108 protein-coding genes and 1 pseudogene (1 of these 109 cut by a window edge) are annotated in these 113,023 nt (G+C 62.6%); 64 read left to right on the top strand and 45 right to left on the bottom strand.

Annotation, left to right across the window (positions count from 1 at the left end; translation table 11 throughout):
* The 9 genes from VB672_RS20980 to VB672_RS20940 form a co-directional block, all read right to left on the bottom strand.
* Positions 1 to 361, bottom strand: partial view of an NAD(P)/FAD-dependent oxidoreductase gene (locus VB672_RS20980; protein WP_329786161.1) — the 5' end (the start) only. The gene continues 1,001 nt to the left of window position 1, outside the view; 361 of the gene's 1,362 nt are visible here — the first part of the coding sequence; the start codon lies at positions 359 to 361; the stop codon falls past the left edge of the window.
* Between the two features lie 135 nt (positions 362 to 496).
* Complete coding sequence (gene rocF / locus VB672_RS20975) at positions 497 to 1,447, bottom strand: arginase (protein ID WP_329786160.1); 951 nt, start codon at positions 1,445 to 1,447, stop codon at positions 497 to 499.
* A 90-nt stretch (positions 1,448 to 1,537) separates the two neighbouring features.
* Positions 1,538 to 1,702: a DUF1427 family protein gene (locus VB672_RS20970; RefSeq protein WP_329786159.1), complete on the bottom strand. Its 165-nt coding sequence runs from the start codon at positions 1,700 to 1,702 to the stop codon at positions 1,538 to 1,540.
* Positions 1,703 to 1,705: 3 nt separating this feature from the next.
* On the bottom strand, positions 1,706 to 1,948 hold the full coding sequence (locus VB672_RS20965) for a DUF1427 family protein (protein WP_329786158.1): 243 nt from the start codon (positions 1,946 to 1,948) through the stop codon (positions 1,706 to 1,708).
* Between the two features lies 1 nt (position 1,949).
* Positions 1,950 to 2,771, bottom strand: coding sequence for an alpha/beta fold hydrolase (locus tag VB672_RS20960; RefSeq protein ID WP_329786157.1), 822 nt, complete (start codon positions 2,769 to 2,771; stop codon positions 1,950 to 1,952).
* Between the two features lie 20 nt (positions 2,772 to 2,791).
* Positions 2,792 to 4,423 (bottom strand): MFS transporter, encoded by a 1,632-nt coding sequence (locus VB672_RS20955; RefSeq protein ID WP_329786156.1) that lies wholly within the window; start codon positions 4,421 to 4,423, stop codon positions 2,792 to 2,794.
* Positions 4,420 to 4,845 (bottom strand): DoxX family protein, encoded by a 426-nt coding sequence (locus tag VB672_RS20950; RefSeq protein ID WP_329786155.1) that lies wholly within the window; start codon positions 4,843 to 4,845, stop codon positions 4,420 to 4,422. Before VB672_RS20950 ends, VB672_RS20955 begins: the two co-directional genes overlap by 4 nt.
* 10 nt (positions 4,846 to 4,855) lie before the next feature.
* On the bottom strand, positions 4,856 to 6,730 hold the full coding sequence (locus tag VB672_RS20945; RefSeq protein ID WP_329786154.1) for an amidohydrolase: 1,875 nt from the start codon (positions 6,728 to 6,730) through the stop codon (positions 4,856 to 4,858).
* A gap of 190 nt (positions 6,731 to 6,920) precedes the next feature.
* A complete protein-coding gene (locus tag VB672_RS20940; RefSeq protein ID WP_329786167.1) occupies positions 6,921 to 7,598 on the bottom strand; it encodes a hydrolase in 678 nt (225 codons plus the stop codon).
* Positions 7,599 to 7,797: 199 nt separating this feature from the next.
* Here VB672_RS20940 and VB672_RS20935 point away from each other — a divergent pair, with 199 nt between their 5' ends.
* Together VB672_RS20935 and VB672_RS20930 are read left to right on the top strand one after the other, a co-directional pair.
* A complete protein-coding gene (locus VB672_RS20935; RefSeq protein ID WP_329786153.1) occupies positions 7,798 to 8,766 on the top strand; it encodes a VOC family protein in 969 nt (322 codons plus the stop codon).
* 86 nt (positions 8,767 to 8,852) lie between these two features.
* Positions 8,853 to 9,776 (top strand): AraC family transcriptional regulator, encoded by a 924-nt coding sequence (locus tag VB672_RS20930; protein WP_329786152.1) that lies wholly within the window; start codon positions 8,853 to 8,855, stop codon positions 9,774 to 9,776.
* Between the two features lie 149 nt (positions 9,777 to 9,925).
* Here VB672_RS20930 and VB672_RS20925 read toward each other — a convergent pair whose 3' ends face one another.
* Entirely contained in the window at positions 9,926 to 10,114 is a 189-nt protein-coding gene (locus VB672_RS20925) for a hypothetical protein (RefSeq protein WP_329786151.1), read from the bottom strand.
* Positions 10,115 to 10,231: 117 nt separating this feature from the next.
* Positions 10,232 to 10,441 (bottom strand): DUF2945 domain-containing protein, encoded by a 210-nt coding sequence (locus VB672_RS20920; RefSeq protein WP_329786150.1) that lies wholly within the window; start codon positions 10,439 to 10,441, stop codon positions 10,232 to 10,234.
* Positions 10,442 to 11,082: 641 nt separating this feature from the next.
* Here VB672_RS20920 and VB672_RS20915 point away from each other — a divergent pair.
* A complete protein-coding gene (locus tag VB672_RS20915) occupies positions 11,083 to 11,547 on the top strand; it encodes a hypothetical protein (protein WP_329786149.1) in 465 nt (154 codons plus the stop codon).
* 178 nt (positions 11,548 to 11,725) lie between these two features.
* On the opposite strand, the gene VB672_RS20910 is transcribed toward VB672_RS20915, so the two are convergent.
* Both VB672_RS20910 and VB672_RS20905 read right to left on the bottom strand, forming a co-directional pair.
* The gene (locus tag VB672_RS20910; RefSeq protein ID WP_329786148.1) at positions 11,726 to 13,642 is read right to left on the bottom strand and encodes a PAS domain-containing sensor histidine kinase; all 1,917 of its coding nucleotides are present in this window, start codon (positions 13,640 to 13,642) and stop codon (positions 11,726 to 11,728) included.
* A gap of 227 nt (positions 13,643 to 13,869) precedes the next feature.
* Positions 13,870 to 14,679, bottom strand: coding sequence for a Crp/Fnr family transcriptional regulator (locus VB672_RS20905; RefSeq protein WP_329786147.1), 810 nt, complete (start codon positions 14,677 to 14,679; stop codon positions 13,870 to 13,872).
* A gap of 257 nt (positions 14,680 to 14,936) precedes the next feature.
* Between VB672_RS20905 and VB672_RS20900 the strand changes: the two genes are divergently transcribed.
* Together VB672_RS20900 and VB672_RS20895 are read left to right on the top strand one after the other, a co-directional pair.
* Positions 14,937 to 16,451 (top strand): ATPase domain-containing protein, encoded by a 1,515-nt coding sequence (locus VB672_RS20900; RefSeq protein ID WP_442932145.1) that lies wholly within the window; start codon positions 14,937 to 14,939, stop codon positions 16,449 to 16,451.
* Complete coding sequence (locus tag VB672_RS20895; RefSeq protein ID WP_329786145.1) at positions 16,435 to 17,478, top strand: sensor histidine kinase; 1,044 nt, start codon at positions 16,435 to 16,437, stop codon at positions 17,476 to 17,478. The genes VB672_RS20900 and VB672_RS20895 overlap by 17 nt, the downstream gene beginning before the upstream one ends.
* Positions 17,479 to 17,611: 133 nt before the next feature.
* On the opposite strand, the gene VB672_RS20890 is transcribed toward VB672_RS20895, so the two are convergent.
* Positions 17,612 to 18,628 carry a sensor histidine kinase gene (locus VB672_RS20890; RefSeq protein ID WP_329786144.1) on the bottom strand — a complete coding sequence of 339 codons (1,017 nt, stop codon included), beginning with the start codon at positions 18,626 to 18,628 and terminating at the stop codon, positions 17,612 to 17,614.
* A gap of 615 nt (positions 18,629 to 19,243) precedes the next feature.
* On the opposite strand from VB672_RS20890, the gene VB672_RS20885 reads away from it, so the two are divergent.
* On the top strand, positions 19,244 to 22,261 hold the full coding sequence (locus tag VB672_RS20885; RefSeq protein WP_442932143.1) for an ATP-binding protein: 3,018 nt from the start codon (positions 19,244 to 19,246) through the stop codon (positions 22,259 to 22,261).
* Positions 22,262 to 22,477: 216 nt separating this feature from the next.
* The gene (locus VB672_RS20880) at positions 22,478 to 24,532 is read left to right on the top strand and encodes a sensor histidine kinase (RefSeq protein ID WP_329786142.1); all 2,055 of its coding nucleotides are present in this window, start codon (positions 22,478 to 22,480) and stop codon (positions 24,530 to 24,532) included.
* Between the two features lie 131 nt (positions 24,533 to 24,663).
* Here the strand turns inward: VB672_RS20880 and VB672_RS20875 are convergent, their stop codons facing one another.
* The 6 genes from VB672_RS20875 to VB672_RS20850 form a co-directional block, all read right to left on the bottom strand.
* Positions 24,664 to 24,786, bottom strand: coding sequence for a DUF2474 domain-containing protein (locus VB672_RS20875; protein WP_329786141.1), 123 nt, complete (start codon positions 24,784 to 24,786; stop codon positions 24,664 to 24,666).
* Positions 24,786 to 25,793 carry a cytochrome d ubiquinol oxidase subunit II gene (gene cydB, locus VB672_RS20870; protein ID WP_329786140.1) on the bottom strand — a complete coding sequence of 336 codons (1,008 nt, stop codon included), beginning with the start codon at positions 25,791 to 25,793 and terminating at the stop codon, positions 24,786 to 24,788. Before cydB ends, VB672_RS20875 begins: the two co-directional genes overlap by 1 nt.
* A gap of 3 nt (positions 25,794 to 25,796) precedes the next feature.
* Entirely contained in the window at positions 25,797 to 27,221 is a 1,425-nt protein-coding gene (locus tag VB672_RS20865; RefSeq protein ID WP_329786139.1) for a cytochrome ubiquinol oxidase subunit I, read from the bottom strand.
* A 1-nt stretch (position 27,222) separates the two neighbouring features.
* Positions 27,223 to 27,807 carry a GbsR/MarR family transcriptional regulator gene (locus VB672_RS20860; RefSeq protein ID WP_329786138.1) on the bottom strand — a complete coding sequence of 195 codons (585 nt, stop codon included), beginning with the start codon at positions 27,805 to 27,807 and terminating at the stop codon, positions 27,223 to 27,225.
* Between the two features lie 379 nt (positions 27,808 to 28,186).
* Positions 28,187 to 29,170 carry a Bug family tripartite tricarboxylate transporter substrate binding protein gene (locus VB672_RS20855; protein WP_329786137.1) on the bottom strand — a complete coding sequence of 328 codons (984 nt, stop codon included), beginning with the start codon at positions 29,168 to 29,170 and terminating at the stop codon, positions 28,187 to 28,189.
* On the bottom strand, positions 29,106 to 30,314 hold the full coding sequence (locus VB672_RS20850) for a 4-oxalomesaconate tautomerase (RefSeq protein WP_329786136.1): 1,209 nt from the start codon (positions 30,312 to 30,314) through the stop codon (positions 29,106 to 29,108). The genes VB672_RS20855 and VB672_RS20850 overlap by 65 nt, the downstream gene beginning before the upstream one ends.
* A 92-nt stretch (positions 30,315 to 30,406) precedes the next feature.
* On the opposite strand from VB672_RS20850, the gene VB672_RS20845 reads away from it, so the two are divergent.
* Positions 30,407 to 31,306, top strand: a complete 900-nt coding sequence (locus VB672_RS20845; RefSeq protein WP_329786135.1) for a LysR family transcriptional regulator — start codon at positions 30,407 to 30,409, stop codon at positions 31,304 to 31,306.
* 102 nt (positions 31,307 to 31,408) lie between these two features.
* Here the strand turns inward: VB672_RS20845 and VB672_RS20840 are convergent, their stop codons facing one another.
* Complete coding sequence (locus VB672_RS20840; RefSeq protein WP_329786134.1) at positions 31,409 to 31,636, bottom strand: DUF6894 family protein; 228 nt, start codon at positions 31,634 to 31,636, stop codon at positions 31,409 to 31,411.
* Positions 31,637 to 31,839: 203 nt separating this feature from the next.
* Here VB672_RS20840 and VB672_RS20835 point away from each other — a divergent pair, with 203 nt between their 5' ends.
* Complete coding sequence (locus tag VB672_RS20835) at positions 31,840 to 32,073, top strand: hypothetical protein (protein WP_329786133.1); 234 nt, start codon at positions 31,840 to 31,842, stop codon at positions 32,071 to 32,073.
* Positions 32,070 to 32,381, top strand: coding sequence for a hypothetical protein (locus tag VB672_RS20830; RefSeq protein WP_329786132.1), 312 nt, complete (start codon positions 32,070 to 32,072; stop codon positions 32,379 to 32,381). Before VB672_RS20835 ends, VB672_RS20830 begins: the two co-directional genes overlap by 4 nt.
* An 838-nt stretch (positions 32,382 to 33,219) precedes the next feature.
* Here VB672_RS20830 and VB672_RS20825 read toward each other — a convergent pair.
* Positions 33,220 to 34,440: an MFS transporter gene (locus VB672_RS20825; protein ID WP_329786131.1), complete on the bottom strand. Its 1,221-nt coding sequence runs from the start codon at positions 34,438 to 34,440 to the stop codon at positions 33,220 to 33,222.
* 129 nt (positions 34,441 to 34,569) lie between these two features.
* On the opposite strand from VB672_RS20825, the gene VB672_RS20820 reads away from it, so the two are divergent.
* Positions 34,570 to 35,232, top strand: a complete 663-nt coding sequence (locus tag VB672_RS20820; protein WP_329786130.1) for a TetR/AcrR family transcriptional regulator — start codon at positions 34,570 to 34,572, stop codon at positions 35,230 to 35,232.
* A gap of 248 nt (positions 35,233 to 35,480) precedes the next feature.
* On the opposite strand, the gene VB672_RS20815 is transcribed toward VB672_RS20820, so the two are convergent.
* Both VB672_RS20815 and VB672_RS20810 read right to left on the bottom strand, forming a co-directional pair.
* A complete protein-coding gene (locus VB672_RS20815) occupies positions 35,481 to 37,865 on the bottom strand; it encodes an ATP-binding protein (RefSeq protein ID WP_329786129.1) in 2,385 nt (794 codons plus the stop codon).
* Positions 37,866 to 37,981: 116 nt separating this feature from the next.
* Positions 37,982 to 40,153 carry a putative bifunctional diguanylate cyclase/phosphodiesterase gene (locus tag VB672_RS20810; RefSeq protein ID WP_329786128.1) on the bottom strand — a complete coding sequence of 724 codons (2,172 nt, stop codon included), beginning with the start codon at positions 40,151 to 40,153 and terminating at the stop codon, positions 37,982 to 37,984.
* A 539-nt stretch (positions 40,154 to 40,692) separates the two neighbouring features.
* Between VB672_RS20810 and VB672_RS20805 the strand changes: the two genes are divergently transcribed.
* On the top strand, positions 40,693 to 41,679 hold the full coding sequence (locus VB672_RS20805; protein WP_329786127.1) for a crotonase/enoyl-CoA hydratase family protein: 987 nt from the start codon (positions 40,693 to 40,695) through the stop codon (positions 41,677 to 41,679).
* A gap of 231 nt (positions 41,680 to 41,910) precedes the next feature.
* Here VB672_RS20805 and VB672_RS20800 read toward each other — a convergent pair whose 3' ends face one another.
* Positions 41,911 to 43,455, bottom strand: a complete 1,545-nt coding sequence (locus VB672_RS20800) for an MFS transporter (protein ID WP_329786126.1) — start codon at positions 43,453 to 43,455, stop codon at positions 41,911 to 41,913.
* Positions 43,456 to 43,677: 222 nt separating this feature from the next.
* Positions 43,678 to 44,550: an endonuclease/exonuclease/phosphatase family protein gene (locus tag VB672_RS20795; protein ID WP_329786125.1), complete on the bottom strand. Its 873-nt coding sequence runs from the start codon at positions 44,548 to 44,550 to the stop codon at positions 43,678 to 43,680.
* A gap of 381 nt (positions 44,551 to 44,931) precedes the next feature.
* Between VB672_RS20795 and VB672_RS20790 the strand changes: the two genes are divergently transcribed.
* The 11 genes from VB672_RS20790 (at position 44,932) to phnE (VB672_RS20740) (ending at position 55,454) form a co-directional block, all read left to right on the top strand.
* Entirely contained in the window at positions 44,932 to 46,266 is a 1,335-nt protein-coding gene (locus VB672_RS20790) for an extracellular solute-binding protein (protein ID WP_329786124.1), read from the top strand.
* Positions 46,267 to 46,362: 96 nt separating this feature from the next.
* Positions 46,363 to 47,247 (top strand): ABC transporter permease subunit, encoded by an 885-nt coding sequence (locus VB672_RS20785; protein WP_329786123.1) that lies wholly within the window; start codon positions 46,363 to 46,365, stop codon positions 47,245 to 47,247.
* 11 nt (positions 47,248 to 47,258) lie between these two features.
* The gene (locus VB672_RS20780) at positions 47,259 to 48,191 is read left to right on the top strand and encodes an ABC transporter permease subunit (RefSeq protein ID WP_329786122.1); all 933 of its coding nucleotides are present in this window, start codon (positions 47,259 to 47,261) and stop codon (positions 48,189 to 48,191) included.
* A gap of 25 nt (positions 48,192 to 48,216) precedes the next feature.
* Positions 48,217 to 49,308 (top strand): ABC transporter ATP-binding protein, encoded by a 1,092-nt coding sequence (locus tag VB672_RS20775; protein ID WP_329786121.1) that lies wholly within the window; start codon positions 48,217 to 48,219, stop codon positions 49,306 to 49,308.
* 27 nt (positions 49,309 to 49,335) lie between these two features.
* The gene (locus VB672_RS20770) at positions 49,336 to 50,253 is read left to right on the top strand and encodes a sugar phosphate isomerase/epimerase family protein (RefSeq protein WP_329786120.1); all 918 of its coding nucleotides are present in this window, start codon (positions 49,336 to 49,338) and stop codon (positions 50,251 to 50,253) included.
* Between the two features lie 96 nt (positions 50,254 to 50,349).
* Positions 50,350 to 51,042 (top strand): DUF1045 domain-containing protein, encoded by a 693-nt coding sequence (locus VB672_RS20765; RefSeq protein ID WP_329786119.1) that lies wholly within the window; start codon positions 50,350 to 50,352, stop codon positions 51,040 to 51,042.
* Positions 51,039 to 51,662, top strand: a complete 624-nt coding sequence (locus VB672_RS20760) for a chloramphenicol acetyltransferase (protein WP_329786118.1) — start codon at positions 51,039 to 51,041, stop codon at positions 51,660 to 51,662. The genes VB672_RS20765 and VB672_RS20760 overlap by 4 nt, the downstream gene beginning before the upstream one ends.
* A 199-nt stretch (positions 51,663 to 51,861) precedes the next feature.
* The gene (gene phnC / locus VB672_RS20755; protein ID WP_329786117.1) at positions 51,862 to 52,665 is read left to right on the top strand and encodes a phosphonate ABC transporter ATP-binding protein; all 804 of its coding nucleotides are present in this window, start codon (positions 51,862 to 51,864) and stop codon (positions 52,663 to 52,665) included.
* Between the two features lie 61 nt (positions 52,666 to 52,726).
* On the top strand, positions 52,727 to 53,629 hold the full coding sequence (phnD, locus tag VB672_RS20750; protein WP_329786116.1) for a phosphonate ABC transporter substrate-binding protein: 903 nt from the start codon (positions 52,727 to 52,729) through the stop codon (positions 53,627 to 53,629).
* 62 nt (positions 53,630 to 53,691) lie between these two features.
* Entirely contained in the window at positions 53,692 to 54,588 is an 897-nt protein-coding gene (gene phnE, locus VB672_RS20745; protein WP_329786115.1) for a phosphonate ABC transporter, permease protein PhnE, read from the top strand.
* Positions 54,585 to 55,454, top strand: coding sequence for a phosphonate ABC transporter, permease protein PhnE (gene phnE / locus VB672_RS20740; RefSeq protein ID WP_329786114.1), 870 nt, complete (start codon positions 54,585 to 54,587; stop codon positions 55,452 to 55,454). The genes phnE (VB672_RS20745) and phnE (VB672_RS20740) overlap by 4 nt, the downstream gene beginning before the upstream one ends.
* Positions 55,455 to 55,460: 6 nt before the next feature.
* Here the strand turns inward: phnE (VB672_RS20740) and phnF are convergent, their stop codons facing one another.
* Positions 55,461 to 56,219, bottom strand: coding sequence for a phosphonate metabolism transcriptional regulator PhnF (gene phnF / locus VB672_RS20735; protein WP_329786113.1), 759 nt, complete (start codon positions 56,217 to 56,219; stop codon positions 55,461 to 55,463).
* 74 nt (positions 56,220 to 56,293) lie between these two features.
* Here phnF and phnG point away from each other — a divergent pair, with 74 nt between their 5' ends.
* Genes phnG through phnN form a run of 8 tightly spaced genes read left to right on the top strand, consistent with a single transcriptional unit; the run spans position 56,294 to position 62,608 of the window.
* The gene (phnG, locus tag VB672_RS20730) at positions 56,294 to 56,773 is read left to right on the top strand and encodes a phosphonate C-P lyase system protein PhnG (RefSeq protein ID WP_329786112.1); all 480 of its coding nucleotides are present in this window, start codon (positions 56,294 to 56,296) and stop codon (positions 56,771 to 56,773) included.
* Positions 56,773 to 57,369, top strand: coding sequence for a phosphonate C-P lyase system protein PhnH (gene phnH / locus VB672_RS20725; RefSeq protein ID WP_329786111.1), 597 nt, complete (start codon positions 56,773 to 56,775; stop codon positions 57,367 to 57,369). The genes phnG and phnH overlap by 1 nt, the downstream gene beginning before the upstream one ends.
* A 3-nt stretch (positions 57,370 to 57,372) precedes the next feature.
* Complete coding sequence (locus tag VB672_RS20720) at positions 57,373 to 58,482, top strand: carbon-phosphorus lyase complex subunit PhnI (protein ID WP_329786110.1); 1,110 nt, start codon at positions 57,373 to 57,375, stop codon at positions 58,480 to 58,482.
* Positions 58,479 to 59,402 (top strand): alpha-D-ribose 1-methylphosphonate 5-phosphate C-P-lyase PhnJ, encoded by a 924-nt coding sequence (locus tag VB672_RS20715; protein WP_329786109.1) that lies wholly within the window; start codon positions 58,479 to 58,481, stop codon positions 59,400 to 59,402. The genes VB672_RS20720 and VB672_RS20715 overlap by 4 nt, the downstream gene beginning before the upstream one ends.
* Position 59,403: 1 nt before the next feature.
* Positions 59,404 to 60,180 (top strand): phosphonate C-P lyase system protein PhnK, encoded by a 777-nt coding sequence (gene phnK, locus VB672_RS20710; RefSeq protein ID WP_329786166.1) that lies wholly within the window; start codon positions 59,404 to 59,406, stop codon positions 60,178 to 60,180.
* Between the two features lie 2 nt (positions 60,181 to 60,182).
* Positions 60,183 to 60,884: a phosphonate C-P lyase system protein PhnL gene (phnL, locus tag VB672_RS20705; RefSeq protein WP_329786108.1), complete on the top strand. Its 702-nt coding sequence runs from the start codon at positions 60,183 to 60,185 to the stop codon at positions 60,882 to 60,884.
* Between the two features lie 15 nt (positions 60,885 to 60,899).
* Positions 60,900 to 62,045, top strand: a complete 1,146-nt coding sequence (locus VB672_RS20700) for an alpha-D-ribose 1-methylphosphonate 5-triphosphate diphosphatase (RefSeq protein WP_329786107.1) — start codon at positions 60,900 to 60,902, stop codon at positions 62,043 to 62,045.
* A gap of 2 nt (positions 62,046 to 62,047) precedes the next feature.
* Entirely contained in the window at positions 62,048 to 62,608 is a 561-nt protein-coding gene (gene phnN, locus VB672_RS20695) for a phosphonate metabolism protein/1,5-bisphosphokinase (PRPP-forming) PhnN (protein ID WP_329786106.1), read from the top strand.
* 219 nt (positions 62,609 to 62,827) lie between these two features.
* Here the strand turns inward: phnN and VB672_RS22680 are convergent, their stop codons facing one another.
* Both VB672_RS22680 and VB672_RS20690 read right to left on the bottom strand, forming a co-directional pair.
* A complete protein-coding gene (locus VB672_RS22680) occupies positions 62,828 to 62,986 on the bottom strand; it encodes a DUF3309 family protein (RefSeq protein WP_442932141.1) in 159 nt (52 codons plus the stop codon).
* A 202-nt stretch (positions 62,987 to 63,188) separates the two neighbouring features.
* Entirely contained in the window at positions 63,189 to 64,088 is a 900-nt protein-coding gene (locus VB672_RS20690) for a LysR family transcriptional regulator (protein ID WP_329786165.1), read from the bottom strand.
* A gap of 137 nt (positions 64,089 to 64,225) precedes the next feature.
* On the opposite strand from VB672_RS20690, the gene VB672_RS20685 reads away from it, so the two are divergent.
* Both VB672_RS20685 and VB672_RS20680 read left to right on the top strand, forming a co-directional pair.
* Positions 64,226 to 64,954, top strand: coding sequence for an SDR family oxidoreductase (locus tag VB672_RS20685; protein ID WP_329786105.1), 729 nt, complete (start codon positions 64,226 to 64,228; stop codon positions 64,952 to 64,954).
* Between the two features lie 12 nt (positions 64,955 to 64,966).
* Positions 64,967 to 65,335: an Atu4866 domain-containing protein gene (locus tag VB672_RS20680; RefSeq protein WP_329786104.1), complete on the top strand. Its 369-nt coding sequence runs from the start codon at positions 64,967 to 64,969 to the stop codon at positions 65,333 to 65,335.
* Between the two features lie 233 nt (positions 65,336 to 65,568).
* Here the strand turns inward: VB672_RS20680 and VB672_RS20675 are convergent, their stop codons facing one another.
* Positions 65,569 to 67,062 carry a methyltransferase domain-containing protein gene (locus tag VB672_RS20675; protein ID WP_329786103.1) on the bottom strand — a complete coding sequence of 498 codons (1,494 nt, stop codon included), beginning with the start codon at positions 67,060 to 67,062 and terminating at the stop codon, positions 65,569 to 65,571.
* Between the two features lie 192 nt (positions 67,063 to 67,254).
* Positions 67,255 to 68,160 carry a LysR family transcriptional regulator gene (locus VB672_RS20670; RefSeq protein WP_329786102.1) on the bottom strand — a complete coding sequence of 302 codons (906 nt, stop codon included), beginning with the start codon at positions 68,158 to 68,160 and terminating at the stop codon, positions 67,255 to 67,257.
* A 116-nt stretch (positions 68,161 to 68,276) separates the two neighbouring features.
* Between VB672_RS20670 and VB672_RS20665 the strand changes: the two genes are divergently transcribed.
* The 5 genes and pseudogenes from VB672_RS20665 (at position 68,277) to VB672_RS20645 (ending at position 72,417) form a co-directional block, all read left to right on the top strand.
* Positions 68,277 to 69,155 (top strand): NmrA/HSCARG family protein, encoded by an 879-nt coding sequence (locus VB672_RS20665; protein WP_329786101.1) that lies wholly within the window; start codon positions 68,277 to 68,279, stop codon positions 69,153 to 69,155.
* A 43-nt stretch (positions 69,156 to 69,198) separates the two neighbouring features.
* Positions 69,199 to 69,828 (top strand): NAD(P)-dependent oxidoreductase, encoded by a 630-nt coding sequence (locus VB672_RS20660; RefSeq protein ID WP_329786100.1) that lies wholly within the window; start codon positions 69,199 to 69,201, stop codon positions 69,826 to 69,828.
* 110 nt (positions 69,829 to 69,938) lie between these two features.
* Entirely contained in the window at positions 69,939 to 70,901 is a 963-nt protein-coding gene (locus VB672_RS20655; protein WP_329786099.1) for a DMT family transporter, read from the top strand.
* Between the two features lie 258 nt (positions 70,902 to 71,159).
* Positions 71,160 to 71,978, top strand: coding sequence for an AraC family transcriptional regulator (locus VB672_RS20650; RefSeq protein ID WP_329786098.1), 819 nt, complete (start codon positions 71,160 to 71,162; stop codon positions 71,976 to 71,978).
* A 31-nt stretch (positions 71,979 to 72,009) separates the two neighbouring features.
* A pseudogene (locus tag VB672_RS20645) lies at positions 72,010 to 72,417 on the top strand (DUF2000 family protein).
* 170 nt (positions 72,418 to 72,587) lie between these two features.
* Here the strand turns inward: VB672_RS20645 and VB672_RS22675 are convergent.
* Complete coding sequence (locus VB672_RS22675; RefSeq protein ID WP_442932140.1) at positions 72,588 to 72,902, bottom strand: LysR substrate-binding domain-containing protein; 315 nt, start codon at positions 72,900 to 72,902, stop codon at positions 72,588 to 72,590.
* Here VB672_RS22675 and VB672_RS20640 point away from each other — a divergent pair.
* A complete protein-coding gene (locus VB672_RS20640) occupies positions 72,784 to 73,335 on the top strand; it encodes an alpha/beta hydrolase fold domain-containing protein (RefSeq protein ID WP_329786097.1) in 552 nt (183 codons plus the stop codon). The two genes, VB672_RS22675 and VB672_RS20640, sit on opposite strands and share 119 nt — an antisense overlap.
* 298 nt (positions 73,336 to 73,633) lie before the next feature.
* Here the strand turns inward: VB672_RS20640 and VB672_RS20635 are convergent, their stop codons facing one another.
* Positions 73,634 to 74,293: a TetR/AcrR family transcriptional regulator gene (locus VB672_RS20635; RefSeq protein ID WP_329786096.1), complete on the bottom strand. Its 660-nt coding sequence runs from the start codon at positions 74,291 to 74,293 to the stop codon at positions 73,634 to 73,636.
* A gap of 78 nt (positions 74,294 to 74,371) precedes the next feature.
* Here VB672_RS20635 and VB672_RS20630 point away from each other — a divergent pair, with 78 nt between their 5' ends.
* Both VB672_RS20630 and VB672_RS20625 read left to right on the top strand, forming a co-directional pair.
* Positions 74,372 to 74,986 carry an NAD(P)H-dependent oxidoreductase gene (locus tag VB672_RS20630; RefSeq protein ID WP_329786095.1) on the top strand — a complete coding sequence of 205 codons (615 nt, stop codon included), beginning with the start codon at positions 74,372 to 74,374 and terminating at the stop codon, positions 74,984 to 74,986.
* Positions 74,987 to 75,379: 393 nt separating this feature from the next.
* Entirely contained in the window at positions 75,380 to 77,269 is a 1,890-nt protein-coding gene (locus VB672_RS20625; RefSeq protein WP_329786094.1) for an adenylate/guanylate cyclase domain-containing protein, read from the top strand.
* 79 nt (positions 77,270 to 77,348) lie between these two features.
* Here VB672_RS20625 and trhA read toward each other — a convergent pair whose 3' ends face one another.
* A complete protein-coding gene (gene trhA / locus VB672_RS20620) occupies positions 77,349 to 77,996 on the bottom strand; it encodes a PAQR family membrane homeostasis protein TrhA (RefSeq protein ID WP_329786093.1) in 648 nt (215 codons plus the stop codon).
* A 424-nt stretch (positions 77,997 to 78,420) separates the two neighbouring features.
* Positions 78,421 to 79,335: a LysR family transcriptional regulator gene (locus VB672_RS20615; RefSeq protein WP_329786092.1), complete on the bottom strand. Its 915-nt coding sequence runs from the start codon at positions 79,333 to 79,335 to the stop codon at positions 78,421 to 78,423.
* A gap of 105 nt (positions 79,336 to 79,440) precedes the next feature.
* Here VB672_RS20615 and wrbA point away from each other — a divergent pair, with 105 nt between their 5' ends.
* From wrbA to VB672_RS20600, 3 genes are all read left to right on the top strand, one after another.
* Positions 79,441 to 80,067, top strand: a complete 627-nt coding sequence (wrbA, locus tag VB672_RS20610; protein ID WP_329786091.1) for an NAD(P)H:quinone oxidoreductase — start codon at positions 79,441 to 79,443, stop codon at positions 80,065 to 80,067.
* On the top strand, positions 80,067 to 81,263 hold the full coding sequence (locus VB672_RS20605; protein ID WP_329786090.1) for an MFS transporter: 1,197 nt from the start codon (positions 80,067 to 80,069) through the stop codon (positions 81,261 to 81,263). Before wrbA ends, VB672_RS20605 begins: the two co-directional genes overlap by 1 nt.
* A gap of 424 nt (positions 81,264 to 81,687) precedes the next feature.
* Positions 81,688 to 81,852, top strand: coding sequence for a hypothetical protein (locus VB672_RS20600; protein ID WP_329786089.1), 165 nt, complete (start codon positions 81,688 to 81,690; stop codon positions 81,850 to 81,852).
* 99 nt (positions 81,853 to 81,951) lie between these two features.
* On the opposite strand, the gene VB672_RS20595 is transcribed toward VB672_RS20600, so the two are convergent.
* A complete protein-coding gene (locus VB672_RS20595; protein WP_329786088.1) occupies positions 81,952 to 82,944 on the bottom strand; it encodes a magnesium transporter CorA family protein in 993 nt (330 codons plus the stop codon).
* 22 nt (positions 82,945 to 82,966) lie between these two features.
* Positions 82,967 to 83,185, bottom strand: coding sequence for a hypothetical protein (locus VB672_RS20590; protein WP_329786087.1), 219 nt, complete (start codon positions 83,183 to 83,185; stop codon positions 82,967 to 82,969).
* Positions 83,186 to 84,055: 870 nt separating this feature from the next.
* Between VB672_RS20590 and VB672_RS20585 the strand changes: the two genes are divergently transcribed.
* The 11 genes from VB672_RS20585 to VB672_RS20535 all read left to right on the top strand — a co-directional run bounded on the left by VB672_RS20585 (position 84,056) and on the right by VB672_RS20535 (position 94,366).
* Positions 84,056 to 84,496, top strand: a complete 441-nt coding sequence (locus tag VB672_RS20585) for a hypothetical protein (protein ID WP_329786086.1) — start codon at positions 84,056 to 84,058, stop codon at positions 84,494 to 84,496.
* 66 nt (positions 84,497 to 84,562) lie between these two features.
* Positions 84,563 to 84,799, top strand: coding sequence for a hypothetical protein (locus tag VB672_RS20580; protein WP_329786085.1), 237 nt, complete (start codon positions 84,563 to 84,565; stop codon positions 84,797 to 84,799).
* Positions 84,800 to 85,050: 251 nt separating this feature from the next.
* A complete protein-coding gene (locus tag VB672_RS20575) occupies positions 85,051 to 85,140 on the top strand; it encodes a K(+)-transporting ATPase subunit F (protein WP_329786084.1) in 90 nt (29 codons plus the stop codon).
* 14 nt (positions 85,141 to 85,154) lie between these two features.
* Positions 85,155 to 86,870, top strand: a complete 1,716-nt coding sequence (gene kdpA, locus VB672_RS20570) for a potassium-transporting ATPase subunit KdpA (protein WP_329786083.1) — start codon at positions 85,155 to 85,157, stop codon at positions 86,868 to 86,870.
* 2 nt (positions 86,871 to 86,872) lie between these two features.
* Positions 86,873 to 87,001, top strand: coding sequence for a hypothetical protein (locus VB672_RS20565; protein ID WP_329786082.1), 129 nt, complete (start codon positions 86,873 to 86,875; stop codon positions 86,999 to 87,001).
* A gap of 38 nt (positions 87,002 to 87,039) precedes the next feature.
* Positions 87,040 to 89,148: a potassium-transporting ATPase subunit KdpB gene (gene kdpB / locus VB672_RS20560; RefSeq protein ID WP_329786081.1), complete on the top strand. Its 2,109-nt coding sequence runs from the start codon at positions 87,040 to 87,042 to the stop codon at positions 89,146 to 89,148.
* Positions 89,149 to 89,161: 13 nt separating this feature from the next.
* Positions 89,162 to 89,764: a K(+)-transporting ATPase subunit C gene (locus VB672_RS20555; RefSeq protein WP_329786080.1), complete on the top strand. Its 603-nt coding sequence runs from the start codon at positions 89,162 to 89,164 to the stop codon at positions 89,762 to 89,764.
* A 54-nt stretch (positions 89,765 to 89,818) separates the two neighbouring features.
* Positions 89,819 to 92,521, top strand: a complete 2,703-nt coding sequence (locus VB672_RS20550; protein ID WP_329786079.1) for a sensor histidine kinase KdpD — start codon at positions 89,819 to 89,821, stop codon at positions 92,519 to 92,521.
* Complete coding sequence (locus VB672_RS20545) at positions 92,518 to 93,210, top strand: response regulator transcription factor (RefSeq protein WP_329786078.1); 693 nt, start codon at positions 92,518 to 92,520, stop codon at positions 93,208 to 93,210. Before VB672_RS20550 ends, VB672_RS20545 begins: the two co-directional genes overlap by 4 nt.
* 34 nt (positions 93,211 to 93,244) lie before the next feature.
* The gene (locus VB672_RS20540; RefSeq protein ID WP_329786077.1) at positions 93,245 to 93,694 is read left to right on the top strand and encodes a PTS sugar transporter subunit IIA; all 450 of its coding nucleotides are present in this window, start codon (positions 93,245 to 93,247) and stop codon (positions 93,692 to 93,694) included.
* A 468-nt stretch (positions 93,695 to 94,162) separates the two neighbouring features.
* Positions 94,163 to 94,366 carry a hypothetical protein gene (locus VB672_RS20535; RefSeq protein WP_329786076.1) on the top strand — a complete coding sequence of 68 codons (204 nt, stop codon included), beginning with the start codon at positions 94,163 to 94,165 and terminating at the stop codon, positions 94,364 to 94,366.
* A 90-nt stretch (positions 94,367 to 94,456) separates the two neighbouring features.
* On the opposite strand, the gene VB672_RS20530 is transcribed toward VB672_RS20535, so the two are convergent.
* On the bottom strand, positions 94,457 to 94,717 hold the full coding sequence (locus VB672_RS20530) for a hypothetical protein (RefSeq protein WP_329786075.1): 261 nt from the start codon (positions 94,715 to 94,717) through the stop codon (positions 94,457 to 94,459).
* 861 nt (positions 94,718 to 95,578) lie between these two features.
* Here VB672_RS20530 and VB672_RS20525 point away from each other — a divergent pair.
* The 7 genes from VB672_RS20525 (at position 95,579) to VB672_RS20495 (ending at position 103,255) form a co-directional block, all read left to right on the top strand.
* On the top strand, positions 95,579 to 97,246 hold the full coding sequence (locus VB672_RS20525; RefSeq protein ID WP_329786074.1) for a TIGR04028 family ABC transporter substrate-binding protein: 1,668 nt from the start codon (positions 95,579 to 95,581) through the stop codon (positions 97,244 to 97,246).
* Positions 97,247 to 97,332: 86 nt separating this feature from the next.
* Complete coding sequence (locus VB672_RS20520) at positions 97,333 to 98,277, top strand: ABC transporter permease (RefSeq protein WP_329786073.1); 945 nt, start codon at positions 97,333 to 97,335, stop codon at positions 98,275 to 98,277.
* A complete protein-coding gene (locus tag VB672_RS20515; protein ID WP_329786072.1) occupies positions 98,274 to 99,185 on the top strand; it encodes an ABC transporter permease in 912 nt (303 codons plus the stop codon). The genes VB672_RS20520 and VB672_RS20515 overlap by 4 nt, the downstream gene beginning before the upstream one ends.
* Positions 99,182 to 100,855, top strand: coding sequence for an ABC transporter ATP-binding protein (locus tag VB672_RS20510; RefSeq protein WP_329786071.1), 1,674 nt, complete (start codon positions 99,182 to 99,184; stop codon positions 100,853 to 100,855). The genes VB672_RS20515 and VB672_RS20510 overlap by 4 nt, the downstream gene beginning before the upstream one ends.
* 18 nt (positions 100,856 to 100,873) lie before the next feature.
* Positions 100,874 to 101,923, top strand: a complete 1,050-nt coding sequence (locus tag VB672_RS20505) for a putative FMN-dependent luciferase-like monooxygenase (RefSeq protein ID WP_329786070.1) — start codon at positions 100,874 to 100,876, stop codon at positions 101,921 to 101,923.
* Positions 101,924 to 101,969: 46 nt separating this feature from the next.
* Positions 101,970 to 102,635, top strand: a complete 666-nt coding sequence (locus VB672_RS20500; RefSeq protein ID WP_329786069.1) for a CMD domain protein — start codon at positions 101,970 to 101,972, stop codon at positions 102,633 to 102,635.
* Positions 102,636 to 102,649: 14 nt separating this feature from the next.
* Positions 102,650 to 103,255: an alkylhydroperoxidase domain protein gene (locus tag VB672_RS20495; RefSeq protein WP_329786068.1), complete on the top strand. Its 606-nt coding sequence runs from the start codon at positions 102,650 to 102,652 to the stop codon at positions 103,253 to 103,255.
* A 667-nt stretch (positions 103,256 to 103,922) separates the two neighbouring features.
* Here VB672_RS20495 and VB672_RS20490 read toward each other — a convergent pair.
* The 7 genes from VB672_RS20490 to VB672_RS20460 form a co-directional block, all read right to left on the bottom strand.
* Complete coding sequence (locus VB672_RS20490; RefSeq protein WP_329786067.1) at positions 103,923 to 104,270, bottom strand: DUF6665 family protein; 348 nt, start codon at positions 104,268 to 104,270, stop codon at positions 103,923 to 103,925.
* A 107-nt stretch (positions 104,271 to 104,377) separates the two neighbouring features.
* Entirely contained in the window at positions 104,378 to 105,769 is a 1,392-nt protein-coding gene (locus VB672_RS20485) for an adenylate/guanylate cyclase domain-containing protein (RefSeq protein WP_329786066.1), read from the bottom strand.
* 161 nt (positions 105,770 to 105,930) lie between these two features.
* Positions 105,931 to 106,383: a cyclophilin-like fold protein gene (locus VB672_RS20480; protein ID WP_442932138.1), complete on the bottom strand. Its 453-nt coding sequence runs from the start codon at positions 106,381 to 106,383 to the stop codon at positions 105,931 to 105,933.
* A gap of 277 nt (positions 106,384 to 106,660) precedes the next feature.
* Complete coding sequence (locus VB672_RS20475; protein WP_329786064.1) at positions 106,661 to 107,710, bottom strand: NAD(P)-dependent alcohol dehydrogenase; 1,050 nt, start codon at positions 107,708 to 107,710, stop codon at positions 106,661 to 106,663.
* 127 nt (positions 107,711 to 107,837) lie between these two features.
* Complete coding sequence (locus VB672_RS20470) at positions 107,838 to 108,308, bottom strand: (R)-mandelonitrile lyase (RefSeq protein WP_442932137.1); 471 nt, start codon at positions 108,306 to 108,308, stop codon at positions 107,838 to 107,840.
* 41 nt (positions 108,309 to 108,349) lie between these two features.
* Entirely contained in the window at positions 108,350 to 109,138 is a 789-nt protein-coding gene (locus VB672_RS20465) for a carboxymuconolactone decarboxylase family protein (protein ID WP_329786063.1), read from the bottom strand.
* Between the two features lie 74 nt (positions 109,139 to 109,212).
* A complete protein-coding gene (locus tag VB672_RS20460; RefSeq protein WP_329786062.1) occupies positions 109,213 to 110,412 on the bottom strand; it encodes an MFS transporter in 1,200 nt (399 codons plus the stop codon).
* A gap of 99 nt (positions 110,413 to 110,511) precedes the next feature.
* Between VB672_RS20460 and VB672_RS20455 the strand changes: the two genes are divergently transcribed.
* Entirely contained in the window at positions 110,512 to 111,405 is an 894-nt protein-coding gene (locus VB672_RS20455) for a LysR family transcriptional regulator (protein WP_329786061.1), read from the top strand.
* 155 nt (positions 111,406 to 111,560) lie between these two features.
* Positions 111,561 to 112,667 carry an alpha/beta hydrolase gene (locus tag VB672_RS20450; RefSeq protein WP_329786060.1) on the top strand — a complete coding sequence of 369 codons (1,107 nt, stop codon included), beginning with the start codon at positions 111,561 to 111,563 and terminating at the stop codon, positions 112,665 to 112,667.
* Positions 112,668 to 113,023 lie beyond the last annotated feature (356 nt).

The following is a 113,023-nucleotide window of genomic DNA, read 5'->3' as shown; positions in this document are numbered from 1 at the left end:
CGGAGGCCCATTCCGGATGCCCAAAATAGGAGTGCGTGGCGCCTGTGGCGAGGACGAGATAGTCGTAGGGGATAGTCACCGATCCCGCATGGACCATACGCGCGTCCGCATCGATGCCGGTGACATCCGCCAGGAGCACCGCCGTGTTCTTCTGCCGCCTGAGGATGCCGCGGATCGGCCAAGCGATGTCGGCCGGTGACAGGGCCGCCGTGGCGACCTGGTAGAGCAGTGGCTGGAAGTAATGGTAGTTGTGCCGGTCGATGATCGTCACATCGACCGGAACCCGCGCCAAGGACTGAACCGCCGTCAGCCCTCCGAACCCGGCCCCGACGATTACGACCTTTGGTCTTTCAGCGGTCATAAGGATCCTCGCCGTCATCACCCAGGAAAGGTACGCTTTTCGGCAACCCATCCCGCGCAGCCTAACTAGGGCGGCGGCGGCGGACTTCCGCATTCAAAGTCATTCTCGCAGCACTCAATGCCCGCTCTCACCCACTCAGCCGATCTTCGGGGTATAGCGGTAGCTCTGGGTTGGGCGGTCCAGCACCCGCCGCCCCATCAGGCTCGCCACAAGATCGACCATGAGCAGGGCCGTGCGTCCGCGCTCGTCGAGAAACGGGTTGAGCTCGACCAGATCAAGGCTGCCCACGAGACCGCTGTCGTGAAGGATCTCCATGATGAGATGCGCCTCGCGGAACGTCGCCCCGCCGGGAACCGTGGTCCCGACGCCGGGAGCGATCGCCGGATCGAGGAAGTCCACGTCGAGGCTCACATGGAGAATCCCGTCTGCCGCTGCGACCCGCTGCAGGAAGGCATTGAGGAGCGACACGACGCCGTTCTCGTCAATCGACCGCATGTCGTGAACCGTCACGCCGGCGCTTTGCAGCGCAGAACGCTCCGCAGGATCCACGCTGCGGATGCCCATCATGCAGACGTTCTGCGGCTTGATGGGAGCGGCCGGGGTGGGAAAGTAGCCCTCGAATCCATCGCGGCCCGTTGCGTAAGCCATCGGCACCCCATGCAGGTTGCCGCTCGTAGTGGTGGCGAGGGTATGGAAATCCGGATGCGAGTCGAGCCACAGGACGAAGAACTCGCGGTCTTCTTCCGCAGCGCGTCGGGCGAGCCCGGTCATCGAGCCGGCCGAGAGGCTGTGATCGCCGCCGGCGAAGATCGGCATGCCGTCGCCGCTGGCCTGATAGGCGGCTTCAGCGATGGCTTCGGTCCAGGCGACAGTCTCCGAGAGGGCTTTGATGGCGGCGTTCGGATGCTGCAAATTCCGGAGCGGTTTGGGCACGACGTTGCCGCGATCCTCGACGGCGTAGCCGAGGTTTTGCAGTTCTGTGAGCAGGCCAGCGGTTCGAAAGGCGCTCGGGCCCATGTCGCAGCCGAGCCGGCCAGCGCCCTCCTGGACCGGTACGCCCAGAACGATACACGGCTTCGACGTCATTCTGTTCTCCCTCGAGCTCTGCCAGGTCAACGGGCAGCCATTGTGAGTTGAACAGTAAAGTTTGACAAAAGGATAATGCCGGCGAAGCCCTCACCGAACTCCCATGAGTGGTTCCGCGAGCAGGAAGCCGGCCGTCATGGCAACCACCAGCAGGGCTCCGGCGAGTCTGGGAGGGGCGGGAGACGGGATGTCGAACCAGCGGCAGAGGGCCCCGATGGCAAAGGCCATCAGCAATCCGGCAAGAAATTCAAGCATGGATCACCCCACCTGCCGGTCCGATGCGCCGCGCGCCGCCCGCGTGAGGCCATCAGACCCGCCACAGTTCGCGCGCTGGGATGCCTCGCGCCTCGACGCGAAGCGATCCACGATCTCGTAACCGGCTGACATGGCCAGAACGAGCGCTGCTCCCGTGAGAGCCAGGGGTGCCGGAAGCGGCAGTCCGGCAAGACGGCACACGATCCCGACACCGAAGGCAAGGAGCAATCCGAGCAACAGTTTCATTCTAGCCTTTGATGAAGGCGAGGACGTCGGCGTTGAACCGGTCCGGCTCGACCTCCGCCAAGCCGTGCGAACTGCCCGCATAGACCTTGAGCTGGGCACCCTCGACGATCTTCGCGGCCTTTTCTGCCGAGGCCTTGATCGGAACGATCTGGTCGTCATCGCCGTGGATCAGGAGCGTCGGCTTGTCGATCTTCTTGAGATCCTCGGTGTAGTCGACCTCCGAGAATTCATGGATGCAGTCGTATTCGCCCTTGATGCCGCCCATCATGCCCTGAAGCCAGAAGGATTCGCGCAGGCCTTCGTTGACCTTCGCGCCGTCGCGGTTGAAGCCGTAGAACGGCATGGTGAGGTCCTTGAAGAACTGCGAGCGGTCGCCGGCGGTGTTCTTGCGGATGCCGTCGAAGACCTCGATCGGCGTGCCTTCCGGATTGGCGTCGGTCTTCAGCATGAGCGGCGGTACCGCACCGACGAGGACCACCTTCGCGACCCGATCGGTGCCGTGGCGGCCGATGTAATGCACGACCTCGCCACCGCCCGTGGAATGGCCGATCATGATGATGTTTCTGAGATCGAGCTTCTCGATCAGCTCGGCCAGATCGTCCGCATACTGATCCATGTTGTTGCCGTCCCAGGTTTGGTCCGAGCGGCCGTGGCTGCGGCGGTCATGGGCGATGACGCGATAACCCTGCTGGCCGAAGAACAGCATCTGGCCGTCCCAGGCATCGGCCGAAAGCGGCCAGCCGTGCGAGAACAGGATCGGCTGACCGGATCCCCAGTCCTTGTAAAAGATCGTGGTGCCGTCCTTCGTCGTGATAGTCGCCATGGGGTGCTCTCCTTCTTGCTTCAAAGTTGACGTCGTCCCGGCCTGTCGACGGCCAGGAAGTGTTGAACCAGGGGCGGTTCCGCGCCCTGGTGGAAGCGCCGGGCCGCGGCCTGGATGTCCGCGTCGACCTTCGAGACCCTCTTGTGCTGGCGCAGGTGCTCGGCCCAGGATTCGACGAAGAACCACTCGACGAGATGCTCGGGATCCGCTGCATCCTCAGAGACGCCCCAGGCATAGGCGCCATCGCGGCGACGCCCTTCGGAAAGACGCTTGAGGGCTTCCAGGAATGCGGCGTGGTCCGCCTGTCGGATGCGATAAGTGACCATGATCATCACCGGCCCCCGATCATGCGCGACCGGTTCGGCCATAGCCGGCTCGGGCCAGTGCAGCGACGGCGTCAGATCGCCTTCGCCGGTCGGCAGAGCAGCGCGATGAGCCAGCACGGCGACCACGACAAGACTGAGCCCGGCCGCGATCAGGGTGGCGTCCGTGCCGATCTCCTGCGCCAGGAAGCCCCAGCCCAGGCTGCCCGCCGCCATCGCGCCGTTGAAGGCGGTGAGATAGATCGCAAGCCCGCGGCCCCGGATCCAGTTTGGCAGAATCGCCTGCATGGTGCTGTTGAGCGTCGTCAGCATGGCGATCCAGGCGGTCCCGAGCACGAAGGTCGCGGCGATCGCGACGATTTCGGAATCGGTCAGGGCGAGAAGGGCGGTCGCGCCGGCGGTCACGAGAGTAGCGGTGAGGACCAGCCGGTCCTGTCCGAGACGGGTGCGGGCCCGCGGCAGCAGGATGGCGCCCACGATGGCGCCTGCCCCGACGCTGCCGAGCAGCAGGCCGTAGAAGCTCGGTCCTCCGCCGATCTCCTGCCGCGCCACGATAGGCAGAAGGGCCCAGACGGCGCTGGCGAAGGCGAAGAACAGGACGGCCCGCCACAGGATGCGATGAAGGTCGCGGCTCGCCCGGGCGTAGCGCAGTCCGGCGCGCAGCGCGCCGCCGAAGTTCTCCCGCAGGCCGTCGTCGGCATCCGCCTCGCGCCGCCACCACAGCAGGGCGCCTCCGACGACGACATAGGTCAGGACGTCGAAGCCGTAGACGGCTGCGGCGCCTAGCCCGGCCAGCAGAAATCCGCCCAGGGCTGGCCCGATGGACCGGGCGATATTGATGCCCAGCGAGTTGAGCGCCACAGCACCTTTCAGATCGGATCGCGGAACGAGTTCCGGCGTGATTGCCTGCCATGCCGGGGTCGCCAAAGCCGCTCCCACGCCCCCGAGGAAGGTGAGAACGATGAGGCTTTCCACCGAGACGCTGTCCGTCCAGGCCAGAATGGCGAGGAGGGAGCTGACGCACCCGAGAACGATCTGGAGCGCGATGAGGAGGCGGCGCCGGTCGAGAATGTCGGACAGGACGCCGGCCGGAATGGCGAGCAGGAAGAACGGCAGCGTGCCGGCCGCCTGGATCATGGCGACCGATGCAGGCGAGGGGGAGATCTCGGTGACGAGCCAGGCGGACGACACGTCGCGCATGAAGGTGCCGATATTACCGAGCACCGTCGCCGTCCAGATCACCGCAAAGAGGCGATGGCGGAGAGGCGCGAAGGTGCCGGGCGGCGGAGAGGCCGGCGCTTCGGCGATCCTGGCCGGGGTCTCCGTCATGCGCGCATGCCTCGACCGTTGGCAAGCAAAGCCGCAAGAGCAAGGCCCCCGACAATCGCGACGTGCTCGAAGAAGGTGGCGGTCTGCCGGCCGCGGTCGAGCCCCTCGAAGGCCCAGAAAGGGTGCGCAAGAAGGGTCGCCAGGATCGTGAACCCCGCCAGCACGCCCGCGCCGAGCCAGCAGGTGCGGCGGGCCAGGAAGAAAACGGAACCGCCGATCTGCGTGCCAATGACGAGCCCTGCGATCAAAGCGGCCGGCCGGAGGCCAAGCCCCGCGACCTCATTCACGGCGCCGCCGAAATCGGCGAGTTTCACGATCCCGCTGATCAGGAAAGGAGGCGCGAGCGCAAGGCGCGCCAGATAGTCGAACCCGGGCAGGGCCAGCATCTGAGCGATGGGGCGGGGAGCAGCGATGACGGTCATGACCCTTCTCTCAGAATGCCCAGCAGGAGCAGCCGAGGGCGCCCCAGAAGGATCGCGAATCCGACGTCGGTGGGGCGGAGCCCCAGGCACCGGCATGGGAATGGCCATGCACCCCGCAGGTGTTGGCGCAGCCGCAGGCTGCCGCTGCGAACGCGTACTTGCGGTCCGTCTCGAGGCCGGCGCGGCGCTGCTGATAGCCGCCGAAGGTGCGGACGGGCGACCAATCCGGCATCGGCGGGGGCAGGGGCGGCGCGAGATCCTTGAACTCTGCATCGCCGTGAACCGGCTTGCCGCCGAGCAGGGTGAGAACCGAGGTGATGTCCTGGATCGCGTCTTCCGCAACAGAGAAGTAGTCGTCGGACAGGACGGCCAGATCCGCCAGCTGCCCTGCCTTGATCTGTCCCTTCTTGCCTTCTTCCGTGGAGAACCAGGTGTTGGCTTGCGTCCACAGGCGCAAGGCGGTTTCCCGGTCGAGGCGGTTCGCGGCCGGATAGAGCGTCAGCCCTCCGAGGGTCTTCCCCGTCACGAGCCAGGACAGGGAGACCCAGGGATTGTAGGACGCTACGCGGGTCGCATCGGTGCCCGCGCCCACCGGAACGCCGGCGTCCAGCATGCGCCGAATGGGCGGCGTGCGCTCTGCGGCCCTGTCGCCGTAGCGTTCCACGAAATCCTCACCCTGGAACGCCATCCGGTGCTGAACCGCAATGCCGCCGCCGAGAGCTGCGATGCGGTCGATGTTGCGGTCGTCGATGGTCTCGGCGTGATCGATGAACCAGTGCAGCCCTTCGAGCGGCACGTCCCTGTTCACCTTCTCGAACACGTCGAGAGCCCGCGTGATGGTCTCGTTATAGGTGGCGTGCAGGCGCCACGGCCAACGGTTCTGGGCGAGCAGGCGGACGACGGGCTCGAGATCGGCTTCCATCGAGGGCGGCATCTCGGGCCGCTCTACCTTGAAGTCCTCGAAATCAGCCGCCGAATAGACCAGCATCTCGCCGGCGCCGTTATGGCGGTAGAGATCATCGCCCTGGCCCGGCGTCACCTGCTTGGCCCAGCTGTCGAAGTCCTTCAGCTCTTCCTTCGGCTTCTGGGTGAAGAGGTTATAGGCGAGGCGCACGGTGAGCTGACCCTCCCGGTGCAGCTCCTCGATGATCCGGTAATCGTCCGGATAATTCTGGAAGCCGCCGCCGGCATCGATGACGCCGGTCACCCCGAGCCGGTTCACCTCCCGCATGAAGTGGCGCGAGGAATTCTTCTGGTACTCGGGCGGAAGCTTCGGACCCTTGGCGAGGGTGGCATAGAGGATCGTGGCGTTGGGCTTGGCGATCAATAGACCCGTCGGATTCCCCTGGGCATCCCGCTGGATCTCGCCTCCGGGCGGGTTCGGGGTGTCCTTCGTGTAGCCGACGGCGCGCAAAGCTGCTCCATTCAGCAGCGCGCGGTCATAAAGGTGCAGAATGAAGACGGGCGTGTCAGGGGACACGGCGTTGATCTCGTCGAGGGTCGGCAGCCTCTTCTCGGCGAACTGATGGCCCGTGAAGCCGCCGACCACCCGCACCCATTGTGGCGCCGGCGTGCGGTCCACCTGCTCCTTCAGCATCCGCATGGCATCGGCCAGGGAGCGCACGCCGTCCCAGCGCAGTTCCATGTTGTAGTTGAGGCCGCCGCGGATGATGTGCATGTGGCTGTCGATCAGGCCGGGGATGACCCGACGGCCCTGCAGATCCACGCGACGCGTGTCGGGGCCTGACAGAGTCATGACCTCCCGTTCGTCCCCGACGGCGACGAAGCGCCCATCCCGAATGGCCAATGCGGAGGCTTCGGGGGCCTGACGATCGAGAGTCGTGATCCTGCCGTTGAACAGGATCAGGTCGGCGGACGTAGTCATCGTCTGAGCCTCCAAGCCTTTGGGAAGAGCAAAACCGGCCCCGAATGCGCCAAGGCCGGCGAGAACCGTACGACGATCATGAGGCATGGACATAGCCGGTGTTCGCTCGTTGCTGCCGTTCAGGGAACCACGAGAGCAGAGAAGGAAGGTGCGGGTGCAGGGCATTTCCCTGCGCCCGCGCAAACGATGGTTATTCTGCCGCAACCGCCGATGCGCCGTGGGCGCCTTCACTCGCGCCGAACATCGTCTTGGCGTAGATGATGCCGAGGCCGTAGGCGCCGCCGTACTTCTTCGCGATGCCGGTCGTCATGTCGTAGGTTTCGGTCCGGGCCCAATCACGCTGGAGTTCGAGCAGGTATTGCAGGGCCGTCATCGGCCGCACGCCGGCCTGAATCATCCGCTCCACCGCGCGCTCGTGGGCTTCGGTCGAAACATCGCCGCAGGCATCGGTCACGACATAGACCTCGAAGCCCTGGTCCAACGCCGAAAGGGTCGGGCCGACGATGCAGACCGACGTCCAAAGGCCTGCAAAGACCAGGCGGCTCTTTCCGATCCGATTCACCTCATCGATGACGGCGGCATCCTCCCAGGTGTTCATCGAGGTGCGGTCGAGAAGCTTCTGACCCGGGAAGGGATCCGTGACCTCGGAGAACATCGGGCCCGAAAAGCTCTTCTCCGCAACGGTCGTCAGGATCGTCGGAACCTTGAAGCCGGCCGCGGCCTGGGCGACCATGGCTGCATTGTTACGCAGGTTCACAGCATCGATCGACTTGGTCGCAAACGACATCTGCGATTGGAAGTCGATGAGGATCAAAGCATGATCGGTGGGGTTGACGAGCTTTGAACCGGGCGTGGGGGATGCTTTGATGGACATGATCGATCCTCTTCTGGTGACAGCTGCCGGAGCACAATCGAGCCATTGACCTTCAGAATCTTGTCGAAATTGAAACAGATTTGGACGATCCGGTCGTGCCGTTCCGGAAAGTTTCAAATGGCGGCAAAAGAAGACAAGACAAACGACTCCCGCAGCCTCTAGGTTGTCGGAAACGATACACCGGAGTGCAGCCATGGCCGGACGCGGCCTTCATCACGTCACGTTGATATCGAGCGACGCGGAGCGGAGCTGCCGTTTCTACGCCTGTCTTCTCGGAATGAGGCTCGTCAAGCGGACCGTCTCCCACGAGGATCCGGGCACATTCCACCTGTGCTTCGGAGACGATGCCGGCCGGCCCGGCACGCTGTTCACCTTATTTCCCTGGCAACGCATGCCCCGTGGAAGGCGCGGGGCCTGCGAGCCATGGCGCACGTCGTTTCGCATTCCCCTGGGCTCTCTGGACTGGTGGGCGCGGCGCCTTCATGCGGCGGACGTCGCCTGTCTTTCCGATCAGACGGCGTTCGGCGAGGCATGTCTGATGTTTGAAGATCCGGATGGTGCGATGCTCGCCCTCGTGGAGGCCGAGACGCCCGCGCCATCGGCCGCTTGGAACCATCCTGAAATTCCCTCGTCACATGCCCTCCAGGGTCTTCACGATCTTGTGTTGAAGGTGCGCAAGTCTGATCCGCTGAGCGAGTTGTTTCGGGAGGTCCTAGGCTTTACCGAGATAGGCCGGAGCGCCAAACTCGTTCGGCTTGCGGCGCATGGCGGACCAGGCGGCACTATCACGCTTGATGAAACCGGACCTCTTGCACGAGGTCAGCTTGGAGCAGGAAGCATTCATCATGTTGCAATTCGCGCCCGTGACGCGGCCGATCAGGATGCTCTGGTCCGAGCTCTCCACGACCGATACGGGATCCTTGCGACGGAGCCGAAGGATCGGATGTATTACCGATCCGCCAATTTCCGCTCCACCTGCGGTCTTCTCCTGGAGCTCGCGACCGATGGACCGGGCTTTGAGGCGGATGAAAGTTTCGAGACGCTGGGGACAGGCTTGAAGCTGCCGTCATCTCTGGAGCAGAGGCGCGGCGAGCTCGAGCTGCTCCTGCCTTCGCTGCCGACACCGACATGCAAACGACATCTATTTGAGGAGATACCGTAAACGTAAAGACTCCCGCCGTGAGCAATCGTGGGCAGCGGAGGATCCAAAATGAAGGCCGCGATCTCAAACGTTTGAAGCGAGTTGACATGACGACCGTTCAGGAAAACAGGCAATCCGGGCTGTTCGGCCAACGGCTTGGACGCCATGTCGAGATGGTCAGCCAAGGCCTTCTGCAGGTCTCGAAGGGGGATCGCCTCTCGCTCGCCGTGACGCGGCTGACCTGCATGCGCCAGGAGCGGGAGCGGACGGTCGTGATCGAACCCGAGGCTGCCTTCAGCGCCACTTACAAGTTGAAGGATGTCGAAGAGCACGAGTTATGGCTCGATGGCCGCATGCGGTATGCCCGAGGCTTCGCGGCCGGAACGGTCAGCGCAGCCGATCTGACGGAGGATCCCCGCAGTCGCATCCGGGGTCCCTTTGACGGCGTGCAGTTCTACATGCGCAAGGAAGCTCTGGACGATTTGGCCTATGAGCGTGGCGCCTCGCCGATCTCGACCCTGCGTGCCTCGCCCGATGCCTCCGATCCCATTCTGAGCGCGATGTGCGGGTTCCTTCTGTCTGCGCCGCCGGAACTGGCTCAGACCAATCCGCTCTTCGTCGATCAAATGGCGTTGAGCCTGCTGACCTATTTCGCGGAAGGGTACGGGGGCATGCATCTGCCCCCGCTGCCGGACAATGGCAGGCTTGCATCGTGGCAGGAGCGTCGCGCCAAGGAGATCATGCATTCCCGCCTTGCAGCTCGCCTGACGATCGCCGACATCGCACGGGAATGCCGGCTCACGCCGAGCTATTTCGCCAAGGCCTTCCGCCGCACGACAGGAATGAGCCCGCATCATTATCTGACGCATATCCGCGTTCAGGAAGCCAAGAGCCTTCTTCTGTCCTCGATGCTGCCCCTGGCCGACATCGCGCTCATCTGCGGCTTCGGAGATCAGAGCTACTTCACGCGCGTCTTCACCCGCTCGGTCGGTGCGAGCCCCGGCAAATGGCGACGGGAGATGCTTCGTTAAGCGAGGGCGAGGCGTATTTCCGCATCCCGTAGCCAGCGAAAGCCATCGCACTGCCTCAGGGCTCAGGGCCGGACGATCCGAAGATCGACGACCGCGCTCTGATCGAGATGCGGAGGCGGTCATCATTCCCTTGGCGAAAATGCCGTTCGTCACCGCGAGCCTGATCGATGACGTCCATCCTGCGAAACCGCCACGCCTGTAACCTGGTGCTCGAAGGCAGCAACCTGCTCGAAAGTCTGCTGCGATGAGGGGTGCTGGGTCATGGCGGATTCGAGGCCGGTAAAAGTTGTCAGGCCGACGCCGAGCAGAAGCGTCGCGTGAAGAGGAGCGTAGCGCATGGGGCCTCCTATGGAATGTCGTGGAGAGGTGCCGCGCAGATCTCCCATGGCCATCAACCGGTCGAGACCGCCCTCGTTCAATGGCAGGCGTTTCTTCACCTGCCTTCTGAGAATGCATTACGCCTTCTTGAGTTCGTCCGGCTTGTGGGCCGCGATCTTTCCCGATTTGTCGCTCTTCACTATGTACTCAGGATTGTCTTTCGAAGCCGCGACCTTATGACCTTTGATCTGCGTCGGGCTGGTCTGTTTTCTCACCACTTTGCCGGTGCTGTGGCCACCCGATGAATCCCAGGATACCTTGTCGCCGGCCTTCAATGACTTCGCCATTGCTTGTTCCTTCCGAGTAACGGTATCCCTCGGCAACTCGGGCCGGCGGGTTGCGTTCCGCCGGGCGTCGCAGCCATCAGCGACAAGGATCCGAGGTTCCAGCTCCGCGGCATCGTGCGAGTGAGTGGGGTGCTTAATCTGCCAGCGGGGCTGTGAGCGCCGGTTCGGGTTCGGATAGCGCCCGATCGGGACCCTGGCCGCATCCGGCTCTACCGTCGCCCGTGCGTGATAGGCCGCGCCACAGCCAGGACCCGATCCAATCCTACAGCAGGCTGCGGGACTGTCATCGGATGTTCATATTCAGTGAGGTAAGGCTCCATCCCGTTCCAGGGGACCATTTCGCATGTTGATGTGGAGTACCATCGCTGCATTCCTTCTCTCGCTGATGGCAGTTGGGCCGCTACGGGAGAGTGCCCCGTCCTGGCTTCTGTCTGGTGCGGAGATGGTGGCGGTGATCACCCTGTTTGCCCTGGTGTGCTTCCTTGAGTCCAGCGGCGGCACAGATCGCTCCAATTCTGCGTCCCGGTAGATTTCGGTAAGGAAGTTCGTAATACGGTGCTACTCCGTACCTGATCGGAGACAGCACCATGAGAGGCCTCCCGCTCGCCACGATTGGGATTGTGCTCGTGTCACCAACAGCCATGGCCGATGGCATGAGCCTTGCAGGCTCGCTCTGGCAATGCACCCGCGCGTCCGATCGATCCCAGTTCGTGATCACCTTTTATCCTGGCGGAGGCGTTGGGGGCGGCGAGTTGCAGAACGACGAGGTGAGCCCCTACATCTTCGATGCCTCCCGGACAAAGCCGGGGGAATGGCCCGGAACATGGGAACAGGCGGGCCAGCGCTTTACCTGGGCATTCCCGGATCAGAGCATCCGGATCGAGGGGAGCTTGAAGGTGCTTGGACAAAAAACTGCGCGGCTTACCGGCATCGAGATCTCGTCCGGGGAGCGATCGGCCGTAACATGCGCGGCTTTGTCCAAGCTGCCGAAGATTGGGGAAGGGCTGGTCATCCCCAAGGATAATCGCTTCATCGATTTGGATCAGGAAGAGAGTGAGCTGAAGGTACCGGCCGGTATCTCGCTCCAGGAGCAAGGGCCACGCTGAGAGTTCCCGGGTGTGAGTTCCGGCGGCCTGTCCTGAATTCTCTGCCCCGGAACAGCCGGAACGCCTCAGCGTCGGGTTCCAGGCTGCGTTCAGGTCACCGCGGCTTTGGGCCGTCCTGGTGCCGAACACGGCTTAAACTGCCGCCAGGCCGGGCGCGTGAGAGCCGGTCGCTTGTCGTCTACGGGGGCAGTGGAGCCTCGACCGAGCAGATCAAACCCGCGGGATGGAAGTCGATCTGCACCGTGCCGTTCAGGTCATAGGCCAGGCTGCGCTCAATCAGGCGCGACCCAAATCCTTGCCGTGACGGGGGCCGGACTGCCGGGCCGCCTTTCTCTTCCCAGCGGAGGAGCAGAAGGGGCTGGCTCCTCGTGCGATCAACCATCCAGGTCAGGTGAACTTCTCCGCTCCCGTTGGAGAGCGCACCATACTTGGCCGCGTTCGTGGCCAGTTCATGAACCGCCATTGAGAGGGCGAGCGCCATTCGCGGTATCAGGTGGACCTTGCCGCCCTGGAGCCGGATCCGTCCCTCCCTGCCGTTGCTGTAGGGCTCGATGACATCTTCGATGATCTCGTGCAGCAGGGCACCCTCCCAGTTCTCGCGGGTGAGCACGTTATGGGCGCGGGAGAGCGCGAACAGGCGGCTCTCCAACGCCTCCCGGGTCTCGATGGGCGCCTCCGATCCGCGCAGCGTCTGCGTTGCGATGGACTGAACGGTAGCCAGGGTGTTCTTCACCCGGTGGTTCAGCTCATGGATGAGGAGCCGCTGGTGCTCTTCGGCTCTTTTTCGAGTGCTGATGTCTTGGATCACGCTGATCCCGTACAGAGGTTGTCCTGACGGATCATCAACCCGGGACGCTGCCACCTCGACCCATACTTCGTGACCATCCTTGTGGATGTAGCGCTTTTCGACCGTGTAGGTGTCCGTCCTTCCCAGCATGAGCTGTGAGAACCGCTCCAGGTCCGCCTCGCGGTCGTCGAGGTGAGTCAGGTCCCAAAAGCTTCGCCCGAACAATTCCTCCCGGCTGTAGCCGGTGATGGCGCACAGCCGTTCGTTGGCGCGCAGGAAGCGTCCGTTCCTGTCGACCTCGCCAATGCCTGCGAAGACATGCTCGTAGGTCGCGCGCAGTCTCTGCTCGTTCTCCCGCAGGACGGCCTCCCTGTCGCGCAAGTCCTTTTCAATGCGGGCCCGCTCGACGGCGTCCCAGGTGCGGTGCGCTACGCGCTCGACAAGCATGATCTCTGTGGAGGTCCAGTGTCGCGGCGTTGACTCATGCACGTAGAGGAGGGCCCTGAAGCGCCCATACTTAATCAGCGGTGTCACGATCAGCGAGCGGCATCCGATCCCGGACCAGGTCGCCGCATAGGCTTCACCGACACGCGGATCTTCAAGACAATCCTCTACGATGAGCGTACGCCCGGCCCGCAATGTCGCGATCACCGCCGGGCCGAACGCGTCCAGGATCCGGGCCTCGCCGGCGAGGCTTGCGATAGACACGCCCCGCGTCCAGTCCTGCTCGACCGCGACGACCTGCTCCGTCTCGTCCACCTCGCCGTAGCCGACACGATCTGCGTCGATGTGGGTGCCGAGAGCGCGGGCCGCCACGAATGTCACGGTGCGGGGCTCCGACAGGGTGGCCAGACGCTCGCTCAGTTCGATGTGAAATCTGGCCCGGCGCTCCGCCTGTACCTTCTCGGTGGTCTCGGTGCAGGCGCAGAACATGCCGGCAATGGCGCCGCCGTCATCGCGAACAGGCGAGTAGGAAAACGTGTACCAGGTGTCTTCCGGGAAGCCGTGGCGTTCCATCACAAGATGGAGGTTCTCGTTGAAGGTCGCCTCACCGGCAAGAGCCCTGTTCACGAGCGGCTCGATGTCGTTCCAGATCTCCGACCAGACCGCATGGAAAGGGCGACCGAGGGCGTGCGGATGCTTGGATCCGAGGATTGGTGCGTAGCCGTCATTGTACAGGAAGGCGAGTTCCGGTCCCCAGGCGACGAACATTGGGAACTTGGAGGTCAGCATCAGGCCTACGACCGTACGGAGGGATGCCGGCCAGGTACCGGGAGAGCCGAGCGGCGAGGCCGACCAGTCGTGCATCCGCATCAATGGGCCGAGTGTGCCGCCCAACAGAAACTCGGCATCAGCTAGAAGCGGTGGAACAGGGGCCAAAGGTGGTCCTTTCGGTCGCATTTCCAGGCAGAGGCTGAGCGGCCACTCCCAGGTTCGGGACGCGGTTTGATGCCTCGTATGCGGGCAGCATCACCGAACTGACCAAAGCGAATGCCCTCAAAGTTCCAGCAATCTGCGGCATTCTGCTTCGGCTCTCAGGCTCTCATCCTGGACCCTGGACGACTGCTGCCTGCAGCCGTCTTCTGAGCCGAACTCTCCTCGACGGTGGGATAGACGCCTGCCAGCACCTGGTCGAAATGACGGCGAAGCGCGTTGTTGCAGCCGCAGGATAATGCGTCCAGCTTCTCCAGATCACGCACACGCACGCCGCCTCTTCGCGTTTCCAGCAGGTGCCGGCGTTTCAAGGACTGGATGACACGGCTGACATAGCTTCGCCCGACCCCCATCATGCTGGCCAGTTGCTCCTGCGTCAGGGGGACATCGTGATCTCCGGTCCGGTCGATGGCGGCCAGCAGCCATTTGACCGTTCGCTGCTCGATCGTATGGACGGCGTTGCACGCCACGGATTGGAACACTTGCGCCAGCATGCAATCGGCGTAACGGGAAAACAGATGGCGCAGGCTCGGTGATCGTGTTTCGAACTCCTCCAGGTCGGCTGTGGACAGGCGCAGGAAGGGGCCCGGGAATTGGATTTCGGAACGGGCGAAGGCCGGAAGACGGCCTTGACTCACGATCCCGCCAACGGCCCCCTCGCGTCCGATCAGGGCCGTTTCAACCGTGAGGCCATCCTCGAGCTCAACGACGAAGGAAACCAGACTCGGCCCGCAAGGGAAGTAAACGAACCTGACTTCATCCCCGGGCTGGTACAGCTTGGCTCCGGCTTCGCCTGCCCACTCCTGGAGCGAAGGTGCCACGATGGCCAAATCTTCCGGTTTGAGGGCGCTCAGCAGGTTATTGGTGGCAATTCGCTCCCTAAGGCGCGACGGGATCGCTGCAGATTGCATCAGGCGTCTTTTCTCCACTGATTCGGCAGATCCAACGCATCAAGGCAACTTACGTTCAATTGTGGACACAACTCCGGCACTGTGTGCACATGTGGACAGACAGTTCGGCTGCTCATGTCTACAAGGCCACAGAAATGTCCCTAGCTGAGGGACGCATCACATCCTTGCGCCAGACGTCGGTTCCGCAGACAGAGCATGAGGGCCTGAGTGCCGATTGCGGCTCGATCGAAACCGCTTACCTGCTGAGATTGTCCATGATGCTTCCGTCGCATTCCGATGCTGCCCCGATCCCAACAGGGGTTCCAGGGCTCGATGATATTCTGGCCGGCGGCTATGCCGCCAATCGCGCACACCTCATCGAGGGGCGACCCGGCTCCGGCAAGACCACGCTGGGAATGCAATTTCTGCTCGCCGGCGTCCAGCAGGGTGAGGTTTGTCTCTACATCACCTTATCCGAGAGCAAGCGGGAGCTCCTGTCGGTCGCCTCCCGCCATGGCTGGTCCTTGGACGGCATTGAGATCTTCGAGCTGGTGCCGCCGGAGCTGAGCCTTGATCCGCAACAACAGCAGAGCCTTGTCTACTCCTCGGATCTTGAACTCGGCGAGACGGTGCGTATGGCGCTGACGGAAATCGAGCGGGTCAAGCCCAGCCGGGTTGTGTTCGACTCACTCTCGGAAATCCGGCTTCTTTCCCAAGGCTCCCTGCGATATCGGCGGCAAGTGCTGGCGCTCAAGAGCTATTTCCTGCTCAACGATGCCACGGTCCTGATGCTGGATGACCTCACGTCCGAGCAAGATGACCTCAATCTGCACTCCATCAGCCATGCGGTCGTCCACCTTGAGCAGGTTGTTCCGGCCTACGGATCGGAGCGGCGACGGCTCAGCGTTACAAAGATGCGCGGCACCGCCTTTCGCGGGGGATACCACGATCTTGTGATCGAAAGGGGCGGTCTGCGGATTTTCCCGCGCCTCGTGGCTGCCGATCATCACAAATCCTTTGCTCTTGAAACGCTGTGCAGCAGCATCGATGAACTCGACACCATCCTCGGGGGAGGGTTGAGCCGTGGAACGAGCACGCTCGTGGTCGGCCCATCAGGTGCGGGCAAGTCCACGCTGGCGCTCGGCTATCTCTGGGCCGCCCTGGAACGCGGCGAATCTGGCCTGATGATCAGCTTCGACGAGACCACAGGGATCCTCATGCAAAGGGCTCAGGGGGTCGGCTTCGACCTCACGTCCCACGTGGAAGCCGGGCGGCTCCGCATTGAGCAGATCGATCCGGCCAATGTCTCTCCCGGAGAATTCGCCGGGCGGGTGCGGGAGGCGGTTGAGCAGGGTGGGGCGACGGTCGTCGTGATCGACAGCCTGACAGGCTACCTGAATGCCATGCCGGAGCAGCCCTTCATCGTGCTCCAGATGCACGAGCTGCTCACCTATCTGAACCAGCAAGGCGTCGTGACAATCCTGATTCTGGCTCAGCACGGCATGGTGGGTCAGATGGTTTCCCCAGTTGACCTGACCTATTTGAGCGATGCGGTCGTGCTCCTTCGCTTCTTCGAGGCAGAGGGGCGGATTCGGCGAGCCTTGTCGGTGGTCAAGCGGCGCACCGGCGCGCACGAGGATACGATTCGCGAGTTTCGGATCGACAGCCAGGGTTTGCGCGTTGGTCCGCCGCTGGAGCAATTCCGGGGTGTGTTGACAGGCGTACCGACGTTCGTGGGCCAGCGCGCCTCGCTTCTTGAGGAGCGTGAGACCGACGATGAGGCAGGCCGATGAGGTGTCCGTGCTGATCCTTGCGCCCCATGGGCGAGATGGCACGATAGCAGCGGCCATTCTCGAGGAGGTCGGGATCAGAGCCACGGTCTGCCCCAGCCTCACGGCGCTTGTCGCGGGTTTGGACGCATCGGCCTGTGCTGTGATCACCGAGGAGGCCCTTCTCAGTGCGGACCGACGCGAGCTCGCCGAGTGGGTCAACCTGCAGCCGCCCTGGTCCGACCTTCCCTTCATCTTGCTGACCTATCGGGGCGGCTCGCCGGTCGAGCACCTGACCGAGCTGCTGGGCAACGTCACGGTTCTCGAGCGGCCGTTTCACCCGGCCGTTCTGGTGAATGCCGTGCGCTCGGCCCTGCGGGCGCGACAGCGGCAGCGGGAGGTGGAGGCTCACCTTCAGGAGCGGCAGCAGACGCATGAGCGCCAGGCTCTGCTCATCCGCGAACTGCACCACCGGGTCAAGAACACCCTGGCGACCGTGCAGGGGCTTCTCGGGGCCACAGCGCGCTCGACGAACTCCGTTGATGAGTTCTACCGCTCGTTCGCGGACCGGATCGTCTCGCTCGCCAACACGCACAATCTCCTGACCGAGGATTATTGGCAGACGGCGCCGCTGATCGAGATGTTCAGGAACGAACTGGCTCATTACGACGACGGCGCGCAGCAACGGATCAGCCTTGATGGACCGCCGGTGGAGCTTTCGGCCGATCTGGCTGTGCCGATCGGCATGGCGGTGCATGAACTGACCACCAGCGCAGCCAAACACGGGGCGCTCTCGGTTTCTGGTGGGCAAATCGCGGTGACGTGGAACGTTCGGGATCTGGACGCAGGGCGTCGGCTCGTCATCGATTGGGTGGAACGCGGCGGACCTCCGGTCGAGCAGCCGCGGCGGAAGGGCTTCGGCTCGACGTTGCTACATCGGGTTTTGACCCATCAATGCCGTGCGGCGATCCGAATCGCTTATGACCGCGAGGGACTGTCCTGCCACATGGAAATTCCTCTCGTCGAGGAGCGCCTTGTACCGGAATACTGAGCTTCCGCGTTCATTTCTGAACAAGGACTCCAAAGGGAGAGCTTCATCGATCACCGCTTCGTTCCGATCCTGAGCGTAGGAGCCGACGTCTGCCGGGCGGCTGGAATGTGCAAGTTTCCCTCACAGCCGCCGCTCACGGCTCCACAGGAAAGCGGACGGTTACCGTCGTGCCTGTGGTATCGCCTTCCTTTTCGATCACAACGGAGCCGCCGAGTTGGGCCGCCATGGAGCGGATCAGCCGGGCTCCAAGGCCCGATGCGGATCCAGGCCTGCTCACCGGTGGCAAGCCCACTCCGTCATCGGCGACGGAGACCCTGAAGCTGTCACCCTCGCGGCTGAAGGACACGATGATCGTCCCGCTCCGGTCGCCGGGAAAGGCGTACTTGAGGCTGTTCGTGAGCAGCTCGTTGATGATCAGCCCGACCGGGACGCTACGCTCCTGCGGCAGCAGGTGACGCTCGGCCCTTACGGTCACAGTAACCGGTCTCAGATCCGCCAGCGCGGCCTTCAGGTCGTCACAGAGCTCCGCGATGAAGTCGGCGACGTTGATCACCGCGTTGGTACCCTGTCCCAGTCTCAAGCGGTCGTGCACCCGGCTGAGGACGTGTATTCGGTCTGCCGTCGAGGCCAGCGCCGAGCGGGCCGACGGGTCCTGCACGGCCCGCTCTTGGAGGCGCACCAATGCCTCCAGCATCATGAGGTCGTTCTTCATCCGGTGACCCGCCTCCCGCAGGAGCAAGTCCTTCTCCTGTTCATTGGCTGCGAGCTGCTTGTTCGCCCGGGTGAGGCTGTGAGCCGTGGTGTGCAGAGCCTCGATGATCCCTGCCGTGGTGAAGCCGATCAGGAGGTACAGGATCAGGCCTAGCATGGCCCGATGATCCTGGATCCAGAGGCTTCCGACCGGCTCGAGGAAGAAGTAGTCCGCCAGGAGGGCGCTCAGGGCGACCGTGTAGAAGCCGCTGCCTCGGTCGAACAGGACTGCATTGAGGATGATGGCAACGAAGAACAGCAGAAAGGGGAAGGCCGGCAGGTATGCGCTGAGGCCCATGCGCAGCACGAGCACGATTAGGACGACCAACGTCGCGCAGAGATAACGAGCCCAGACCGGCCAGCCCCGCGTCAGAAAGGTGTAGGTGAAGAGCGCCTGCATGTCCGAGGCGTCAAGCCTCGCGGACGGCTCCGGTTCCCACCGGCCCGCAACTTCACGGCCCGATTGAAGGCGGTCCCTTCATGGGACCCACGCCAATCGATGCAGCGGCGGCTGCACGGGAGAACGACGTTGACCTTGCGGCCAAAGGCAATATCTACAACCACTCCTCGCTGATCAGTTCCGAAGGGCATAGGTGGTGTCAGTCAAGCTTGGCCGCAGGTCGTGTCGGCCCATGGGCCTCGAATCCGAATGACCCCCTCGCCCGACTCCGCAGCCATGGCTCTGTTCCAAGGACCGGGCGAGATCCGCGCCCTTGCCCGAGCGCTGGATTGGTCACGCACCCCCTTGGGGCCGGTGTCAGCTTGGCCGCAGAGCCTGCGCTCGACTGTCCGCACCTTGCTGTCGTCCCAGTACCCGATGATTCTCACCTGGGGACCGGAGTTCACCCAGATCTACAACGACGCCTATTCCAAGCTCATCGGGGCAGGGCATCCGGCCGCCCTCGGCAACGACATCCGTATCACCTTGGCGGCGAGCTGGGACACGCTCGGACCTATGATCGAGCGCGTAATGGCAACCGGAAACGCCAATTGGACGCCCGCACTCCCTCTGCTTATGGAACGGGCCGGATACCGGGAGGAAGCCTACTTCAGCGTCTCGCACGCCCCGGCTGAGGATGATGCGGGCCGTATCGTCGGCATGCTGGCCGTGTGCAGCGAGGTGACGGCGCAAATCGTCGGCGAGCGCCGTCTGAACCTTCTGCGCGATGTCGGCACAAAGGCCGCCGATGCTCGCAGCCTTGAGGCGACCTGCCAGGATGTCGCGGCTGCGCTCGCACGGGATCCGCTCGATGTGCCATTTGCCCTCATCTACCTCCGCGATGCGGATGGCAGGCTTTCTCTTCGCGGATCTGCCGGATTGGACGCAGACAGTCCGGGCGCTCCGCGGCTCCTCGGGACGCATGCTGATGAGCCCTGGCCCGTCACGCAAGTTCTCGCGGGTGAGATTGTCGAGTGCGAGGTGGAGCACCTGGTGTCACTCCGAGGAGGGCTGTGGTCAGACCCGATCAAGCATGCCCTTGCCATGCCCATCTTCGGCACGGGTGGTGAGATCCCCGGCATGCTCATCACCGGCATCAGTCCGAGCCGCGCTCTGGATGATGGTTACCGCTCGTTCTTCACCCTCCTGAACGGGCAGGTCTCCACCCTCATCCGCAACGCCCGGGCTCACGAGGAGGAGCGCCGGCGCGCCGATGCACTGGCCGAACTTGATCGGGCCAAAACCCAGTTCTTCTCCAATGTCAGCCATGAGTTCCGCACGCCCCTCACCCTGATGTTGGGACCGCTTGAGGACCTCCTGGAACAAGGGACTCTCCCGGATGCGGCGCGGAACGAACTCCAGGTCGTTCATCGCAATGCGCTTCGCCTGCTGCGGCTCGTGAACACGCTCTTGGACTTCTCGCGTGCCGAGGCGGGCCGCATCCAAGCCGAGTTCCGTCCAACCGATCTCTCCCATCTGACCGCCGACCTGGCAAGCTCGTTCCGCTCAGCTGTGGAGCGGGCGGGCTTGACGCTCGACGTCGAATGCCCCCTGACGCCTTTGACAGCCTACGTTGATCAAGGGATGTGGGAGAAGATCGTCCTCAATCTTCTCTCAAATGCATTCAAGCACACCTTCGACGGGCAGATTACAGTTCGCCTGCAAGAGGTCGATGGAGCTGTTCGCCTGTCGGTGAGCGACACGGGCGCGGGTATCGCTCCTGAGGATCTTGATCGCATTTTCGAGCGCTTCCATCGGGTGGAGGGGGCAAGGAGCCGCAGCCACGAGGGCTCCGGAATTGGCCTAGCACTGGTGCGGGAGCTCGCCCAACTGCACGGTGGAACGGTCGAGGTCGACAGCAGGATCGGCCACGGGACGACGTTCACGGTTACGATTCCTCAGGGACGTGCGCACCTGCCGCCCGACCAAGTCAAAGGGATAGGCGAGCGGACCTCGACACGGATCGGGGCCGACACCTTCGTCGAGGAGGCGCTTCGCTGGCTGCCGGACACCCCTGCGGAAGGCAGCAATGTGGTTCGATTGCCGCAGCGCGGCACCTCTGGCAAAGCTTCGACCAAGCCGCGCGTGCTGGTGGCTGACGACAATGCCGACATGCGGGCGTATATCACGCGCCTCCTCGGCGGCGATCACAATGTCACTGCCGTACCCGATGGCGCTGAAGCCCTGGAAGAGCTCCGCAAGAACGGAGCCGATCTTCTCGTCACCGACGTGATGATGCCGATCATGAACGGCTTCCAGCTCGTCCAGCAGGTGCGGGATGAGCCAGCGCTTCGGACACTGCCGATCATCATGCTGTCGGCTCGAGCTGGCGACGAAGCCAGCGTGGAGGGGCTTGAGGCCGGAGCCGACGATTACCTCGTGAAGCCGTTCTCGGCACGGGAGCTCCAGGCGCGAGTGCGCACGAACCTGGAACTCGCGCGCTTGCGGCGCGAGGCTGAAGAACAGGCCGCCCAAGCCCGCAAGATGGACGCCATCGGGCATCTGACGGGTGGAGTGGCACACGATTTCAACAACCTGCTGGCAGCCGTCATCGGCTCCCTCGACCTGATGGAGAGGCGTGTCGCCGGCGACGATAAGGCGCTGCGTCTCCTGCACAATGCCATGCAGGCAGCCCAGCGCGGGGCGCGGCTGACCGAGCAGCTTCTGGCGTTTTCCCGCAAGCAGCGTCTTGAGGTGCGTCCGACCGACGTGAACCGGATCCTGTCCAACATGGCCGACCTCCTGCATCGCACCCTTGGCGGTCGAATCGGCGTCAACACGCTGTTCGGAAAGGATCTGTGGCCTGCCATGGCGGATCCCAACCAGATCGAGCTTGCCGTGCTCAATCTTGCGGTTAACGCGCGAGACGCCATGCCGGCCGGCGGCGAACTCGTTCTGCAAACCAAGAACATCGGGGCTGATGATCCGAAGCGACCTAAGTTGCTGTCCATGAGCACGGACGCCGTGCGGATTCGGGTCCGAGATACGGGCCATGGCATGAGTCCCGAGGTCCTGACACGAGCCACCGAGCCGTTCTTCACCACCAAGGGGCCGGGGCAGGGGACAGGTCTCGGGCTGGCGCAGGTCTACGGCACGATCAAGCAGATTGGCGGTGATGTACTCATCACAAGCGAGCCAGGCCAGGGTACAACGGTCGACCTGTACCTGCCCAAGTCTGAGTCTGTGGCTTCACTGGAGAAAGTGCCGGGACCGACAGAACGGGCGGATCCGGTTGGCAGAGCCCGTGTTCTGGTCATTGACGATGACGACCAGGTCAGAATGGCAACGGTGGCGATGCTGACGGAGCTGGGTTACGAGGTTGTGGAAGGGGACAGCGCCCGCGCGGGTCTGAACCGTCTGGATGCCGCCGGTCGGCCGTTCGATCTCATCCTGGCCGACTATGCCATGCCCGGCATGACAGGGAGCGAGATGATCGCGCAACTGCGCAGCATCGCACCGGGCCTGAGAAGCCTCCTGATCACGGGGTATGCCGAGAGCGTACCGGACGGTTCGGGCCCGGTTCTGCGCAAGCCCTTTACGGTCGGCGAGCTCGGCACTGCGGTCGTGCGCGCGCTCCACGGGAACGACAGGTGATCCGGTGACTTCAGGGCTATTTCTCACTGGGCTTCTCTGACGAAAGGATCGCCCATCACAGGTGACTTATACGGACCAATCCGGACCTGGGACGGCACGAGTGGCCGACGGAGATCGTTGGACGCTGTTTTCCGGCTTGTGTAGATTGCTCATCCTAGGATCGAGTCGTTGAAACCAATCCCTGGATTTGTCTGAAGCTGGCGGTATTTAGGCCGCATGATCTCATCGCGACGCTACACGATTCGCCAGTGCCTGATGGCGTTCGGCGCCGCCCTTGTGCTGCCGGGCCTCGTCTTCGCGGCCATCCTGCTGTGGCGCTATGCCAGTGCCGAGCGCCATCACTACGAGGAGGAGGCGCTCGGCACGGCCCAGCGCATCATGGCGGCGGTCGACCGCGAACTCGTCGGCATCCAGTCGGCCGCACAGGCCTTGGCGACCTCCTCGTCCCTGCTGGAGGGCAACTTCGAGGCTTTCCAGCGTCAGGCCGAGATGACCTTACGGTCCTGGTCGCGGCAGCGAACGGACGACTACGCCATCGTGGTCCGGGACGTCACGGGCCAGCAGGTGGCGAACACCCGCTTGCCGTGGGGTTCGCCGCTGCCGAAGGGTGCCAACCTGCCGGTCGACCAGCAGGTGATCGCCACCAAGAAGCCTGTGATCCAGGACCTCTTTACCGGGGCCACCGCCGGGCGCCCGATCATCAGCATCCGGGTTCCTGTCCTCAAGGACGACACCGTCACGCACGTGCTGTCGATGGCCATCGAGCCGAGGCGCATTGCCGAGATCCTTCTGGCGCAGAACCTGCCTGCCTCATGGATTGCGACCGTGATCGACCGGGACGACCGCGTCGTGGCCCGTTCCCGCCAGCATGAGGCGTTCGTCAGCAGGCCCGCTCCGGACGAGTTCCTGAGAGCGGCCCGCGAGGCTGATGGCATCTGGGAAGGGTTCAATCTGGAGGGAACGGCAGTGCTCGGGGCCTATGCCCGCTCGGGGGTGTCCGGCTGGACTGCGTTCGTCGGTGTGCCGGCCGAGATCGTCCAAGCCCCCCTGCATCGATCCCTCTGGACCCTGTTCGGGTTCGGCGCGGCCCTGATCCTGCTATCCCTGCTTCTCGCCCGCAGCTTCGGGCAGCGCATTGCCATTCCGGTCCAGGGATTGGTGGATCAGGCCCAGCGGCTTGGCCGGGGCGCGTCCGTGGCGCCTCCTCCCACAGGACTGGTCGAAGTTGACCAGGTCGGAGGCGCCCTGGCCGCCGCCTCGCAGGACCTCCGGGAGCGGGAGGCGGCCTTGAGGGGGAGTGAGGCGCGCCTGTGGGCGACCCAGAACAATGCCGCAGTTGGCATCGCCGAGGTCGACCGCGACGGGCGCTTCGTCTCTGTGAACGAGGCTCGCTGCAAGCTCACCGGCCACACTCGGGAGGAACTGATCGGCCAGCACTTCGGCCACGCGACGGATGCCGAGATCCTCAACCAGGACCTCGAATTGTTCACGCGGCAGGTTGCGGGCGAGCTGGACGCCTACACGACCGACAGCAAGTTCCGGCGCAAGGACGGCAGCAGCGGTTGGGCGCGCGTGACCAGCACCGCCGTGCGGGACGCAGATGGCACGTTCCTTTACGCCGTCAGGGTGGTGGAGGACATCACCGAGCGTCGACAGGCGGACCGCCGTCAGAAGCTGCTGATCGACGAGCTGAATCACCGGGTGAAGAATACGCTGGCGACCGTCCAGTCCCTGTCATGGCAGGCCAGCCGTTCGGGGGCACCGCCGCAGGTCGCGCAGGAACGTTTCCAGGAACGCCTGCTGGCCCTCTCGCGCACGCACAACCTGCTCAACGAGACGCACTGGGAGGGCGCCTCACTCAGGGCGATCCTGGAGACCGAGCTCCTGCCCTATGCAACGGGCGCCTCGCGTATCCGTCTCAGCGGGCCCGAGCTGCGGCTGCCGCCCAAGCCGGCGGTGGTTCTCGGCATGGCGTTCCATGAGCTCGCCACCAATGCGGTCAAGTACGGCGCCCTCTCAACCCCATCAGGCTGGGTGCAGGTCGATTGGGCAATTCAGGAGCAAGGGCATGAAGCCATGCTGACCCTGGAATGGTGCGAGTTGGAAGGCCCCGTCATCGAGATGCAGCCGCGTCCCGGCTTTGGCTCGCGCCTCCTGCGGCAGACGATCACCCGTGAACTCGCGGGACATCTCGACATCCGCTTCGAGCGCGAGGGGGTGCGTTGCACCATGGTCGTCCCGATCGAACCGGCGGAGCGGCATGCGGCCTGAGGCTGAACTGACCTCATCGACACTGATCAACCCAGTGATCAAGGGCACCGCGGCGGGAGAACAGTCCAAGGGGAGCAGCGACGGACAGTGGCTCATCGGCCCGTTTGGTTACATGGCGAAATCCCTCGCCGTCATGCGAGCCAGAACCTGATGACGAGACTGACCGCTGCGGTCGTGCCCACGCCTGCGGCCCACAGGCTCACGAACCACAGCCATCGGCGCAGGGCGGAGTTTGGCTCGGTCTTGATACCCATCAGTGATAGCCCTCGTGTCCGGTCTTGCCGCGGAACACCCAGTACGAATACCCCGTATAGGCGAGAATGATCGGGATCAACACGCTCGCGCCAACCAGCATGAATTGGAGGCTGGCCTGCGGCGCTGCGGCTTCGTGGATGGTGACGGCGTTCGGCACCACATGCGGGAACATGCTCACGCCCAGCCCAAGCAGGCACAGCGCGAACAGTCCCAGGGTCAGCAGGAACGGCCAGTACTCCCAGCGGCGCACCAGGCTCACCAGCAGCGTCCCGGAGCAGAGGCCGACCAGCAGCGGCACCTGCGCCGTGAACAGGACCTGCGGCCAGGCAAACCAACGCTCATAATATGCGCCGCTGAGGAACGGCGTTGCCGCGCTGACCAGGCCGATGCAGCCGATGAGTGCGATGGCGAGTTTGCCGGCAAGACGGAAGCTGTGATCCTGTACGGCACCCTCGGTCTTCATCACCAGCCAGGTCGCCCCGAGCAGGGCATAGCCGATCACGAGACTGACGCCGACCAGCAGGCTGAAGGGCGTGAGCCAGTCCCACCATCCGCCGGCATAGGAGCGTCCTTCTACCGCGATGCCCTGAAGCAGGGCGCCGAGCGTGATGCCCTGCGCGAGCGTCGCCACGATCGATCCCGTCGTAAACGCGACGTCCCAGTAGCGGCGATGGCCCGGATCGCGCCAGCGGAACTCGAAGGCGACCCCGCGGAAGATCAACGCCAGCACCATGGCGATGATAGGCGCGTAGAGAGCCGGCAGGATGATCGCGTAGGCGAGCGGAAAAGCCGCCATGAGGCCGCCGCCGCCCAGCACGAGCCAGGTCTCGTTGCCGTCCCACACCGGCGCGACCGAATTCATGGCGCTGTCGCGCTCCGGTCCCGGCGCGAAGAACGGGAACAGGATGCCGATGCCGAGATCGAAGCCGTCCATCACCACGTACGCGAAGACCGCGAACGCGATGATGAAGGCCCAGAAGGTGGGAAGATCAAGAACAGGGATCATGGATCAGGTCTCTGCGCCGAGGGTGCGGCCCGGATCGACCGAGGGAGCCGGGGTGATGCCGGCCGTGCGGATGGGATGGTCAGGGCCCGCCTCGGGCCCGGTCTCGCCCGGATGCGGAGCCTTGCCCATGAGCTTGAGGATGTAGCCGGTGCCGGCCCCGAACACGATGAAGTAGACCACGATGAAGGTCAGCAGCGAGGCGGCCACGGCCGGCGCTTCAAGGGGTGAGGCCGATGCCGCTGTCCTGAGCAGGCCATAGACGGTGAAGGGCTGTCGTCCGACCTCGGTGGTGACCCAGCCGGCGATGACGGCCACAAAGCCCGCAGGACCCATGGCGAGTGCGAGGCAGTGCAGCGGGCGCCATTCGTAGAGCCGACCGCGGAATCGTGCCCACAGGCTGAGCACTCCCAGACCCAGCATCGCGAACCCTAAGCCCACCATGATGCGAAACGACCAGAACACCACCGGCACGTAGGGCCAGTTGGCGCGATCGACCGTGTCGAGCCCGGCCATGGGCGCATTGAGGTCGTGCTTGAGAATGAGCGAGGACGCCTTGGGGATCTCGATGGCGTTGCGCACGGTTCCGGCCTCCTGATCGGGGATACCGAACAGGATCAGGGGAGCGCCGTCCGGATGGCTCTGGAAGTGCCCCTCCATGGCCATGACCTTGGCAGGCTGGTGCTCCAGGGTGTTGAGACCATGCATGTCGCCGGCAAAGATCTGGAGCGGCGCGACGACCGAGATCATGCCCATGGCCATCGAGAACATCACCCGGGCCCCCTTGTTGGTGCGCTCGCGCAGGAGATGCCAGGCGCCGACCCCGCCGACCACCAAGGCCGTGGTCAGATAGGCAGCCAGGACCGTGTGGACGAGGCGATAGGGGAAGGACGGGTTGAAGATGATGGCCCACCAGTCCTGCGGCACGAACTGGCCGGCCTCGTTGACGTCGTAGCCGACGGGGGTTTGCATCCACGAGTTGGCAGACAGGATCCAGAAGGCCGAGATGAAAGTGCCGACAGCAACCGCAAGCGTGGCGGCAAAGTGCAGCCTCGGGCCGACCCGCCCCATGCCGAACAGCATGATGCCGAGGAAGCCCGCCTCCAGGAAGAAGGCGGTCATGACCTCGTAGGCCATCAGCGGACCAATGACCGGCCCGGCCTTGTCGGAGAAGACCGACCAGTTGGTGCCGAACTGGTAGGACATGACGATGCCCGAGACCACGCCCATGGCAAAGGCAAGAGCGAAGATCTTGAGCCAGTACTTGAACAGGTTGAGGTAGACCTCGCGCCCGGTCCACAGCCACAGCCCCTCCACCACGGCGAGATAGCTCGCCAGGCCGATGGAGAACGACGGAAAGATGAAATGGAAGGAGACCGTGAACGCGAACTGGAAACGCGCCAGGAGCAGGGCGTCGAACTGGTCGAACATGTCACTTGTCCTTCACGTCGTCGCGGGGGTTCTTCTTCGATCCCGGCACGACGAATAGACGGTCCTTCATCTCCAGGATCTTCTGCACCTTCGAGCCCAGCGTCAGGAGCTGGACGAGGCGCTCGGTATCAAGCCGCTGCACGTCGGCGTACCAGCCTGTCAGCAGCTCGAAGAGATCGTGCATCTCGCGCATGCGCTCTTGTGCATGACGCTCCTCGGGACTGGCCGGCTCCTGCATGAGCACCTCACGCAGGAGAGACATGGTCGGGTCGATCTCCCGCTTCTTGCGCTCCTCAACCAGCGTGCGGACGATCTGCCAGATGTCGTCGGGCGTCGCAAAGTAGTCGCGCCGGTCGCCCGGCTTGTGCTGCAGCCGGACAAGGTTCCAAGCCTGGAGTTCCTTGAGCCCCATGCTCACGTTCGAGCGCGAGACGCCAAGCCGCTCGACAATGTCCTCGGCGTTCAGCGGCGCCTTGGAGAGATACAGCAGGGCATAGATCTGGCCGACAGTCCGGTTGATGCCCCAACGGGAGCCCATCTCACCGAAATGCAGGACGAAGGTTTGGACGAGGGGAGGGAGATTCATATCAAACCGACATTTCAGAATTTACTGAAATATCGGATGCTGATTGATCCACGTCAAGTCGGCAGAGCCAGCTGGGGCGAGGGGTCGGACAAAATGTCCAAGGCGCCGTCGAGTGCCGGACCCGTTGGTTCTGACGCGTTCGGGGGTGAGGATTGGACTTGCGTCAGCGTGAAGCCGGCGCTGAGGGCGAGCCTCGGCGGGTGAGCAGATTGCGGGCTTGAACCGCGAGACGCTGCACTTCGCTAGGGGGTGAGACTGCACGCAGTCCGATGACAATGCGTGGCCTGGGGCCCATCATCGTTGCGGCCTTGAGGCCGCCAACCCACCCCGGCGACCTCGGCAGGAGGAAGCCGGGGTAGGGAACATGGACGTCGCTCGATCAGTTCATGGCGATGGAAGCCTTTCCGATGATGTCGGCCCACCGCCCGGATTCGGACTTCATCATGGCGGCGAATTCCTCAGGGCTGTTGCCGATCGGCTCTGCACCCTCGTTCTCGAGTCTCTCACGCACGACGCCGTTCTTGATCGTCTCGACCGTTGCTTTCCTGATCTTGTCGGCGATGTCCTTCGGCGTGCCTTTTGGGACGGCAAAGCCGTACCAAGCTGTAGCCTCGTAATTCGGCCACCCGCTTTCCGCAACGGATGGCACGTCAGGGAACTTCTTGGCGCGGGACTTGGATGTCACCGCAAGAACGCGGGCGTCTGCGCTTTCGATCAGTCCGAGGACGGATGGAACCGTCGTTACCATGAAGTCCATGCGGCCGCCGAGGAAGTCGTTCAGCGCAGGGCCGGCTCCTTTATAGGGTACGTGAACTGCCTCGAACTTGGCCTCCTGCGCGAGGAGTACCGTCGCCAAGTGGCTCGCCGAGCCGTTGCCTGCAGAACCATATGTCAGCTTGCCGGGATTCTTCTGAGCGTAATCGATCAGCTCCTTGATCGTCCTGTAGGGGGAGTTTTTGGGTACGACCACCACCAGCGGGGCCGCCGTGATCAAGGTGAGCGGGTCGAAGGCCGTCAGGGGATCGATCTTGACGTTCTTGAACAGATGGGGATTGACCACCATCGGACCCTGGTTCGCCATCAGGACCGTGTAGCCATCCGGTGCGGCATTTGCCGCCTGCTGGGTGGCAATGTTCCCGCCGGCCGAGCCGTTGTTCTCGACGACGAAGCTTTGTCCCAGCTTTTCGCCAACGCCCTGCGCGACAAGGCGGGCGATGGCATCCGTCCCGCCGCCGGCAGCATAGGGGACGACGAGCTTCATCGGACGCGACGGGAACGTGTCCTGCGCGGTTGCACCGCTAAGGGGTAGCGTAATCGTGGTCATTGCGGCCAGGGCGGCGCAGCAAAGCAGTCGGCGTGTCATGGTCATGAGCGTTTTCTCCTCTTTGTTGTATTCCTTCCAGGGGCGCGAAGACAGCGCTTGCCGGGACGATGATCTTGCCCTCGAAGATCCTGCGGGCGGTGCGGACAAGGCTTGCCCGCGAGATGTGCCCTGAAGTGTCGATGCTCAGGTCGATCTCGGTCCGGCCGCTTGGGTGCTCGAGGTGCACCAATGACGAGAGTTCGGGGTCGGCGAGATCGTGGGCGATGCTGCCTGGCAGCCGACATGCCGCCGCGATGCACAGGGCTCCCGTGACCGCATGGCCTTTGTGACAGCGCTTGGAGTTCATGAAGTAGCGCGAGGTGATCGTCCCGCCGTGGCGCGCAGGGGACAGGATCCCGACTTTGGGCACGACGCTGTCGGACACATCCCCGAGGCCCATGCGCAGCCCTGCCTCCAGGCGAATGGCTTCCAGACGCACCAAGAGATCGGCGTTGGCTTCAAGTTCGTCCGGCGTTTCTTCGCCGGCCAGGCCGAGGTCGCTTGCGCGCAGGAGGACCATCGGCGTCGCATAATCGACGAGAGTCACAGGCGTGTTGTCGATGAACTCTCTGACATGCCCCGTCGGCAGGAGCACGCCGGTCTTCGAGCCTAGCGCATCAAGGAACGTCAGCTTGACGGGTGCTGCCGTGCCTGGAACGCCGTCGATGGCGGTCTCACCCTCGTAATCCACCAAGCCGGAAGGGGTTTGAACCACAGCCTCAACGGTGGTCGCTGTATTGCGGTTGAAAATCCGGACAGTGGTTTCGCCGATCTGGGCCGGCACCAGTCCGGCCTCGATGGCAAAGGGACCGACGGCGGACAGCATGTTGCCGCAGTTCGGGCTGAAATCCACATAGGCGCGATCCGTCGCAACCTGCGCGAACAGGTAGTCGACATCCGCTCCCGGTCGTGACGAGGGGGCGACGATCGCGACCTTGCTGGTCATCGGATTGCCGCCGCCGATGCCGTTCACCTGGAGCACGTGGGGGGAGCCCATGGCGGCGAGCAGGAGGCGGTCTCGCTCCTTCGGATCATCGGGCAGATCCGCCTCAAGGAAGAACGGTCCCCGCGACGTCCCACCCCGCATGAGCACGCAGGGAATCTGAAGGGAACTCTTCTTCGACGTGGCGAGTGAGACTGACACAGCGGCAGGTCCAGGTGAGATTTCTTTGCCGTCCATCCATCTCAGATCTGGAAAACGCTGTGAAATGCAAAGATCGATGCTATTGATGCGCAATGAGCATCAATTTCGAAGCCCTCGATCTGCGGGCCTTCGTTGCCGTCGTGGATCTCGAAGGATTCCACCGGGCAGCCGAGGCGCTGAATCTGTCTCAGCCGGCTTTGAGCCGCCGGATCCAGCGGCTTGAGGCAGCCGTCGGGGCCGCGCTCCTGGAGCGCACGACCCGGCGGGTCGCCCTGACCACCGTCGGACGCGAATTTCTGCCACTCGTGCGTCGCATGCTCGAAGAATTCGATTCATCTCTGTTCGCGATGAGGGACCTTGGGCACCAGCGGGGAGGGCAGATAACGCTCGCCTGCGTACCCACGGCGGCATTCTACTTTCTCCCCTCGGTCATCGCTCGGTTCAAGGAGCAGTACCCGAACATCCGCTTCAGGATCCTCGATCTCTCGGCGAACGAGGGGCTGGAGAGCGTCGCGCGGGGTGAGGTCGAGTTCGGGATCAATCTTCTGGGCGGCTCAGATCCCGAGCTGTCATTTGACCCATTGCTGGAGGATCCTTTCGTTCTGGCCTGCCGACGCGATCACCCGCTGGCTGCACGGCGCTCGCTCACCTGGTCCGATCTCGAAGGAGAGCCGCTCGTCGCTGTCAGCCGGAGCAGCGGCAACCGGATCATGCTGGATGCCGCCCTGGTGCGGGCCGGCGTGCGGCTGAGCTGGTCGTATGAAGTCACCCACCTCTCGACGTCGCTGGGGCTCGTCGAGGCGGGGCTCGGCATCTCGGTGCTGCCGCAGCTCGCTACCCCCCAGGCCGAGCATCCGATCATCGTGACGCGCCCGATCGGCGATCCCGAGGTGTCGCGGACCATCGGCGTTGTCAGGCGGCGCGGCGGTCGCCTGGCGCCCGCTGCCGAACGCTTTCTTGAGATGATCCTCGGCACATGGAAGAGTTCATGATAGGCCGGGGACGGAGCGCATCACTGCCGGCGAGCGGGAGGAGGTAAGCGGTCCTTCGCCGAATTTTTTCCTCGGACGGCCAGAGTGCAGTGCCACCCGGGGTCAGTGCAGAATCGGCTCGAGCGGTATGGACAAGAGGATGTTGCCGGACGGATCCGCCACATCGAGCCGCCAGCCCTTCCACGACGCGCCGAGTTGGGTCGACTGGGCGCGGATGTCCTCGATGGCTTGCAAGGCGAATTCGTGGGCCGTTTCAAGGTCGAGGATCTCAACACCCGTATCGTCCGAAATGATCTCGTCACTGTTCACCAGATGAAAGTAGCAGCGCATCCACTGTCCATCATTTCGACAGGCGCAAGGCCACCCGCCAAGCCCGGATCCCCGCGCTATCAGGGGATAAAGATCCCCTCCGGAGAATGTAGTTCCGGCTTGGCCTGAGCCAATTGAACGACATGGTGAGAGGTCCAAAGGGAATAAACCTGCCGGCCCTCCGTTATCCATCGTTCCGGTAATGGTGAGATCAGGGAGGTCCTATGAGCGAGCAGGATCTTTACATCATCTGCCCGTCTGGAGAGGGCTGGGCCGTACGTCTCGCCGACGAGACTCTCGGCCGGTTCGATGAACGGCCGAAGGCCCTTGAGGCGGCTGTCGTGGTGGCTGAGGCTTCAGCTCGTCTCGGGAAGATCTCAGGCGTCGTGCTGGAAGAGGGTGACGAACGAACCTTGGTCTGGGAGGCCGGTCGGGACGCATATTCGAGACTGCTGTGAGCGACGCTACCCTACGCCTGCGGCTCGTTGCGGTCGCACTCGTGTGGCGGAGGCGTCTGGGTCCAGACTTCGGCCGCGAGAGCAAGCATCATTTCGACAGCCTCTCGCACAGCTTTGTCGCTTGCGCTGACACGGGCACTCTCGAGGATCAAGCCCAGACGTCGCCTGCTCGGCCACGGCAACGCAGCCAGGGTGGTCTCAAGATCCAGCCGCGCGACCGCAGACACACCGGCGCGCTGCGCAATCTCGTCGACTTTGGAGGCAAGGGCGCTCAGGTGACCGGCCACATGACTGGAGGAAAGTTCTGATGCGAGTACTGGCATTGCAGTGAAATGGAACTCAAAGGACCTGCTCCCCAGCCGCTCCCACGAGTCCGTCTAACCGTTCTGCGCGGCCGGCGTTCCCCTAAGAGCCTGTGGATTAAGGGGGATGTCGGCGCCTCATTGTCGCATGATCGGTTCTTGGGCCCAGGCACCGCGAGAAGGCGCCGCCGACCAGAAGCGCCAAGCCGCACCCGCACACCCCGTCCTGCTCAGCCTCGATCATAGGTTCTCCCCCTGATGGGCGGGAGAGATGCCGCGTGTTTTGCAGTGGGATTTTGGGGCGGCCGTCTCAGGCGATGAAAGGGCTTCTCATGGGTTGGATTACTGCCCCTGATCCCAATGGAGCCGACAGGCGCCGAAGCTCGCTCCTTCCGGGCCTGATCGAGTTTCGTCGAATTCAAGGCGAACCCGATGCGCCGGATGCATATCAGCTTAGCGATTTGGGAGGTGACAGGTGCCGGTAAGCCTCCCTACCTCAGTTGAGACGCGATCATTCCTCCCGCTCGCGTCGTTCCCTCTGGAAGGACCTTGGTCCCACCTCGGGCCGCTGGAACCAGCGGCCTTTTTCTTTGACTGTCGGCGAGACATCCTCGTCCGAAGAGCAGGACCGTAGCATTGGAGAGTATCTGAACCAGAATTGGGATTCAGCGCATGGCCTTGGCGGGAACTGAAGCCTTCCCGCTGGCATCAGGAAACCATCGCTGTACGACATCTTTTGCTCAGGATGGGTGTTTCCATTCGGCGCAGGTGTTCCGCAGGCGGCTCTCATGCGAAGCGAAATGGTCACCGCCTCGACGTCGTGACGGTGACCTTGTCGTCAGGATCATTCGGCCGGGTTGAGGCTGGGATCCGCAAGACTGTGCAGGCGGGAGCCGGAAAGGGTCTTTTGTCCGAGAAGCACAGTCGTGAATGCGAGGGCGGCCGCTCCCACCGAGACCCAGAAGCCATTGGTTGGTCCATAGGTGTCGACCACCCAGCCCGACGCGAAGGATCCCAGCGCCATTCCGATGCCGATGCCTGTCATCACCCATGTGATGCCCTCCGTGAGCATAGCGGCGGGAACTCGTTGCTCGATCAGACCAAAGGCAGTGATAAAGGTCGGCGAGATGGCGATGCCGCTGAAGAAGACCGCCAGGGCCAGCATGGGCACCGTACCGACAAAGGGCAGCGGCCAAGCGGTTGCGGCCAGAACAGCGAGCGCGATGGCGAGCTGGTGCTGCAGGGCCATCTTCAGGTTCAGCGCGCCGACGATCAGGCCAATGACGAACGAGCCCACCGCATAGACGCCGATCACGAGACTGGCAGCTCCAGGCTGGCCGAGATGTTGAGTAATGGCGACTGCGCTCACTTCAGCGGTCGCGAAAGTCGCCCCAACGAACACCAAGGCGAGGGTAACAATCTGAACCGGCCGCTGCCGAATGGCGGATCCACTCGATATTTCATTGCCCGATCGCACCCGAGGTTCAGTCGAGCGTTGGACGACGAATGCCGTGGCGCCCAGCGCCAGGAAAAGCGTGTTGGCCAGCAGGCCTGCCTCTGGGAACAGAGCAACGCTGAGGCCGACCGAGATCGAGGCGCCGGCGATGTAGACCAACTCATCGGCCGCAGACTCGAAGGCGAAAGCGGTGTTCAATTCCGGCCTGTCGCGGAAGAGTTCGCTCCAGCGCGCCCGCACCATGGCCGGAAAACTGGGCATCAGCGCGGCCAAGAGGGCCGACGCATACAGGGTCCAGACTGGCCAGCTCTGGTTGGCCGCCAGGATCAGCAGGACGAATGCGACGGTTGCAATCGCTGTGGTGGGTACCAGGACACGTGTCTGCCCCAGACGATCGACCGCCCGGGAGATCTGGGGGGAGATCAGGGCATTGGCGAGCGCGAAAACCGCCGAAACGGCGCCGGCAAGCCAATATTCCCGGTGCGTCTGGGACAGCATGGCAACGATGCCGATCGGAGCCATGGCGATCGGCATGCGGGCGAGAAAGCCAGCAGCGGCGAAGCCTTTGGCGCCTGGAGCCCGGAAAATCTCTGCGTAGGGGTTCGACATATCCATCCGTCCTCGATGCTGGAGGGGACGCCACGAACAAATTTTCATACGTGGCGTATGTGAAATCAGATATGTGCATACGGCGCGTATGTCAATTGACATTCGCTTCGTATGTGAGTAGGTTGAGGAATGGTTCGCAGAACCCGCAGCGACATGATTTCCGAAACCCGCACCAAGCTCCTGGCTGCGGGACGGAAAGCTTTTGCCACATTAGGCTATGCAGATGCCTCCATGGACGACTTCACCGCTGAGGCGGGTCTGACCCGTGGGGCGCTCTATCACCACTTCGGTGACAAGAAGGGCCTGTTCCAGGCTGTCGTCTCCCAGATCGACGCTGAGATGACCGAACGGCTCAGGCAGCGCGCGGCTCAGGCTCCCAATCGCTGGGAGAGCTTCATCGAAGAGGGCATCGGCTATATCGAGATGGCGCTCGAGCCGGAAATCCAGCGCATCGTTCTGCGCGACGGTCCGGCGGTGCTCGGCGACCCGTCGTCGTGGCCCAGTGCCGACGGCTGCATTGCGGCTATAAGGGCAAGCTTGGAAGCGCTGCAGGCGGACGGCATCATTCGCGACGTCGATCCTGAGGCGACGGCACGCATGATCACGGGAGCCTCGTGCTACGCAGCCCAGTGGATCGCCAATTCTGACGATCAGCTTGCCACCTCACGCCGTGCCACCGCCGCGTATCGACGGCTCCTTGAAGGATTGCTGCGAACCGATGCCAAGGCGTCAGTCACTGGCCCTACCCATGGCATTGTCATGGAAGTCACCGATACCTTAACTCAAGGGTGACGCGGATCGAGCTGTCCGCAAGGAATGGTGAAACCGATCCTTCCGTTTATACCCGCCGCTTCCCGGTTGAAGTGATCAGCGGCGCCATCTGCATTTGTTTCCGATTTCGTATCGGAGCCTAAGCGGGTATAGCCGCGACACCGAGGCTGCGTGATCCTGAGCTGACCCAGGACCGATGCATCGCCCTCGCACGGATTCAACGATGCTTTCCCGCTGCTTGATCGCTGCGCAAGATACAAACTACGGTCTCATCCCCGCACTGGATTTGCGACGGAACTGGCCAGGTTCACTCCGCTGAAGGATTCTCCCGGCTCCTGACCGAGATGCTTCCTCAACATGCCGTGGGTCCGTTCAAGTTCCTGCGCCAAGTGTTTCACCTGCTCTGCTCCGCTTCGGGCGAGCTCGGCGCTCGTGATGCGTCGCCAGCTGACGCAGATATCGTGGATTGTCCTCGCTCCCACATTGGCAGATGCGCTCTGCAGGCCGTGAGCTTCAAGGCGGAACCGATGGGAGTCGCATGAGGCTGCTGCATCCCGCATCTCGCCGATGAGATGCTCGGCATCGGAAAAGAACTCCTCCACCAGACTGAGAACGAACTCTCTTCCACCCAGTTGCTCCAGTTCCATGAGCACGGTTTCGTCAATGGCTGACGAAGAAGCGGCCATAGAGGCAGCCGGAACTGAGGTGTGCTCGACGGGCACCTGAGCGGGAGGCGAGACGATATATTCCTCGATCGCCTTGAGAAGCGCTGCAGGTTGCACGGGTTTGGTCAGGCAGGCATCCATGCCGGCTGCAAGCGCCTCCGCGGCAACTTCCGGCGTCACGTCGGCCGTCAGGGCGAAAATCGGCGTGCGGGCTTCCTTGGACTCCATGAACCGGAACAGCTTCGCAGCCTCGATGCCGGTCATGACTGGCATGTTGACGTCCAGGATGGCCAGATCGAACCGCTCCTCCTCCAGCGCGCTGAGGGCGTCCTCTCCGTTCGCGACGCAGCGAGCCGTGTGCCCGCCGCGCTCCAGAATTTTCGAGATCACCAATCGGTTCGTCGCATTGTCGTCCGCTACGAGGATCGAGAGAGGACGCGATGCGCGGGGGAGTTCGATCCCACTCGGCTCGCTCCACATCGCTTGAGCCCAGGATGTCTGCGCGGCTGCAGCAACCGCGGCGGTTCGAGCCTCATCTTGTGTGAATCCGAGCGGCAGGATGCTGCTCGCCACATGCATCAAGCCGGATGTCGGGAGAGCGAGCGACGTGTCGGGACGTATCACAACGGGAGGAACGGTGAGGTCTGCGTTCCCGAGTGCTGCAGCGAGGGCATCATCAGGCAGGTCGATATAGTAGAACAGCACGGTTCGGCGATTGCCGTCCCGGCTCACCCACTCGTTCCCCTCAGACAATGTTTGAACGACTGGGACATCGGCTCCACTATTGAGCCGCGGCGCGATCGCTTGGGCAATGTTGGGGTCGGAGCAAACCAGAACCGGTTGGATCGGCCGGGATAGCTGGCGGCCGGATGTCTCCCGATCCGCGCTTCTCATCGGGATGGTGAACCAGAAGCAACTGCCGTGGCCCTCTCTGCTGTCGACTCCAATCTCGCCGCCTAGCGCTTCGACGAGTTGCCGGCAGATGGAGAGACCGAGCCCGGTTCCACCGAACCGGTTGATGATGGTTTCATCCGCCTGAGTGAAGCTCTCGAAGATCTTTTCGCGTGCGTGTGGAGCAATGCCGATCCCGGTGTCGGATACGACAAAGCGAACGAACGCGTTTTTGCTCTCCATCACCGGCTGTGCGGCGAGCGTGACGTATCCCTTGTCGGTGAATTTGATCGCGTTGCCGAGAAGGTTCAGCAGGACTTCCTCAAGATGATACTTCGGTCCGTGAAGCTGCAGCGGCGTTTGAGGGGCGATATGGATCGTCAGGCGAAGATTTTTTTGCTGAGCCTGGGTGAGAACCATGGCGCGGGCGGTGGAAAGAACCTCCATTAAGTCGAAATCAACCTGCTCGATCGGCATCTTTCCCGCTTCGATGCGAGAAAGACTCAAGATGCTGTTGATCTGCCTCAGCAGAGCCTCGCCGGCGGAAGCGATCGTTCGAACGATTCCACGCTGCTCCTCATCGAGGCTCGTCCCCGACATGAGGCTCGAGAGGCCGATGATCGCGCTCAGCGGCGTCCTCAGCTCGTGGCTGACACTGGCGAGAAACAGCGTCTTCGCGCGATTTGCCGCCTCCGCCTGCGCCTTGGCGTTTGAGAGCTTGCGGATGAGCGTACTCGCATAGAGGGGCAATACAATAAGGCTCAGCAGCAGAGTTGCCGAGAGATAGATGTCATCGTGCCATCGGGGAGTCGTGTAGATCACCGCCGTAAAACATACGACCGAGACGCCGAGTGCAATATACAGGAACCGGACGCCAAAGCGGAACCCGTTTCCAAATGTGATCCATAGATAGAGCAAATAAAGGACAGAGGATGTCTCGCCGACGTAGTGGAGCTGAACGGACGCGGTGGCGAGATCGCTGACGATTGCGATGATCCGTCGGATCGTGGACTGATAAGGCCTGACGAGAATATGGATGAAGATCCCGATCGAGATGAATGCGAATATCGTCGCGGCAATCAGCGCCTCGCGCGGCACGGAGGGATTGATCCAGAAAGTATAGGCTGCGATCAGGCTCAAAAAGATGAGCCTGTTCAGGCTCATCTCATGCTCATGATCGGGGCTGTTCTTCAGGCGTGATAGGATCTTGGCTATCACGAACTATGCACCTTTTTCGGCGTTACGTTCTGTTTCGGCAGGAGGTACCGAGGGTTCTCCCTGAGCAATGTCTCGAAGACATCAGACGGAACGGGGCGACTGAACAGGTAGCCTTGGGCCTCGTCGCAGTCGTAATTGAGCAGGCATGCGAGTTGAGGATTGGTTTCGACGCCCTCGGCAACCACTTTCAGCTCAAGGCTCTGAGCCAGGGAGATGATCGTCCTGACAATCGCTTCGTCGCGGCTTCCCGCCAAGAGGCTTGAGATGAACGACCGATCGATCTTCAGCGTATCGACAGCGAAATTCTTCAGGTAGCTGAGCGACGAAAAGCCGACTCCGAAATCGTCGATCGCGATCCGAACCCCGATCTTCTTGAGCCTCTGAAGGACCTCCTTGGTTCGTTCGACATCCTTAAGGAGGCTGCCCTCGGTGAGCTCGAGCTCAAGGAACTCTGGATTCAGCCCAGTCACCTTGAGGGCGTCATCAACAAGCTGGACGATATCCTGGCGAAGAAACTGCACAGGCGACAGGTTGACCGAGATTCCGATTGGACCATGTCCGAGGCTCTGCCACGCCACGGCCTGAGCGCAGGCCTGTTTGAGAACCCAGGCACCGATCTCATTGATTAATCCCGTTTCCTCCGCAATGTCGATGAATGCGTTGGGAGCCGTGAGGCCGAATTCTGGCCTGTTCCATCTCAGGAGCGCTTCCGCCCCAGCTATCGATCCTGTCTCAAGATTGATTTGGGGCTGATAGTGAAGCTCGAACTGCTCTTGAACCACCGCCTTGCGTAGATCGGTCTCCAGACCGATGTTGTTCCAGGAGATGCTGTCCATCTCGGACGAGTAGAAGCGCAGCGTGTTCCTGCCCTCAGCCTTGGCGCGGTACATGGAAAGATCGGCATATCGTAGGAGCTTTTCGGCATCCTGGCTGTCGCGGGGAGCCAACGTGATCCCGATCGTGCAGCCTATTCTGATCTCAGTCTCTTCGAGAAGGAACGGTGCCGATAGGGAGTTGATGATCTTGCGCGCGAGGTCTTCGGCACCGTCCGGAGATTTGATGTTCGCCTGTACGACGACGAACTCGTCACCGGACATTCGCGCCACCAGGTCGTCGCTCGAAACGGTTCCGAGGAGCCGGCTGGTCACCAGTTGCAGCATGCGATCACCCCCGGCGTGGCCGAAGGCATCATTGACAGCCTTGAACCGATCGAGATCGATGAGGAGGATCGCGAACTGGGTTTGTGCGCTGGAGAGTTCCTGCTGGATCCAGTCGTAGAGCATTCGCCGGTTGGGAAGATCAGTCAGTGTGTCGTGAAGCGCAATATGACGCAGGGTGCTTTCGGCCTGCTTTCGCTCGGTGATATCGACCGACGTCGTCAGAACGCTTGTCTCAGTGCCTGAAAATGCCCGCATGGACGTCTTGGTCGTCAGGAAGACACGCTGGGCCCCTGCCGGATCGGTAACGCTTTCCTCGAAACTCACGGAGCTCCTCTGGTCCGTGACGATGGATCTGTGAACCTGGCGGCTGAATTCCGGCTTGTTGCTCCGCAGGACATCGCTCAGCAGCTTTCCCGTCAGGGACTCTGGAGTGGAATTAACGAAGTCGGCGAAATGGGCGTTTACGAAGACGATGCGGCTGTCCTTGTCGGCTGCGCTGATCAATGCCGGGACGGTATCGATTACCTGGGCAAGGGCTTCCCGGCTGCTTCGGACCAGTTCCTCCTGAGAGCGTTCGCTGATGCGAAGTTGCTGCTCGAGGGCCTGGGCGCGTCCTTTGATCTGCTGCTGCTGACGCTGCAGTTTGAGAAGATTGCGGGCCCGGGTGACGAATTCATAATGATCGACGGGAGATCGCAGGAAGTCTGTAGCTCCCGCTTCCAGGGCGCGAAGCCGGAAGGCTCTGTCGTCGTAGGCAGTAATGACAATGATCGGAACATCAATGCCGTTGGTACTGGCCCGAACATGCTTGGTAAATTCCGCTCCATCCATGCCGGGCATTCGAAAGTCGGTGACGATCAGATCGGGGGCGTTGCCCTGGAGCCATTCGAGAGCCTCTACCGGCGACGCGAAGGCATGCACGACCGCGCCGTCTTCGATCTTCTGAGCGAGTCGGGAATAGATGTTGCGGTTGGTGCTTTTATCGTCGAGGATCAGAATAACTGCCATGTGTTGCCCCCGGCACCCCTTGGTCTGACAGCGTGATCTTTGCTTTGAAGTCGCTGAATCGGCCCAGGAATCAACGAAGGCATCAGATCTTTTCGGGCTGACATTCCGTAAGTCGTGCGGACTCTCCTAATGCAAGTGCCGTTTTGCCCTTCTTATGAGCCCCTCTGTTCGTTCGCAGGTCATCGTCATAGTATCTCGTTACTTTATTCTGGAAGATTCTTATGATATTACCATTGAACATACTAATCATATCTCGATGACGTAGGGAATATATCCCGTCTTCTTTTCACTCTTGTGAACTTGGTTAACTTATTTTTTTCGACCGCAAGAAATAAGAGCCTTTGGGCACTACGTGTTCAGGATGCGGCTATTGAATCAATTCGATGAGTGGCGCCTCTCATTAACCAAGTCGCCCGACAAATCTTCCTAGGTACTATCCGACAGGCCGTTAAGGGATCATTATCCTTAAGGAAGGTTGCCCCCGACAGGTGTGCACCGCTCAGCGGCGAGATGAAGCTCGCCGTGCTGATAATTTCTCTATGATGGAGAGCAGGATGCGATCCCCATTGGTCAAAGCCAATGACCAACCCCTTTCCGACGCTAAATCCGTTGAAGATTTTGAAATACCGACCCCAGCGTCTCCCGCTGCGACGCCTGCATCCGGACCTGTGCATTCAGACCCGACAAAGCTAGTTCTGCCTCATATCGACGTTAAACTTGACTTTGCACAGAAAGTATATTGGGCGGCAATGCGCCCGAGCCGACACTCTATGATAACAATAGAGCTCCTAAAGGACATGATGTGCGTACAGGAATCCGTGCGTGCAATCATGGCAGAGGGAAACCGCGAGCAATGTCAGCACCTGGAATACTTCGTTGCCGCATCTCAGACGCCCGGCGTATATAACTTCGGCGGAAACTTGACTTACTTTGCCGATTGCATCCGGCGCAGGGATCGCGACAGCCTGCGGGAATACGCCTATGCCTGCATCGATGTGGTTTATGGAAATGCGATGGCCTTCCATACGCCGCTGATCACGATTGCGCTGGTGCAAGGCGATGCGCTGGGCGGCGGGTTCGAATGCGCGCTCTCGTTTGACGTTCTTGTCGCTGAGAAGAGCGCTAAAATGGGTCTGCCGGAGGTGCTGTTCAATCTGTTTCCTGGAATGGGGGCATACAGCTTCCTGTCACGCAAAATTGGTATGGCGCCCGCCGAGAAGCTCATCATGAGCGGCAAGGTCTACACCGCTGAAGAACTCCATCATCTCGGTGTAGTCGATGTGCTTGCTGAAGACGGCCAGGGAGAGAACGCGGTGCGGGATTATATCGGACGCAACAGACGCAAGCACAATGCTCACAGGGCTATCTATCTCTCGAAGAGGCGGATCAATCCGCTGAAGTATGAGGAACTCCAGGACATTGTCGAAATCTGGCTGGACGCTGCAATGAGGCTGGAGGAGCACGATTTGCGGAAGATGACCCGGCTCGCGGCTGCGCAGGAGCGGCGAATGGTTAGGCAGGATTAGCGTCGTGTCGCGGGCATTTCGATAATTTGACACTCCTACACTTCCGACGAGACCAGAAGGATAGGGTGCTCAAGGAGCACCGTTTTAGGGGATGTCACGCCTATTTCGGCGCCGTGCGCAATCCCCGCAAGCTCTGTCATTCGAAGAGGGCGCGACCACTCAAACGAACCCTGAGCTGATGGACGGCGGGACGTGAATGGCTGTTGGCCCCGGTGCAAATCCTGGAGCAAGTCAAGAGGCTGCAGGATGTCCACTGATATGCGTGCTCGCATAGATCCTGCGGGCGAGACCCGTCAGAAGCAGCAGCGTGACTGAAGCCACGGCGCAACAAGTTGCAAAGCCAAGCGAGAATCCGGTTCGGGCTACTCCGAGCCACGCCGGTGCGGCTTCGCCCATAGTCTTTGCAGTTTCAACCGCACCGGCAAGCGTCGAGGAGACCGCCAACTGCTGAGCGGAGTTGAGCCCGCTCAAGTCTGCGCCGCCCATCGTCATACGGTAAACAAGCGTTCCAAGGCTTCCGAGAAGAGCTACGCCGAGCGCTCCACCGAACTCCGCGCTTGTTTCGGAGATCGCAGAGGCGGAGCCTGCCTGCTCCGGTGGCGCGGCGCCCACGATCAGGCCGGTCGTGGTGAGGATAACCGGCACGAAACCCAGACCAATCAGCATGCTCGCGCCGAGGACACAGACCAGGCTTTCAGCGTAGGCAGCGGCGGCCATCACCGATGTGCCGACGGCATTGACCAGCAGACCAAGGAGGACAGTTTTGGTCGGCCCAAGATGGTTGATGAATCGGTATGCCTGGAAGGACATGATCGTGAAGACGAGGGCGGACGGCACAGACCACAAGGCAGCTTCAAGCGGTGACAGGCCAAGGACCAGCTGCAGAAACAGGTTCTGAAACAGGAAAACACCGAACACGAAAAAGACCCCGGCCAAGTTGACCAAAAGGGACGCGACGAAGGCAGGAATGCGGAACAGGCCGATATCTATCAGCGGATGGGCGAGGCTCTTCTGCCGGCGCACAAATATCACGCCAACCAGCATACCGGCAGCAATCGCGAGCAGCTGGCGTGGTGCGAAACCATCCGCTGCCATATGTTTGAAGCCGTAGATAATCGGCAGCACGGTTGCAAGGGACAGGACTACACTTGGCAGATCAAGTCCTCCGCCGTCCTCGTTCTTGTACTCTGGCAGCAGGAAGGGCGCTGCGATCAGCAGCGCGAGCATGACCGGTATATTGATCAGGAAAACCGAACCCCAATGGAAGTATTGCAGCAGCACCCCGCCGAGTAGGGGCCCCACCAACCCGCCTAAGGCGAAGGCGGTTCCCCAAATGCTGATCGCCCGGGTACGCTCGGACTCGTCCTGAAAGAGGCTGACCACCAGAGACAGGGTCGAGGGCGCAATTGTTGCACCGGCAATACCAAGCAACGCGCGGGCGATAATGAGCTGCTGAGCTGTGCTTGCAAATGCCGCGAGTGTAGACGCCAGGCCGAAGGCGAACGCACCAATGAGCAGTACACGCCTGCGGCCGATCCGATCGCCAAGCGTACCCATCGTCACGAGGAAGCCCGCGACCATGAATCCGTAAATATCGTTGATCCATAAAAGTTCGGAGGCTGTCGGATTGAGATCTGTGACGATAGCCGGCATCGCGAGAAAGAGAACCGACAGATCCATTGAGTAGACCAGACAGGCCGTTGAAAGGATGCAGAGGCCGATCCATTCACGACGTCCAGCAAGCGGCTTGGATATTCCTGTTGTCTTTTCTTGCATTTGACCAGGACTCACCTTCGCAGAGCACGCAATGTCTCTCCATCGCGCAGATTTGGCAAGCTCAAGGTACTCTAGATGCAAGGATCCAGTGCGGCGCCGGTGCTTAAAGGCCTGGAATCTCGGTCTACCGCGCCGACTGGTCTTTCGAGGTGCAAGGGATGTTGGGGATGTTCAGTCCACAGCCCTAAAACCCTTGGGCAGGAACCATCCATGCTGTGCGGGTCAGACGAGTTTGATGTCCACACTGATCAGCTCGTGGTCCGAGATCGCTGTTCCCTCCGTGTCGACAGCGCTCCAGGTCCGGCACCCTGTAACCTCGACGCCACGGGCGAAAAGCCAGTCGAGACGATTGAAAGGAGGCGATGGAGTGCCGTCGGGGCGGGTCCGCTGCGTCGCACGTCCGTCGTTGCAGCTGCTCCAGCTGAAGCCTGCTTCCGCCATTTCGTTAAAGAGCGGCTCGAAGTCTCGGGGATCCTCGCAGGCTTCGCGCAGGGCGGCGGGACCGGTCGGAAAAGCGTCTGTGTTCAAGTCGCCGCCGATCACGGCCGGTGCATCACCGATCTCGGTTCGGAGCGCTGCCAGAAGGCGCTGGATCTGAAGCGCCCTGGTCTGCCGCGTGCTCCGACTTTCCAGGTGAAGTGAGACGACCCAAAGGGGATATGGCGCTGACGTGATCCTTGCAGCGATCGCCATGCGCCCACCCAGGCGACGTTGATCGGCGTCGCTGTTGCAAAACCAAGTTCCACCCTCGTCCAATGGGACGACAAATACATCTGAGAGCCGGCTCCGGCTCATGATTGCATTGCCATGCAGGCTGAGCGTGTTGCTCTGCCCAGCATGCCAGCGCATTTCTCGGCTGTCGCCGAGACCCAACTCCACGAACTCGACGGCGAAGGCGAAGCCCTGCTGCAAGGGCTCGGCGAGATCGTGGACGGTATGGCGGTTCCCCGAGCGCGCCATCCCGACGTCCATTTCCGACAGGAGTGTTACATCCGCACCGACAGCTTCCATCAGGCGACGGGTGGCCCGGTCGTACTTACACCGCTCCGCGTTCCAGGCTGCAATCCTGATCGACGATCCGAGCGGAGAAGGCAATGGAGGCTCCGTGAGCTGAATTGCATGCAGGGCGGGGACCCGCGATGCGATCTGATCGTGCGCATTCCGGGTTGCGGGAGCCTGTCGCGCCAGGGCGAGGTCGGAGACGGAAGTGGGCGGGAGGATCGGACAGGTTTGCTTGATGATGTCGCGCATGACGTGTGGAACGGACAATGAATGGTGATGGAAGTACCAGGTTGAAGACATCCTGTTCGTGACAGCCTGATGACATCAGGTCCAATGCCGTCAGGGGAGCGGATGGATGCGGCCGGGCGGCTTTGTCATACTTGCTTCATGCAAATTTTGCCTTGTCGTCACTGAGCGGCCCTATCGAGGCGCGGTCAATGCCAGAGTTCCACGTCACGACTTAAGAGGCAGCACATGAACCGCATTCTTCTCACAGGCGCGACCGCTCTCGCGCTTTTCTTCTCAGGTGCCGCACAGGCGCAGCAGCGAATCAAGGTCGAACTCTGGCAGGGCCTCACAGGTGACCTCGGCAGCGCCGTCGAGGAAGTTTGCCAGCGCTTCAACGAGTCGCAAAAGGAATTCGAGATCTCTTGCCCGACCCAGGGCTCTTACGACGCCGCCGTCCAGAACGCCATCGCGGCGTTCCGCGCCAAGAAGCAGCCGACGATCGTGCAGGTCTTCGATGCCGGCACGCTGGATCTCATGCTCTCCGATGCTTTCGTCCCGGCTCGGAGGCTGATGGAGGAGAACGGCTATAAGATCGACTGGGCCAACTACTTCCCTGGAATCGCCAATTATTACGCCTCGGGGAAGGGCGAGCTCTTCTCCTTCCCCTTCAACTCGTCGACTGCTCTGTTCTACTGGAACAAGGATGCATTCGCGAAGATCGGCAAGTCCGAGGCTCCCAAGACTTGGCAAGAGGTCGAGGCCTCCGCACGGGCGCTGAAGAGCGCCGGCTACGGGTGTCCTATGGCGATCAACCATGACACCTGGACGCTCCTCGAGCAGTTCTCGGCCATCCATGGTCAGCCGATCGCGACCAAGGACAATGGTTACGGCGGCCTCGATGCCGAGCTGGTGATCAACAAGACCAAGTTCGTCGACTACATCAAGTTCATCAAGAAGGGTCTCGACGAGGGGCTGTTCAAGATCAAGCTGCCGGAAACCGGCGCGAACATCGTTCAGGCCTTCGCTTCGGGCGATTGCCAGATGATGATGTCGTCCGTCGCCGATCACGGCACCGTCGGCAAGACCGCCAAGCCCGAGATGCAGTGGTCGGTGGCGATGCTGCCGGTTTTGGAAGGCACCAAGCGCCTCAACTCGCTGGTGGGCGGCGCCTCCCTGTGGGTGCTGAGCGGCAAGTCGAAGGACGAGTATCGCGCTGCGGCAGCCTTCCTGAACTTCATCGCGAAGCCCGAGTCCGAGCTCTTCTGGTCGACCCGTACCGGCTATATCCCGGTCACGAAGACAGGCTTCCAGCACCTCAAGACCCAGGGCTTCTACGACAAGCCTCAGTACAAGGGTCGCGAGCTCGCGCTCGAGTCGCTGACGGCCACCGAGGTCACGCCCTTGAGCCGCGGCATTCGCCTTGGCGGATTCATCCAGATCCGCAAGGAGATGCGAGATGCTCTGGCGGACATTTTCGCCGGCAAGGTCTCTGTCGAGGAAGGCATCAATGCCGGGGTCGAGCGCTCCAACGCAATCCTGCGCCGCTTCGAAAAGACGTACGCGGGCAAGCAGCTGCTCTGACGAGCCAAGCCCTGCTGACTGCCGGCGCACCTCAGGGAGCGCCGGCACATCAATGGTTCGGCCGGATACCTGCTTCGGCCCGGGGATACATCTTCCATGGATCGGCGTGCCGTCTTCAAAACAGCCTGGATCGGGGGCCTCCTGCTGGCTCCACAACTCCTCCTGGTCTTCACGTTCTTCTACTGGCCGACGGGCGCGGCTCTGTTCTGGGCCTTCACCCTGGAGCGGCCCTGGGGCGGAGGCAACGAATTCGCCGGCCTGGACAATTTCCGCATGGTCTTCTCCGATGCGGCGTATTGGGGCGCCGTGTGGCGGAGCATGGTTTTTGCGCTCGGAAGCACGGCTCTCGCCATGGGACTCGCATTGCTCTTCGCGCTCTTCTGCGACCGGCAGCTTCGAGGGTACAAGGCCTACCAGACCATGCTGATCTGGCCCTATGCGGTGGCGGCTCCAGCGGCCGGCGTTGCGTTCCGTTTCCTCTTCGCGCCGGAGGCGGGGGTCTTCGCTGCGCTGAACAAGATCCATCCGGATTTCTGGAACCCATCCGTCAACGGCGTGCATGCGATGATCCTGATCATCGTCGCCTATTCGTGGAAATATCTCGCCTACAACTTCATCTTCTTCCTTGCGGCCCTGCAGTCCATTCCGCGCACCCTCATCGAGGCGTCGGCTATGGACGGATCGGGTCCCCTCCGGCGCATGTGGGACATCCAGTTTCCGCTATTAGCCCCGACACTGTTCTTCCTGTTGGTCATCAACCTCACGGACAGCTTCGTCGATTCCTTCGGGATCATCGATCTGACCACCGGCGGCGGGCCGTCCAAGGCGACGACGCTGATGGTCTACAAGATCTATTTCGACGGCTTCAAGGGCCTCGACTATTCGGGTGCGGCTGCGCAGTCCATCGTCCTGATGCTTCTTGTGATGGCGCTCACCTTCGTTCAGTTCCGCTACATCGAGCGGCGCGTGCACTACCGTTAGGGAGATCATCGATGATCGAGCGGACGCCCGTCCTCAACTTCGTGACGCATGCGGTGCTGTTCATCGGCCTCGCCATCGCGTTCGTCCCCATGTGGCTCGTCTTCGTGGCGGCCACGCTCTCCCTCCAGGAGATCAATACACCGCCCATCAGCCTCATTCCCGGCAGCCACCTCTGGGACAACATCGCGGAGGCCTGGACTCGCGCCGATCTGGGCGTCAAGCTCACGAACAGCCTGATTATGTCCCTGGCCGTCGCTGCGGGAAAGATCGCGATCGCCTCGATCACGGCCTTCGCCATCGTGTTCTTCCGCTTTCCCGGACGAATGGTGGCGTTCTGGCTCATCTTCATCACCCTCATGCTTCCCCTCGAAGTGCGCATCGTTCCAACCTATGCGGTCGCCGCCAACGTGTTCTCGCCCTATCAGGCGATTCTCGACGCGACGGGCCTCTCGTGGCTCTGGCAGCAGCTCACCGGTACGGAACTCGCTCTCGAGTGGAACCTGCTGAATTCCTATACGGGCTTGGTTCTGCCTCTCGTGGCGACGGCTACCGGCACGTTCCTCTACCGGCAATTCTTCCTCACCGTGCCGGAGGAGCTTCTGGAGGCTGCCAAGATGGACGGCGCCGGGCCTATGCGGTTCTTCCGCGAGATCCTGATCCCGCTCTCGATCACCAACATGGCGGCGCTCTTCACCATCATGTTCATCTACGCCTGGAATCAGTATCTCTGGCCGCTTCTCATCGTGACAGACCGTGCCAATCACGGCACGGCCGTCATGGCGCTGCGCCAGCTCATCCCCATGACGGGCGATTCCACGGGCGGTGGCGTTCCCGACTGGAACGTCGCCATGGCGGGCTGCCTCATCGTGGTGGCGCCGGCTCTCCTCATCGTGGCGCTGATGCAACGCTTCTTCGTGCGCGGCCTTATCGCCAGCGACAAGTGACATTTTTTCAAACGGAGGCTTTCACATGGCTGATATCGACATTCGCAATGTCCGCAAGGCCTACGGCAAGAGCGAGGTCGTCCATGGGGTCGATCTTTCGATCCGCTCGGGAGAGTTCGTCGTCGTGCTTGGCCCCTCGGGCTGCGGGAAATCCACTCTTCTGCGCATGATCGCGGGACTTGAAGCCATCACGGCAGGGGAGATCGCAATTGCCGGCCAAGTGGTCAACGAACTGGAGCCGCGCGAACGCGGGTGCGCCATGGTGTTCCAGAACTATGCGCTCTACCCGCATATGACGGTCGCCGAAAACATCGGCTACGGCTTGAAGGTTGCAGGGCTTTCGAAATCCGAGCGCAAGGCCAAGGTTGAAACGGTGGCGAAATCGCTTGGTCTCGCCGATTATCTGGACCGTAAGCCCGGGCAGCTCTCCGGCGGCCAGCGCCAGCGTGTCGCCATGGGCCGCGCCATGATCCGCGAGCCCAAGGTTTTCCTGTTCGACGAACCGCTGTCGAATCTGGACGCGAAGCTTCGCGTGCAGATGCGCATCGAGATCCGCAAGCTTCACAACCGTCTCGGCACCACATCGGTCTTCGTCACGCATGATCAGGTGGAGGCGATGACCCTCGCGGACCGGGTGGTCGTCATGAATGGCGGGAATATCGAGCAGGTCGGAACGCCGGAGGAGATCTATCGCAACCCGGCGAGCCGCTTCGTTGCGAGCTTCATCGGCTCCCCGCCCATGAACCTGTTCGAGGGCAAGGTCTCCGGTCCGGGAGAGGTCGAGGCGAGCGGCGTCGTTCTCTCCGTGCCGCATTCCGGACTGACCGTCGGACAGCCTGTCACCGTGGGCATCCGTCCGGAGGAGGTGGTGCTCGGTGCAGCAGGTTCGAATGCGGCCTCCATCGACGTGGATTTCAGCGAGGAGCTCGGCTCCGTCCGCCTCCTGCATGGTCAGGTGGCGGGGGCCGATTTCGTGATTCAGGTGCCGGCCACGATCGCGGGACCGAAGCTCGGTCGCTTCTCCTTCGAGGTGCCGGCGCGCGCTATCCATCTTTTCGATGCCGTATCCGGCATGCGCATCGATCCCGCGGGTGCCCGCATCCGGGCCGCCGCCTGACCGTCTTTCTCAAGAGGAGCCTACGCAATGTCTCGAAACGTTCTCGGCACCGGCCTCTCGGCCAAGCCCGGCAAGCCGGATCTCAGCGAATTCGCCAGGAACCTCGATCAGGTTCAAAGCTTCGGCGTGGACACCATCGAGCTGCCGACCTATGACCTCGACCTCGTGGTGGGCGGCCGGATCCGCAGGGGCCAGCTCGCTGCCCTGAAAGGCATCTGCGCCGGCCGCGACGTGATCTATACGGTCCATGGTCCCCTGGCGATCAACTTCTTTGATGCGCCGTACCGCAACCAGCGCCATTTCGATGTCCTGCAGGCATCGGTGGAAGTGGCGGCCGAATTCGGCGCCATCCACTACGTCGTGCATTCCGGCCTGATCGGGGTGACGCAGCATGACGGTCTTGAGGAAGCCTATGCCCGGCAACGGGACTGGCTGGCCCGCGCCGGCGATCTCGCCAAGCAGCACAACATCATTCTTTGTGTCGAAAACCTCTTCGGCGGCTATGAAGGCAAGGTCCACGCCGCGAGCCCATCGCGTCTTGCTCGCGAGCTCACCGCCGTCGGCCACAGCCATGTAATGGCTACCTTGGACTTCAGCCACGCCTACCTGAATCTCTCCTTCACCGGAGGTGATCTGGTGTCCGAATGCGCAGCGCTCGCGCCGTTTGCCAAGCATCTGCACGTGCACGATTCCTTCGGCCGTCAAGACGACATCTGGATGTTCACGCAGGGCGAGCGGCTGGCCTACGGCCATGGCGACCTGCATCTTCCGGTGGGCTGGGGCGACATCCCTTGGGAGGCCCTGATGGCTTCCTGCATGTTCCCGGAGGGTGTGGTTTTCAACATCGAACTGCAGGATCGGTATTGGCATTTGGGTCAGGAATGCGTCGACGCCACCAAGGCGCTGGCTGCCAAGGCCAGGACTGCTTTGGCCGCCGCGGCCTGACTTTCCGGGTTTTAGCCCCTAAGGTTGACAGCGCCGCGGCCGATGTGTCGCGGCGCCGTTGCATTCAATCCATCCCTCCGGTTCAGCATCGTTCCCATGTCTCTTCCTCGCTACGCCCTCTACTTCACGCCTCGACCCGAGTCGGATCTTGCCCGGCTTGGTGCAACGATGCTCGGCTACGATTGCGACACGGGTGTCGCAACGGAGCAGCCGCTCCTGCCCGGTCTTCCTCCGGACGAACTCCGCTCCGGAACGGCCGAGCCGCGCCGCTACGGATTTCATGGCACGCTCAAGGCGCCCTTCGTGTTGCGGGAAGACAGTTCCCTCAACGATCTCAGGAGCGTGGTCCGCGGCTTTGCGGCAGAATGGCCCGCTTTCGACGCGGGAACCGTCTCACCGCGCCAGCTTGGCCGCTTCATTGCCCTCACGCCTGACGCACCGTGCGTGGACCTGTCCGTTTTCGCGGCAGAATGCGTTGCGGTCTTCGACCGATTCCGGGCCCCATTGACCGACAAGGACCGGCTGCGCCGCGCAACCCAAAATTTATCTCCACGGCAACAAGCATTGCTGGAACGTTGGGGGTATCCTTACGTGTTCGATCAGTTCCGCTTCCATATGACTCTGACAGGCTCTTTGCCGGAGGAGCGCATCAACCACTGGCTCGATTGTCTCAATGGCTATGTTGGCACGCATCCGCTCGTCATCGATGCGCTGACGCTCCTGGAACAAGAAAATCCATCGGCCCAGTTCCGCGTCGTCGAGCGTTTTGATCTGGAGGGGCGGCGATGAGCACGAAGCAGCTTCGCGAGACGCCTACGGTCGATCCCTCGGCGAGAATCACTGACTGCCGTCTCGGCCGTTACACGGAGGTCGGCGCCAGAACAATCCTGACCGAAACGTCTCTGGGCGATTACTCGTACATTGTGCACGACGGGGAGGTCGCCGGCACCAGTGTCGGCAAATTCTGCTCGATCGCCTCTCACGTGCGCATCAATCCCGGCAACCATCCCATGCAGCGGGCGAGTCAGGCGCATTTCACCTATCGCTCGCGTCAGTACTGGCCGGACGAAGTGGATGATGACGCGTTCTTCGACTGGCGCCGGTCTCATCCGGTCACCATCGGGCATGACGTCTGGATCGGTCATGGCGCCGTCATTCTGCCGGGCCGGACCGTCGGAACAGGGGCTATCGTCGGGGCAGGGGCGATCGTGACCCGGGACGTGGCGCCCTATGCCATTGTGGCCGGAAATCCCGCCCGCGCGATCAAGCGCCGCTTCGACGAGAGCATCGCGGAGAGGCTTCGGGCCTTGGCATGGTGGGATTGGGATCACGAGCGCCTTCGGCGAGCTCTTCCCGATTTTCGAGAACTCTCGGTTGAAGATTTTCTTGAACGTTACGAGGCGCTTTAGAATAGCGGCCCGAGGCCCATGCTTCCGGTGTGGTTGGCGTGCACCTTTGAAAGCGACACCTCGCCTTCTTGCCGAGGGTGTGTTCTCGCGCGCCGCGCCCGGCCGTTACGGCCTAACATTTGTCATGCAAGCGTCGTGTAAAGGTCATTTCGGCTTCATCGGGCAGGGCTAATCGAGCCTCAGAACGCGAGGTATAACCATGCTTGTCATCGAAGACCTGTCGCGACGATTTGGCCAGAAGACTGCTGTCGACCACGTTTCCCTGACGATTGAACGCGGCTCCTTCGTTGGCGTGATTGGCCGCTCCGGGGCCGGCAAGTCGACCCTTCTGCGCCTTGTCAACCGGCTTGTCGATCCCTCCTCGGGACAGGTCGCTTATGATGGGGTGAATGTCACGCATCTGCGTGGCAAGGCCCTGCGGGACTGGCGTGCCCGCTGCGCGATGATATTCCAGCAATTCAACCTTGTCGGGCGTCTCGACGTCATGACCAACGTCCTGATGGGGCGTCTCAGTCAGACGCCCGGCCACCGCTCTCTCCTGAAGCTGTGGAGTGCGGAGGACAAGGCGATGGCCTTGTCCGCCCTCGAGCAGTTCGACATGGCCGGGTTCGCCGCCCAGCGCACGGAGCAGCTGTCCGGCGGGCAGCAGCAGCGTGTCGCCATCGCCCGTGCTCTGGTGCAGCAGCCGGACATCATTCTGGCCGATGAGCCGATCGCCTCGCTCGATCCGCGCAACACACGCCTCGTCATGGATGCGCTGGCCAAGATCAACCGCGAGTACGGGATTACGGTCCTGTGCAACCTCCATTCGCTCGATCTGGCGCGCGCCTATTGCGATCGCCTTGTCGGCATGTCCGCCGGGCGGGTCGTCTTCGACGGCGGCCCTCTGGATCTGACCGACGATGTCAGCCGCGAGCTCTACGGCCTCGAGGCCGGCGACGTCGTTGAAGTCGAGCGCATCGAGAAAAACAGATCCAATCCCGCGGCCGCTTACGCGGCTTGAGGATGGTGCCGCGCCAGAGCGGCCTTTCGCTTCTCACATAGAAACCATGGAGACATCCTACATGTTGACCCGTCGCCTTGTTGTCGGCGCGGTTGCCTCGCTTGTCATGGCGGGAGCGGCCGAAGCCCAGGATTGGAAATCCAAATATTCCGAGATCGTCTATGCCATTATTCCTTCGGAGAATGCATCCGGCGTGACGGACCGCTGGACGCCCTTCGTGAACTACCTGTCGAAGGAGCTGGGCACGAAGGTTACGCTGCGCATTGCCAACGACTACGCTGCCGTCATCGAGGGGCAGCGCTCCGGGAATATTCACATCGCGCAATACGGTCCGTCGTCGTATGCCCGTGCGTACACCACCGGCGCCAAAATCGAGCCCTTCGCCATCGAGAGCAACCTCGACGGCACCAAGGGCTACTATTCGGTCCTGTGGGTGAAAGCGAATTCGCCTTACAAGACGATCGAGGATCTCAAGGGTAAGAACCTCTGCCTCGTCGACCCCAACTCGACGTCCGGCAACAACGTGCCGCGCTTCTCCATGAACAAGATGGGCATCGTTCCCGAGCAGTTCTTCGGCAAGGTCGTTTATGCCGGCAGCCATGAGAATGCCGTTCTGGGGGTGCAGCAGGGTACATGCGATGCCGGCTTCAACTGGTGGAACGACGAGCAGGAGTCGAACCTGCTGCGCATGGCCGCGAAGAGCATGATCAAGGCCGAAGATTTCCGCATGATCTTCAAGTCCGATCAGATCGTGAATTCGCCTTTCGCTTATCTCACCGATCTGCCGACGGATCTGAAGGCGAAGATCAAACAGGCCGTTCTCGACATGCCGAAGAAGGATCCTGAGGCCTTCAAGAAGATCTATGACGGCAAGCAGGGCCCCTGGCAGCCCGTCGATCACAAGGCTTACGAGCCGATCGTCGAACTCAACGCTTTCGTCGACTCACTGCGCAAGAAGTCCTGATCGTCACCATCCCGACGGCAGTCCACTCTCCCGGAGCGGACTGCCCCTTTGCTTTGGTTCCCATGGCCACGTCACTCCCCCGCCTGACCGATGATCGGCTTGCCATTTTGACGCAGGCCTATCACGACGCCGTTCGGGCAAAGCGCGCCCGCTCGCTGGCCTTTGTCGGCCTCACGATCGGCCTGATGCTTCTGTCGGGCTGGGTCGCACAGGTCGACTTGTTCAAGCTGATTGCCAATTTCGGAAACTTTTTCAGCTATTTCGACCGGATCCTGACCTTCGACAGCGGGCCCGTGGTCGGGCAGCGGGTCTGGACGGATCCTGCCGAATGGTTCTGGGGCCTCAAGAAGTGGTCCCTTCTTCTCGCCGACACGATTCTGATCGCCTATCTCGGCACGGCGCTCGGTTCCATCGGGGCTTTTCTGCTGTGCTTTTCCGCCGCCGCCAACCTGATGCCGAGCCCGTGGCTTCGGACCGGTGTGAAGCGCCTTCTCGAATTCTGCCGCACTGTTCCGGAGATCGTTTTCGCGCTGGTCTTCATCATCGCCTTCGGGCTTGGACCCATTCCCGGTGTGCTGGCCATTGCCATCCATACGATGGGCGCTCTCGGGAAGCTCTTTTCTGAGGTGGTCGAGAACATTGACATGAAGTCGGTGGAGGGATCCGTCGCGACCGGTGCCCGCTTCAGCCAGACGGTTCGTTTCGCCGTCGTGCCTCAGGTTTTGTCGAATTTCGCGAGCTACACGCTGCTCCGCTTCGAGATCAACGTGCGGGGTGCTTCCGTCATGGGCTTCGTTGGCGCAGGCGGGATCGGGCAGGACCTGATCGAGGCGATCCGCAAATTTTATTATGCCGACGTCTCGGCTCTCCTTCTCCTCATCATTCTCACCGTCACGGTGATCGATCTGGGCACCGAGCGCCTGCGCCATGCCCTTATCAGCCGCGAGGAACGGCCATGAAGGTTTCGGCTAGGGCTATTCGGGCTGACGTACAGGCGGCGAGGGCACGCCATCCTGAGCTGTTTGCGCCTTCATGGCGACATCGTGCCACCGTCATCGGCATCGTATCACTTCTCTTGGGCCTGTTCGCGTTCGGCTTCTGGCGCCTTGAGTTTTCCTTCCAGAAGGTCCTCTCCGGCCTTGGACAATTGGGCTCGCTCCTCTGGCTCATGCTCCCACCTAATCCGGGAAGCTGGGCGAAGTTCTTCACGTTCCTGAATGCCCTTGCCGAAACCGTCGCCATCGCTTTTCTGGGGACTTTGCTTGCCGCTCTCATCGCATTTCCGATCGGCCTGATCGCTGCGCGGAACACCACGGTCAATCGTCTGGTCCAGTTCGCATCGCGTCGGGTGCTCGACGGCATCCGCGGCATTGATACGTTGATCTGGGCGCTTCTGTGGATCAACGTCGTCGGCCTTGGTCCTTTCGCCGGGGTGCTTGCCATCATGACGAGCGATATCGGCACTTTCGGGAAGTTGTTCTCGGAGGCCATCGAGGCGGCGGACAAGAAGCCCGTCGAGGGAATCGCGTCAACGGGCGGTTCTCGCCTGAACCAAATTCGGTTCGGCATCCTGCCTCAGGTCTTTCCGGTGCTGGCCGGGCAGGTGCTCTACTTCTTCGAATCGAATACCCGCTCCGGCACCATCATCGGAATCGTCGGCGCCGGCGGCATCGGGCTTCATCTGGCCGAGCAGATCCGTACGCTCGAATGGCAAGCGGTGTCTTTCCTGGTGATCATGATCCTCATCATAGTGGCCATCATCGACGCCGTGTCCGCACGGCTGCGTTCCTCGATCATCGGGTCGCCACGGCAGCCGAGCGCCTGACGCGTTTTACTGCTCGATCACGAGGTCGACCCGGTCGGCGCTGAACAGGGATCGTGTGGCCTGAATCCGATGTCTGTATTGGTTGACATTGATGCTATCGACCACGAGGAGGACGCGTCCGGGGGAAAGCTCGAGACGAACGGCTTCTTCGGGACTCGCGATTTTGGCGGAGATGCGGGTCGACAGACGGAAGTAGTCGGAGATTTCGTGTCGCGCATAGGCGCGGGTGAGGGAGCCCAGCTTTCGATAGGTGGCGTCGAATCCGGCAAAACGCGGCAGAGGCAGCCACGTCCTGGCCATCGAAATTGGAACCTCATCTGCCCGATGAAGCGTGATCAACTCGAGAACCGGCGAGCCGAGCGTGACCCCAAGCGCCTCGGCGATCTCCTCGCTCGCAACAGCCTCGGCAGAGCGAATGAGTTCGCCCCTCGCTTCGCGTCCCGCTTTGGCCATGACTTCGGAGAAGCGCGTCTTATGGCCGATGGTGTAGGGCAGGGGCTTGGCCTCCACGAAGGTGCCACCGCCCTGGGTGGCCCGTACGAGCCCTTGCGCCGCGAGAGCAGCCATGGCCCGGCGGACGGTGTGGCGGTTGACTCCGAAACGCTGCGCGAGCTGCGTCTCTCCTGGAAGCCTCTCGCCCGGCTTGAAGAGGCCTTCTGCGATTTCGGCTTCGACTCGGTCGGCGATCTGCCGCCAGGCGGTCAGGCCTGCACCGCGGGCAAGAGGCGTGGAGGCGCTCGGATCGGAATGGGATCTGTCTGTCATCAAAACTTCATTTGATCGTCTTGTCTAGTTGTATATACAAGAGAACAACGCTCCTGCCAATGAGGGATTCGCCCATGGCTTTTACCCCCCAATCCGCTGCTGTCCCGGTCGATGGCTTGGTCGCACGTCGCCGATGGGCCATGGCTCTCTGCGCCGATGCGGAGAGCTCCGATCTGCAAGGTGTTCTCAACCAACTCCGCTACGACGGTGCTGTGGAGGATCTCCGCCGGCCGGGGACGGGCCTCGTCATGGTCCGAGGGCGCATCGGCGGCGACGGCGCTCCGTTCAATTTCGGTGAGGCTACCGTCACACGAGCTGCCGTTCGGCTCGCGAGCGGAGAGATGGGCTTCGCCTATCAACTGGGGCGGGATGCCCAGAAAGCCCGCATGGCTGCCGTTATCGATGCCCTCCTGCAGAACTCCCAATACGGCCAGCAGACGGAGGAGGCACTCCGGCCGATCGAGCTTCGTCTCTCGAATGATCGGACATTGCGGGAGCGTCGCACGGCGGCGACGCGGGTCAATTTCTTCACCATGGTGCGGGGGGAAGACTGATGACGGCCCTCTCTCTTGGTTTTGCCGATCCCGTCGCGGATGCCCAGCGGGTGTTCCGCGCCGTGATGAACGCTCTTGCTTATCCGGGACGTCTTCAATCTTTGCGGAGCGATCTCGATCCGCCCCATCCGCTGACGCCCGAGCTCGCGGCCGTTGCACTTGCTCTCGCCGACCATGAGGCGCCGATTTGGATGGACGCCGAACTTGCAGCCGTACCGGCTGTCGCGGAGTTCCTCCGATTCCACACGGGCGCTGCGGTCGTGAACGATCCGGCCGAGGCTGCCTTCGCGCTCGTCGCCAACCCAGCCTCAGGTCTGCCCATCGAGCGATTCGCTCGCGGGACGGCGGATTATCCGGATCGTTCGACAACCCTCGTGTTCGCCGTGTCGCACCTCTCCAACGCGCCGGGCTGGCTCTTGGAGGGGCCGGGAATCGCGGACCGCGAGAACCTGCTGGCATCGCCTTGGCCCCGCGATCTCGCTGATATCGTCCGCGGGAATCGCTTGCTGTTCCCGCTCGGCCTGGACGTTCTGCTCACTGCGCCGGGCCAGGTTGCTGGCCTGCCGCGCACCACCCGTCTCCTTGAGGAGGTCTGAGCCATGTATGTGGCCGTGAAGGGCGGCGAAGCTGCCATCGAAAACGCTCACCGGCTTCTCGCGCATGAACGGCGCGGCGATCCTTCGGTGCCTGAGCTCTCACCGGAGCAGATATCCGAGCAGATGAGTCTGCTCGTCGACCGGGTGATGACAGAAGGTTCCCTGTACGATCGTCAGCTTGCGGCATTGGCCCTCAAGCAGGCGCGGGGCGACCTGATCGAGGCGGTGTTCCTGGTGCGTGCGTTCCGCACCACGCTCGCGCGCTTCGGCTATTCCGAACCCGTGGACACGGCCCGGATGGAGATCCGGCGGCGCATCTCGGCGACCTACAAGGATCTGCCAGGTGGGCAGGTTCTGGGTCCGACCTTCGATTATACGCACCGACTTCTCGACTTCATGCTCGAAGCCAACGGTGAGGCTCCTCAGGCGCCAGCCGAAGCCGACTTGCCGCCGGAGGAGCGAGGCGCCCCGCGGGTGACCGATCTCCTCGGTGCAGAGGGCCTCATCGAAGCATCGAGCGCGCCGCAAGGGGACGCTCCCGTGGGCGATCTCACCCGTGAGCCGTTGAGCTTTCCCGCTGAGCGGGACCTGCGCTTGCAGGCGCTTGCGCGAGGCGACGAGGGCTTCGTGCTGGCACTCGGATACTCCACCCAACGCGGATACGGCCGCACCCATCCTTTCGTGAGCGAGGTCCGGGTGGGAGAGGTCGTGGTTGAGTTCATCCCTGAGGAACTCGGTTTCGCAGTGCCGCTTGGTCGTCTGACCTTGACGGAATGCCAGATGGTCAACCAGTTCAAAGGGTCCGCCGCGGTGCCGCCCCAGTTCACACGCGGCTATGGTCTTGTCTTCGGCCAGAGCGAACGCAAGGCCATGGCCATGTCGCTCGTCGACCGCAGCTTGCGGGCCCGCGAATTGGGTGAAGACATCGTGGCGCCGGCGCAGGACGAGGAATTCGCGCTCTCGCATGCGGACAACCTGCAGGCCACAGGTTTTGTCGAGCACCTGAAGCTGCCGCATTACGTCGATTTTCAGGCCGAACTCGACCTCGTGCGCCGCATGCGCGCCGAGCACGAGCGCATGCAGGCCCATCCCCTCTCGGAGGCAGCCGAATGAGCACTCGCGTGACAATCGATCCTGGGCCGGAGACGGGCTACAATTTCGCTTATCTCGACGAGCAGACGAAGCGCATGATCCGACGCGCGATCCTGAAAGGCATCGCGATCCCGGGCTATCAGGTGCCCTTCGCCTCGCGTGAGATGCCGATGCCCTATGGCTGGGGCACGGGCGGTGTGCAGCTGACGGCATCGATCCTTGGACAGGACGACGTGCTGAAGGTCATCGACCAGGGCTCCGACGATACCACGAACGCGGTGTCGATCCGCAAATTCTTCGAGCGCACGGCTGGGGTGCGGACGACAACCCATACTCGCGAATCGACGATCATTCAGACCCGTCACCGGATTCCCGAGGAATCTCTCAAGGAAGGGCAGGTGATCGTCTACCAAGTGCCGATTCCGGAGCCCCTTCGCTTTCTGGAGCCGCGGGAGACGGAAACGCGCAAGCTCCATGCGCTCGCCGAATACGGCCTGATGCATGTGAAGCTCTACGAGGACATCGCCCGGCACGGCCACATCGCCACGACCTATGCCTATCCGGTCGAGGTGGCAGGCCGCTATATCATGGATCCGTCTCCCACGCCGAAATTCGACAACCCCAAGATGCACCGGATGGCAGCCCTGCAGCTTTTCGGGGCCGGACGCGAGAAGCGGATCTATGCCGTTCCTCCATACACGGACGTGAAGAGTCTCGACTTCGAGGATCATCCCTTCCGCATCCAGACCTTCAAGGAACCCTGTGCCTTGTGCGGAGCCACCGGCGTCTATCTCGACGAGGTCATCATGGACGACCGCGGCGGGCGCATGTTCGTCTGCTCGGACAGCGACTTCTGCGAGGGGCGCCGGGCCGATGGCCATCATGGCGCCATGCTCGCCGATGCGCCTGCGGCCCTCACCGGAGACAACGACCATGCATGAGATTCCGGACGCTCCGCTTCTGTCCGTAAGCGGCCTGACCAAGTATTACGGCGAGCGAATCGGCTGTACCGATGTTTCGTTCAATCTTTACGAGGGCGAGGTTCTCGCCGTCGTCGGCGAGTCCGGCTCGGGAAAATCGACCCTGCTCAGCCTGCTGTCGACGGAACTGGAGGCCAGCGCTGGTTCGATCCGCTACCGCATGCGCGACGGCATTGTGCGTGATCTGGCCTCACTCAGCGAAGCTGAGCGGCGCCTGCTGCTGCGGACCGACTGGGGCTTCGTGCGCCAGGATTCCACCCAAGGATTGCGCATGAGCGTCTCCGCTGGCGGCAACATCGGCGAGCGGCTGATGTCCGTTGGAGCGCGCCATTACGGGAACATTCGTGACAAGGCCTTGGATTGGCTGGATCGCGTCGAGATCGACCAGAGCCGCATCGACGACATTCCCAAAGCCTTCTCGGGCGGGATGCGGCAGCGCCTCCAGATCGCGCGAAACCTCGTGACCCATCCGCGCCTCGTCTTCATGGACGAGCCGACTTCCGGCCTCGATGTGTCGGTACAGGCACGCCTGCTTGATCTCATCCGCGGCCTGGTGAGCGAGTTCGGTCTGGCCGTCATCATCGTCACGCACGACCTCGCCGTCGCAAGGCTGCTGTCGCATCGGATGATGGTCATGAAGGGTGGCCGGGTGATCGAGGCAGGTTTGACCGATCGTGTCCTCGACGATCCGCACCAGCCCTATACACAGCTCCTTGTCTCCTCTGTCCTGGCAGCCTGACCATGCAACCTCTCGTCCAGCTCGACCGTGTTTCGAAAGCTTTTACCCTGCACCTGCACGAGGGCGTACGCCTCGATGTCGTTTCCGACGTCACCTTCTCGGCGGCCCCCGGGGAGTGCGTCGTGCTCGGGGGCCCGTCCGGAGCCGGCAAGTCGTCTCTCCTCAAGATCGTCTACGGCAACTACAGCTGCGATGCGGGTCAGATCTGGATCCGCGATGGCGGCGACACGATCGATATTGCCGCAGCCGAGCCACGGCGGATCCTGGCGCTGCGCCGCAACGCCATGGGCTATGTGAGCCAGTTCCTGCGGGTCATTCCCCGCGTGGGCGCACTCGAGATCGTCGCTGCCGCCGGTCGCGAGGGCGGGCTCGACCCTGAGACCGCTCACGATCGGGCTCGGGACTACCTGTCGCTCTTGAACGTTCCGGAAAGGCTCTGGTGTCTCCCGCCGGCGACGTTCTCCGGCGGCGAACAGCAGCGTGTCAACATCGCGCGCGGTCTGATCGCGGACAGACCGGTTCTTCTCCTCGACGAGCCGACGGCGTCTCTGGACGCCCGCAACAGGGCCGTGGTCGTGGACCTGATCGAGCGCAAGAAGAAGGCAGGCACCGCCGTCATCGGGATCTTCCACGACGAGGATGTCCGCGACAGGGTCGCAACGCGTGTCGTCGACGTGACGCACTTCGCCGCTAAAGCGGCGTGACAGGGGGCTGAATCGATGACCGACCACATCACTATTCTGCGAAACGCAAATATCATCCTCTCAGACGACGTCCTGCACGGCTGGGCGGCTGTTGAGGATGGCCGCATCATCGACATGGGCGGGGGAAGATCGCCGGAGCGGGGCCTCGATCTCGAGGGTGACTATCTGATCCCCGGGCTGGTCGAACTTCATACGGATCACCTGGAGAGCCATTATGTGCCTCGTCCGAAGGTGCGCTGGCATCCGCTCGGAGCGGTCCTGGCATACGATGCGCAGATCGCATCGTCGGGCATCACGACGGTCTTCGACAGCCTGCGTGCCGGCGTCGATGTCGATGGTGGAGGCCTCGGGGCGGAACTCATCGAGCTGGCGAGCGCCATCGACGAGGCCCGCCGCCACGGCCTGCTCCGCTCCGAGCACCTGACGCATCTGCGCTGCGAGATCCCGTCGCCCGGCGTCGTCGAGATGGTTGAGGACTTCGTGACTCGCTACCCCGTCGGGCTGATATCGCTCATGGACCACACCCCCGGTCAGCGACAGTTCCGCGATTTGGCGAAATACCAGATCTACTACAGCGGCAAGATGGGAAAGTCCTTGGCAGAGTTCGAGGGCATGGTTGCCGAGAAGCAGCGCTCGAACGGCGACCGATCCGCAGTCAACCGCCCAGCCCTCGTGTCCATCGCGAAGAACAGGGGTATTCCTCTGGCGAGTCACGACGACACGACGCTGGAGGAAGTGGAGCAATCCATTCAGGAGGGTGTCGCTCTCGCCGAGTTTCCCACCACGCTGGAAGCGGCCAAGGCAAGCCATGCCGAGGGCATCACTGTCATGATGGGTGCTCCGAACCTCATCAGGGGTGGCTCGCATTCCGGCAACGTCGCGGCGGAAACCCTGGCCCGCGAGGGCGTGCTGGACATCCTGTCCTCCGATTATGTACCCGCAAGCCTACTCATGGCGGCATTCGACCTGCCGCGTCGTGTTCCGCAGATGACCCTGCCCAAGGCCGTTCGGACGGTTACCAAGAACCCCGCTTCAGCCACCGGATTGTCGGATCGGGGCGAGATCGCCATTGGAAAGCGGGCGGATCTGGTGCGCGTGCATATCAAGGGCGAGACCCCGGTCGTCCGCGAGGTCTGGCGCGGCGGCAAGCGGATCATCTGACAATGCTCGGCGGTTTCGTTCTCGTGGTCGGTCCCAGCGGATCCGGTAAGGACACGCTCCTCCAGCTGGCGAGGCAGGAACTCGCGCCCAGCCCGCAGTTCGTGTTCCCGCGTCGATTGGTGACACGTTCCTCGTCCGTTTGGGAGGAGCACGACTCGATCGACCATGCTGCCTTCGAAAAAGGCATGGTCGAGGGCGAGTTTACACTCGCGTGGCGGGCGCATGGCCATGGCTACGCCATACCGGGTCCTTGCCTGAGCCAGACGGCTGAGGGTCGGATCGTCGTCTGCAATGTGTCACGGACAGTGGTCGAACCCGCTCGGGAGCAGCTCCCCAACGTGTCGGTCGTGGAGATCACAGCGCCGCGCGAAGTTCTTGCTGCCCGTCTAGCCGGGCGGGGCAGAGGTGACGACGCCGATCTCGGTGCCCGGCTTGAGCGCTCGCGCGAGATGCCTCCTCTTAAGGTCGACCTGTCGATCATGAACGATCAGACTCCACAGGACGGAGCGCGCCGCCTCGTCGAGTTTCTGTATCGCAAGGCCGGGGTCCCGCACGAGATCTGAGGCGATACATGCGGGACGGGCGAGCGGGTTATCGGTCGAGGGATCTCGCACTCCACAGTCCCATGGCTGTAAGCGGCAGGAGATCTCTTCTGAATATCCGGCAAGCGTCCAAGCAAAATGGCGACGGGAACGGGGTGTCGATGCCTACCTGCAATAGGGGAGCGCACTCGTTCCAAATTGCTCATCAGTTCAGACGATCGGAAGTGGCCTAACGGATCCTCAAAGGCGGCCCGTTCCGAGCAGCATGAGAATCATAAGCATCAGGAGACCAAAGCTAATGCTCGGGCGAGAGTCCTGCTCCCGGTTGTAAGGCCAAGCCGGAAGAGCTGCCGTAAACAGCAGGCCAGTGATGATGAGGAGCACGATCCCAATGCTCATGTTGGGTGTCCTGATCTTGGAGACGCAACGAGCCTGGGTAGACTCAAGGCTATTTTGAGCCCAGTTCCATGACATCCATATGACGCCTCGGTCTCTTCGGCTCATGACAGAAAACTCATTCAGCCGCTTGCCGGGTCTACGCAGACATCCATGATGAGCAAGGGACTTCGAGTCCGAGACATATCCATCGACTACAGCCAGATTATGCTTTGCGCCGCTTCTGGCGCAGGTAGTCTATCAGGACGCGCAATTTCAGCGGCACGTTCCTGCGGGTCGGGTAGTAGAGGTAAAACCCGGGAAACGGCGGACAGAACTCTTCGAGAAGCGGGACGAGTTCAGCACGATCAATATAGGGACGGAAGGTCTCTTCCATGCCGAACGTCAGGCCCGCTCCTGCACAGGCCAGGCGGATCATCACCCTCATGTCGTTGGTGGTCACGCGAGGGTTTACCGCCACGTCGAAATCATGTCCGTTCTCAGTGAACTCCCATCGATAGGGCGCAACCCGAGGACTTGGACGCCAGCCGATGCAATGATGTGCTGAAAGATCTCGCGGACGCGCGGGGACACCATGTCGCGCCACGTAGTCAGGGGAGCCCACAACCATCTGACGCTGCTCGTCCGATACAGAGACGGCGATCATGTCCTGTTCGATGACCTCACCAAGCCGCACCCCTGCATCAAAGCCCTCGGCGACGATATCAAACTCTTCGTCGCTGACGGTGATATCGAGGTGGATGTCGGGATAATCCACGAGAAATCCCGCCAACAGCGAGCCGCTCAGGAATCTCTCAGCAATGGAAGAGACCGTTATGCGCAGCATGCCCGTTGGCTGGTGGCGCATCTCGCTGACCGCTTCCATCGCTGTGCCGAGATCATCAAGCGCAGGGCGCACGGCCTGATAGAGCCGCTCTCCAGCCTCGGACAGATGAACGCTGCGGGTCGTGCGCTGAATCAAGGCGACTCCCATCCGCTCCTCCAGCCGCCGAATCGCTTGGCTGACAGCGGAGCGCGTTACGCCCAGCCGTTCGCTCGCAGCCCGGAAACTGCGTGCTTCCGCGACGGTGACGAAAACAGTGATGCCGGCGAGATCCATAGTCATTGGTGACAAAACCTTACCAGTGCGTTCAGGATTGGCAAGTCGATTGCGCAGGCTGATCACATTACCTTCTGCCCATCGGCGTCAGGCCGAGACGGAGTCGAGACTTCGAGTACAGGTTTGGGTGAAAGGAAACAGCTATGTCCGAGATGAAGATCGTGCTGATCACCGGCGCTTCCAGCGGGATCGGCGAAGCCGTGGCCCTTGAGCTTTCCAGGGCCGGCCACGTGGTCGTTGTAGGGGCACGCCGGACGGACCGTCTGCAAGACCTGGTCAGCCGCATCGAGGCGTCCGGCGGCATCGCGCGGGCGCACAGGCTCGATGTGACCCTGCGGGATGACTTTTCCAGGATCGTGTCTACGACGCTCGAGGAGTTCGGGCGTATCGACGTGATCGTCAACAATGCGGGCATCATGCCTCTGTCGCCTCTCAACGCCCTAAAGGTGAACGAGTGGGAGCAGATGGTTGATGTGAACATCAAGGGTGTTCTGAACGGCATAGCCGCCGTGCTGCCTCACATGGAGGCCAAAGGCGCCGGTCACATTATCAATGTCGCGTCCATCGGGGCCCACCGGGTCTCGCCAACGGCTGCGGTCTATTGCGCGACCAAATACGCGGTCTGGGCGATCTCGGATGGCCTTCGGCAAGAGACAGATCGGTTGCGGGTGACGGTGATCTCGCCTGGCGTCGTCACGAGTGAGCTTGCCGAGATCATCTCCGACGAGACCGCACGTGCGGCCATGCGAGAGTTCCGCAAGAATGCCATCGATCCGGACGCCATTGGTCGAGCGATCCGCTATGCCATCGAGCAGCCTCTGGACGTGGACGTGAGCGAAATCGTCGTTCGCCCGACAGCAAGCCCTCACTGAAGGAATCCTTCGATGCCACGAAGCACCCTCGCCCTCGCGCTCGTTGCCGCGATAAGCGCCGCACCATGGGCGCTTGGGCAGCCCACGGACAATGATCAACCCCAACCCAAGGATGCAAGAGAGATGGCAGGTCACCCCTATCTCGGAATGTGGGTCACCAAGGACGGCCACATTCGTCAGGAACTTCTCCCGAACGGCCGTTACGATGAGGCGCGCGGCACCCGCCGGAGCGCCTATCAGGGGCGCTATGAAATTCGCGGCAACACAATCGAATACTGGGATGACACGGGATTCACGGCCGACGGTGAGTTTGTCGACGGCGTACTCCACCACGGTGGAATGCTCTTTTACAAAGAAGGACAGGTGGAACGGCGTCCTTGATCCTTAGGACGATCCCAGTCGAGGGCCTATGCTGATCGACTGGGATCTCGTGGCCGGTGTCGGCATGAAGCTGACTTGAGCCGAATTTCCGCATTCGCTCGGTGAGTGAACGTCTGATCACTCCATCTGCCGCCGCTTGTGGATCCGAAGTAGTCATTCGGCCGTCTCCGGCTTCTTGGCCTTTCCCTTATCGCCAATGCCTATGATGCGCGGATCGACGGTTCTGCAGTCCGTCAGCGCCTTTCTAGGAGGACATAGAGACCGGGCACTGGGCGGCCTGCCTCAAGCCGGATGTTGCTATCCAGAGCCTCCAGGATGTGGAAATCGGTGGCTGTTGTCTTGAGGTGGGCGAGCGAGTGCGCAAACCGGCCGGAGGGCTGCAGGATGAAGCCGTCGCCGGAGGCTAGCTCGATGCTCAAGGCAAAGAGCCCTCCTGGCACCAGGGCGCCGGCCGCTGCGCGCAGGAGCGGCTGGAGATCGCCAAAATAGATCAGAGAATCTGCCGCGAAGACGAGATCGAAGCGGTTCGACGCCATCTCGAGATAGGCGACCGCCTCGGCCTTAACGAGTTCAGTGTATCCGCCTCGCTTCTCCGCCTCGGCCAGCATGCCTGCGGAAATGTCTACCCCGGTCAATGTGGCGCCCAGCGGCTGCAATTCTGCGGCGGCAAGTCCCGTGCCGCAGCCTAGGTCGAGCATGTGCTTGAAGCTGGTCCGATGCCGGGCCACCCGCTGCGCCATCTGGCGCGGAGCGTTATATTGGAGCGTCTGGGTGAGCTTGCTGTCGAATTGGGGCGCGAACTGATCGAAGTAGGTTTCGATGTAGTCCGTGGGAGCCGACGTCATGCTTCGCCCGAGGACGGCGTCGAGCAGATAGCGCCGCACCGGATCGTCGGGCTTTTCGGCAAGCCGTATCTGCCCGATCGCAGCCGCCGCTTCGAGATGGCCGGCGGCGCTGAGAACCGAGAAGGCATCGCGTGTGATGATGTCGAGATCCTCGCGGTCCTCGCCTGCGATCTCGTTGTAGTTTTGAAGGGCTTCCTGAACACGGCCTTCGATCATGGCCTGAAATGTCAGGGCGCGGGCCCGTTTCTGCCGGGTAAGAGCATCAAGCTCCAATGTCAGCCGGGCGGCCGCATCGAAGGCTCTCGCGCAGCCTGCGAAATCGGATGTGATGAAGGACAGGTGGCCAACGGCAAATTGGGCTACGCCGTTGAAAGGATCGATCTCGACGGAGATGCGCAAGGCGGCGAGCGCCTCTTCGTAGTGCTTTTTCCTGAACAGCAGCAGGCCGAGTCCGAGATGAGCAGCAGAAGCTTTCGGATTGAGAGCAATCGTGCGGCGGTAGGCGTCCTCGGCCGTCTCTACGTCGTCCAACCGGTCTCCTACGCTCGCAAGGATCTGCCAGGATTGAGCATTGAGCGGATCGAGTTCCAGGGACTTCCGGATCGCCGCCAGAGCCTGCTCGTCCCGATCCGTAGCGCTGTAGACGCTTGCCAGGTCACGCCACAGGTCAGGATCTTCGGGTATAAGCGAGAGTGCCGCCTCAAACGTCCGGGCCGCCGTATCGAAACGTCCGTTCTCCCAGTGAACGAGACCGAGCTGTCGCAAGGCGGGAGCTGGATGCCCGTGCTGATCGACGATGCGACCGAAATCCGGCAGGCTCGCCTGCAGGTTGGCCACCAGCACCATTGTAACGCCGACGTCGGGGAGTTGGATGTTCGTCATGGAGAAGAGCTCAATGTCATTTCCGCCTAAAACAAGGCCACTTGGTGCAGGAGTAATCGTGCAGGCTTTGCTGAACCTTGCCGGTTGATGCTTTGTGCAGTTGAGGCTCGAAAAATAGCAAAATCGAAGTCTGTAGTCGGTAGGATCTCAGGTCAGAGATGTCGTGTTGCGACAGAGGCTATGGACCGTTGCTTAACGCCTCGCCATTGCGCCGAGTTCGTCGGGAGATCCTTCAGGGAAGGTGGTGCCCAGATAGCTGACGAAAGCAGAGACCTTGCTGCTGAGCAAGCGTCGGGAGCTGTAGAGCACCCAGATCTCCGTGTCCTTCCTGGATGCCTTGCCCCAGGAAACCAGCCTGCCTTCCGCCAAGTCATCGGTCACGAGGGAGCGTGGAAGCAGCGCTGCGCCTGCACCGGCCATAACAGCATCGCGCACCATCGTGAGAGTCCCCAGCCTCAGGATAGGATCGGGACTGAGTGTCAGGCTTTCTGAGCCGTTCACGATCGTCCACTCGTCGTTCTCGCGCGCTGTTGTCAGCACGACCACCCGTACGGGAGAAGCATCCAGTTCCCTCTTTGGCGGCCGTACGAGAGAGGGAGCCGCGACCATCAGAAGCTCGTCACGCAGGAAGCGTTTGCCTACGAGCACTTCGTCGGGATCCGGATTGACCCGGACGACCACGTCGTACCCCTCCTCAATGAGATCGACAGACCGATCCTCGACGGTCACCTCCAGACGCACGTCGGGATAAGCAGCGGCGAAGCCCGCCGCGATGCGCCCCATGGCCAAGTGGGAGAACAGGGACGGCGCGCTTACGCGCAAACGGCCCCTTGGCCGTTCCGTGCCGGATCCGATGTCCTCTGCCACATGGGCGACTTCTGTCAGCAGGACAGTTGTGCGCTCATGCAGGGCGCGGCCTTCCTCCGTCAGCCGGAGGTTGCGCGAGCCCCGCTCGAACAGCCGGACGCCCAGGCTTTCCTCCAGCTCCGCCACGCGCCGCGACAGGGTAGCCTTGGGACGGCCGCTGGCACGGCTGGCTCGTCCGACACCGCCGTGAGTTGCCACGAGGTTGAAGTCTGCGATTGCAAGAAGGTCCATCATTGTTCCGTCAGTGAGACAGCCAGTCCCAATTATGAGCCTATTTGGCTAAATGTGGAACACTTAGCTTGTTGAAGCGAGACGGCACATGGCCGTCCCAGGTAAGGAGCCTCAGCATGACAATATTGGTCGTCGGAAGCACAGGAACCATTGGCAGGCAGGTCGTAGCTGGGCTTGCCCAACAAGGCGCGGACGTTCACGCCCTCGTCCGAGATCCGTCGAAAGCAAACGTTCCAGAGGGGATCACGGTAGTCCGTGGGGACCTGATGGACGTCGAATCAATGCGCGCAGCCTTGTCGAAGGTGAGCACGCTTTTCCTGCTGAACGCGGTCACGCCTGATGAGGTGACCCAAGCGCTGATCACCCTCAACCTCGCCCGCGAGGCCGGGGTCGAACGGATCGTCTATCTCTCGGTAATCCACAGCGAGCTCTATGCGAACGTTCCTCATTTTGCGGGCAAATACATCGTAGAGCGCATGATCGAGCAGTTCGACATGCCTGCCACCATCCTTCGGCCCGCCTACTTCATGGACAATGACACGAGCTTGAAAACCCCTCTCATGGAGTACGGCGTGTACCCGATGCCGGTTGGCAGCCTGGGTCTGTCGATGGTGGACAGCCGGGACATTGCCGATCTCGCGGTCGCCGAACTCTTGCGGCGGCAGCGTGCGGCAACCCCATTGCCTCGGGAAGTTATCACCGTCGTGGGACCCGACCGGCTGACGGGGGAGGCGATCGCGGCCATCTGGTCGGAGGTGCTTGCTCGACGCATCGTCTATGGAGGTGATGACACTAAGCCGTTCGAAGAGTCTCTGAAGGCGTTCACCCCCGGTTGGATGGCCTATGACATGCGGCTGATGGCGGAGCGGTTCCAGCTCGACGGCATGATTGGGGACGACGGCGAGATCAGCAGACTTGAGACACTCCTGCGACGACCTCTCCGCTCCTACAGGGAGTTCGCCGCCCGTACCGCAGCCGTCTGGAAGCAAGCCTGATCTTAGATCCGTGCTGGCGTCGAGCGTCCCGAGGAATGAAGCCATGAAAGTTCTGGTACTTGGTGCGACCGGGGGTACTGGTCGCGAGATTGTCCGCGAGGCACAGGCGCGGGGGTATTCAGTGACGGCCCTCGTCCGGTCGCCGGAGCGCGCACTGGGTTTATCGGGCGTTCACCTGGTGACAGGAGACGCCCGCGACGAAGCTGCCCTCGTGAAAGCACTCGAGGGGTGCGAGGGTGTGATCAGCGCTCTGGGTACCAGCGTGAGCCCATTTAAGGAGGTTACGCTTCTCTCGACAGCCACGAAGGCACTGATCGCTGCCATGCAGGTGAGCGGCACCAAGCGTCTTGTGTGCATCACGGGGATGGGTGCCGGTGACAGTCGGGGCCATGGTGGCTTTCTCTATGATCGTGTGATCCAGCCGCTTCTGCTGGCGAAGGTCTACGAGGACAAAGAGCGACAGGAGGAATTGGTACGTGCCAGTGCCTTGGATTGGGTGCTCGTACGTCCGACGGTCTTGAACAACAAAGCGGGAACCGGGCAGATCCGCGTTCTCACGAACCTCTCGGGCTTCCATGGCGGGACCATCTCACGCAAGGACGTCGCTCGCTTCGTGGTAGATCAACTCGTTGAAAGGACTTGGCTGCGTAAGACCCCGCTCATCTCCAGCTAAGGCCCTGTTTGGTACCAGAGGAGAGGCCTCCCTGCTGCCAAGCGAGGCCGTCGCATTCATGCCTGGCTGACATATATCGAGGTCTCGTGACGTCAGAACGAGGCGACTTCATGGATGCACCAGACAGTAAACTGATGGCCCGATCCGACTGGGCGTTGCTTGTCGGGCTTTCCATGCTCTGGGGTGGATCGTTCCTCTTCACGGAAATAGCCATCAGGGAGGTGCCGCCGCTGACGATTGCGCTGGTTCGCCTCGGATTTGGGGCGCTGATCCTTCACATCGTCCTGCGCTTTCTAGGTCGTCGCATCCCTGGCACATGGAATGTCTGGGGAGCGCTCGCCGTCATGGGCCTGATCAACAGTATGGTGCCCATCAGCCTGATTGCCTGGGCTCAGATCGAGATTGGGGCCGGCCTGGCATCGATCCTGGCGGCGACCTCTCCTCTGTTCGGCATGTTTGCGGCCCATGTCCTTACACCGGACGAGAGGCTGAGCGGCCGCCGGCTTTTGGGAACGATCCTCGGGTTCTGCGGCACTGTGGTAGTGATCGGTCCCTCTGCTCTTGGTGATTTCGGCGGGGAATTGATCGCGCAGCTCGCGGTTCTTGCCGCGGCCATGTCGTCGGCCTTTGGAAGCGTGTTCGGCCGGCGGATTCATTCCATGGGCGTGCCCCCGCTCGCGATCGCTACTGGCCAGGTGACCACTGCGTCCATCCTGCTGCTGCCTGTCGTTTGCTTGCTTGAGAGGCCGTGGGCGCACCCCTTTCCAGGAACTGATGCCATCATGGCCCTGCTCGCGATGGCAGTGCTCTCAACCGCGTTGGCTTACGTCATCTTCTTCCGGGTTCTCGCCAGGGCAGGCGCGATGAACATTTTGCTGGTAGGGTTTCTGGTACCCGTCAGTGCCGTCCTGCTCGGAAATCTCCTTTTAGGAGAGGATCTTGAGTTTCAGGACCTCGCCGGCATGCTACTGATTGGCATCGGGCTTGTGGTCATAGATGGTCAGCTCATCCGCTCCTTTAGGACCGCGCATGGTTCATATTCTATCCGCGATGAGGATAATGAGCCCGAGTGACAAATAGATGGCAACTGCGACGCTCAGGAACTATTCGAGCCTGCTTGCCAGAGTCCTAACGCCAGGGGGCCAAGTTAATTTCACTTCCTGCCCCCGCGAGCACGGAAGGCTTTGCAACAACCTCGCCGACAGCGATAATGATCAATGTTGCATCTTGAAGAGACTGGCGGATCCACATTGCACGACAACGTCACTCGATTTTCTCGACTTCAGAAGCCTCGGGTCCGGCGGAATGCCTCGGGCGTCCATCAGGATTTCGTGCATCTTGTGCGTGACAGGCACAGCGGGATCGAAGCCGTGAAGGCGCAATTCCATGGTCATGCCTATGACATGCACCATCACGACGAGTGGCTGGTCGGCGTGACCCATGCTGGCGTCCAGGACTTCTTCTGTCGCGGGCAGCGGCGCCAAAGCACGGCAGGGCGAGTGATCCTGATCGAGCCGGGCGAGCGGCACGACGGGCAGGCCATGCATGAGCAGGGCTTCCGCTACAGCATGCTCTATCTGCCGCAAGCCTGGCTCCGTGAGGAGATGGGCGGCCAGGATGCCGACATCGGGTTCCGCCAGACGCTGGCTGATGACCGGCATCTCGGCGAAGCCATTGCTGTGACCTGCCGGGCCATCATCTCGGCTGCCCCGCGTCTTGCCATTGACGCGGCACGGGATCGGGTAGTGGAACTGCTGCGCCATCACTTAGGCAAAAGGGAGCGGCCGACACCCGACACTGGATCGTCAGTCGCAGAGCGGGCCATGGAGTACATCCAGGCGCATTACGACGAACCGTTCAGCCTCGACGAGCTGGCCCGCGTAGCCGGAGCAGGCGACCGGTTTCAGCTTTCCCGCGCGTTCCGCCGCCGCTTTGGCACCTCACCTCATGCCTGCCTCGTAGAGGTCAGGCTAACCAAGGCGCGTGCAATGCTCCGGGCGGCAGTCCCACCGGCCGAGGCGGCCCTTGCCAGCGGCTTCGCCGATCAGAGCCATCTCGGCCGCTGGTTCCGCCGTGCCTACGGCCTCACTCCGGCGGCCTACCGTCTGGGGCGCACGAACGTTCCAGACGTGGAGGGCACCGTCGGATAACTCTCCCGATGACATCTCAAGGGAAAGTTCAATGTTCGACACAAAGGTGGCGGTCCTCGTTCACGAGGATCTGGCGGTATGGCAGAAGCTGAATGTCACGGCCTTTCTCGCAACCGGCATTGCAGGCGCGGTTCCCGACGCTTTGGGGCAGCCCTACGAAGACGCTGCGGGGCGCTTCCATGGGCGGCTGCTCGGCCAGCCGATCTTGATCTTTGCAGCGTCGACTGAGGTTCTGCAACGGGCTTGGCAGTAGGCGCTCCAGCGCAACCTCACGCGCAGCGCCTATGTCCGCGCCATGTTCGAGACCGGGCATGATGCCGCCAATCGCGCGGTCTTCCGAGCCGAGCCGGCCGATACCCCCGATCTCGTTGGCCTCGCCCTTCATGGCACGAAGAAAGAGATCGACAAGGCAACGAAGGGCGCGCGCCTGCATCCCTAAGGCGCGGCCCTCCGTCCGTGGAGTATGGATGAACCACAAATCAGAACGATGCGCTGTGTCACCTTCACCAGGTGATCAACGAAGACCGATGCAGCCAAGTCTCGGCTTACCAGAGGAGCCAGACGCTCCTCTCTTTCCGTCGATCTCCTGCTTTCACCCTTAGCCGGCGTTCACGAGGTCAGGTCTGGAAGCATTGTATCCATACCGAGCGGACTGGAACGGCTGTGCCTGCGAGCGAAATCCAGGAAGGCTCGAAAAGCTGTCGGCGTATGGCGGCGGCCTGGATAGTAGAGATACCAGCTTGGGATCCGCGGGGACCAGTCCGCAAGAACTTCAACAAGCCGGCTATCGGATAGAGGTTCTCGGATGAGATCCTCCAGAACACGGGCGAGGCCAAGTCCCGCCGATCTGGCCAGGGGCGAGAGCGCCGGAGGAGGGCTCGCGGCGGCGCTGGCGCAGCTTGCTCGGGACCGGGGTCGATTCACCCTGGCTGCGCAGATCCTGATCTACCCCATGCTCGACCCGCGTACCGGCACGCCAGAGGCACCCGTCGACAATCCTCTAGCCGGGGAGTTCGTGTGGACGCGAGGGCACAACCGGTTCGGTTGGCAAGCGATGCGGGGCGGGCAGAAGATTCCGGACGAACGGCTGGGTCACTTTGCGCCGGCGCTTGCGCAGGATCTGTCGGGCTTGCCTCCGGCGTTTCTCGCCACCGGTACCCTCAATCTTTTCGTGGAAGAGACAGCGACATATGCGATGCGTCTCAACCGTGCCCGGGTTCCGTCGGAATTTCACCTCTATCCTGGCGGGATCAACGGCTTCGATTTGACGGACAGCAGCATTGCCCAACAGTACCGGAGGGATCTTGCAATGGCGCTGGATCGGATTCTCGGTAGGGCCGGCAAAGCGAGGGAATGACCGTGCCATCTCGACCGAGCTGAGCCGATTGCGGTAGAACGCAAAGCCTCAAGCTACCCGCGGGAAACACGATCCGGCCTTCATGCTATTGCCGCATGTCCTAATGATCACATGCGGGTTCGCAACGATCGACGTGTGCATAAGCACGTGGCGTGCAGAGTGGCGCTTTATACTGCACCCGCTGCTTTCGAAGACCGGCAGCCTCAGGGCGCTTGCCTTCCTGGTCTTTCCAAAGCTGGTTTCTTGGACTGCATGCAGAGGAGCAGGCTGCAACCGGAGTACCTGGTTCTGGTGCAACTCAATCTATCTTCTCGTGGGGATATAGCCTGCCCGGCGAGAGGGTTGTGCTTCGGTTGACCATTGAAATGATCGTCTCAAAAAGTTCGTCCTGTGCTTGTCGGGTCGTAATCTCCCCGGTCACCGCGGCATGGGACAGGGCGTCGGCGGCTCCGAGCATGGCCCAGAAGCCGGCTTGCGCAACGCCGCGTGGCCCTATGAAGGAGGCCAGCGCCTTGCGGCACTTCTCGATAAAGGCCAGTTGATAGTCCCGTTTCACGGCTTCCATCTCGGGCGAGCCCGCTAAGGCGGCCAGCACACCCGGCATCTCGCGCCCCTGTGTGAGGACGCATTCGACATAGGAGGTGGCGATGACGCTGGCTGTCTCTTCCAACGTCGGCTCACTAGCCTCAAGGGCTGCGTCGATAATCGCCGTCTGGCGCGCGTCGAAATCCCTGTAGAGCGCGATCAGCAAGCCGTTGCGCGTGCCAAAATGATCGTAGATGACCGGCTTGGTGACATCGGCTTCCTCCGACAGCCTCGGGAGGGTCAAGGCATCCGTGCCTTCCTCGCGGACCAGCCGCCAGGCCACGTCCAGAAGCTGGCGATGCCGTTCTTCGCGCAGCAAGCGGCGGCGCGGTTGGAGCTTGGAAGACTGTCTCCTCGGTCTGGCACTTGACATGCTTATATACCATTAGTAAGTTACTAAAAGTATATAAGGCTTTGCTCTCGGTAGCAATCACTTAGCAGGAGTTTCTCCATGCACGCTCTCATTGTCGTTGCGCATCCCGATCCCAAGTCGCTCACCCATAGTGTCGCCGATCACATTGCCGAGGGTGCGTCCACTTTCGGCAATACCTTCGAAATCGCGGACATCGCGGCGGAAGGATTCGATCCGAGATTCAGCGCAGCCGACATCGCTCTCTTTCGCAGGGAGGCGCCACCCTCCGCTGACGTTGCCGCCGAGCAGGCGAGGATCGATCGGGCCGACGCGCTCGTGCTGGTCTATCCCGTCTATTGGTGGTCGATGCCGGGGCTTCTCAAAGGATGGATCGATCGTGTGTTCGCCAATGGCTGGGCATACGATGAGGGCCCGGATACCAAGCTGGTGAAGAAACTTCAGCACCTTCGGGTCCACCTCGTTGCCATTGGAGGCGCCGACCTGCGAACCTATGCCCGGCACGGCTATTTTGGCGCCATGAGGACGCAGATCGATCACGGGATCTTCGACTACTGCGGCGCGCGCGTCGTAACGTCAGAACTCCTGGTGCCGCCGGAAACGCAGGATCTGCGTTCCCACCTTGACGCTGCGCGCGTCATCGGCCGCAATCTCTTCAATAGATTGGAGCGACGTGAGGCGACCGAGGCGGCATGAGTCCGTAGCGCACAGGGCTGCCGGCCCATCAATGCTGACGGGTCGGGCTGTTGCGCGGTAGGGCTGGGATACAGCCCATCTTCTATCACCGTCATCAGTTCCCGCCCGAGATCATCCGGCGTGCCGTCCGGTTGTAGCTGCGGTTTAAGCTCAAGCGAGCTGGCTGACCATACAGCCTCTGCCTACTCGTCATCGGAAAGGGCGATAGCGAAATGGAGCGCAGATATCGAACGCGAGTGGGTTGAGTGTAGCGACGGACATGCCGATGGTGCTGTCGAACAGCGGCTCCGAGGATCTGCACGAGTTCGCGCTGTTCGTCGTCGATGCCGACAGGCCGTGTCTCATCGCCGGCCCCGCTCGAGTGATCCCGCCCCGGTCACCTGTCGGATCGCCGTGGCCTATGGATCTCGTGCGATCGACGGTCGCCTGTGGCATCATCACCCCGACGAGGTCCACTGGACCTGCACCGGACGGCAAGGAGCTGCCATGGCCGAGGCCGGGAGGGAGAGAAGGCTGACGACCATCATGGCCGCGGACATCGTCGGCTACTCGCGTCTCGTCGAGGCCGACGAGGCCGGAACGCTGGCGATGCTGAGGAGCCTGAGGCAGACGGTGCTGGAATCTCTCCTGGCCGAGCATGGCGGCCGGGTGGTGAAGCTCATGGGCGACGGCTTGATCGCCGAGTTCGGGTCCGTCGTCGCAGCGGTGGCCTGCGCGGCCGCGGTCCAGAGGCGATTGGCGGAAAGCCAATCGGAGGTTCCCCCGGAGCGCCGGATCGTCCTGCGCATCGGCATCAATCTGGGAGACGTGGTCGTCGAGGGCGACGACCTCCTGGGCGACGGCGTCAACGTGGCGGCGCGCTTGGAGCAGGCCTGTCCGCCGGGCAGCGTGCTGATTGCCGGGACCGTCCACGACCATCTCACCGGCAAGGTCGATCTGCGCTTCGAGGATGCGGGCGAGCTGCGCCTGAAGAACATCGCGAGGCCGGTGCGGGCCTACCGCATGGCTCCCGGGGATGCTCCTGGCCCTGCAGGGGCTTCCATCCCACTGAGTGCCAAGCCCGCTGTGGCGGTGCTGCCGTTCGACAACATGAGCAGCGATCCGGAGCAGGTCTATTTCAGCGACGGCATCACCGAGGACGTCATCACGGAGCTCTCCCGCTTCCGCGAGCTCGTGGTGATCGCCCGCAACTCCTCGTTCTCGTTCCGCGGCAGGAGCACGGACGTGCGCGAGATCGGCCGGGCGCTGGGCGCCGGGTACGTGGTCGAGGGCAGCGTGCGCCGGGCCGGCAACCGGCTGCGGATCAATGTCCAGCTCGTGGAGGCAGGCTCGGGGGCGCACCTGTGGGCCGAACGCTACGACCGGGCCGCCGAGGACATCTTCGATATCCAGGAGGAGATCGCGAGGGGCATCGTGGCGACAGTCGCACAACGGGTCCTGGAGGACAGCGAGGTGTCGGCGAGTCGCAGGCCTTTGAACAGCGTGCGGGCCTACGACCTGTTCCTGCAAGGGCGGCGCCTGTCCGATGTGTTCACGCCCGGCGCGCAGGACAGGGCAAGGGCTCTGTTCGAGCAGGCCCGCGCGATCGACCCGACCTTCGCTCGGGCCTACACCGGCCTTGCCCATAACTACCTGACCCGCGCGACGGACGAGGGCGTCGGCATTCCCCGCGAGCAGAACCGCAACCTGCGCGAGGCGCTGGACCTTGCCCGACAGGCCCTGGCGCTTGATCCGAACGATCCACGGATCCACTACACCGTCGGCCGCATGCACTTGGCCTGGCGCGAGTTCGAGCGGGCCGGACGCCACCTCGACCTCGCCCGGGACATGAACCCGAACGATCCCACGATCCAGGTCGTATGGGCCTATGTCCAGGCCTGTCTCGGGCAACCCGAGCTGGGACTGCCCGCGGCCGAACTCGCCAAGCGCCTCAATCCGCGCCACCCGCGCTGGTACGACGACTACCTTGCCCGCATCCTGTTCCTTCTCGGCCACTACGAGGAGGCGGCCGGCACTCTGCGGCAGAAGACCTCTGCCGAACCCGAGGACCACCCGCGGGATATGGGATGGCGGACCGCCGCCTGTGGCCATCTCGGTCGGAACGAGGAGGCCCGTCAGTGCGCTGATTGGTTCGTGCAGGCGGTCGGGAAGTACTGGCGCGGCGATCCGGCGGCAGGGCCCCGCGAGTACGTCGACTGGTTCGTCGATGCCTCCTGCCTGAAACGGCCAGAAGACGAGGAGCGGCTGTGCGCGGGCTTGCGGGCTGCGGGCCTGCCGGCGTGACACGATGGCGAAGCAGTCGGATCCATGTCCCGGCGGATTCGGCGGGCAGGAGCGCATGCCCGTCGGTCGGTGCCGGAACTCACCCTCTCGCCAGCACCATGCAGTCCATCACGGCGCCGTAATGGCAGGCTGCCGCGAGCAGGACGAAGGCGTGCCAGATCGCGTTTTGGAAGCGCAGGCTCTCCCAGACGTGGAAGACCACCCCGGTGGTGTAGAGCGCCCCGCCCGCAAGCAGGAGCCAGAGGGTTGAACCAGGAAGGTTGCCGAACACAGACTCGTAGGCCATGACGCCGCTCCAGCCCAGGAGCAGGTAGAGAATGATGGAGAGCCTGTCGAAGCGCCCCGGAAAGGCCAGCTTGAGCGCGATACCCACGATGGAGGTCAGCCATAGGCCGGCGAGGAGGATGACGGACCCGAGGCTTGCCTTCATCTGGGTGACGAAGGGCGTGTAGGTGCCTGCGATCAGAAGGTAGATGGCAGAGTGGTCGAACCGGCGCAGGATCCACTTGACCGGAGAGACGGGCCAGAGGTTGTAGGCCGCCGAGATGACGAGCACCGCCAGCAGGCAACCCGCATAGACCGATACCGACATCAGCTCCCATGGGCCGACGGTCGCTGCGGCGAGGACCAGCAGGACGGTCACGCCGACGAGCCCGCTAACGATGCCCAAGCCGTGCACGATCCCATCGGCCAGGATCTCGCGCCTGTCGTACTCCCACTTAATCATCATCCCTCCCTTGGACCGTCTCGGCTGCTCTGGCTGCCGGGATGGGAACCTCCGATCCGGAGCCGGGTTCCCTGGCGCTGCCTGCACCGCCACCTTTCGCGTGACGGCCCTCTCCGCAGCTCAGAATGGGTGCGGCTGCCGAAGAGACGGCTGCCGCGAACCGCCCGGTTCATGCCCAAGCCCTGACGAGCGCTTGACGTCCTGGGGATAAGCGAGAAGGCGCCCCATTCGTCCCGATGCAGTCGCGGGAAGGCTGCAGGACCACGTCGGGGCTACGGGAGGAGGGCTCCGGCACCCTAGTCGTCCAGGAAATGGGCGGAGGCGCGGCCGAGGCGCCGGATGGTACTGGCGTCGACGCCCATTCCTCGAACATCCGGAGCCGGGGCTGCATCATGTCCATCCTTCTTCCGAAAACCGCAATTGGTTAGTCGCTGCGGCATAGGCAATCCGCCAATGATCTGCAAAACGCTTGAGCTGCCGGTCCAAGCGGCTCGTCGAGGCGGTAGGCCAGATAGGCTTCGGATGTCACCTGGCTGTGACGGCCGAGGGCTTTGGTGTGGAGGCGTACCAACCGGCCCTCGTTCAGATCATGATCGACGAGCCAGAGGGGCAAGCGCCCCCAGCCGAGTCCAGCCAGGATCATGGCGTGCTTCGCGTCCTGACTGCTCACCCGGCAGGTCCGGGGTGACAGAACGCCGAAATCGCGACCCTCCGATAGAGGCGTCGGATCGGACAGAACGATTTGAGGGTGGTCTGCCAGATCAGGCAAGCTGATCGCATCCACTCCGCGTTTCATGGCCAATGGGTGCCTGGCCGCGACAACAGCTACCTGTTTGATGGGAAAGATCGCCTCAAGAGCGATGCGAGGGTTGCGGAAGTCTTCACCCACGAGAATGGCCAGCGTACTTCGCTTCTCGATCAGCGCCGTGATTGGACCGCCCAGTGGTTCGACAGCCAGCCGAATGGAAACCGATGGGTAGGCTGCACGCATCTGTGTCAGCGCGGCTCCGACGGCAGCGATCGGGAACAGGGTGTCGACTGTCAGTGACAATTCAAGTTCGATCCCCTCATTCAGGCCCCGCGCCCGCGCCCGCATCGCATCGACCCTGAGAAGGATGTCACGGGCGTTGGCGAGCAAAGCCTGCCCTTCCGGGGTCAGCACGGGCCGGTGTCCCGAGCGATCAAACAACGAGACGCCAAGTTCCATCTCAAGGTTGGCGATCGCATTGCTGACAGCCGATTGAACGCGGGACAGCCGCTGGGCACCAGAGCGGAAGCTGCCGCTCTCCACCACCGTCACGAAGGTTCGCACCTGATCCAGCGTGAGCCCATCCAGCATGATCTCCTCCATCGATCAATCTGATCGGAATTATAACACTTTCGCAGATCAGATGAAGATCCCATCCTCGGCAGCGAAGGCAAAAGACAGCTGAGAGGAGTGACGATGACCAAGGTTCTGGTGCTCTACTACTCATCCTATGGTCACATTGAGACTATGGCCGAGGCCGTTGCGGAAGGTGTCAGAGAGGCTGGGGCAGTGGCCGTGATCAAGCGCGTGCCGGAACTCGTGCCCGAGCCCATCATGGAGAAGGCTGGCTATAAACGCGATCAGGCGGCCGAGATCGCGACGGTGGCGGAATTGGCCGACTATGATGCGATTATCTTCGGCACGCCGACCCGATTCGGGAACATGGCGTCCCAGATGAAGAACTTCCTCGACCAGTGCGGCGGGCTGTGGTTCGAGAACCGGCTGGTGGGCAAGGTCGGCAGCGTGTTCACCTCCACCGGCAGCCAGCACGGAGGCCAGGAGAGTACGATCCTCTCGACCCATGTCGTCCTCATGCATCTGGGCATGGTGGTCGTAGGGCTTCCTTACACGTTCCAAGGCCAGATGCGAATGGACGAGATCACCGGCGGCTCCCCCTACGGGGCGTCGACTCTGGCTGATGACGGGAACGGTGGCGATCGCCGGCCGAGCGCAAACGAACTTGAGGGGGCCCGTTTTCAAGGGCGCCATGTTGCGCAGATTGCTCGTGCCCTGACTGCAGCCCGTCTGCGGGAGGCGGCGTGATGACGGCCATCGTGCATGCACGACCGTTCGGTGTGATGCCGTGGCCGGTTGTGGCGACGGTGGTCGGTTCCGGCATCGTCGCCGCATTCCAAGTTGGCAAAGCGGCCATCGCCACACCGCTTCTTCAGACCGAGTTGGGTCTTGATCTCGCGGCCGCTGGATCGCTCACGGCTGTCTTTGCTCTTTTGGGAGCGATCGGCGGCATCCCGGCTGGAGCGATCGTCGCCGCGGCTGGAGACCGCCGGATTCTTATCATTGGCCTGCTCGCAGTGAGCCTCGGATCTGCTGCTGGCGCGGAGGCTGCCACCTTTCTCAGGCTCTTGGCGTCCCGAGTCGTGGAGGGCCTTGGCTTTCTGCTGATCACGGTGGCCGGCCCGGCGATCCTCGAGCGTGCTCTGGTAGGCAGCCGGCGCGATCTGGCCTTCGGGATCTGGAGTTGCTTCATGCCAGCCGGCATGGCGATCGCCATGCTGGTTGGGCCGCTCTTCGGCGGCTGGCGGGATCTCTGGTGGGCGAGTGCGGGGGCGGCCGTTGCTGCGGCTGCGGCGACGCTTCTGCTGGTGCCTGGCAGCGCGGCCCGGGTTTCACTTCTGTGGCGTGACGTCGCCTTGAGGGCCTGCAGCATTGTGAGTCTCAAAGGGCCGATCCTGCTGGCGGGCTGCTTCGCGCTCTATAGCCTCATGTTCTTTGCGCTCTTCAGCTTCCTGCCGGTCTTGCTGATGGACCGCATGATGATCACGCATGCTGCGGCGGGAACGCTCAGCGCCCTCGTGGCCGGTGTGAACGTAATCGGTAATCTCACGGCAGGTTATCTGCTGACCCGTGGCATCGGACGCCCCACCCTAATTGCCCAGGCGAGCCTTGTCATGGGTGCATCCGCCTTGGGCATCTTTCTGCCTGTGTTCGATCCCGCATCGGCCCTTCTGCTCTGCGTCATGTTCTCGGCCGTCGGGGGCATAATCCCCGCGACGCTTCTGTCCTCTGCGCCCATCATCTCACCTGTCGGTCTCGCGCCGATCACTGTTGGATTGGTGATGCAGGGCAGCAACCTGGGCCAGATCGTCGGCCCGGTTGCCGTGGGCAGTATGATCGAGGCCTATGGCTGGTCGGCCGCCGCCGGAACCGTGCTTGCCGCTGCCAGCCTCGCGATCCTTATCGCATCGGCTCTCAGGTCCGAGCTCCGACCCAATCGTTAGCAGCCTTGGAGATCATTCAAGCGCATGCGCCGAGTGTCTCCAAATGGCGCATCCCGGAAGTAAACCGAAGGCCCGCTGACACTGGGAACACCGGATGCTCCCGAGGGGTAGGGGAATTTCGGCGCCTGACCCGATGCGGCATTCCGCTGGGTTATTGCAAGCGGAGGCGTTGCATGAGCTTACGAGTGATCCAATTCCTCGCGATCCTGCTGACCACTCTCTCTCTGATCCTGTCCGGGACCCACCTGTTCGAGTTGCCGAACAAGATCGGCCTGCCGAGCGAGCCTACCTGACCGCTCAAGGTATTTATGACGGCTGGGCTTGGTTCGGCATCGTCGACTTGACAGCGCTCGTGCTTAATGTCGTGCTGGCATTCAGGCGGCATCGGCAGCGTCCGGCCGTTTGTTTCGCCTGAGTGGCCGCCATGTGCTTCATCGCCTTCTGGACGATCTTCTTCACCTGGACGTTCCCGGCCAATCAGGCGACTGCCAACTGGACGATCAGCCGGACGATTGGAGCCCGTTGCGAGGCGTGGGAATACTCGCACGCGGCGAATGCGGTCGTGATGCTCTCGCGCTCTGCTCTGTGACACTGTCGGTGATCACCGCGCGCCGACAGTAAGTCGGTTCCTGTACGCACGGGCCGACACAGGGCAGCCTGCGCGGCCATCCGCGGAAAGCACTGACCGCTAGAGCCAGCCCCTCCACTTGAACCAATGATAGGGCAGTACCGCCGAGATCACCATGAGCACCAGGGCGACGGCATAGCCATAGTCCCAATCCAGCTCGGGCATGAACTCGAAGTTCATGCCGTAGATCGTGCCGACCAGCGTCGGAGGCAGGAACAGCACGGCGGCAATCGAGAACACCTTGATGATGCGGTTCTGATCGAGGTTGATCAAACCGAGCGTGGCATCGTGCAGGTAGACAATCTCAGACGAGAGCTGCCCCTCGTAGGCCGAGAGCGAGCGCAGGTCGCGCTCGACCTGCTTCATGCGGGCCGGGCTGCCGTTGGTGAGCCACTCCTCTGCGCCCTGTCGGACATACGGGATGAGCCGGGAGAGCGACAGCAGGCTCTCGCGCAGGATCGCCACTGTCATATTCTTGCGCCCGAGCCGCTTGATCAGCACCTGGAGCTCGTCCTCCACCCGTCTGGCCTTGCGCCGCTTCGGATCGCGGTCCTCGACGAAGAGCCGGGTCGAGACCTCGTTGAGATCAGCCGCCACCATCTCCAACACGTCGGCGGCGCGCTCGACGATGCTCTCCAGGAGTGAGGCCAGGAGACTGTCGCTGGTGGTGTGCGCCTCGGGCTGGCGCTGGCACTTGGCCATGAAGGTGCGGAAGGGCACCGGGTCGGCATAGCGCACCGACACCAGATGGGTCGGGGTCAGCACGAAGGTGACCTGGGTGCGGGACGGCCGGCCCTCGGCGACGCCGTTGATGATTACGGCCGTCATGACCAGGGCACCATGCTCCTGGTAGAGGCGGGCCGACTCCTCGATCTCCGCCATCTCCTGCCGGGTCGGCACCTGAAGCCCGAGCAGCGCTTCCACAGCCTTTTCCTCCTCGTGCGTGGGATCGAGAAGGTCGATCCAGAGCACGTCGGAGGCAGCAGGGAGCGCCGCACTCTCATGAGCCAGGCGCACAAGACGGCCCTGGCGTAGGCCATGGAAATTCATCATCGGTCAGGTCCAGCGAGGAGGATCAGCCGCGCGTGGGCTTCGCGGGCACGGTGTGATGGGCGAGGTTGTCAGGCGAGGATGCCGCGGCGGGCGGGCCGAGAGCAACGGCCGCGACGTGCAGGCCGATCACGGGCGCGAAGACGAGCCCGAGCAGAAGGACCACCAGCAGCAGGATGCTGCGGTCCTCGGACGAAGCTTCTCCAGCACCGGCGCGGAGCGGGAAGAGGTTCAGAAGGGTCATGGGCTCACCTCGGTTCCGACCAGCCGTCGCAGGCCGGTGGCGGGTGAACCGATCAAGCGATCAGGCGTGCGCGCGGGCCGGCAACGGCGTGGTCAATCGACTGTGACTGTCGCTTGGCATGGGGTTCAGGGTTCCTGTGGGTCCGCGGCCCGCCGAAGCAGGCTGCGGATGGACAAGGCAGATGCGCCCGTTGCGGTTCCCAGTCAAGCCGAAATTGCCACCACTCACAGCCCAACCGGGATGATGAATCCGCAATGCCGATTGGGTGCAGCACAGCACCTTAGGAACTGGCACTTCGGCCTACTCGCTCGGGGAGCCTAGAAGGATCAGCCGGACGACGCCCATCCATGAGGCTGCGCACCAGGTGACGATGTTGAAGGGCTTCCAACGGGGCTGCCGTTTCCAAGATGGAACTCCGACAGATGGGAGGTCGGAAGCTATCCATTTATCAGTCATGCCTTCGAGTAAAGAGTTCAGAAGAAAGATGCGCCGATGGTTCCGTCCAGTGGCGACATACATAAGATCATTATACGTAAAAGCTGTATTGCCGGCACCATAACAATTCTGACGAATTTCTTTATGGCAATTTGATACGAAGGCAGTTGGTCCTCTCTCGATCCTTTATCCAGAAAGCCCTTTCTTGATGCCCATGCGGCACCTCAGCCGTGTGTGGAGATAAGTCATGCCTCGCATTGATCATGCCGGTCACGGGACTTGGATGAAGGGCCCCCGAAGATGTGCAGGTACGCTCGGGCGGCGCCCGAGACCCTATCAGCGACTTGCTGTGGAGATCGTCGCCTGCCTCGGTCTTCTTGCCCTGGGCGTTGGCATCCGGATCGTCGGCACGTCCATACTCTGAGGAGGCGCGCGATGTATTCTGGCTCCTCCAAGCTTGAGCGGCTCGCCGCGCTCAAGACAACGCTCGACCGTGCGGACCACTTGGATGAGGAACTGGTCCGTTCAGTTATCCTGCACACCTGCCAGGGCAATCCGTTTGCGACCATGGCCACGTTCCGTCCCTTGATCGAGGCGCGATCCTGGACGGACCTCGGCCTGGGGCTCATTGCGGAGCAGATGCCCACATGGTGTGTCTGCCGCCTTTGCCTAGACGATGGGCTTTGGTGGTGTGGGATGAACCCGCGCCAGCCGGCCTACTGGACTCCCTGCGAGGTGGACGAGCCTCACCCAGTGCTGGCAATCTCGATCCTCAAGGCGTTCATTACCGCCTTGATCCGACCCGACTGCACGCTCCCGCCATCCCCCAACGAACGCACGCGGCGCGCGTTCTCCGTCGCCACCTACTGCGAATAGGTATCGCCAGGCAAAGCTCCCGGCCATGCCTGGGATCCTCTCACCTCAATCGGAAGGAGCTTCTCCATGAGTCATCACGCGCCGCTGGCCTTCTCGAAGGTCGGGCACTCTCACTTCGTCGTCGGCATGGACGCCGACGGCCATTGGATCGCCCGGGATCGGGCCGGCCTTGTTGGCGGCATCTTCGTCAGCCGCGAGGCCGCCATCGACTTCGCTGAGTTCGAGACTGATCATGTTCCCGACGCCATCGAGGTGATGCCCCGGACGGTGCAGCTCACGCTCGCGGGAGCCCTGCCGGTCTAGGACATGCCAGCTCAGCACCGCGCTCCCGTGCGGCCCAATCTTTATAACAATTTTATACCGGCCGCCGGGCAGCTCTCTCGAATCTTTATACGACTTTCGACATCTGTACGGCACTGACGCGCCGCGTTCTTGCTGCGCATCTCACGCATGGAGCCTTTCGATGGACACCCTGATGCTTGCGCTCGGGCTCGGCTTCTTCGGCCTTGCCGTTGCCTATACCGCCGCCTGCGACCGGCTCTAAGGACCCTCGCATGACCCTCGACTACATCCTCGCCGGCCTCGTGACAGCCGGTCTCCTCGTCTATCTCACCTACGCTCTCGTTCGGCCCGAGCGGTTCTGACAAAGGCAACAGTTATGACCGTTAACGGCTGGATCCAGATCATCGTCTTCTGCGTCATCGTCGTCGCGCTCGTGAAGCCCCTCGGCTGGTACATGACGCGCGTCTTCAACGGCGAGCGCACGTTCCTTTCACCCATCCTGCGCTCTGTCGAAGGCCTACTCTACAAGCTTTCGGGCATCAGCGAGCGAGAGGAGCAGCACTGGCTGACCTACGCCCTGGCGATGCTGGCCTTCAACCTGCTGGGTTTCCTGATCCTTTATGCTCTTCAGCGCCTCCAGGCTGTCATGCCGTACAACCCGATGGGCATGAGCGCTGTGGCGCCTGATCTCGCCTTCAACACCGCCGCCAGCTTCATGACCAACACCAACTGGCAGAACTACGGTGGCGAGAGCACGATGTCATATCTCGTGCAGATGGCAGGCCTGACAGTGCAGAATTTCGTGTCGGCCGCCACAGGCATTGCCATTGCCGTCGCGCTCATCCGCGGTTTCTCACGCGCGTCGACCAAAAGCGTCGGTAACTTCTGGATCGATATGACCCGCGCAACCCTTTATGTGCTGTTGCCCCTTTGCGTGATGCTGACCCTGTTCTACGTCGCGCGCGGTGTGCCCCAGACCCTGTCAGTCTATATCGAGGCGACGACACTGGAAGGCGCCAAACAGACGATCGCTGTCGGGCCGGTTGCCTCGCAGCTTGCGATCAAGATGCTAGGCACGAATGGCGGCGGCTTCTTCAATGCCAACTCTGCCCATCCCTTCGAGAACCCGGATGCCCTCGTCAACCTGATCCAGATGGTCTCGATCTTCGCCATCGGTGCGGCGATGACCAACGTCTTCGGCCGCATGGTCGGTGATCAGCGTCAGGGCTGGGCGATCCTCGGCGCCATGGGCGTCATCTTCATCGTCGGCGTTGCCGTCGCGTACTGGGCGGAAGCCTCGGGCAATCCGCTCGTGCATGCTCTCGGCATCGATGGCGGCAACATGGAAGGCAAAGAGGTCCGCTTCGGCACGGCTATGTCAGCACTCTTTGCAGTGGTCACCACGGCTGCGAGTTGCGGCGCAGTCAACGCCATGCATTCGAGCTTGATGCCGCTCGGTGGCTTCATCCCGCTCATCAACATGGAGTTGGGCGAGATCGTCATCGGTGGCGTCGGCGCTGGTCTCTACGGCATGCTGCTCTTCGTCGTGCTGACCATGTTCGTCGCGGGCCTGATGGTCGGACGCACCCCAGAGTATCTTGGCAAGAAGATCGAGGCCAAGGAGGTGAAGATGGCGATTCTGGCCATCCTGTGCCTGCCGCTCGCCATGCTGGGATTTACGGCGATCGCCGTAGTGCTACCCACGGGTCTGGCTTCGATCGGCAACCCCGGCCCGCACGGCTTCTCCGAGGTGCTCTATGCCTATGTCTCGGGCGCTGCGAACAACGGCTCTGCCTTCGGCAGCCTGTCCGGCAACACGCTGTGGTACAACCTGACCATTGGCCTCGCCATGCTGATGGGCAGGTTCCTGGTCATTGCCCCGGCCCTCGCGATCGCCGGATCGATGGCGGCCAAGAAGACCGTCCCGGCTTCCGCCGGCACGTTCCCGACCCATGGTGGCTTGTTCATCGGCCTTCTCGTCGGTGTCATCCTGATCGTCGGCGGCCTGACCTTCTTCCCGGCTCTCGCCCTCGGACCCATCGTCGAGCATCTCTCGATGATCGCCGGGCAGACGTTTTCGGTCGGAGGCTGAATGTGACCAAGTCCGTCCATCGCTCACGCCAGAAGGCCTGGAGCCCGATTGCCATCGTCCTGGCGATGACCGCCGGGATGATGGCCCTGGTTGGCCTGTTCCACTTCATCATCCGCATCGCCACCGCCTGACAGGCTGGTCGGCCGATCGTATGCCCAGGAGTTCATCCATGAACACCGTCCAGACCCGTAGTGGAGCCAACCGCGCTCCCATTATGGACCCCAAGATCATCGTTCCGGCCCTCGGGGTGACCTTCACCAAGCTCGACCCCAGGGTCATGATCCGCAACCCGGTCATGTTCGTTGTCGAGGCCGTGGCGGTTCTCACGACCGTACTGTTCCTCAAGGATCTGGCGACAGGCGGGACGAGCCTCGGCTTCTCGTTCCAGATCATCCTGTGGCTGTGGTTTACGCTGCTCTTCGCCAATTTCGCCGAGGCTGTGGCCGAGGGCAGGGGCAAGGCTCAGGCGGCTTCCTTGCGCAAGACGCGGACCGAGACGCAGGCCAAGCTGCTCTCCGGCGCTGGACGAGACTACAAACTCATTCCCGGCACACAACTCAAGGTGGGCGATCTCGTCCTCGTCGAGGCGGGCGACATCATCCCCAGCGACGGCGAAGTGATCGAAGGCGTTGCCTCGGTCAACGAGGCCGCCATCACGGGTGAGTCAGCCCCGGTCATTCGCGAGTCTGGCGGCGACCGCTCGGCGGTGACCGGCGGCACGCAGGTGCTGTCGGACTGGATCCGCGTGCGGATCACGGCGGCGCCGGGCTCCACCTTCATCGACCGCATGATCGCGCTGGTCGAAGGGGCGGCGCGGCAGAAGACGCCGAATGAAATCGCTCTGAACATCCTGCTCGCCGGCCTGACGCTCATCTTCGTCATCGCCGTCGCGACCATCCCGAGCTTTGCCGCCTATGCGGGTGGCGCCATCCCGATCACTGCCCTGGTGGCGCTGTTCGTGACGCTCATCCCAACCACCATCGGCGCGCTTCTGTCCGCCATCGGCATCGCCGGCATGGACCGTCTGGTGCGCTTCAACGTGCTCGCCATGTCGGGACGCGCCGTCGAGGCCGCCGGCGACGTCGATACGCTGCTGCTCGACAAGACCGGCACGATCACGCTCGGCAACCGGCAGGCGACGGCCTTTCGGCCGGTCCGCGGTGTGAGCGAACAGGAACTGGCCGATGCGGCGCAGTTGGCATCCCTCGCAGACGAGACTCCTGAGGGTCGCTCGATTGTGGTGCTCGCCAAGGAGAAGTACGGTATCCGCGCCCGGGACATGAACGAACTCCACGCGACCTTCATACCGTTCACCGCGCAGACCCGCATGAGCGGCGTTGATGTGGGTGGCAGCTCTATCCGCAAGGGTGCGGTGGATTCGATTCTGGCTTCCGTGAACGCCGCGGTCCCGGCATCCCGTGGCGGAGCGGTTCAGGCGATCAAGCCACTCGCCACCGCGGAACAGATCCGCGAATTGCAATCGATCGCCGATGAGATCGCGAAGGGGGGCGGAACGCCCCTGGCCGTGTCCCGGGATGGGCGCCTCCTGGGCGTGGTTCAGCTCAAGGACATCGTCAAGGGCGGCATCCGCGAGCGCTTTGCGGAGTTGCGCCGCATGGGCATCCGCACGGTGATGATCACCGGCGATAATCCTATGACCGCTGCTGCCATTGCGGCTGAAGCAGGTGTCGACGATTTCCTCGCGCAAGCGACCCCGGAGGACAAGCTCCAGCTCATCCGCTCCGAGCAAGCCCAGGGTAAGCTCGTTGCCATGTGCGGCGACGGCACCAACGACGCGCCGGCCCTGGCGCAGGCCGATGTCGGCGTTGCCATGAACACCGGCACGGTCGCAGCCCGCGAGGCCGGCAACATGGTCGACCTCGACAGCGATCCCACGAAGCTCATCGAGATCGTCGAGATCGGCAAGCAGCTCCTGATGACGCGGGGATCCTTGACGACATTTTCGATCGCCAACGATGTCGCCAAGTACTTCGCGATCATTCCGGCCATCTTTGCCGGCATCTATCCGCAGCTCGGCGCCCTCAATGTCATGGGGCTGGCGACTCCCGAGAGCGCGATCCTGTCGGCCATCATCTTCAACGCGCTCATCATCATCGCGCTGATCCCGCTGGCCCTGAAGGGTGTGAAGTACCGCGCCGTCGGTGCGGGCCCGCTTCTGCGCCGCAACCTGCTCGTCTACGGCCTCGGCGGCATCGTCATCCCATTCATCGGCATCAAAGCCATCGACATGGCCATCAGCGCCATTGGTCTCGCTTAGCAAGGAAAGCACCATGCTTCGTCAACTTCGCCCGGCCCTTGTCATGATCGTTGCCATGACGGCGATCACGGGCCTTCTCTATCCTCTCGGCATGACCGGCGTCGCTCAGGCGGTTTGGCCCGACAAGGCCAATGGCAGCCTCATCACCGCCAACGGCCAGGTGGTCGGCTCCGAGCTGATCGGCCAGAACTTCACGGGCGACCGCTACTTCCATGGCAGGCCCTCGGCGACCGTGGGCCCCGATCCGGCGGACCCGAGCAAGACGACCGGGGTGCCCTACAATGCCGCGAGCTCCGGCGGCTCGAACCTCGCGCCCACCAACCAGGCTCTGCTCGACCGCATCAAGGGCGATGTGGAGACCCGCAGGAACCAGAACTCGAGCCAAGCCATTCCCATCGACCTCGTGACGACTTCCGGCAGCGGTCTCGATCCCCACATCTCACCGGACGCGGCCCTGTTCCAGGTGCCACGAGTGGCTGCGGCCCGTGGCCTACCGGAGGATCGGGTGCGCCGGCTTGTGGCCGCGCATATCGAGGAGAGGATCCTGGGCCTTCTCGGTGAGTCGCGGGTGAACGTTCTCAAACTGAACCTCGCCCTCGACCGCGGGAACGGGTAGCTTCCCACCGTGGGGCTGCCCGATTTAGACCGACCCAAGACCCTTTGAGACAACATGCCCAACGCCCGCCTCTCATCAGACCTACGACCGTCCCCGGACGCCCTGCTGCACGCTGCCCAGCGGGAGGGCAGGGGGCGTCTCAAGGTGTTCCTCGGCGCCGCGCCGGGCGTGGGCAAAACCTACGAGATGCTCCAGGAAGCTGCTGCCAAGAAGCGGGAGGGGGTCGATGTCGCGATCGGCATCGTGGAGACCCATGGCCGCCAGGAAACTCAAGCGCTGGTCCATGGCCTCGAGATCGTGCCGAGACGGGTGGTCGACTATAAGGAGCATCGCCTCGAGGAGATGGACCTCGACGCGATCTTGAGGCGCAGGCCCGCGCTCGTTCTCGTCGACGAGCTGGCCCACACCAATGCCGAGGGCAGCCGTCATCCCAAGCGGTACATGGACGTGGAGGAGCTTCTCGTGGCTGGCATCAACGTGTTTACCACGATGAACGTCCAGCATGTTGAGAGCCTGAATGACGTGGTGGCTCAGATCACCCGCATCCGCGTGCGGGAGACCGTGCCGGACGCGATCCTCGAGCGGGCGGACGACATCGAGGTGATCGACATCACGCCTCAGGATCTCATCCAGAGACTGAACGAGGGTAAGGTCTACGTGCCCCAGACCGCCCAGCGCGCTGTGGCGCACTACTTCTCGCCCGGCAACCTGACGGCCCTGAGGGAACTCGCATTGCGGCGCACGGCCCAGCGCGTGGATGCGCAACTCCTGAACCACATGCAGGCCAACGCGATCCCCGGCCCATGGGCCGCGGGGGAGCGGATCCTGGTCTGCATCGACGATGCCATCGGCAGCGAGGCGCTGGTCCGCTATGCCCGCCGCATGACCGAGCGGCTTCAGGCGCCCTGGACCGCGCTGCATGTCGAGACGGCAGTGTCCCTCCGGCGCTCCGACGCCGCGAATGACCGGATCACCGAAACATTGCGCCTTGCCGAGCGTCTCGGCGGCGAGGCGGTCACGATCCCAGGCCGTGACGTGGCGAGCGAAGCGGTCCGCTACGCTGCGACCCACAACGCGACCCACATCATCATCGGCAAGCCGGCCAAATCGCGCTGGCAGGAGATGATCCAGGGCTCGGTCGCTCATGAGATCATCCGGCAGGCCGGTGACATCAGCGTCCACGTCATCGCACTCGGCGGCGAGAAGGAGCAGGCCAGAAGGCGGCGTGTCCTGCCCGCGCATGCGGAGCGCGACCCGCGCTCCTACCTTGCGAGCACGGCCTTCGTGCTTGGGGCACTCGCCCTGGGGCTTGTCCTTGACAGGTTCATGGACGTCCAGAACATTGCCCTGGTCTTCCTGACCGCGATCCTCGGCGCATCCGTCACATTCGGGCTTTGGCCCGGTCTTTACGCCAGCGTCTTGAGTGTGCTGGCCTTCAACTTCTTCTTCCTGCCACCGGTCCAGACCTTCACCATCGCCGATCCGGAGAATGTCTTCGCGTTCTTCTTCTTCCTTCTCGTTGCCCTGATCGCCAGTAACCTGACGGCGCGGGTGCGCAGCCAGGCGATCGTCGCGCGCCAGCGTGCCAAGACGACAGACGATCTCTACCTCTTCAGCCGCAAGCTCTCGACAGTTGGTTCCCTGGACGATCTTCTGTGGGCGACGTCGTTCCAGATCGCGTCCATGCTCAAGGTCCGGGTCGTCGTGCTGATGCCGGAGCACGGTCGACTGGAACTGAAATCGGGCTATCCGCCAGAGGATCTGCTCGATGAGGCCGATCTCGGCGCGGCCAAGTGGGCATTCGAGCACGATCGGGAGACGGGACGCGGCTCCGACACGCTTCCGGGGGCCAAACGGCTGTTCATCCCCATGCGCACGAGCCGGGGTGCGGTGGGCGTGATCGGCATCGACCGCGACAAGCCAGGGGTCCTTCTCACCCCGGAGCAGCGGCGATTGTTCCATGCCCTGGCCGACCAAGCCGCGCAAGCCGCAGAACGCATGCGTCTGGTCGAGGACGTGGATCGCGCCCGCCTTGCGGCCGAGTCCGACCGCCTGAGGACCGCGCTCCTGACGTCCATCTCTCATGACCTGAAGACACCGTTGGCTGCGATCATCGGCGCGGCGGGAACGCTGAAGGGCTACTCGGCAGACCTGGACGAGGACTCGAAGGAGGCCCTGCTTGCGACCGTGCAGGACGAGGCAGATAGGCTGAACCGCTTCATCGCCAACCTGCTCGATATGACCCGGCTGGAATCGGGGGCGATCGCGCCGAATATCGCGCTCAATGACCTGAGTGACGTTCTGGGAGCCGCCCTCCAGCGTGCGCGCAAGGTACTGTCAAACGATTACGTTGAACTTCATCTCGCACCCAACCTACCCATGGTTGCCGTCGACCCCGTGCTGTTCGAGCAGGTCCTCTTCAACCTGCTCGATAACGCCGCCAAGTACTCACCCCTGCAGGCGACCGTCCTGATCCAAGCGTGGGAGGAAGTGGGAAGCATCGTCCTCCAGGTACTGGACGAGGGCGACGGCATCCCGGAAGAGGATGTCGAGAGGATCTTCGACAAGTTCTACCGTGCCCGGAAGGGCGACCGCGTCAGAGCCGGAACGGGCCTGGGACTGCCGATCTGTCGCGGCTTCATCGAGGCCATGGGAGGAACCATCGTGGCCATGAATCGCACCGACCGGAGGGGCGCGGTCTTCACGGTCAGGCTGCCCGTTCCAGATCAAGGACAGTTGGAGCAAGAAGTGGCATGACGGCACCCAGCATCAAAGTCCTCGTGGTGGATGACGAGCCGCCGATCCGGCGGCTCCTGCGGGCCGGACTGGCCACGCAGAATTACGATGTTCGCGAGGCCGGCAGCGTGGAGGAGGCGCTCCAATCCATCAGGGATGACACGCCGGACGTGATGCTGCTCGATCTCGGGCTCCCGGACCGCAACGGCATGGACTTGCTGGCCGAACTTCAAGGCAAGGACGAGACTTTCCCGATCCTGATCCTGTCGAGTCGCGCCGACGAGGCCGGCATTGTCCAAGCCTTGGAGTTGGGCGCAGACGATTACATCACCAAGCCGTTCGGCATGAAGGAGGTGATCGCCCGCCTTCACGTCGCTATCCGCCACCGCTTGCAGCAGCAGGGCGAGCGGCCGATCTTCCAGGTCGGTGGGCTCAAAGTGGATCTCGTGCGTCGGATCGTGACGGTCCATAATCAGGACGTGAAGCTGTCGCCGCGAGAGTACGAGATCCTGCGCATCCTGGTCCAGCATGCCGGCAAGGTGCTGACACATCGCTTCATCATCCATGCGGTCTGGGGCGGCATCGCGGAAGCCCAGAACCTGAGGGTTCATATCCGGCAATTGCGCCAGAAGATCGAGGATGATCCCGAGCAGCCTGCTCTCATCCAGACCGAGACCGGCGTCGGATACCGCCTCCAAGCGCCCGATTGAACCTGGTCCCAGCAATAAAAACACCAAGGTCATCATGAAGATCGAAGAGTTCTTGCAGCCCGCAAACGTGGTCATCGAACTGCGGGCCGGCGACAAGGAAGCTGCGCTCCGGGAGCTCGCCGGGCGCGCAGGAACGACGCTGAACTGGGATACGCAAGTGCTGTTGCAGGCCTTATACGAACGTGAGGAGCTTGGCTCCACCGGATTGGGCGATGGCATCGCAATCCCGCACGTCCGGCTCTTGGGCATCGATCGGCCGTTCGGGATTCTTGCGCGGCTGAAGCGGCCGATCGAGTTCGCGGCGGTCGATGGACGGCCCGTCGACGTCTTGTTCCTGCTTGTCCTGCCGCGCGAGGCAAAAGGCAGCAGCCAGTTGAACGCTTTGGCCTGCGTGGCCCGTCGCTTGCGGGACGAGCCGACAGTCAAGGCTATCCGGCAGGCGTCCGATGCTGAGGCCGCCTATCACGCGATCATCAGCCGATAGGTGGCCGACCTTATGAGAACTTTAGATCCGACGCCTTTTCCCTCTGCTTTTCCGATATTGAATCCCGTATGCGGGTTTTCAGCCTCGACGCCTAGCCAAGGCAGTCGGCGATTGAGGTACGCGAAGGGTGCGTGCAGCAGGACCACGACAGGTGAGCCCCATCTGGCTCAACGGAGACCGAGCCACTCCTGAGCCTTCCCCTGAACGTCGCTTGTTGGCACTTCTCCGAAGTAACCCGATTGTCAGCTTTGGCAGCGAGTACCGGACGTTCCGGAGGAGCAAGGGAACTGCCGTGCCGGACCCATCCCGGACTTCTGACTGCGGGACAACTCCTGGCTCTTTATCAGCACAGCTGGATATCTGGCTTAGACACGCTATATTCCGATCATCGCCAGCCATTCCGAACCTATGGGCGCCGGTGACCGAGAGATGCGTGTGCTCCCGCCTGCAAGGCTGTGGAGCGCCATGATGGCCGATAATCCCAAAACGCCGACGACTCGCGCCGAGTACGATGCGCAGATGATGCGGCACTCCCTGGACGCGCTGAAGAAGTCATATCGGTTGCTCAAAGAAACCGGTGATCTTCTGGCCTCCAACTACCCGCAGGCTGGCAAGCCAAGACCGCATCAGGAGCCGGATCAGGACTCCGGACGGAGCAGGAGGCAGGAATGAGTGCTCCAGCAGGCCCATCGGTGCTGTGTAGGGCCCTCGAGCTCTCGACCGACAAGCAGGTTGCTCAGGATCGAGAACATGGTTCTCCTATTAGCCAGGCTCCTGCGGCACTTCTTTTCGCTCCCGAAAAAACCTATCGACGGCGTGCAGCAGATCCTCGATCCGGAACGGCTTTTCCAGGTGCGCTGCTCCTTTGAGAGCCTCCGGCACCATCGCGCCGTTGTAGCCGTTCGAATAGACGAACGGCACGTCGCGGCGGCGCAGGATTTCCGCAACCGCAAGGCCGCTCTCCCCCCGCAGGTCGATGTCGAGCACCGCGCAGGTGAGGCTCTCGGCCTCGGCCACAGGCAAGGCCTTGTCCAGGCTGGCGATGGGGCCGACGACACGGGCTCCGCATCCTTCCAGGGCGCGGCGGAGATCGTCGGCGATACCAGCTCGGAGCCGAAACGGAGTACGAACTTGCGTCCGACGGTGTCCGTTGCACGATCACGCCGCTGATTTCCAACCCGCTATGGAGAGCCTGATCATGCATGACCCGGCTCCATTCTCCCGATTGAAGGGGCGCCGCATTCTGGTGGCGGAGGACGAGTACATGGTAGCGGATGACCTGCGCCGGGATAAGGCATGGTGCTGAGGTCGTGGGTCTAGCGCCGAGCATGGCGGATGCCATAAGGATAATTCAGGCGGAAGGCCTTCTCGACGACGCCATCCTTGACGTCAACTTACGCGGCGAGAAGGTGTATCCAGTGGTCGATCTCCTACGGAAGCGCGCCGTGCCTAGGTGTTCACGACGGGCTACGAGCAATGGGCACTGCCCGAGGCATACGCGGAAGTGCCTCGCAGCGATAAGCCCTTGGACTTGTGTCGGGTCGTTCAAGTTCTGTTTGGCTGAGATCGAGGCAAATGTGTTGCTGCCTTCCTCCCTCCCCACGCAAGATCCGGTAATGGCACTTCTCGGAAATTGAGCGAACGTCCGCAGTAGAGAGGAACATCGGACGTTCATGAGGGCAGGGGACGTTCAGAGCCTGCCTCTGTACCAACGTAGGTTTCACCAGCTCCTAGAGAATCTTCTCCGGAATGCAGATCCCGGAGAAGATTCTTGCTCGTTCATCTTGTTCTGAAAAAAGAACATTTCAGTTGCTTTAACGGACAAAACGGCGCGATAATCCCTCAATGGTTGGCGACGGACTTCAGCCTTGCAGGGAATATATTATGACACGCAGATCTCGATCCAGAAGCAAAGTAGGCCTTGCAACCCTGATTGGAGCCACGTTCCTGACAGGTGCCTCACTCTGGGGTAGCGGCACGATCGCGGCCGATGCCCAAGGCGCGCCCGTGAAGGGCGGCACCCTGGTCTATCTCGAGCAGCAGGCCCACACCAATCTCTACCCGCCCGCGGGCGGGTTCTATCCCAATGGCGGGATCCTCAACCAGATCACCGACAAGCTGACCTACCAGAATCCCAAGACCCTCGAAATCGAGCCCTGGATCGCCGAATCGTGGACGGTGAATGCTGATGCGACGGAATACACGTTCAAGATCCGCAAGGGCGTGACCTTCTCCGACGGCACGCCGCTCGACGCCGCCGCCGTGGCCAAGAACTACGACACGTTCGGGCGCGGCAACAAGGAACTCAAGCTGCCGATCTCCGAGGTCATCAACAACTACGATCGCAGCGAAATCATCGACCCGCAGACAGTGAAGTTCTACTTCAAGAAACCATCACCGGGCTTCCTGCAGGGCACGTCCGTGATCGGCTCCGGCCTCGTGTCCCTGAAGACCCTCGCGCTGCCCTATGAAGCGCTCGGCGATGCCACGAAGATCATCGGCTCGGGTCCGTTCGTCGTCGCGAGCGAAACACTCGGACGCGAGCTCACGCTGAAAGTGCGCGCGGATTACAATTGGGGGCCGGCGAAGCTCGAGCACCAGGGGCGCGCCTATCTCGACGAGATCAAGTACATCGTCACGCCGGAAGACAGCGTGCGCATCGGTGCTCTCGTGGCCGGGCAGGCCGACGTCATCCGCCAGATCCAGGCGTACGACGAGAAGCAGGTCGAGGACGAGGGCTATCTGATCTACGCACCCTCGACCCGCGGCGTGAACAACTCCGTCGTCTTCCGTCCCGACAATCCGCTCGTCGCCGATGTCCGGGTCCGCCGCGCGCTCCTGCACGCCACCAACACGGACGAGATCGTCTCGACCCTGTTCTCCGACAATTACCCGAAGGCGACCTCGATCATCGCCAAGACCGCATCGGGCTATGTCGACCTCTCGCCGAAGCTGTCCTACGACCTCGAGAAGGCCAAGGCCCTGCTTGACGAGGCTGGCTGGAAGCTCGGCACGAACGGACGGCGCCAGAAGGACGGCCAGACGCTCGAACTGTCGGCCTACGAGTCGCTGCCGCAGCCGCAGAACAAGGAGACGCTGCAGCTCGTCGCCCAGCAATGGGAGAAGATCGGCGTGAAGCTGAACGTGCTGACCGCCGATTCAGGCAGCGCCGTCGTGAACAATCTCGATCCCGCCAAGGCGCCGGTTTCGCCCGCCATGGTCGGCCGCGCCGATCCCGACGTGATCAAGAGCCAGTACTATCCGACCAACCGCAACGTCCTGCTGCAGAAGGGCGGCAACAGCGACAAGGTGCGGTCCTTCGTCGACGAGAAGCTGAACGCGCTCCTCGATCGGCTCGCCTCCGAGCCGGACCGCGCCAAGCGTCTCGCGGTGGCCGGCGAGGTCCAGAACTACGTGGTCGATCAGGCCTACGCCATTCCGATCTTCGAGGAGCCGCAGGCTTTTGCCGCCGCGCCTTACGTGAAGGGCGTGTCCTTCGAGGCGGTCGGCCGTCCCAGCTTCTACAACACTTGGCTGGCGCCGCGCCGCTGAGGAACCGTCAGGTCGGCCGGGTGTCGCAGACGAGCGATGTTTGGCCGACCTGCAATGGATCGTCTCGATTTCAGACAGGATCTCCCATGTCGCGATACGTGATCGGCAGGATCGGGCAGGCGGCTCTGGTGCTCTGGGCGGCGTTCACCGTATCCTTCGTCCTGCTACAGGCCCTGCCCGGCGATGCCATCCTCATCAAGTTCCTCAATCCCGAACTCGGCCTGGGGCCGGAGCAGATCGCCGACATCCGCGCTTCCTATGCGGCGGACAGCCCGCTGGTCGTGCAGTACGTCCATACCGTGTTGAATTTTCTCACGGGAAATTTCGGCTATTCCATTCATGCGGGCGTTCCGGTCGGCGATCTGATCCTGGCCAACCTGCCGCAGACCCTGTGGCTCGCGAGCCTCGGCTTTCTGCTGTCGCTCGTCGTTGCGGTGACGCTCGCCGCACTCTCGGCCCTGTCTCCCTTGTCGTGGCTGCGCTCCGTCATCCAGTCGATTCCCGCTCTCTTCATCTCCACGCCCGTGTTCTGGCTCGGGATCCTGCTGATCCAGATCTTCTCGTTTCAGCTGAAGCTCATCCCGATCATCAATCCGGGTCCCTGGCAGGCCTTGATTCTGCCCGTCCTGACGCTGGCTGTGCCGATCTCGGCGCCGCTCGCCCAGATCCTGATGCGCAACATCGACCACGTGCTGACGGAGCCTTTCGTGGCGGTTGCCCGCGCCAAGGGCGCCTCCCACCGCTGGGTCCTGTGGCGGCACGTGGCGAGGAACGCCGTCCTGCCGACGCTCACCATCGCGGGCATCCTGTTCGGTGAGCTTCTGGCCGGCGCAGTCGTCACGGAAGCGGTGTTCGGCCTCAACGGTCTCGGCGGGCTGACGCAACGCTCCGTCAACGATCAGGACATCGCGGTGCTGCAGGCGATCGTCGTGTTCTCGGCGGCGGCCTTCGTGCTCATCAACCTCACGGTGGACCTGCTCTACCCCGTCTTCGATCCGCGCCTCAGAGTGAGACAAGGAGCTGCCGCATGACCGGCTTGAACACGATCGGACGCAGCCTGCTGCGCGATGATGCGGAGATCCCTGCAAGCGCCTCGAAGGCATCGAGGCACGCGCCCTCGGGTGCGCGGTGGCTGAAGGCTGTCAGAGGCATCCAGCCCGGCCTGGTGCTGTCCTGGTCCGTCATGGCCGTCGTCGTGCTCTGGGCGCTGTTCCCGCAATGGTTCACGAGCTACAGCGCCACCGTCGGCGTCGCACGCCAGCAGCTCCGTGCGCCGAGCGCGGAGCATTGGCTCGGCACCGACGCCCTGGGCCGTGATCTTCTCGCCCGCATCATCTACGGCGCCGGCAATTCGCTTTCGGGGGCCCTGGTGGCCGTAGGCGTCGGCCTCGTGGTCGGCACCACGCTCGGCATCGTCGCTGGATCCGCGCGGGGCAGGATCGACGGAGCCATCATGCGCGGCGTCGATGTGCTGCTGTCGATCCCGCAGCTTCTCCTGTCGCTCAGCATCGTCATCCTGCTCGGTTTCGGCATCGTGAACGCCGCCATTGCGGTCGGCATCACGTCCATCGCCAGCTTCGCGCGGCTCGCCCGCTCCGAGGTGGTGCGGGTGCGCGCCAGCGATTACGTCGAGGCCGCGTTCGGGAGCGGCGGAACCTTCGGCCGCGTGCTGCTGCGCCACATCCTGCCGAACTCGCTGACCTCGGTGATCGCTTTCGCGGCCCTGCAGCTCGGCTGGGCGATCCTGACCATCTCCACCCTGGGCTTCCTTGGCTACGGCGCGCCTCCGCCTACGCCGGAATGGGGCCTGCTGATCGCCGAGGGGCGGAACTACCTGGCGCGCGCCTGGTGGCTGACGACGGTTCCCGGAATCGTGGTGATCGTCGTCGTCCTGTCGGCGAACCGCATCAGCCAGTCCTTCGGAAAGGCTAGGGCATGACGACCGCCATCACCATCAAGCCCGCATCGACGGACGTCGCGAACCTGCCCGTTCTCGAGATCTGCAATCTCGCCGTGGGTTATCGCGGCAACGAGGGATTCCAGCGGGTCGTCCACGACGTATCGCTCCGGGTGCGTCCTGGCGAGGTCGTGGCGCTCGTCGGTGAATCCGGATCCGGCAAGACCACCACGGCGCAGGCGGTGATCGGCCTTCTGGCCGAGAACGGCAGGCTGGAGGCCGGCGCGGTGCGGCTCAATGGCACCGATATCGCCGGCTGGTCGCAGAAGCGCCTCGACGCCATCCGCGGCAGCAAGATCAGCCTGATCCCGCAGGATCCGACGAGCTCGCTCAACCCGGTCAAGACCATCGGCGCGCAGGTGGCCGAGGTGCTCCAGATCCACCGGCAGGGCAACCGGGCGGAGATCGACGCTCGCGTGATCGAGCTCCTGACCCGCGTTGGCCTCTCCCAGCCGGAGCTGCGCGCCAGGCAATATCCGCACGAATTGTCGGGCGGCATGCGTCAGCGCGTCCTCATCGCCATCGCGGTCGCTCTGCGCCCGGCTCTGATCATCGCCGACGAGCCCACCAGCGCCCTCGACGTGACGGTGCAGAAGCGCATCCTCGACCTGATCGACGAGCTGCGCGGCGAGTACGGCACGGCGGTTCTCCTGGTGACCCACGACCTGGGTGTCGCGGCCGACCGATCGAACCATATCGTCGTGCTCAAAGGCGGTCGCATCCAGGAGCAGGGGCCGACCGCCGAGGTGCTCGCTTCTCCACGCAGCGAGTATACGCGCAAGCTCCTGGCCGATGCGCCCTCGCTCGGCAAGACCCGGTCCGTTCCCCGCTCCGTATCGCCACGCATCGGCGAGCGTGATGACGCCATCGTGGTCGAGAACCTCGTGCAGGATTTCATCGTCGGGAGCCGCCGGGATGTCTTCCGGGCGGTGGACGGCGTGTCCTTCACCGTCCAGAGGGGGACAACCCACGCGATCGTGGGCGAATCCGGCTCGGGCAAGACGACGACCGCGCGCAGCATCGTGGGCTTCCAGAAGCCCACTGCGGGGCGCATCCTCGTCGACGGTATCGACGTGACGAATCTGCGCGGCGAGAATCTGCGCCGGTTCCGCAGGACGATCCAGCTCGTCTACCAGAACCCGTTCGCTTCCCTCGATCCGCGGCAGACCATCTTCCAGATCGTCGAGGAGCCGCTTTTGAACTTCGATCCCCTGCCGCGGGAGGATCGCGCGAGGAAGGTCCAGGCCATTCTCGACCGCGTCGGTCTCCCGCCATCGGCTCTGACCCGCAGGCCTCATGCCCTCTCGGGCGGCCAGCGGCAGCGCGTCGCCATCGCCCGCGCGCTCGTGCTCGATCCGCAGGTGCTAGTGCTCGACGAGGCCGTGTCGGCTCTCGACGTGACGGTGCAGGCACAGATCCTGGCGCTTCTCGACGAGCTGCAGCAATCCCTTGGACTGACCTATCTGTTCATCTCCCACGATCTCGCGGTGGTCCGTCAGATCTCGGACACGGTTTCAGTCCTGCACGACGGCCGCCAGGTCGACAGCGGTCGCGTCGAGGACGTGTTCCAGCGCCCGGGCAGCGCCTACACGCGCGAGCTCATCGGCGCGATTCCCGGACAGCGCAATCTCAACCCACACTTATTCTCATAAGCGATTTGGAGCAAAGCCATGACAACATCCTCGAAGCGCAAGAGGCTCGGTTTCTTCACCCGGCTTCTCGATGACGCGAGCGCCGGCGAGCGCTACCGCCTCGCGGCCGAGCAGATCATCCATGCGGAGCGGCACGGATTCGATTCCGCCTGGGTGGCCCAGCACCACTTCCACGCGGCGGAAGGCGGGCTTCCGGCGCCGCTCGTGTTCCTGTCCCATGTGGCAGCGCGCACCTCGACCATCCGCCTCGGCACTGGTATCATCACCCTGCCGCTCGAGAACCCCGTCCGGGTCGCCGAGGACGCGGTGGTGCTGGACCTGTTATCCGGCGGTCGCCTCGAAATCGGCGTCGGCACCGGCGGCACGCCGTCCTCCTTCACGGCCTTCGGCCTCGACAGCGCCAGCCGCTCGGAGATCTACGACCGCAACCTCGCCGTTGTGCGCAATGCCTGGAGCGGTGGACAATTCGAGGGCGGGGATTCTCTCTATCCGGCCGCGCCCGATCTCAACGACCGCGTCTGGCAGGCGACCTTCTCCGTCGGAGGCGGGATTCGCGCCGGAAAGGCCGGTGACGGCCTCATGCTGTCGCGCACGCAGCCCCGTCCGAAGGATGTGCCGCGCGCCACCTTGCCAGACCTCCAGCATCCCATCATCGACGCCTATCTCGAGGCGCTGCCCGAGGGCCGGGAGCCGCGCATCGTCGCGTCGCGCTCGCTGTTCGTCGCCGACAACCGGGAGAAGGCGCTGCGCCTCGCGGAAAAAGGACTGCGCCGCGTCGTAGCCGACTTCGCCGCCAAGGGGCATGTGATCCCGGGCGACAGCCTTACGGACATCATCGCGGCGCTGGACACCCATGTGGGCACGCCAGAGGACGTGCTCGAGAGCCTGAGCCGCGACACCACCCTGCCGCGGGTGACGGACCTGGTGTTCCAGGTCCATTCGGTCGATCCGCCGCACGAGGACATTCTGCGCTCGATCGAGCTGACCGCCGGCCACGTGGCGCCGGCGCTCGGCTGGCAGGCGCCGACGACAAGCAGGCCCGAGAAGCGCGTCGCCCTCGTGCGCTGAACCTCGCGCTGATCCCGCCACCCACCAACCGGAATGTGAGACAACCATGAGCACCATCCAGTCGGACGTCATCGATCATCTCGCCGGGATCCGGCCGGGCTCCAGCCTCGACACCTTGCGTGCTCAGCGGCCGCAGGCCCGGGAGAACGCGCAGAAGAGCTATCTGGCGCTGTTCGAGCCGGAGTTTCCCGGCAACGTCACGGCGCTCGAGCGCTACGCCATCGCAACCTTCGTGGCGGGGCTCCATCGTCAGTCCCACGTGACCGGGTTCTATGCCGCTTCCCTGCAGCGGCTCGGACATCCGAGGCTTACCGACGTGATCAGCGCGGAGGTCGCCCGCGGCTCGGCAGAGGGCCCGTATGGGCACTATCCGCAGGGCCCGCTCACCGTCGAGGACAAGGACGGGCTCGTCTACCAGGTCTCGGCGGACAACCGGGAGAGCCTGGGATCGCGGCTCGCCGCGGCCCTGGAGCACGCGCATCTGCTCGTCTTCCATCCGCGGGACGCGAACCCGGCCGCGTTGCAAAAGCTGCTCGACGCCGGCTGGTCGACCACCGACATCGTGACCCTGTCGCAGCTCGTCGCCTTCCTGTCGTTCCAGATCCGCGTCGTCGCGGGCCTGCGGGCGCTCGCGGGCGCGTCCGCGGTCGAGGCCACCGACACGGAATACACGCAGATCTTCACGGGCGTCCTGGCGTCCGGCGCCGTTTGAGAAGGGGCATATCCATGACCGAAAAAACGCTGTCGCATCCCGACAACCGGGAGCCCGTCGCCTTCACGCAGGAGGAACTCGGCTGGCTGCCGTGGCTCGAGCCGTTCCCGACCGACCAGCTCACCGAGCGCCACTGGGCTGGGCTCGTCGACGCCTCGCGAGCCAAGTCGCCGTACTTCCTGCTGCTCGCCCGCGATCCCGACGTGCTGCAGGCCCGCACGAAGACTGACAAGGACATCTTCTACAACACGAGCAACGGGCTGCCCCGCGCCGAGCGTGAGCTCGCCGCGACGGCCACATCGCGCCATAACGGCTGCATCTTCTGCGCGTCCGTCCATTCTAGGTTCGCTACGCAATATTCAAAGCGCGGCGCCGACGTTCAGCGGCTTCTCGACGAGGGCGTCGAGGCGGATATCGACCCTCGCTGGAACGCGATCGCCGAGGCGTCGGTGGCGCTGACCGATACGCCGATCGGGTTCGGCGACCGGCAGATCGCGGTCCTGCGTGAGGCCGGGCTCGAAGACCTGGAGATCGTCGACGTCATCAACGGCGCGGCCTTCTTCAACTGGGCCAACCGGCTGATGCTGTCCCTCGGCGAGCCGACGCCCGTCAAACCTTAGGGAAGTTGGATCCTTCGCATAAATCGTATGGCGCCGTGAGGGAATTTCAGCTCTTGGCGCTGAGCTGAAGTAGGCCGAATGTCCGGTTCCGCGCAGTGAGCTTAGAAGAATGAAGTGGCGGTGGAGGCAGTCACCTGCGAACCTGTCTCCGAACTGCATTCCCTGTTCTTCGCGAAAATACTGGGAAATTCATTTGATTTTTGTGGCTAGAGCCCGCTGGATGAGTGGATCTTGCGTAAATATCAGTGAGTTAAGCCAATTTCTCACATGCGCATTAACAGGGAATATTTCTGCTCAAACAGGGAATGGCTTCGAGCAAAGCAGGACATCTGACTTTTAATCAGAGGGTCCTGGGTTCGAGTCCCAGCGCGCTCACCACATTAAACCCTTAACCGGCAAGGGTTTTCTGTTTCTTTCGTATCTGCAGCCATGTGCTTTATTTGCTCTCGGGTAACGCCGCGGGTAACAACAGACAAAATTCAAGCAATCTGCGCCAGCCCACATCACTTGCTCTGGACAGCGCAACTTCTGCAATCACGCGCTGAGCTGACCTTTGTACGGTCACGCTTAAAGGCAATTCTTGACCCGAAAGAGACCTTCTAAGCCTGAGCTTTAGATCGAGGCGGCTCAAGCCACGCCGTAGGAGGGGGGTTGGATCCCCGTGCGGCTAGTCAGCTCTTCTCCTGACTTGCCCGACACGGTTCAGCACCTCACGCGGGATGCTGTAGTCCTTCACCACAGCGTCCCAGTTCCGGAGGCCGCATAGCTCCCGCTGGATCATGAAGGCCCAGACGAGGTCCGCCGCATTGTCCAGCAAGGCGCGGCGACGATGCTCCCGGTCAGGTTCGTGCGCTTCGGCATCGGAGACCCGCAACGCGGCGAGAGCCTGCTCGACTTGGCCGCTCAAGGTGCCAAGCGTATGTGCTTTCTGCTCCCGCAGCTCGTGATCAAGCACGCTCCAGCCCGTCTCCGGCTGAAGGCCGGTCGACAAGCTCCGGGGGATGCGAACTGACATCTCAGGTCTCCGCAATATGGCGATGGAGGGGAGATGGTGCCACAATCCTCATAGGAGAACGCGACACCCTAGCGCAAGCCCGCACAGGCCACGTCTGGCGGCATCTGTCACGTGGCGATGTGAACCAAGAGGCCTTTCTGCCTACCACGGAGCTGAATTTGGCGGGAGGATTGGAACCTCGTGAGCCACTCCGGATCTCCCGCGGCGCGGATGCAATCCTCCGAGGCGATGATCGAGCCGCCTATCTCGCGCGTCACCTCCTCGAGCCTGCTTGCCACGTTCACGACGTCGCCCACGACGGTAAACTCGATGCGCTCCCGGCCACCGAGATTCCCTACGGTTACCGGACCGCAGTGGATCCCAATCGACAGGCGTAGCGGATCGGCGCCGCGAGCGGACCTCTTCCGGCTCCAGCGCTCGATCTCCTGCTGGAGTTCGAAGGCGCACGCGAGCGCGCGGGCCGGCGCGTCCGGTTGCAGGCCGACGGAGCCGAAGGTGGCCATGAAGCCGTCGCCCAGGTACTTGTCGAGGGTGCCGCCATGCTTGAACACGATGGCGCAGCTCCGCTCCTGGAAACCGCGCAGCAAGGCGAACGTGCGCTCGGGCGAGAGGGTCTCGGTGAGTTTGGTGAAACCAACGATATCTGCGAACAGGACGGCTACGGTCCGCGTCGCCGGCTCTCCAAACGCAGTCCCGCCGCGGCTGGCGAGGGCCTCGGCCACGTCCGGGGAGACATAGCGCGCGAGGTCCGCGCGCACGACCTCGGCTTCGACCTGGTTCAACAAGGTCCGCCGGCTGCGCCAGACGGCGAGTGTGATGAGCAGGGTGAACAGGGAGGTTGCAACAAGCTGGGTGTACCAGGCCGTCAGGCCGACAAAGGCCGGCTTGAAGGAGAGATCCAGGGCCGCGGCCGACGTGAGAACTCCCTCCGCAGCCGCATCGTTGAACCGCAGCGTGTCCGGCTGGGAGTAGATCGTGAAGACGCCGATCGACCAGATGACGAGGATCGACACGCCCGTCCAGAGCACCCTCCTCGGGGAGTAGGTGAGGGCGGCCTCGCCGAGGAGAAGGAGAACGTAGAGGAATTCCTGCCCGCGCAGGCGGGTCTGGATCGGCCAGTCGTTGCCGAGACTCGCCGGCGGCGGGACCAGGATCGCGGCCGTCACCAAGGCCACGTCGAGAACAATAAAACCAAGCTTGATCGCCTCGCCGTGACGATGGTGCCGCAGGCGGTACGGGATATAGCCCAGGAGGAAGAACCCGAAGGCGTAGGTTCCGTAATAGAGATCGCGCGGCCACGGGACGAGCCAGATCAGCCAGATGGAAACAACGATGATCGCAGTCAGCCGGGCGTAGAACGCGAACCGGAGGCCTTCGAGCTCGGCCTGTCGAGTGCTCGCCTGAAGACGAACCTGTGCGTTACGGAGAGACCGAAGCGATCGAAGCCCCTTCGAGGCCCTGGACACGAAGCCGACAATTCGGGTTGCCACGTCAGACATTTGTTCGCTCTGATTCATCCCAGAAGCTCTGGGTCTCACCCTGTTAGCATTCCCACGGGGTCCTTGCACGGTGCGAGCGGAAACGCCAATAGGGAGGATTAAGGCCGGAAGCTGGAATCCTCATCGAACCGGACGTTTGGAAAACGCAGGGGTTTCGGTTCCTAGCGGATGCGCTCGATGCGCAGCGGGAACTTGCCGCGCACGCGCAGCGGCTCAAAGCTGCCGTCGAAGCGGCCGAGCCGGATCAGGCCGTCCCAGCGGTAATCGGCGTAGAACATGGCCAGGTTGCCCCAGGGCTTGAAATAGCAGAGATCACCCGGTCGCTCGTTGCCGAAGGGGCCGCTGCCATCCTCCGTGAGCTTGCGCGGCAGGTAGGCGATCTTCTCGTTGCTGCCGTAGTCCTCGATCGTGAGGTCCAGGGGGAATAGCGTGGCCAGATCGCGCGCCGACGGGTTGTCGTAGAGCGTGGCCGTCATGGTTAGACCATTGAAGGTCAGCCTGATCCTCATGTCGGTCGGCTCCTGGCTCGCCGGGTCCCTGCCGCTCTGACCATGTGCCAGATGCGGAACGGCGGCTGCGAGGGTGGCGCCGAGCATCGCGCGGCGGCTGATCATCGGTGGTCTCATCGCCTTGGACATGCTCCTGATCGTGCGGGACGAGGCCTCTCGTCTACCGGCTTTCCTATCTGGGCTAACCCGTAGCTGCCGGCAAGGATTTAGGTGGGCCCGTCATGGTGCCACGCTGTTCGGGCTCTACTCATGGGGCAGGGAACATGGCCGGCAGGCTTTGATCGGGTGGTATGGGTACCGGCCCGGAGAACCGAATGCCTCCGGGCCGACGACAGCTTCATGATCTTGGCTGTCAGATGGCGAACGGCACCCTCGATAGAGGTCAGGCTGCCAGGGATGCGGTGTCGATCACGAACCGATACTTCACGTCGCCCTTGAGCATCCGCTCGTAGGCTTCGTTGATCCCATCGGCCCGGATCATCTCGATGTCGGCAACGATCCCGTGCTCGGCGCAGAAATCCAGCATCTCCTGTGTCTCGGGAATGCCGCCAATCATCGAACCGGCCAAGCTGCGGCGTTTCATAATCAGGCTGAACACCTCCGGGGACGGATGCGGCGTCGCCGGCGCGCCTACCAGGGTCATGGTGCCGTCGCGCTTGAGCAGCGCGAAGAAGGCATCGAGATCGTGCGGTGCTGCCACCGTGTTGAGGATGAAGTCGAGGCTCTTGGCGTGCGCTGCCATCTCGTCGGCGTTGCGGGAGACGACGACGTCATGCGCGCCCAGTGCCTTGGCGGCCTCGCGCTTCGACTCGGAGGTGGTGAACGCCACCACGTGCGCGCCCATCGCATTCGCGAGCTTGATGCCCATGTGACCCAGGCCGCCGATGCCGACCACGCCCACCCTGTGGCCGGGTCCCACGTTCCAGTGCTTCAGGGGTGAGTATGTGGTGATCCCCGCGCACAGCAGCGGCGCGACGGCAGCCAGTTGCTCCTCGGGGTGGCTGACGCGCAACGCGTAGCGCTCGTGCACCACGATCTGCTGCGAGTAGCCACCCAGCGTGTGACCTGGCGCATCGGGCGTCGGGCCGTTGTAGGTGCCCACCATGTGGTCGCAGTAGTTTTCCAGCCCGTCGCTGCAATCGTCGCAGCGCTTGCAGCTATCCACGATGCACCCCACGCCGACCAGATCGCCGACCTTGTGGCTCGTCACATGCGTGCCAACCGCCGACACGCGGCCGACGATCTCGTGACCCGGCACGCAAGGATACAGGGTGCCGGCCCATTCGGCGCGTACCTGATGGATGTCAGAGTGGCACACGCCACAGAAGGCGATCTCGATGCCGACATCGTGGGGACCGACCGACCGGCGGCTGATGTCCATCGGTTCGAGCGGCTTGTCTCCGGCATAGGCGCCAAAGGCCTTTACAGTCATGGAAGCGTACTTTCGTTAATTCGATCATTGGGCAGGCATTTGGGAGGGGCAGCGAAGCGAGCAGGGTTTGTCTGAGGCTGCCCTTCATGAGCCGTGTTCATGGATCCCATCCCGGTTGAATGGAGCGCTACCGGGCGCCGTATTCTTGGTCGGTGACCAGTTCCATCCAATCGGCGTTCTTGCCGTCGCGGATGTACGTGACCGCAATGTGGCTCATGCCGTTGCTGTCGGTCGCCCCATGCCAGTGCTTGATCCCGGCCGGGATCCACACGACGTCGCCGGACGTGATCTCCTGGCGAGCCTGGCCCTCCCGCTGGACCCAGCCCTTGCCCGCCATAACGATGAGCATCTGCCCGGCCGGATGGCTATGCCACGCGGTGCGGGCGCGTGGAGCGAAGGTCACCAAACCCGATGACGCAGGGGTCTCGACGGATGGCGGCGTAAGAAGATCCACCACCACCTGGCCCGAGAAGTTCTTCGGATCCGCGATCACGGACGGCGAGGAGCCGCTCGGGAAAACCTGGATGTCCTGTGCATTGGCTGGCGCGCCACCGAGTGCGGCTGCGGTCATGGTGGCGGCGATGAGGGTGTTCTTCACGTTGGATCCTTTCAGGAGACAGGATGAGGGGACGGCGATGGTCAGTTGGACCGGGCCTTGAGGACCTCTGCGACGACCGGGCCGGCGGAGAAGGCGTTGGGCCAACCTCCATAGAAGCCGATCTGTGTGACCACCTCTCCGGCCTGTTCCTGCGTCAGGCCGTTGTCCAAGGCCCTGTTCAGATGGCCTGCGAGTTGGGCCACCTGCCCATTCGCCATCAGTGACGTGATGGTCACGAGGCTGCGGTCGCGCGGCGATAGGTCAGGGCGCAGCCAGACGTCCCGGAAGAGCGGATCGGTGGTGTACTGGTCGAGGCCCGGTGCAGCGGCTCCGATAAGGCGCTGTACAGCCGCAACCCGATTTGCCTCCGCCTGCTCGTTGAGCGGCAAGAGCTGCGGTGACGCGACCGGCAACTGATCCGGTCCGATCCGGTGTTGGGCGAAGATGTCCCTGGTGACTGCAACCGCCGCCATAGCGTTCGACCAGCCCGCGTAGAAGGCGAGGTGCGTGATGGTCTCGGAGAGTTCGCGCGGTGTCACGCCGCTGTCGAGGGCGAGGTTGATGTAGTGCGGCAGGTCCAGCGTCTGGTTGCGTGCGATCAGGATAGCCACCGTCACGAGGCTGCGGTCACGCCGGGAGAGCTGCGGACGTTGCCACAGGCCTGCAACGTCTTCCTGGGCGTATCGGCCGAGGGCCGGGGAGACCGACTGGATGTCGGTCATCGAGAGTGCCGAGGTGTTTTCGGGAGGTGTGGACATGGAGGTGTTTCCTTGGGCAAGGGCGGGAGCCCCCAACGCGAGGGATACGAGTGTGGCGGCCAGCAACTTCATGGACGATGATCCTTTGCATGGTGATCGACGGGTGAAGGGGGCTGGCGCGATGATCGCGGCAGCCGATGTGGTGCTCACGTGCGTGCGGATGATCCCGTACGCTTCGTCACGAATGCCATGAGACCCGCAACTGCCAGCATGGCTGCGCTCGCACCGAAGGTGCTCTGATAGCCGCTCATGTCGAACAGGAGGCCCCCCACGGTCGCGCCCAGGGTGATCGCCAGTTGGATGGCGGCCACCATCAGTCCGCCGCCGGCTTCGGCGTCTTCGGGCAAGGTCCGGGTCAGCCAGGTGTTCCAGGCCACGGGAGCCGGGGTGCCGAGCAGGCCCCATGCCCCGAGCAGGACTGCCGTTGCGGCAAGCCAGTTGCCAAAGGCGACCAAGGCGATGGCGATCCCTGCCATCGCAAGCGGAATGGCGATCATCACGCCATACATCCCATTCTTCAGGAACGTTCCGATGAAGGTGGTCCCGGCGAGGCCAGTGATGCCCAGGAGCAGCAGGATCAGCGACAGGGTCGGAACATCGACATGGGTCACCATCTCGAGGAACGGGCGCAGGTAGGTGAACAGCGCGAACTGGCCCATGAAGAAGAGCGTGATCGCCACCATGCCGGAGGCCACCACGGGCCGGCGGAGCAGCTTGAACACGTCGCCAGAGCCGGTGGGCCGCCCAGCGTGCATGGAGGGCAGCTTTGCCAGCAGCCAGACCAGCGCGATGGCCGCCAGGGGCACGACGCAGAAGAAGGCTCCGCGCCACCCGATGTACCCGCCAAGGAAGCTGCCCAGCGGCGCCGCGACGATGGAGGACAATGCAGTCCCGCCTTGCAGGATCGCCAGGGCGCGCGGCACGCTGTCTGCCGGCACCAGCCGCATGACCGCCGCGGCCGACATCGACCAGAATCCGCCGATGGCGATGCCGAGCACCGCCCGGCCGAGCATGAGGATCGTGTAGTTCGGCGCAAGGGCCACGACCGTCCCGGAGACGATCAGCGAGAGGGCCAACACGAGCAGGACGGTGCGCCGATCCCATCGGGACGTCAGCCCCGAGATCGTCAGACTCGTGAGGACGGCGAAGATGCCTGAGACGGAGATCGCCTGGCCGGCTTGGCCTTCCGTCATGTGGAGGTCGGCGGCAATCGGGGTCAGCAGGCTGACCGGCATGAACTCTGAGGCAACGAGCACCATGCAGCACAGCGACATGGCGAGGACCGCGCCCCATGCCGGAGAGCGGTCAGGAATTACGTCACACGAAGAAACGGTTCCGGCTGTCATCAATGTCTCACGATAGCGATTGGAAGCCGGAAGATAGGCCGTACTCATTGGATCGATTAGGTGCTAAGACCTGCATGAACCTATGAGGGGGGCTCATGAATGGCGCGCGAGAACATCAACGACCTGATTGCCTTCCTGGCTGTCGCGCGGGAGCGGAGCTTCACGAAGGCGGCCGCACAGCTCGGCGTCTCCCAATCGGCCCTGAGCCACACCGTGCGCGGCCTCGAAGAGCGGTTGGGCGTGCGGCTCCTGACCCGGACCACCCGCTCTGTGGCGCCCACTCAAGCGGGCGAGCGCTTGCTCCGAACGGCGGGACCCAGACTAGCCGAGATCGAGGCCGAGCTGGATGGATTGAGCGAGTTCCGGGAGAAGCCTGCCGGCACGATCAGGATCACGGCGGGCTACCATGTCACCGATACGATCCTGTGGCCAAAGCTCAGGGCTGTTCTTGGCGACTACCCTGACATCAAGGTGGAGATCGCCCTCGACGAGAGCTTGGCCAACATCGTCGAGCAACGGTTCGATGCGGGTGTGCGCCTTGGCGAGCAGGTTGCCAAGGACATGATTGCGGTGCGCATCAGCCCTGATGTCCGTTTTGTGGTGATCGGAGCTCCGTCATATTTCGCCAGTAGACCACGACCCGAAACCCCTCAGGACCTTCTCGGCCATACCTGCATCAACCTGCGCCTACCCACCTATGGTGGGCTTTATGCATGGGAATTCGAGCGTGATGGCCAGGAACTGGCCGTCCGGGTCGACGGCCAACTCGTATTCAATGGCATCTTCCAGGTCCTCAATGCCGCTGTGGACGGCTTCGGACTCGCTCACGTCCCGGAGGACATCGCGCTGCCGCACATCGCTTCCGGCCGCCTCGAGCGAGTCCTTGAGGATTGGTGCCCATCGTGGACGGGGTACCACCTTTACTACCCGAGCCGCCGGCAGTCCTCCGCAGCCTTCAACCTGGTTGTCGAGGCTCTGCGCCACCGGAGCTGAGACAAGCAGGACCGATCCTTCAAAATCACGCGAGATTGATGAGCCAGGCTCATAAGGGCATGCGCCGCAGCTCCGCTAATCCTCTGCCTTCCCGCTTGCTACTGTTTAATCGGAGCCAGGCATCGGCCTGAGCAGGAAAGAGCAGAGATACTGGCATGAACAAGCAGAACAGTCCTGAGAATAGAGCAGCACAGACCTCCGGCCCAGACCTTGCCCGGCGTGACCTCTTAAAGCTGACCGGCGCTGGCGTCGCCGCGCTTGGTGTCGGGTCGCTTTCCAATATTCGCAGCCCAAAGGCTCAGGGCATGTCAGCCGGATGGGACAAGGTTTTCCCCCGCAGCGAGAGCGTCGATCACCAGAAGGTCAACTTCAAGAACCGCTACGGCATCACCCTGTCGGCCGATCTCTACCAGCCGAAGAATCGTGCCGGCAGGAGGCTGGCGGCGCTCGCCATCAGCGGTCCGTTCGGCGCAGTGAAGGAGCAGTCGTCGGGTCTGTATGCGCAGACTATGGCGGAGCGTGGCTTCATCACGCTGGCTTTCGACCCGTCCTTTACCGGAGAAAGCGGCGGCGAGCCTCGCAATGTCGCCTCACCGGACATCAATACCGAGGATTTCAGCGCGGCAGTGGATTTTCTCGGCCTGCACCCATCCGTCGATCGCGAGCGCATCGGCGTCATTGGTATCTGCGGCTGGGGCGGAATGGCATTGAATGCCGTCGCCGTGGACAAGCGCGTCAAGGCCGTTGCGGCCAGCACCATGTATGACATGACGCGTGTCATGTCCCGCGGCTACAACGATAGCGTGACGCTCGAACAGCGCACCCAAACGCTCGAGCAACTCAGCCGTCAGCGTTGGCAGGATGCGGAAAAGGGAACCCCGGCTTACCAGCCGCCATACAACGAGCTGAAAGGCGGCGAGGCGCAGTTCCAGGTCGACTACCACGACTATTACAGGACGCCGCGCGGGTACCATCCGCGCGCCGTCAACTCAGGCAACTCCTGGACGCAGACCACTCCGCTGTCGTTCATGAACATGCCGCTCCTGACCTACATCAAGGAGATTTCGCCGCGCCCGGTCCTGCTGATCCATGGCGACAAGGCCCACTCGCGTTATTTCAGCGAGACCGCCTATGCGGCTGCGGCAGAGCCGAAGGAGCTTCTCATCATCCCGCGTGCCAACCACACTGATCTGTACGATCGCGTGGATATGATTCCGTTCGACAAGCTCCAGTCGTTCTTCAATCAGCACCTCTCCGCGTGAGCGGCGATATGGAGCCTGGGCCGTTTGGTTCAGGCTCCATCAAGGTGAGGAGGCAAGAAGTAAGCAAATGAAGAGCACAACCCTGCATAAGCCCAGGGACATCCGAGGATTGCGGCTGTTAGCCATTGCGGGCGCTGCTGCTGTAGTCGCGCTGGGAAAAGTCCTGATTCCAGCGCCACCTGCTGCCGCGCATCACGGATGGCCCGGCTTTGAAACCGATCACCTCGTCTACATCACGGGAACGGTACTCCTGCAGTCATTTGGTGGAGTGCCCCGATAAGTCCCTCTGCTGCGGCATAGTGTGATACACTGGTGTAAGGCCCACTCCTGTGACGTGCGCCTTGTGGGCCGACAAA

The organism is Microvirga sp. CF3016 (assembly GCF_036314085.1).
Classification (GTDB): Bacteria; Pseudomonadota; Alphaproteobacteria; order Rhizobiales; family Beijerinckiaceae; genus Microvirga.
This window is presented reverse-complemented; position numbering and strand designations above follow the sequence as displayed.

Bases quoted from the DNA above. Each gene is read 5' to 3' on its own strand.
- rocF (WP_329786160.1), bottom strand. From the start codon at position 1,447: ATGACGTCGAAGCCGTGTATCGTTCTGGGCGTACCGGTCCAGGAGGGC.
- VB672_RS20970 (WP_329786159.1), bottom strand. From the start codon at position 1,702: ATGCTTGAATTTCTTGCCGGATTGCTGATGGCCTTTGCCATCGGGGCC.
- VB672_RS20965 (WP_329786158.1), bottom strand. From the start codon at position 1,948: ATGAAACTGTTGCTCGGATTGCTCCTTGCCTTCGGTGTCGGGATCGTG.
- VB672_RS20960 (WP_329786157.1), bottom strand. From the start codon at position 2,771: ATGGCGACTATCACGACGAAGGACGGCACCACGATCTTTTACAAGGAC.
- VB672_RS20955 (WP_329786156.1), bottom strand. From the start codon at position 4,423: ATGACGGAGACCCCGGCCAGGATCGCCGAAGCGCCGGCCTCTCCGCCG.
- VB672_RS20950 (WP_329786155.1), bottom strand. From the start codon at position 4,845: ATGACCGTCATCGCTGCTCCCCGCCCCATCGCTCAGATGCTGGCCCTG.
- VB672_RS20945 (WP_329786154.1), bottom strand. From the start codon at position 6,730: ATGACTACGTCCGCCGACCTGATCCTGTTCAACGGCAGGATCACGACT.
- VB672_RS20935 (WP_329786153.1), top strand. From the start codon at position 7,798: ATGGCCGGACGCGGCCTTCATCACGTCACGTTGATATCGAGCGACGCG.
- VB672_RS20930 (WP_329786152.1), top strand. From the start codon at position 8,853: ATGACGACCGTTCAGGAAAACAGGCAATCCGGGCTGTTCGGCCAACGG.
- VB672_RS20925 (WP_329786151.1), bottom strand. From the start codon at position 10,114: ATGCGCTACGCTCCTCTTCACGCGACGCTTCTGCTCGGCGTCGGCCTG.
- VB672_RS20920 (WP_329786150.1), bottom strand. From the start codon at position 10,441: ATGGCGAAGTCATTGAAGGCCGGCGACAAGGTATCCTGGGATTCATCG.
- VB672_RS20915 (WP_329786149.1), top strand. From the start codon at position 11,083: ATGGCCGATGGCATGAGCCTTGCAGGCTCGCTCTGGCAATGCACCCGC.
- VB672_RS20910 (WP_329786148.1), bottom strand. From the start codon at position 13,642: ATGCACGACTGGTCGGCCTCGCCGCTCGGCTCTCCCGGTACCTGGCCG.
- VB672_RS20905 (WP_329786147.1), bottom strand. From the start codon at position 14,679: ATGCAATCTGCAGCGATCCCGTCGCGCCTTAGGGAGCGAATTGCCACC.
- VB672_RS20900 (WP_442932145.1), top strand. From the start codon at position 14,937: ATGCTTCCGTCGCATTCCGATGCTGCCCCGATCCCAACAGGGGTTCCA.
- VB672_RS20895 (WP_329786145.1), top strand. From the start codon at position 16,435: ATGAGGCAGGCCGATGAGGTGTCCGTGCTGATCCTTGCGCCCCATGGG.
- VB672_RS20890 (WP_329786144.1), bottom strand. From the start codon at position 18,628: ATGCAGGCGCTCTTCACCTACACCTTTCTGACGCGGGGCTGGCCGGTC.
- VB672_RS20885 (WP_442932143.1), top strand. From the start codon at position 19,244: ATGGAACGGGCCGGATACCGGGAGGAAGCCTACTTCAGCGTCTCGCAC.
- VB672_RS20880 (WP_329786142.1), top strand. From the start codon at position 22,478: ATGATCTCATCGCGACGCTACACGATTCGCCAGTGCCTGATGGCGTTC.
- VB672_RS20875 (WP_329786141.1), bottom strand. From the start codon at position 24,786: ATGGGTATCAAGACCGAGCCAAACTCCGCCCTGCGCCGATGGCTGTGG.
- cydB (WP_329786140.1), bottom strand. From the start codon at position 25,793: ATGATCCCTGTTCTTGATCTTCCCACCTTCTGGGCCTTCATCATCGCG.
- VB672_RS20865 (WP_329786139.1), bottom strand. From the start codon at position 27,221: ATGTTCGACCAGTTCGACGCCCTGCTCCTGGCGCGTTTCCAGTTCGCG.
- VB672_RS20860 (WP_329786138.1), bottom strand. From the start codon at position 27,807: ATGAATCTCCCTCCCCTCGTCCAAACCTTCGTCCTGCATTTCGGTGAG.
- VB672_RS20855 (WP_329786137.1), bottom strand. From the start codon at position 29,170: ATGACACGCCGACTGCTTTGCTGCGCCGCCCTGGCCGCAATGACCACG.
- VB672_RS20845 (WP_329786135.1), top strand. From the start codon at position 30,407: ATGAGCATCAATTTCGAAGCCCTCGATCTGCGGGCCTTCGTTGCCGTC.
- VB672_RS20840 (WP_329786134.1), bottom strand. From the start codon at position 31,636: ATGCGCTGCTACTTTCATCTGGTGAACAGTGACGAGATCATTTCGGAC.
- VB672_RS20835 (WP_329786133.1), top strand. From the start codon at position 31,840: ATGAGCGAGCAGGATCTTTACATCATCTGCCCGTCTGGAGAGGGCTGG.
- VB672_RS20825 (WP_329786131.1), bottom strand. From the start codon at position 34,440: ATGTCGAACCCCTACGCAGAGATTTTCCGGGCTCCAGGCGCCAAAGGC.
- VB672_RS20820 (WP_329786130.1), top strand. From the start codon at position 34,570: ATGGTTCGCAGAACCCGCAGCGACATGATTTCCGAAACCCGCACCAAG.
- VB672_RS20810 (WP_329786128.1), bottom strand. From the start codon at position 40,153: ATGGCAGTTATTCTGATCCTCGACGATAAAAGCACCAACCGCAACATC.
- VB672_RS20805 (WP_329786127.1), top strand. From the start codon at position 40,693: ATGATGGAGAGCAGGATGCGATCCCCATTGGTCAAAGCCAATGACCAA.
- VB672_RS20800 (WP_329786126.1), bottom strand. From the start codon at position 43,455: ATGCAAGAAAAGACAACAGGAATATCCAAGCCGCTTGCTGGACGTCGT.
- VB672_RS20790 (WP_329786124.1), top strand. From the start codon at position 44,932: ATGAACCGCATTCTTCTCACAGGCGCGACCGCTCTCGCGCTTTTCTTC.
- VB672_RS20785 (WP_329786123.1), top strand. From the start codon at position 46,363: ATGGATCGGCGTGCCGTCTTCAAAACAGCCTGGATCGGGGGCCTCCTG.
- VB672_RS20780 (WP_329786122.1), top strand. From the start codon at position 47,259: ATGATCGAGCGGACGCCCGTCCTCAACTTCGTGACGCATGCGGTGCTG.
- VB672_RS20775 (WP_329786121.1), top strand. From the start codon at position 48,217: ATGGCTGATATCGACATTCGCAATGTCCGCAAGGCCTACGGCAAGAGC.
- VB672_RS20770 (WP_329786120.1), top strand. From the start codon at position 49,336: ATGTCTCGAAACGTTCTCGGCACCGGCCTCTCGGCCAAGCCCGGCAAG.
- VB672_RS20765 (WP_329786119.1), top strand. From the start codon at position 50,350: ATGTCTCTTCCTCGCTACGCCCTCTACTTCACGCCTCGACCCGAGTCG.
- VB672_RS20760 (WP_329786118.1), top strand. From the start codon at position 51,039: ATGAGCACGAAGCAGCTTCGCGAGACGCCTACGGTCGATCCCTCGGCG.
- phnC (WP_329786117.1), top strand. From the start codon at position 51,862: ATGCTTGTCATCGAAGACCTGTCGCGACGATTTGGCCAGAAGACTGCT.
- phnD (WP_329786116.1), top strand. From the start codon at position 52,727: ATGTTGACCCGTCGCCTTGTTGTCGGCGCGGTTGCCTCGCTTGTCATG.
- phnE (WP_329786115.1), top strand. From the start codon at position 53,692: ATGGCCACGTCACTCCCCCGCCTGACCGATGATCGGCTTGCCATTTTG.
- phnE (WP_329786114.1), top strand. From the start codon at position 54,585: ATGAAGGTTTCGGCTAGGGCTATTCGGGCTGACGTACAGGCGGCGAGG.
- phnF (WP_329786113.1), bottom strand. From the start codon at position 56,219: ATGACAGACAGATCCCATTCCGATCCGAGCGCCTCCACGCCTCTTGCC.
- phnG (WP_329786112.1), top strand. From the start codon at position 56,294: ATGGCTTTTACCCCCCAATCCGCTGCTGTCCCGGTCGATGGCTTGGTC.
- phnH (WP_329786111.1), top strand. From the start codon at position 56,773: ATGACGGCCCTCTCTCTTGGTTTTGCCGATCCCGTCGCGGATGCCCAG.
- VB672_RS20720 (WP_329786110.1), top strand. From the start codon at position 57,373: ATGTATGTGGCCGTGAAGGGCGGCGAAGCTGCCATCGAAAACGCTCAC.
- VB672_RS20715 (WP_329786109.1), top strand. From the start codon at position 58,479: ATGAGCACTCGCGTGACAATCGATCCTGGGCCGGAGACGGGCTACAAT.
- phnL (WP_329786108.1), top strand. From the start codon at position 60,183: ATGCAACCTCTCGTCCAGCTCGACCGTGTTTCGAAAGCTTTTACCCTG.
- VB672_RS20700 (WP_329786107.1), top strand. From the start codon at position 60,900: ATGACCGACCACATCACTATTCTGCGAAACGCAAATATCATCCTCTCA.
- phnN (WP_329786106.1), top strand. From the start codon at position 62,048: ATGCTCGGCGGTTTCGTTCTCGTGGTCGGTCCCAGCGGATCCGGTAAG.
- VB672_RS22680 (WP_442932141.1), bottom strand. From the start codon at position 62,986: ATGAGCATTGGGATCGTGCTCCTCATCATCACTGGCCTGCTGTTTACG.
- VB672_RS20690 (WP_329786165.1), bottom strand. From the start codon at position 64,088: ATGACTATGGATCTCGCCGGCATCACTGTTTTCGTCACCGTCGCGGAA.
- VB672_RS20685 (WP_329786105.1), top strand. From the start codon at position 64,226: ATGTCCGAGATGAAGATCGTGCTGATCACCGGCGCTTCCAGCGGGATC.
- VB672_RS20680 (WP_329786104.1), top strand. From the start codon at position 64,967: ATGCCACGAAGCACCCTCGCCCTCGCGCTCGTTGCCGCGATAAGCGCC.
- VB672_RS20675 (WP_329786103.1), bottom strand. From the start codon at position 67,062: ATGACGAACATCCAACTCCCCGACGTCGGCGTTACAATGGTGCTGGTG.
- VB672_RS20670 (WP_329786102.1), bottom strand. From the start codon at position 68,160: ATGGACCTTCTTGCAATCGCAGACTTCAACCTCGTGGCAACTCACGGC.
- VB672_RS20665 (WP_329786101.1), top strand. From the start codon at position 68,277: ATGACAATATTGGTCGTCGGAAGCACAGGAACCATTGGCAGGCAGGTC.
- VB672_RS20660 (WP_329786100.1), top strand. From the start codon at position 69,199: ATGAAAGTTCTGGTACTTGGTGCGACCGGGGGTACTGGTCGCGAGATT.
- VB672_RS20655 (WP_329786099.1), top strand. From the start codon at position 69,939: ATGGATGCACCAGACAGTAAACTGATGGCCCGATCCGACTGGGCGTTG.
- VB672_RS20640 (WP_329786097.1), top strand. From the start codon at position 72,784: ATGAGATCCTCCAGAACACGGGCGAGGCCAAGTCCCGCCGATCTGGCC.
- VB672_RS20635 (WP_329786096.1), bottom strand. From the start codon at position 74,293: ATGTCAAGTGCCAGACCGAGGAGACAGTCTTCCAAGCTCCAACCGCGC.
- VB672_RS20630 (WP_329786095.1), top strand. From the start codon at position 74,372: ATGCACGCTCTCATTGTCGTTGCGCATCCCGATCCCAAGTCGCTCACC.
- trhA (WP_329786093.1), bottom strand. From the start codon at position 77,996: ATGATTAAGTGGGAGTACGACAGGCGCGAGATCCTGGCCGATGGGATC.
- VB672_RS20615 (WP_329786092.1), bottom strand. From the start codon at position 79,335: ATGCTGGATGGGCTCACGCTGGATCAGGTGCGAACCTTCGTGACGGTG.
- wrbA (WP_329786091.1), top strand. From the start codon at position 79,441: ATGACCAAGGTTCTGGTGCTCTACTACTCATCCTATGGTCACATTGAG.
- VB672_RS20605 (WP_329786090.1), top strand. From the start codon at position 80,067: ATGACGGCCATCGTGCATGCACGACCGTTCGGTGTGATGCCGTGGCCG.
- VB672_RS20600 (WP_329786089.1), top strand. From the start codon at position 81,688: ATGTGCTTCATCGCCTTCTGGACGATCTTCTTCACCTGGACGTTCCCG.
- VB672_RS20595 (WP_329786088.1), bottom strand. From the start codon at position 82,944: ATGATGAATTTCCATGGCCTACGCCAGGGCCGTCTTGTGCGCCTGGCT.
- VB672_RS20590 (WP_329786087.1), bottom strand. From the start codon at position 83,185: ATGACCCTTCTGAACCTCTTCCCGCTCCGCGCCGGTGCTGGAGAAGCT.
- VB672_RS20585 (WP_329786086.1), top strand. From the start codon at position 84,056: ATGTATTCTGGCTCCTCCAAGCTTGAGCGGCTCGCCGCGCTCAAGACA.
- VB672_RS20580 (WP_329786085.1), top strand. From the start codon at position 84,563: ATGAGTCATCACGCGCCGCTGGCCTTCTCGAAGGTCGGGCACTCTCAC.
- VB672_RS20575 (WP_329786084.1), top strand. From the start codon at position 85,051: ATGACCCTCGACTACATCCTCGCCGGCCTCGTGACAGCCGGTCTCCTC.
- kdpA (WP_329786083.1), top strand. From the start codon at position 85,155: ATGACCGTTAACGGCTGGATCCAGATCATCGTCTTCTGCGTCATCGTC.
- kdpB (WP_329786081.1), top strand. From the start codon at position 87,040: ATGAACACCGTCCAGACCCGTAGTGGAGCCAACCGCGCTCCCATTATG.
- VB672_RS20555 (WP_329786080.1), top strand. From the start codon at position 89,162: ATGCTTCGTCAACTTCGCCCGGCCCTTGTCATGATCGTTGCCATGACG.
- VB672_RS20550 (WP_329786079.1), top strand. From the start codon at position 89,819: ATGCCCAACGCCCGCCTCTCATCAGACCTACGACCGTCCCCGGACGCC.
- VB672_RS20545 (WP_329786078.1), top strand. From the start codon at position 92,518: ATGACGGCACCCAGCATCAAAGTCCTCGTGGTGGATGACGAGCCGCCG.
- VB672_RS20540 (WP_329786077.1), top strand. From the start codon at position 93,245: ATGAAGATCGAAGAGTTCTTGCAGCCCGCAAACGTGGTCATCGAACTG.
- VB672_RS20535 (WP_329786076.1), top strand. From the start codon at position 94,163: ATGGCCGATAATCCCAAAACGCCGACGACTCGCGCCGAGTACGATGCG.
- VB672_RS20525 (WP_329786074.1), top strand. From the start codon at position 95,579: ATGACACGCAGATCTCGATCCAGAAGCAAAGTAGGCCTTGCAACCCTG.
- VB672_RS20520 (WP_329786073.1), top strand. From the start codon at position 97,333: ATGTCGCGATACGTGATCGGCAGGATCGGGCAGGCGGCTCTGGTGCTC.
- VB672_RS20515 (WP_329786072.1), top strand. From the start codon at position 98,274: ATGACCGGCTTGAACACGATCGGACGCAGCCTGCTGCGCGATGATGCG.
- VB672_RS20510 (WP_329786071.1), top strand. From the start codon at position 99,182: ATGACGACCGCCATCACCATCAAGCCCGCATCGACGGACGTCGCGAAC.
- VB672_RS20505 (WP_329786070.1), top strand. From the start codon at position 100,874: ATGACAACATCCTCGAAGCGCAAGAGGCTCGGTTTCTTCACCCGGCTT.
- VB672_RS20500 (WP_329786069.1), top strand. From the start codon at position 101,970: ATGAGCACCATCCAGTCGGACGTCATCGATCATCTCGCCGGGATCCGG.
- VB672_RS20495 (WP_329786068.1), top strand. From the start codon at position 102,650: ATGACCGAAAAAACGCTGTCGCATCCCGACAACCGGGAGCCCGTCGCC.
- VB672_RS20490 (WP_329786067.1), bottom strand. From the start codon at position 104,270: ATGTCAGTTCGCATCCCCCGGAGCTTGTCGACCGGCCTTCAGCCGGAG.
- VB672_RS20485 (WP_329786066.1), bottom strand. From the start codon at position 105,769: ATGTCTGACGTGGCAACCCGAATTGTCGGCTTCGTGTCCAGGGCCTCG.
- VB672_RS20480 (WP_442932138.1), bottom strand. From the start codon at position 106,383: ATGATCAGCCGCCGCGCGATGCTCGGCGCCACCCTCGCAGCCGCCGTT.
- VB672_RS20475 (WP_329786064.1), bottom strand. From the start codon at position 107,710: ATGACTGTAAAGGCCTTTGGCGCCTATGCCGGAGACAAGCCGCTCGAA.
- VB672_RS20465 (WP_329786063.1), bottom strand. From the start codon at position 109,138: ATGAAGTTGCTGGCCGCCACACTCGTATCCCTCGCGTTGGGGGCTCCC.
- VB672_RS20460 (WP_329786062.1), bottom strand. From the start codon at position 110,412: ATGACAGCCGGAACCGTTTCTTCGTGTGACGTAATTCCTGACCGCTCT.
- VB672_RS20455 (WP_329786061.1), top strand. From the start codon at position 110,512: ATGGCGCGCGAGAACATCAACGACCTGATTGCCTTCCTGGCTGTCGCG.
- VB672_RS20450 (WP_329786060.1), top strand. From the start codon at position 111,561: ATGAACAAGCAGAACAGTCCTGAGAATAGAGCAGCACAGACCTCCGGC.